This window comes from Acinetobacter sp. CAU_H_S139_7 (assembly GCF_058599305.1).
On record NZ_CM178651.1, the window covers coordinates 230,686 to 346,028 of the forward strand.

The window sequence follows — 115,343 nt, forward strand, 5'->3', positions numbered from 1 at the left end:
AAAGCTTAAAGCAGGCCTTTAAAGCCACAGACATCAAGCTCGACAGCAAAGAGAAAAAACAATTCCTCGATGCCATTACTTGGAAAAACCCTGAAGCAGAACCTGTTATTAGTAAAGTCGTAAAAGGTGCTGAAAACCCACTCTATGGTCAATTTACTTACAACGGCAAAGTGATTGAGTTTGTACAGGATGGAGATTTGCGTGATGCGGAAAATATTGCATTGAATCCAAATGTAGACACCACCGATTTAATTGAGACTTACTTTAAACGTGAAGTTCAGCCGCATGTGCCGGATGCATGGATCAATGCTGATAAGCGTGATGATAAAGATGGCGAGATTGGCATAGTGGGTTATGAGATTCCGTTTAACCGTCATTTTTATGTGTATGAACCGCCACGTGATTTAGCAGAGATTGATGCGGATTTGGATGCGGTGAGCCGTGAAATTATGGCACTTCTGCAAGAGGTGCATTCTTAATGGCTAAATATGATAAATATGATAAATATAAAGATTCAGGTGTTGATTGGTTAGGTAACATCCCTAGCCATTGGGAGATTGTTCCTGTTGGTAGATTATTTATACGACTTAAAAGAACAGGGTTTCCTGATCAGGAGCTTTTATCTGTTTATAGAGACTACGGTGTAATTCCAAAATCAAGCCGTGATGATAATAACAATAAGCCTTCGGATGATTTAGGTCAGTATCAATTAGTTAATCCAAATGACTTGGTAATGAATAAGATGAAAGCATGGCAAGGCTCAATTGCTATATCTGAATATGAAGGTATCGTTAGTCCAGCTTATTTTGTTTATCAGCCATTAAGAAGCCTATTCAAGAGGGCTCTTCCGAAGTATGTGCATTATTTATTGAGAAATCCTCGTTATATCGCACAGTATTTAAGACAATCAAAAGGGATTCGTGTAAATCAATGGGATTTAGATCCAGAGGAGTTTCAACGTATCGAATTGGTATTACCTCCTAAGTCTGAGCAAAATCAAATTTTTAAATTTCTCGACTATGAAACCTCAAAAATTGACAGCCTCATTGAAAAACAACAACAGTTGATTGAACTGCTTAAAGAAAAACGTCAAGCGGTAATTAGCCATGTTGTGACCAAAGGATTGAATCCTGATGTGGCAATGAAAGATTCAGGTGTGGAATGGTTAGGGCAAGTGCCTGAGCATTGGATGGTCAGTAGGCTTAAATATATTAAATCTAAGGAAAGTAATGCTTTTGTAGATGGACCTTTCGGGAGCAACTTGAAATCTGAACATTTTATTGAAAATGGGGATGTTTATGTTATTGAGAGTAACTTTGCGACAACAGGCTACTTAGATCCTCAAATGCTTAAAACTATTTCTTTTAGCCATTTTGCAACTATTGAGCGAAGTGAGTGTAGAGAAAATGACATAATTATTGCAAAAATCGGTGCGCGATATGGAAGTAGTGCTATTTTACCTAAACTGGAGAAAAGAGCAGTTGTATCTGGAAACTCTTTAAAACTTACAGTTGATACGACAAACTGCGATATAAATTATGCACTTAATTTATTACGACATCTGAAAAATGAAGGGGCAATGGACGATGGTGTTAATGGTAGTGCTCAACCTGCATTATCTTTAGGAGGATTAAATAACATTGGTTTTCTAACACCACCGATTGAAGAACAAAAAGAGATAACAAAATTTATTTATAATAAGTTGCTAAGTTTTAATGGATTAATAGAAAAGGCAGCCTTTGCAATCCAACTAATGCAAGAACGCCGGACCGCACTTATTTCCGCAGCCGTCACTGGCAAAATCGACGTCCGCAACTGGCAAAATCCAAATAACAACAATGAAGCTAAAACGGAGTTTAGCGCATGAGTCTAGATGCAACCCGGGAAAATAATTTCCAAAATGACATGATTCAGCACATGCAATTCAACGGTTGGGTATTGGGTACAGCCAAACACTACGACCGTGAAAATGCACTGTATCGCGCAGACGTTCTAAACTTTGTACAAACGACGCAGCCTGAAGAATGGAACAAGTTTTGCCAAAACTATCCCATCGATTCAGAACAAAAATTTATTGATGCCTTGGTGATACAACTCAAAAAAGCCGACATCAATGCCACCGATCAAGCTTCACGTAGTTACGGCACCCTGGGCGTGTTACGTCATGGATTAAAAATCCGTAATGCCCGTTTTAAATTGTGTCAGTTTAAACCTGAGCATAATCTCAATGCCGACACCTTGGCACGTTATGAGCAGAATATTTGCCGTGTCGTGCCTGAGTTGGTGTATAGCCCATATGCCACTAAAGCAGAATTAGAAAGTACCGGTGTGCAAGCCAAAAAATGGCGCATTGATCTGGTACTGTTTATCAATGGCTTACCTGTCTCTACGCTGGAGCTTAAATCTGAATTTAAGCAGACTGTGCAAAATGCCATTACCCAATATAAAAAAACGCGTTTGCCTAAAGACCCTGATACCAATAAGCCTGAACCCTTACTGACCTTTAAACGTGGTGCATTGGTACATTTTGCCGTGAGTCAGTATGAAGTCTATATGACCACACATCTGGCAGGCGACAGCACCTTTTTCTTGCCCTTTAATAAAGGTACGCATGACGGCGGTGCAGGCAATGATGCACCTGAAGACCAAACTCGCTATGCAACCGATTATTTGTGGAATGAAGTTTTAACGCCTGACAATTTGCTGAATATTCTTGGACGTTTTGTTCACCTCAATATTGAAGATAAAGAAGATGCGGAAGGGCGTAAATACAAAAAAGAAAGCCTGATCTTTCCACGTTACCATCAGTGGAATGTCGTGACTAAACTGGTTCAAGATGCCAAAGATAATGGCACAGGGCATAAATACCTGATCCAGCACAGTGCCGGTTCAGGTAAATCCAATTCGATTGCATGGACAGCGCATCAGCTTTCCACCTTGTACGATGAACATGGTAATAAACAGTTTGATTCCGTGATTGTGGTGACGGATCGCACCATCCTAGATGCCCAGCTACAAGATACGATTTATCAGTTTGAACATGCCGATGGCGTAGTGGGACGAATAAACAATAAAGAAGGCGATGGCTCCAAGTCAGAGAAACTGGCAACGTCACTGGAAAAATCTCAACCGATTATTATTGTTACCATTCAGACGTTCCCCTTTGTACTCAAAGCCATTGAAAACAGCACCGCATTAAAAGAAAGACGTTACGCAGTCATTGCCGACGAAGCACATTCATCACAAAGCGGTTCAACGGCGCGACAACTCAAAGAAGTCTTGATGACTGAGAGCAGTGATGAAGATGTCATGCTGTCTTCAGAAGATATTTTAGATGCAACCTTGGCAGCGCGTCGTGCCAATCCGAATGTCAGCTATTATGCCTTTACCGCAACACCTAAAGCCAAAACCTTGGAATTATTTGGACGTTGCCCAAATCCTTTATTGCCACCGTCAGCAGAGAATAAACCTGAAGCCTATCATGTCTATTCCATGCGCCAAGCGATTGAAGAAGGCTTTATTTTAGATGTCCTGAAGAACTACACCAACTATAAAGTGGTGTATAAACTGACGCAAAAACTGGCAAGCAAAGACCATGAGGTGGATGCTAAAAAAGCCAAGGTGAAGGTCAATCAATGGGTACGTTTGCATGACCACAATATTTCACAAAAAGTAAAAGTGATCATTGAACATTTTAAAAAGAATGTGATGGGCCTATTGGGCGGTCAAGCCAAAGCTATGGTGGTCACCAGTTCACGTAAAGAAGCCGTGCGCTATAAACTGGCCTTTGATAAATATGTCACCGAACAAGGTTATCAGTCGATTCAAGCGATGGTGGCATTCTCGGGTGAGGTTGAGTTTAACGATTCAGATCCCAACAGCAGTACCTTGGTCGGGCAGAAATTTACTGAACACAACATGAACCCGAATTTAAAAGGGCGTGAAATGCGTAAGGCATTTGACAGTGATGACTATCAGGTGATGCTGGTAGCTAACAAGTTCCAAACGGGTTTCGATCAGCCGAAACTCTGTGCCATGTACGTGGATAAAAAACTCGGTGGGGTAGAGTGCGTACAAACCTTGTCGCGTTTAAACCGCACGTATCCAGGGAAAGCTGAGTCAGGCACTTTTGTGCTCGATTTCTTTAATGAACCCGATGAAATTTTAGAAGCATTTCAGCCATATTATCAAACCGCTGAACTGGCTGATGTCACTGATCCAGATAAGGTCTTTGAACTGTTTAACAAGCTCAAAAGCAACGGCATCTTTTTATGGTCGGAAGTTGAGCAATTTGCCACGGCATTCTTTAGCCGTAATAAATCCAATGCAGTACTGGCAAATATCTGTAAGCCTGCCATTGAGCGTTGGCAGCAGCGCTATAACACAGCGATTGCTGCATACAGTAAAACCAAAGACATGCTGGAACGCTGTAAACAAACGGGTGATGCTGTCTTGATTGGTAATGCAGAAAAGGATTTTGCTGAAGCTAAAAAGGCCAAAGATGAACTGGAAATCTTTAAAAAGGATTTAGGCACTTTCACTCGCTTTTATGAGTTCATGTCACAGATTGTGGATTATGATGATAAAGAGCTGGAGAAGCTGAGTCTGTTTGCACGTAACCTGAGACCAATGCTACGTGAAAATATCATCTTGGATGATGAAATTGATTTAAGTAATGTCGAGATGAGTCACTATCGCTTATCTAAGCTACGTCAGATTGATATTGAGTTACAAGCCAATAGTAACGAGCATCAGCTAGAGCCAAGTAATGATGTCGGTAGTGCGACTGCTAAGGATAAAAAGGAGGATTTTTTATCTAGCATTATTCATCGTTTAAATGAAGTCTTTGTGACGGATAAGCTGACTGATCAAGACATGATTAATTACGCAAATACGATTGCAGATAAGGTCTATGAGAACAATGGGGTGATGTCACAGATTGCCAATAATACACGTGAGCAAGCAATGCTAGGTGATTTCCCTCGTGCTATTGATGATGCCATTCTAGGCAGTCATGAAGCGCATAGAGAGCAAATGATGCAATTGCTTTCAGATCCATCTAAGGCACATATTTTTGGTCATTTGATTTTTGATATGTTGGCGAATCGTGGGCAGATGCCTTTGAGATAGCTTTAATGCTTTAAGTTTTTGAAACTATATAAAATGATATGAACTCTTTTCTTTATATCAAAATTTATGTAAGTTTCTATATTCATTTAATAAAATACATTTGAGGGTTTTTATGAAAAAAATAGCAGTGTTATTTTTAAGTTTTATTTCAGTTTCTGCTTTTGCCGCTACGACCACTTTTAAAGTAGTGCAGAATAATCCGAATAACTATGGGGAAGAATCGATTCAAATCAAAACGGATAAAGGGCAGTTGGCCATTTATGCTGTTAATCTCAAATTATCACACACAAAAATTTTAACTTCTTTGAAAAAAGGGGAGTGTGTTTCTATTACAACACCTGATCAATTAATTAAATATGATGGCTACTACTCAGTGGACCAAATAAATTCTGTAAAAAAAGTGGCTTGTTCTAAGTAACAAATAAAGGGAGAGGCTATAAGCCTCTCCCTTTTATTTGGCAGATACTTAGAAGTCATAACATGCTGTAGGTACTGTCCATTCAATTTGACCAATTGAATCATCGTAGGTAGCTTTTACATTACAAGAAGAGGTAACGTGCCCGCCTCTAATAACACCAACTTTAACATTATAAGTAGCTGATTTATCTTTACTATTTAGAAACCTTAAATCTTCTATTTCGGTTACTTGAAATAGGTCATCAGTTTCCGCAGCAGAATTAATTTCGTAATCTAAACTTTTAAGTTCATCAATTGAATAAATTACAGCAGCTGCATAATCTTTATATTTAGAAGCTTCTTTTTCTTTTTTGTATGACGCTAATGCTTGTTTAGTAGCGTCTTCACTTTTTACTTTTTGATTCTCCATAGGTTCTGATACGGGGTGGATGGTTTCAGAAGCCGCAGACTCTTCAACAACAGTAGCTGAGGAAGCCTCAACTTGATTCGATGATTGATTACTTGGTTTAGAGCAGGCCGTTAAAGAAACTAGAGAAAAAAGAATTACTGAAGTTTTAAAAATATTTGTTCTCATGGAGTTCTCAGGTTTTATATTTTAAGTTATTGATTGTAATATTTAAAAATAAATAAACAAAGAATATTTAAGCTTAAGGGATGAAAATTAAAATTCTTTATCAATAAATCTTTTCCACTGAATTATTGTTTTTTTTAAACTGTCTTAACTTTTTTCGTTTGGGGTGCTCTGTAGAGAAAGTTTTTTCAAATGAAAGTTAGTAAAGTTTATTCACTTAGTTGAGAGGAAGTCCTTAACCATATGTTCGTTTTGGAAAAGGCACTATTTTGTTTCTCAAACTATCAATAAAGTCTGACCATTCCTGCATCATCTTAGTTCTATATTCTAAATGTTGTGCATGGTTGTAGGCTTGAGAGACGGCATTTCCGACAGTATGTGCTAGCTGTATTTCAATTGCATCATGCATATAGCCTTGCTCATGTAGTGTAGTAGATGCAAGTCCACGGAAGCCATGACCAGTCATTCTTCCCGTATATCCCATGGTGCGAATCGCACTTAACAGAGCATTGTTGCTCAAAGGCTTAGCTGTACTGTGGTTATAAAAAACAAATTGCTTATTACCAGTAATGGGCTGTAACCCTTCGAGTAATTCAATAGCCTGCCTAGATAAAGGAACAATATGTGGTAACGCCATTTTCATCTTATAAGCTGGAATCCTCCATAAATGATTATCAAAATCAATCTCATTCCATTCCATGTTAATGAGCTCGGCAGTTCTTACAAATGTTAGAGTCATAAACTGTAAAGCTGTCTTAACCAAGATATTGCCGTGATAACGATCCATCCGTTCTAAGAAAGGCGGAAACTCAGAAACATCTAGGCGAGCCATATGTTTTACTTTACGTGGCTTGAGAGCTTCTTGAAGGTGGGGTGTAGGGTCATTCTCAATGAGTCCTTTACGGATCGCATAACGAAAAATACGCCCAGCTAAAGGAATAGAGCGTTTAGCCATCTCCTGAGCACCACGTGCTTCAATTTGCTTAGCACAAGCAAGGACATCTTTTCCTTTAATCTGATCAATAGGTATATTACCTAAAGCAGGGAACAGGTCTTTTTCAAATACAGACAAGTCACGTAAATATGTTCCTTCTTTAATGACGGCCTTACGATCTTCCATCCATTCCATAGCAAGAGCTTTGAAAAGAATATTTTCATCGATTTGTTGTTTCTTCTGTTTTTTATCTTCATTGGGATTAATCCCATCTTTAAGTTTTAATCGTGCTTCATCTCTAGTACGGCGAGCCTGAGCGAGTGTAATTTCAGGATAGGTCCCAATACTAAAAATGTTCTCTTTGCTATTAAAACGGAATTTCATTCGCCAATACATGCCACCTGAGGGTGTGACTTCTAAATACATGCCTTTTTCGTCAGAGTATCTGGCTTTTTTTTCTGATGGTTTTATATTTCTTATTTTTACATCTGTAAGCATGACAGCATGTCCTATGGAGTATTTGGGGGTATAAAAATAGGGGTATAAATACTTACCCCCATTTATACCCCCAATAGGTATAGGATTTCAATAGATGTTGTTAGATAGTATTAGATATAAAAAAGACTTAAACCATTAAGATTTAAGTCTTTTAAGATCCTATGAGATGCCATAGGAAGCTAATTTGGCGGTGAAAGAGGGATTCGAACCCTCGAAACGCTATAAACGTTTACACACTTTCCAGGCGTGCTCCTTCAGCCACTCGGACACTTCACCATGGCGGAGGATAATATCGAAAAACATAGCCATCGACAAGGTGAAACAATTGAATTCGAGCAAAAGTTTTAGCTCAATGATATGATTCGCAAAAATAGTGTCGATAATTGAAGACAAGCTTATGCAAAGTACTGCAAAAAAAGCCGCCTTGCCTGCGATGACCTTGGCAGCATTAGGGGTCGTGTTTGGGGATATTGGAACCAGTCCACTCTATGCATTGAAAGAATCCTTCCACGCTGCACATGGCTTGGGCATCACCCCTGCAAACGTATTGGGTATTTTGTCCATTATCTTCTGGACCATGACCATGGTTATTACCATTAAATATTCTGCAATTGTCATGCGTGCAGATAACAATGGTGAAGGTGGGATTATGGCTTTGCTTGCACTCAATTTGCGCAATACCAATTTTAGCCATCGGAAAAAATTACTGTTAATTTCGATTGGCTTTATTGGGGCGTCACTATTTTTTGGGGATGGGATCATCACCCCAGCCATTTCAGTCTTATCTGCCGTAGAAGGCTTATCCATCGCAACCGATGCACTTGACCCTTATATTGTGCCGATTGCAATTAGCATCGTCATTGCTGTATTTGTCATGCAAAAGTATGGGACGGCCTTTGTCGGTAAGTTCTTTGGTCCACTGACCTTATTGTGGTTCTTCTCTCTGGGTATTCTTGGGATTTCGAGCATTATTCAAACACCTTTGGTTTTGGGCATGCTGAGCCCACATTGGGCATTTCAGTTTATCGTGACCAACCCTTTAATGGCCTTTTTCATTATGGGTGCGGTAGTGTTGACCGTCACAGGTGGCGAAGCCCTGTACGCAGATATGGGACATTTTGGTCCTGTGCCGATTCGTTTGGCTTGGTTTATTGTGGTTTTGCCGTGTTTACTGCTCAATTATGCAGGACAAGGTGCATTGCTGCTGCGTGATCCGACTGCGATTGAAAATCCATTTTACCTGTTGGTGCCAGAGTGGGGCTTGTACCCAATGATCTTCTTGGCCACTATGGCCGCCGTTATTGCTTCACAGGCGGTAATTTCAGGCGTCTTCTCTTTAGCGCGTCAGGCTATTCAATTGGGTTATTTACCACGTTTAAATGTGAAGCATACTTCAGATTCGGAACAGGGGCAGATTTATGTACCTTTACTGAACTGGATATTGTTGGCATCGATTATTGTCTTAATTTTAATCTTCCAAACCAGCTCACAGCTTTCGCATGCCTATGGTCTAGCAGTCACCATGACCATGTTGTGCGATACCTTATTGATTGCGGTATTTATTCGTTATACATGGAAATGGAGCATGCCAAAATTGGTGCTGCTGATTATTCCATTCCTTGTTTTAGATTTGGTCTTGGTGAGTGCGACCTCACTTAAAGTATTATCGGGCGGTTGGGTTCCATTGCTGATTGGCGGTATTGCATTCATGTTATTAATGACATGGAAACAAGGTCGCGAGTTAACCTTTGCCAAGCTTCAGCAAGATACATTGCCACTCGATTTATTTGTACAAAGTATTGGTGATCAAGCCAATTGGGTTGAAGGCGAGGCGGTCTTTTTAACAGGAACGCCGACCGTTGTGCCACATGCCATGTTACACAATATGAAGCACAATAAAGTACTGCATCAAAAGAACATCATTCTCACAGTTAAAATTCAAGATGTTCCTTATGTGGAAGAGTCTGATCGTTTCCATGTTGAAACCATGAATCAGCATTTTTATCGTCTTGAATTGTACTATGGCTTTAAAGATGAAATGAACATTCCTCAAGCGCTTGAAGCGGTGTATCAAGCGATTGAATTGGAATATAACTTAATGCAGATCAGCTTCTTTGTATCGCGTGAACGGATTATCAGTACCGTGGGTGATGGTATGGCGCCGTGGCGTGAAAAGCTCTTTATCTCAATGCAAAGGAATACCAGTCCTGTGAGTGACTTCTATCAGATTCCACCAAACCGTGTGGTTGAGCTCGGTAGTCAGATCGAGATTTAAAACCTCAATAAAAAACCAGCATATATGCTGGTTTTTTTGGAGGATAAATCAGTGAAGTCTTAGTTCATTGGGTCATTTATAGGTGCCTCAGGCATCGCTTGGACAGGCTGTTCTGCTGAAGCATCAGGAAGTGCCTGTGCAGGAGCATCAGGTGATGGCAGTGAATCAGGCTCAACCGCATTGACGGGTGCCTCTGCTGATGAATCTAATTGAGGTGCAGCAGCTGGGGCAGCATTCATGTCTGCATTTGCCGTGGGTGCGACAGCATCATTTAACGCCGCTTCAGCTTGTTGTGCTGAGAGTTCTGCATTTGGTGCCAGCGGATGTTGCTCTGTTGGAGTCGCAGCGACTTGTTGTTGCGCTGTGGTATCAGGTGCGGCCTGTTGAACAGGAGCTTCACTCTGTTGTGCTGTTGGCGTCACTGCTTGGTCATTGGGTGCACCTTGGCCTACTGGGCTGATAGGTGCTGCATTTGGATCAAGCAATTTAATTTGCCCTGAGCTTACGAGTTCTTGAATAGAACCTGGTTGACCATTAACCGTAGTAGTGACTTTGGCTTGAGAGAGACTTTCTAAGGTATCACCCGGTTGGATCGGTGGCTCCGCGAAGGCTGAAGCACTTATCACTGTGCCGATTAAACCAAGAGAAGCTAAAATCTTAGAATGCATAAGAACTCCGTAAATTGCATGTATTATTTCGTTGAATTCATTTTTACCTTGGCATATTTTTTGAAGCGACAGCAATCAAAGATACGCAATCGCATCACGTTGCCGTAGAAAAACTCTACAAAAAAGACATTTTGTTACATGCAAAATCATCTAAATATGGCGTTTTGTTTAATTGTTATGCGAATAGAACTCGAGCGATATACTTCGTATACGCTGATTGTTAAGCTCGTGAAAAACCGATGTTTATTGTAGTTGTGATGGCGAAGAAGAAAAGTAGTTCAGGTAAGTCAGTCTTTAACATGTTTAATCAAAATGGCCTGAAAGTGATTTTAGGATTGGTGGCAACGGGAAGTTTTGCGATTGCCTTTGGTCAAGAAAAAATTCAGCAATACGTGTCTTTAAGCCCAAGCTCAAATTCAGCCTGTTTAGAACAATTTTATCGGGAAATTCCGCCTTATTTACTCAAAGAAAGTTTAAGTAAACACAGCTATGCACTGTGCTTTAACGGTTTTAATGTGATGTATTCGGGCGTTTCGAAAACACCTCTCTGGGTTGCAGAGGCCCTGACGCCGCAGCGCTTGAGCCAAAAAATTCCACGTGAAGATAGTTTTCACGAAGAAAATAATGTTGCAACCGAACATCGAGCGACATTGTCGGACTACCGTGGTTCAGGCTATGACCGTGGACATATGGCACCGAATGCTGATATGCCCAATAAAGCCGCACAATTCGACAGTTTTTCTTTGGCCAACATGGTGCCACAGGCCCCTAAAAATAATCAGCAAGTGTGGCGTGAATTGGAAGAAGCCACACGGGCGCTTGTGACCAAGCAAAAGCTAGATGTTTTTGTGGTGACTGGGCCAGTGTTTCACGGCAAAAAGCTCAAGACCATTGGTCAGGGAGTGATTGTTCCGAGTGCGGTTTACAAAGCGATCTATATGCCAAAAACGGGTGCAATTGGCGCTTATTACGCACCGAATGATAATTCACAGCAGGTAAAAATTGTCAGTGTCTGCTATTTGGAAGAGCAGTTGGGTGTGAATTTATTTCCGCAACTGACAGAAGAGCAAAAACGTAACACCTATAAACTACCGTTGACAGCAACTGCGGTAAAAGCCAATAGCGCAATTCAATACTCACATTGGGATGCGGAAAGTCAGTGTGCTGAGGAGGTTTCATCCGAGCAGCTCAAAGCCTTACAAAAAAACTTTAAATCGGGCTCTACTCAGTCGAGTAGTGGTAGCACCGTCACAAAGGGCACGGGTATTGGTGCGGCGGATCAAGATGCGATTGTTAAACAATTAGTCGACGTCTTATTGCAATATATTTTGCAGCTGTTACGTTAAAGTTCTAGGCAGTTGGATGTATAGACATTCGACTGCAGTGCCCAATGCCTGAAAAATAAATACGAGTAAAAATAAAATGTTTAAACCTTTTGTACAAGGCAACGAGTCTCATGCCATTCATGATTTGACCCTTGAAAATGACACAGACTGCGTCAGTATTTATGGCAATTTACAACTCACCAAAGACCAAGCTGGCCTAGCTGCGGCCAAAGCATTGCAGGCGTATCTGAATGCCATTGTGCAACAGCTTGAAAGTGAAGCTCAGCTTCCTGAGAAAATTGAACGTCCGCAGTCGGATGAAATTGACAATCCATTTTTATAACATAAGTCTATCTATGTTCCATGTGGAACAATAACAAACCCTACAGATTGTAGGCTTTGTTATTAATGGGGAGAGAAAAAATTAATCCTCGCCAGAGATATGTCTAAGTGCAAAGGCACCCGTTAAAACGGTTAAACCAAAGGCAAGTGCAACGCCAAGAAAGCCGATGCGCAACTCGGGAAAAGCTGCTGCAAAAATGGCACTGCCACAGCCTCCGAAGACCAACCAAAACGTTCCGATGAATTCAGCAAGATATTTATTCATAATGCGCTTTTTGTAGTTATTGATGTTTTATTCGCATAGAACTTTATATCTAACGAGAAAATACTCGTTTTTCAATCAATTTAACAAAAAAAGCATGACATCCTGATGACGTGGATTAAACAGGTCAGATTTTAGTGAAAATGCTGAATACGCCACTGCTGAGGTGTGACTTGTGTCCAGTGTTTAAAGGCACGTTGAAAAGCACTTTGTTCAGAGTAACTCAGCAACAGTGCAATTTCCTGTAAGCTGAGGTGTGGATCTTTTAAGTATTGCTCCGCCAAAATACGTCGAACTTCTTGCATCCGCTGTTGGTAGGTCGTGCCTTGTTGTTGTAAGTAACGTTGCAGCTGTCGGACTGAAAAATTCAGTTGCCGAGCAATATGTTCAATTTGATATTGGTTTTTTTGTAGCCCCGTTAAAATCGCATGCTGTAAGCGCTGGTCGATGTGGGTGGAGTTGGGAAGTTTTTCCAGTAAGGCTTCGGCCTGCTGTAAGAGCAGTTTTTGCAGGGTTTGATCACCTTGCTGAAAGGGCATGGATAATTCGCTGAGGGGAATCATCATCATAGGTCGGCTTTGAGAGAAGCGAACTTTACAATTAAAGTACTGCTCATACAGTGCCGTATTTTTCGGGGCAGGGTGAGTAAAATGAACCTCGCTGAGCTGGATGTCATCATGGGCGACAAAGTGCTTCATAAACTGAATGATCAGCGCCATTGCCACTTCATTGCTGAGTTGTGTGGTCAGTTCAATTGGCATCTCCACCCAACCAAAGCATAGATTTTCACCTTCAACTGCAACATATAGCGAGCTGCCATCATAAATGAGACGGTGAAAGTCATGATAACGGGTGAGCGCTTCGCCTAAATTTTCGCAGGACAGCGCAATATAGCCCAAAATGCCTAAATGCTTGGGCTGTACATACTTTGCAATCTCGAGTCCGAGCGCAGGGATATGCAGATGGCTGTCAAGATCATTCAGTAACTCTAACCACAGTGCATAATCAAAACGTTCTAAGTTCTGTGCTTTTTCAAGCTGTTCAGAAATGGGGTAGCCCACAGCTTGGCAATAGGCATAGAGTAAATGCCCCAGTCCACCGTAGACAGAACCTGTGTAGTCTTTGAAATGTTGCATTTATTGGCTCTATTGTTCTTGTCGTAATTTGTCAATGAATTTGAATGCTAGGGTCAATATTTAGCATAGTTTCCACATTATATTCAATCTGAATATAGGAGGAATTTGCCATGTGGAAGGGTTTTGTCGCAGGATTGGTGGTTGCCAATGCGTTTGAGTGGGTTGCACATAAATATATTTTGCATGGAACACACCGTGCTGGAAAGCCACGCTATAGCCCTGTGCCTGACAGCATGAAATCGCATTGGGAGCATCACCGAGAAGTACGGAAAACCACGTTTCACGATCATGGTTATGTTGAAGGTTGGAGCAACTGGCGTACCAAAAATGAAATCGTGTCACTCGCTGTCGTGGCGGGTGTATTTGGGACATTATTTTATCCTGTCTCCAAGGGCATGACTTTGTCTGTGTTGTACAGTGCAGGAAATTATTACTACATCCACCGCCGTGCGCACTTAGAGCCAGACTGGGCAATGCGTAAGATTCCTTGGCATTATGATCATCATATGAACTCTAATCAGGATGCCAACTGGTGTGTGACCAAGCCGTGGTTTGATTATATTTTAGGAACGCGGGTCATTTCCTCGTTGGATTTGCAAGAGCAAAATCCGTTGGGTATTGCTTTACCTCAAGTGGTGTCGGATAAGCTCACCCAGTGGGTCAATCAGGTCTTCCCTGCAAAATGGGTTAAGGCACCTGAAGCGATTCCACTGAACTCAGCGCAGACGACGGAAACGGTTGCAGGATAACTGAATAGGTATTTTTGTCGTGATTTGTCAATAATATTGGTATGTATTGTCAATATTTCGTCATTTGAACATTCTATAGTAAAGCTGTTGATGAGGTGAAATCATCTCATGAGCACTAGTACGTCATTTTTCATTTTCCAGTTTAACAAGACAATGTTGTAGTTATTCTAGGTTTATAGGGAGTCGCAAGACTCCCTTTTTTTTATCTCAAAAATTGAGAGCATAATTGCGGTCAAGAGCCAGCGAACATTCTAAGCTTTAATATCTGCTGCATAATAGAGGTGATAGTACTGTCCGACTTAGCATTAGCTCAGCTGTGCCGAAGTACAGCGTAATTGAGCCATTTAATTCGCCTGCTTTTTAAAGCCCGTTAAAATATAGCGATCCATTTCATCGGTATAGTCCGGGGAAAACTGAAAGCAAACATGCTCGTTGATGTTTAAGGTTTTGAGATCAGGGAAGCTTTGTCTGGCACGCGGACTATTGCTAAATAAAAAACCTTGTCGATCACTCTGAAAGTAAAACACTTTTTCAGTACTGATGTTGTGCCGTCGATAATGGGTGACCTCCGACCATTGTGTAAAAATACCACAAGCCCGAATTTGATCAGGTGCAATCAACGCTTTTTCATAATAGTGTTTAAACTGATATTTGCAGAAGCTGATATAGCTAAACAGGCATAAACCAAGGAGTAGCAGTACGGCCAGCATACCGAAAGGGTGGTCAGCATATTTCTTCATCAAAAGGATGAAAACAAAACAGATCAATAGACCACAAATAAATAAGATTAGTTCTAAGTGATACATTTTTTCTCATCTTTAAAATGATAAAAAGAGTACTCGAAAGCACTCTTTTCATAGGTTTTACGGTTATGGTCTGTTTATAGACGCATTTCGATGCCTTGATCTGCAAGGTATTTTTTCGCTTCAGGAATGGTGTGTTGTCCAAAGTGGAAGATAGAAGCAGCCAGTACAGCGTCTGCGCCACCTTTTAAAATACCATCGGCCAAGTGTTGTAAGTTACCGACACCGCCCGAAGCAATGGTTGGAATGGTGACGCGGTCATTGATTTGACGCATCAGCTCGAGGTCATAACCTGCTTTGGTACCATCGGCATCCATCGAAGTAATGAGCAGTTCACCCGCACCAAAGTCAGCCATTTTCACGGACCATTCAATTGCATCAATACCCGTTGGTTTACGGCCGCCATGGGTAAAAATTTCCCATTTGTTCTCGCCCGTTTTTTTCGCATCAATGGCAACCACAATACACTGTGCGCCAAAGCGTTGCGATGCTTCTTGTACAAATTCTGGGTTAAACACCGCTGCTGAGTTAATGCTGACTTTGTCCGCGCCAGCATTGAGTAAGAGGCGAATATCTTCAACTTTGCGAACGCCACCACCGACCGTTAAGGGAACAAAAACCGTTTCAGCCATACGTTCAACCGTACGATAAGTCGTGTCGCGACCATTCGAAGTTGCGGTAATGTCTAAAAAGGTAATTTCATCAGCACCTTGTTCGTTATATCGACGTGCTACTTCTACTGGGTCACCTGCATCACGAATATCAAGGAATTGAACACCTTTCACTACACGACCGTTGTCTACGTCGAGGCAAGGAATAATACGTTTAGCTAGCATAATTTTTTCCAAAAATAACAGCCGATTATGAAACTTCGCGACTTAGATGCTACACCTTAATAGTCGGAGCGGGTATTCTATCAAACTTATGTAAGTTTTTTTGCAGGTTTTATATGTCGGTTTATACCACTTTGACTTTACAGGAAGTTCAGGCGTTTGCAGCACCTTATGGACTTGAGGTAATCGATCTGATCCCAATTCAAGGCGGTATTCAAAATACGAACTATTTTATTGTGTGTGAAAATGCTGTGCAGTATGTATTGACTGTATTTGAAGAAATGGATGAACAGGGCGCAGGCGAGTTGGTTCCTGTGCTTGAGCATTTAGGTCAGGCTGGTTTAGTGGTTCCTGTACCTTTAAGTCACTCAGGCAAAGCCATTCATAGTTTAAAAGATAAACCTGCCCAAATTGCCCCACGGATGATGGGCAAACATCCCATGCCTGCGACTCTTGAGCAAGCCGAGGCGATTGCGGTTGCACAAGCGCAAATGCACGTCGCACTGCAAGATTTTCCATTGGAGCGTGCAGAATACCGTGACCATGATTACTGGCTCGCTGTAGCGTTACAAATGAAACTGACATTAAGTGAGGCGGATCAAGCACTACTCAATAAGTTATTGGGGTTATATGACGCATTATCGGCGGTTTATCCGAATCGTCCAAAGGGCTTTATCCACTCGGATTTATTCCGTGACAATACTTTATTTGAGGGCAATCAGCTCAAAGGCATTTTAGACTTTTATGAACTGAATAAAGATGAGTTCTTGTTTGATATTGCGATTACGCTGAATGACTTCTGTACTGAATACCCAAGTGTGCATTTAAATGAAGACAAAGCCATCGCATTTTTAAATGCCTATGAAAGCATTCGTCCTTTGACTGCCGATGAAAAATCTTGCCTAGAGTTGTATCTCGCAATGGCCGCTGCACGTTTTTGGATGATGCGTTTACAAGTGGCACAAAAAAATGCAGAACAAGGCCGTACGGGGGATGACATTTTGCAGAAAAATCCTGCCGAAATGCGTAATATGGTGATTGACCGCCTAAAATTTGTAACTGCTTAAATAGGAAAGAAAAATGCGTGACCAAGGACGACTCGTTGAATGGTTTGATGAAAAAGGCTATGGCTTTATTCAGCCCAACGATGACAGCAAAGATCGCGTGTTTTTACATATCAAGGACTTTGCTCGGCAAGGTCCTCGTCCTATTTTAGGCTGTGCGTTGGAATACAACGTGCTTGTGGATGCGCAAGGGCGTTATCGTGCACAGCAAGTTAGTTATTTAAAAGCATCACAAACCCAAAAGAGTCGTACCCAAAAAGCCTCCCCGAAAAAGACCGAACCACAACGCTGGAGTCCAATGCAAATTGCGTCGGTGGCATACATCGTGTTTTTGGCACTATTGGTATTGCTGGGGCGTTTGAGTGGATTAGTGCTGCTGTTGATTAGTGTGATGAATGCGGCCAGTTATTGGTTCTATGCACAAGACAAAGAGGCTGCACAAAATGGGCAGCGCCGTGTACCTGAAAATACATTACATCTCCTTTCATTTTTAGGGGGATGGCCTGCAGCATGGTTAGCGCAGCAAAAGCTACGACATAAAACACAAAAACAACCGTTTAGAAAGATTTACTTTTGTACAATTCTATTCAATATTCTTTTAATTTTATGGCTTATTTCTCCTTTTAATAGTTTGCCTATTTAAAGTTCAAGCCCACTTCATGAGGGACAATATGAATTATTCAGTCGATCAAGATCCGAATCGTAGTCTGACTTTTATTCTTTATATTTTGTATATCGTTGCGATTTTTTCCGCAGGGATTTTAGCCATTATTGCTTTAGTGATTAATTATGTGAAGCGTGGTGCTGTGCGTGGTTCCATTTTTGAGAGCCATTTTACTTGGCAGATTCGCACCTTTTGGTGGTATTTGATTTGGAACGTGATTGCCTTTGTGCCATTTATTTTCTTATTCTTTACAGGTGAAAATGCCACCGCTTTCGCAGGTGTCGCACTCGGTGCTTCAACCTTCTGCGTGTCTGTGATTGGGTTGTCGTGGATGTGGATTGTGTATCGCGCCATTAAAGGCATTATTCGTTTAAACGACAATCAACCGATGTATCAATAAAAATAGGTTAACCCGTATTCAACATCAGAACATTCCTTTTGGCCGTGCACTGGCGCCGTTGGTCATTCCAATAGCCAAAAGCATGTATGGACTCGGAGCAATGATTAATCCGGGCAAGATGGTGTCATTCTAACCACCTGACTGAGCTGCTGAATCGATGGCCATTGATCACTCGATTCAGCAGTTTTTGCGTTTCGGAGATAGGCTAAAGTTGTTCGACGTTCTTTTTCGATTTCAGCAATTTTGGTTTCCATTCACTGATCATAATGCCAAACACCACCAAAAGCCCACCCAACAAAGCCAGTGGTGCTAAGCGTTCTCCTGCAAGGCGTCCAAATAGTGCTGCCCATACAGGCTCTCCTGCATAAATAATTGCCGCTTGAGATGGATTGACTGAGCGCTGTGCCCAATTCATTACATATTGAATCACGGCACTGGCAAGACCCAAGCCGAGTGCGATACTCAGTAAAGGCCATGAAAAGTCTGGAATGTGGTGTTCACCTGCCAATGGCATGGCTGCAAAGGCGAGCACAGAGGCAACTGCCAGTTGAATCACTGTCACTCGACCAATATCGACTGTTGGAGCAAAATAACCAATCAGGATAATTTCAATCGCTATAGCGATTGCACCGAGTAGGGTTAAGGTCTGGCCAAAATTCAGTGAAATTGAATTCAGACTATTGCCTGTGAGTAAGACTAAGCCAATAAACGCACAGAGCGCTCCGATCCAAATCATAAAATGGGGCACTTTACGAAAGATCAGCCACAACAATACAGGTACCAAAGGCACATACAGTGCGGTTAAAAAGGCAGATTCACTGCTACTGACTGTTTGTAGTCCGACTGTTTGTGTGCCATAGCCAATAGTGACCATACAGCCAATGAGTGCACCTGCCCACAAGTCCTGTCGGGTAATGTGCTTTAAATGCTGATAGGAAAATAAGCCAATAATTGTCGCGGCGCAGGCGAAACGACAACCCACAAAGAACATGGGTGAGCTGAAATTTAAGGCATATTTCACGGCCAAGAAGGTACCGCCCCAAATAAAGGTAATTAGAATCAGCGCAATGACAGGCGCTTTAGAACCGAGCTGAGTATTCAACATAAAAGAACTGGTGTGCAATATATTGCACATAGCTTGTCATGCTTTGTTTTTGTGTGCAATATATTGCTCAATATTTTTTTGATTGAACTTTATGAAGTCTCCTGCAGTACTACAACACGTCAGTCAAAATGTGCGTCATTATCGAAGCTTAAAAGGCCTGAGCCAGCAACAACTAGCGGATTTGGCTGGCTTAAGCCGTCGCATGGTGGCTGGGGTTGAATCAGGGCAGGACAATATTAGTTTGGCGAAACTCAGCTTGATTGCCGATGTGCTTGAGGTCGATTTTGTACAGATTATTGCCGCGCCTGAACAGCAAGGGCAAGCGGTGGTCAATGTTTTGGCTTGGCAGGGCACACAAGCACACAGTGAAGCAAAATTAATGGCCTCGGCGGCGGCAACACAAAAAGTTGAACTGTGGACATGGGTACTTGCCCCAAATGAGCACTATAGTGCAGAACCTGACCCAGTCGGTTGGCGTGAGATGCTCTATGTGATGGAGGGGGAGTTAACTTTGGATTTGGCGGGTGACATGAAAGTCTTAGGTGTAGGTGAGTCGATTGTGTTTTCGAGTGCCATCGAATACCAATATATCAACCGTGGAACTGTACCGTTAAAGTTTATTCGTAATGCAATTTATTAAGAAGCAGATCTTAAAAACTGATATTTAGCGCATAAAAAAGAGGTCAAAAGACCTCTTTTTTAAATTCTACAATTAGAGCGATTGTTCATCTAACAGCAATTGTGCTTCACGTAGGTTTAAACTGCCTTCATAAATCGCACGACCGGTAATTGCACCCAAAATACCAGGTTGACCTTTGAGGTTACGTACGTCATCAAGGTTGGTCACACCACCTGATGCAATCACAGGTAGACCAGAGTATTGTGCCAGTTGAACAGTTTGCTCAACGTTCACACCTTGCATCATCCCGTCACGCGCAATGTCGGTATAGACAATGCTCGATACGCCCGCATCGGCAAAACGTTTGGCCAAATCGGTTGCTTTCACATCGGTCACATTGGCCCAACCATCGGTGGCCACCATGCCATTCATGGCATCGATACCGACAATGATATGACCTGCAAATTTCTTACATGCTTCTTCAACAAACTCAGGGTCTTGAACGGCTTTGGTGCCAATAATGACAAAAGACACACCCGCTTCTAAGTAGTGTTCAATGGTTTCTAGTGAGCGAATACCGCCGCCAATTTGAATTGGCAGTTCAGGTTGTGCGCGAGTAATGGCTTCAACCACAGGTTTATGAATTGGCGTACCAGCGAAAGCACCATTTAAATCGACCAAATGTAAGCGACGCGCGCCTTCATTTACCCAGTGCTGTGCAGTTGCAACAGGATCATCAGAAAAAACCGTATCGTCTTCCATACGACCTTGTTTTAAACGAACACATTTGCCATCTTTCAGGTCAATTGCAGGGATGATCAGCATGCTTTCGCTCCTAGCCAAATCTTAAATAAAATCAATGTCCGTCATCTTAGCAAAGTATTGGCAATTTTCTAAGCATCTGTTACAGCTTTTCATGACGACAAGGTTTTGTTGTTTTTTCTAATTCTTTGGAAATATCTTTTGGGAGTTGCTCTAAACGCCGCAATTCTTCAAAAACCAACAGCGCCGCATAGGCATCCGCAGCGGCATAGTCAACTTGTTCAGGCGTGAGTATTTTCCTTGCCCAATTTGAAGTGCTGACTTTTTTGCTTTTGGGGAAGTTGAGTTGAAACAGCAGGGCGATGGCATTTTTAATGCCGACAGGGTTGGTCAAACCAAAGCTGGCAAAGCATTTTGACAGCTCAACCACACCCTTGAGTTCAAAACCCTTTTTGCGGAATAGATGGGCATCATTTTTTAAACCAAAGCCCACTTTGAGCTGGTCTGGATTCGCCAAAAATGGTGCAAGGAAGCTCCAAATGGGTGGACTCATTTGAAACAAATAAGCCTGCTCGACGCTGGCTAGTTGAATTAAATGCGGACCCGTGGAGACTTCTCCCACTTGAAAGGTCGGTTTGGACTCGCTGTCAAAACCGAAGATGGAAACCTGTTTTAGTTCAGCGCGGATTGCTTCGCACTGTTCTAAGTTTTGAATGATATGAATTGCTTGTTTTGGCAAATTTTGAAAACGAGGAAATTCTTGAATTTCGACTTTGCTGGGAAGGATGTGTTGAAAAGAAGAATCCATCATGCTTTGACTATGCAACTGTTGCTTAAGCCTAAAGCTTTTGCGTTGATTTAGCAAAACAGCCGACCTAGGTAGGCTGTTTTGCATGGGTGATTTTAGGACATAAAACCAGCCGCAATACCGCCGATAATTGCTAAAACGAAAATCAGGATGTAAATCCATGCCAAAACGGCTTCCCAGCCTGCCGTTGGGCGTGGTGAGCCATAGCTGTTGCTACGATCATCACCTGGTGCGAAAATCAGGTAAAGCATTAGGATCACGTTGGCAAGAGGCACCAGCATCAACAGTGATAACCATCCCGTATGGTTGCGGTCATGTAGGCGACGAATAGTAAATACAAACGTGAAGTACATCAGCGCAACATAGATCAGGATGATAAAAATCATGCCGCCACCGAAGTTGCCTGTTTCCAAGTTCACGAATGTATTAGGAAAGATGGCGATGAAAATACCAAGAATAATTGACGCTACAATGGCAAGTAGACAGTTCCATGCTAGGTATGAAAAACGTCCGAAACGACCTGCGGCATTCAGCGCAGATTCTTGTGCATATTGAGTCATAGTGACTTACCTTATCGTTGTAAATTAAGTTTTTTATAAATAAAAATGTCTAAAAAGCAGGCAAATCATAATCAAATTTGGTGACAATGAAAAGGCATCGTAGTCATCTTGAGTGTAGTAGCGTGCTGTAAAGCAAAGATTTTATATCTTCAGATGTATAGGAGTGAGGCACACGCCTCATTTACTTAAGCTGTTTCTGATTTATTTTGAGTCTAGGTGCATCAATTTTGGATAAACAAAAGCCCAACCGAAGTTGAGCTTTTTCAATCAAACAGAAGCTGGAATGAATTAAATTTTCCATTCCACAAAGTTTTTCAGCAGTTGCAAACCTGCGGTATGACTTTTTTCAGGGTGAAACTGTGTCGCAAACAAATTTTCTTGGTGAATGGCCGTGCAGAACTCTAAACCGTAGTCACAGGTCGCAGCCACAATACCAGAGTTCTTCGGTTCAACATAAAAGCTGTGCACGAAGTAAAAACGTGCATCTTGTTCAATGTCTTTCCACATTGGATGATTCGGATCGGCTTGATGAACTTGGTTCCAACCCATATGTGGGACTTTCAAGCCGTCTATATCAGGAAAGCGTTTCACGCTGCCTTCAAAAATACCGAGAGCATCGACTCCGCCATTTTCTTCAGAGCATTGCATCAGCGCTTGCATACCCACACAAATCGCTAATACAGGCTTATTAAATGCTGCATGACGAACGACTTCATCAATCCCTGCTTCATGCATTCCTTGCATACAGTCACGCATAGCACCTACGCCAGGGAACACAATTTTATCAGCTTGAGCCACTAGCTTGGGATCATTGGTCACATCGACCGTTGCACCAACATGCTCAAGCGCTTTTGCTGCTGAGTGTAGGTTACCCATACCATAGTCAAGAAGGGCAATACGGGTCATTACAAACTACCTTTGGTTGAAGCAATGGTGTTGGTTGCACGTGGGTCAATTTCACAGGCCATACGAAGTGCACGCGCAAATGCTTTGAACACACTTTCAATTTGGTGGTGACTATTTTTACCTTTGAGGTTATCAATGTGTACTGTCATGAGTGCATGGTTCACAAAGCCTTGGAAAAACTCAGAGAAGAGATCCACATCAAAACGACCAATCATGGCGCGGGTAAATGGAATATCCATAAATAAACCCGGACGGCCTGATAAGTCCACCACAGCACGGCTTAAAGATTCATCTAACGGTGCATAAAAATGACCATAACGACGTAAACCTTTTTTGTCACCTAAAGCTTTGGCAAAAGCCTGCCCAAGCGTGATACCACAGTCTTCAACCGTGTGGTGATCATCAATTTCCAAGTCGCCATCACATTCAATATCAATATCAAATAAGCCATGTCGCTTGATTTGATCAATCATATGATCTAAAAAGGGAATACCTGTGTTGAGCGTGCCTTGACCCGTACCATCGAGGTTTACACGAACTCGAATTTTGGTTTCGTTGGTATTTCTTACCACTTCACTGATACGTTCTGTCATAGACACGTTCCTCAAAGACGTCAAATAATTGATGTAAAATGTTTCGCCGTAACGAAGTCACCGCATATTAGATTGCTCAGGAGGGTTTATCAATGCCTATTACCGTACACGCTTATACTTCACTGGAAAAAGAAGAGTTGCGCAGCCAGCTAGAGCGACTGTACGACACCAGTCCTGAATTTGGCGATGGGCATGATGCCGTAGAACAACTTGAGCAAAATCTAGCTCAGTATACCTTACTTTACACCGCAGAATTTAATACTAAAGTCATTGGTGCCATTTGGTGTAATGGGCAGGGTGAAAATAAAACCTTAGAATACATCGTAGTACATCCTGCAAACCGTGGACGAGGGGTTGCGGAGCGACTGGTTGAAGAAGTCTGTCGTATGGAAGAATCCAAAGGTGTGAAAGTGTTCGAGCCGGGCTGTGGTGCGATTCACCGTTGCTTAGAGCACATTGGTAAAATTTAAGCTTTTTTAAAGCAGTCTTTGGGCTGCTTTTTTTCATGAATAGGGATGGTGACGTGCTTTAAGTGCAAAGAATGACTCAAAAAATGTACGAAGGGTGTTGGGTTTGCTGTAAAAGTAAACACTCAAATGATTTTTTTGAAAACGGACTTGACGCTGCGCGGCTTAAACTGTTTAATACGCGACATCGGCGTGATAGCTCAGTAGGTAGAGCAACGGATTGAAAATCCGTGTGTCCCCAGTTCGATCCTGGGTCTCGCCACCATATTCAAAATCTTATTTAAAGATTTCAATCCCTGATCCCATCAGGGATTTTTTTTGCCTGAAATTTATCCGATCAAATAAAAAAGTGATGATTTTTATTGACTATTCATCCGAGATACGGCTTAATACACGGCATCGGCGTGATAGCTCAGTAGGTAGAGCAACGGATTGAAAATCCGTGTGTCCCCAGTTCGATCCTGGGTCTCGCCACCATATTTAAAAAAGTCTCAAACAATGTTTGGGGCTTTTTTTTGTCTCATGAAAAGTAGGATTGTATAAGGTTGTTGGACAACATCATGCTTTGGCTCTTGAAGAATGTGCTAATTTTGAGTCAAAAATAAGACTGAGAATAGCTTATGAAAGACCGCTTTTCATCGGGAAGTCAGCTTTATCAACTCGCACGGCCGAGTTATCCAGCGAGTTTGATTCAAGAAATACTCAAGCATGTGGCGACTCCTCAATTTGCATGGGATTGTGGCGCAGGCTCGGGGCAATTGACTCAATTGTTGGCGCCGCATTTTGATGCCGTGGTGGCGACAGATATCAGTGCTCATCAGTTACAGCATGCACCTTATTTTGAAAATGTCAGTTATCAAGTTCAGTCTGCAGAGCACACTAGTTTTGCCGAGCAGAGTTTTGATTTAATCACGGTGGCTCAAGCCATTCATTGGTTTAACTTTGATCGCTTTTATGCAGAAGTGCGGCGGACTTTACGACCTGAAGGCATTTTGGCGGTCATTGGCTATGGTTTAATTCAGCTGCAGCAACCTGAGTTACAGGGTTGTATTGAGCGACTTTATTTTAAGACTTTGAAAGGCTATTGGGATGCCGAACGACGTTATATCGACGAGGCCTATCAAACCATTCCTTTTCCCTTTGAGGAAATAGCGACGCCTGAATTGTCGATGTCATTTCAATGGTCTGCTGCTCAATTGTTGGATTATTTAAATACATGGTCTGCACTGAAACATTATCGAGCGAAAAATTCAGATGACCCCTTATATGAGTTCAAAGCATTCTTTGCGTTGGATGATCACGCGAACCAAGTCTTTGCGCTTAAATTTCCAATTTTTTTAAGATTGGGTCGTTTACCTGTATCGGCGCATTGAGTGTCTGAGCTTAATCGGCAATCAGACGTTTACCAAAGCATACGACTTCGATTTCCTCATAGCCCAGTTGCTCATAGAAGCTTTGCACGTCGATGTTTTCTTTACGTACAAGCAGTTGTAGTTTAGGGCAACCTAACGCAATCAGGCGCTTCTCGAGCTGCTTTATGAGTGCGGTTGCGACCCCATTGCGTTGAAAGTGTGGATGTACTGCCAAATAATTAATCCAGCCGCGATGGCCATCATAACCACCCATCAATGTGGCGATGAGTTGTTCATCTTTAACAGCCAATAAAAATAAACCATCTTTTTGTGCGGTTTTTCTAAAAATATCAATTTCAGGGTTGTTCCAAGGGCGAGTGAGGTCGCATACCTCCCAAAGTGCAATGACATCTTCTAAATCTGTTTCGAGATAGGGGCGAATAATGAACATGAGCTTGGCATTTTTATTTTTTGGATGCCTTTAGATTAATTGAGTTTTTTTATTTTGATAAGTGTTTTCTTACACTTTTCATCAGCCATAAAAAAACGCCCAAGAGGGCGCTTTTCTTAAACTTTAAATTAAGCAGATTTTGCTTCTGCTTGAACAGGAAGCATGTGGCCTGTTTCTTCAAAGTTAGAATGCCAAGACAACGCTTCACGAAGAAGGTGAGGTGTATGACCACCTTTTGCACATGAACGATCGAAGTAGTCATTTAATGCATCACGATACAGTGGGTGCGCACAGTTGTCGATAATCGCACGGGCACGTTCACGTGGTGCTAGACCGCGAAGATCTGCCAAACCTTGTTCAGTCACAAGGATGTCAACGTCGTGTTCAGCATGGTCGATGTGCGACGCAAACGGTACGATTGAAGAAATGTCGCCACCTTTTGCAATTGATTTGGTTACGAAGATTGCAAGGTGAGCATTACGTGCGAAGTCACCTGAACCACCAATACCGTTCATCATTTTCGTACCACAAACGTGAGTTGAGTTCACGTTACCGTAAATGTCAAATTCAAGCGCTGTGTTGATGCCAATAATACCTAAACGACGAACCAATTCAGGGTGGTTCGAAATTTCTTGCGGACGTAAAACCAGTTTATCTTTGTAGGCTTCAAGGTTATTAAATACTTTCTCGCCGTATTTAGCTGAAAGGGTAATTGATGAACCTGAAGCAAACTTCATTTTACCTGCATCAATCAATTCAAACGTACAATCTTGAAGTACTTCTGAGTACATGACGAGGTCTTCGAAGTTTGAATCTTTAAGGCCTGTAAGTACAGCATTGGCAATTGAACCAATCCCTGCTTGTAATGGGCCTAAGTTCTTCGGTAGACGCTCTTCAGCTACTTCTTTTTCAAAGAATGCGATTAAGTGGTCTGCAATGCCTTGAGTTTCATCATCTGGTGCAGTTACTGTTGATGGAGAGTCGTGCAAGTCATTGTTGATGACGATACCTACGATTTTTGCAGGATCGATATTGATCGCGTGCGTACCAATACGCTCATCCACTTGAGTCAATGGAATCGGTTGACGTGTTGGACGGTAAGTTGGGATGTAAATATCGTGTAAGCCTTCAAATGCAGGGCTTAAGTTGGTATTGATTTCAACAATCACTTTTTCTGCGAAAATTGCGAAGCTTGCAGAGTTACCTACCGACGTTGTTGGAATGATGCCGCCATCTTCAGTAATTGCAACCGCTTCAATGATCGCTACATCTGGCTTTTTCAACTGAAGGTTACGCATTTGCTCAACAGTTTCAGACAAGTGTTGGTCAATGAACATCACTTCGCCATTGTTGATTGCTTTACGTAACGTGTTGTCCACTTGGAACGGTAAACGACGTGCCAATACACCCGCTTCAGTCAATTGCTTGTCTAGGTCATTACCTAAAGAAGCACCAGTAATTAATGTGATTTTTAAAGGATTTGTGTGTGCACGTTTAACCAATGCCAAAGGTACAGCTTTCGCTTCGCCAGCACGAGTGAAGCCACTCATACCTACAGTCATGCCATCTTCAATAAAAGCAGACGCTTCTTCTGCACTGATGACTTTATCGTGAAGTGAAGCTAAACGGATACGATCTAAAGACATGGTTTACTCTCGTTAATATTCTGGATCTGGCACCGATTGTACCGATCAAGAACGACATTGTGCATACCTGTTAGGCTAAGGTCTAATTTTTTGAAAAAATGTGGGTATAAGGGATTCTGATGATTTGTAAGTGGTTGAAATATATTTGGTAAAATTAAATTGTTGAATAGTTGAACAAAATCGTTTGATCAACTATTGTACAAAGTTTAAAAATGCTCAACCAAGGTTTGCTTTAATTTTTCGAGTGGATTGTTGCTGGAAATTTCAACATCTTGATTGTGATGAAGAGGTAGCGAAATAATTGCTTCAAGTCCGCCTTGTTCCCGATTATGAATGCTGAGCTGACCTTGGTGAATATCGACAATGCGTTTCACAATGGCGAGACCTAAACCACTGCCTTGGACTGTTCTGGCTTCATTGCCACGCACAAAAGGCTGCATAAGTTCTTCAATTTGATCGTCAGGAATGCCTTCACCATGGTCTGCTACGCTAATTAAAATATGTTCATTTTCCACTGTTGCGGAAAGTTCAATCGGCTCAGCACCGTAGCGTTTTGAATTATTAATCAAGTTACCAATCAGGCGTTTAAGAGACAGACTACGTGCCTGAATAATCGGTAATTCAGCAGGTTCAAAACGAATATCCAGCGGTTTGAATTGCACCACCAATTCTTGTAATAGCATATTTAAATCGGTGTCTTGGATTTCCTCATCCGAACCATCACGCATATAGGAAATGAACTGATTTAAGATCGCGTCCATATCTTCAACGTCATAAATCAGCCCTTCTTTTAAAAAATCATCATCGGGCATCATTTCTGCACTGAGTCGAATACGGGTCAGAGGGGTGCGTAAGTCATGTGAAATCCCTGCCAACATAATCCGGCGGTCACGTTCAGTCTGATCTAGGGTGTAGATCATGTGATTAAACGCTTGGTTGACCTCGCGAATTTCTTGAGGGCCGTGATTGGTTTCTAAATACGGCGCTGTGCCTGTTTTACTATAACTGTTGGCAGCATTTTGCAGACGGCGCAGTGGGCGATTGAGCTGACGAACCAAGGTTAAAATAATGGCTGCTGCAATAAGGGGTACGCCAAGCAGCCAACCGAAAATTAGCTCAGGGCTGTAGTTGGCATAGGTTTTCAGTGGTTCGCGGACCCAGTTACCGTTCATTTCAGGAGTTTGAATCCAAATCCGCGGGCTAGGTTTAAACTGGAAATATACCGTGGCATGTTCGACTTTTAATTCTTTGGCCAGCTTAGCTTCAATTTGGTTGGTAAAGAACTCGGCAATCACCTTATCTTTAACATTGGGATATTCTTTGGGATCGGTGACGTATTCAATGCCAACACGACTTCTTAGCCAGTCATCGACATCGACTTCAGTATTTTGATGATAAATCCGTAAATCGGGGTTGTTAAGAATTTCTATTTCAACAGCAAGATAACGAGCATGTTGTTGAATTTCTGGAAGATATAAGGTGCGCCAAAAGAACCACAAAGACATAAATAAACTGAAAAATACAATGAAGAGTACCAGTACGGTGGTGCGCATGGCAGCAGAACGCGGCTTGATTTTATCTAAAAAGCGTTCCCAGCGTGTGCGTTTCCGTTCTGAATACGCTTCGTAATCTGTAAATTTTTGAGGGTCGATGGGTTCGAGTTTCACGTGATTTCCTGTTTCTATGTAAGTGACATAGTTCAATGGTGACAGGTATGCGATACGCGAAAAGTCATCTGCAATTGTTCGAGGCAGGAGGTCTAAATGTTATAAAGTTTCTGCGAGCATGATGTTGAAATACAGAAATATGCCGAGTTTTGCAGATGACAATGGTTTTGCTTACTTTTGTCGAAACAAAAGTAAGGCGAACCGCAGGTTAATCGATAAAGTTGAGCTTAATTTTAGGACTCCGACGTGCTGATTATTGCTACTCAGTTTAAAAAGACCGAAGCCGTATTTTTCAGTTTTTGAATTATTCCGCGCCATCTGGAACGAACACATAACCTACACCCCAAACCGTTTGAATATAGCGTGCACGCGCAGGGTTTTCTTCCACAAGGCGACGTAGGCGCGATACTTGAACATCAATTGAACGTTCCATTGCACCCCATTCACGGCCACGTGCAAGGTTCATCAATTTGTCGCGAGTCAAAGGCTCACGTGGATGTTGTACCAAGGCTTTCAGTACCGCAAACTCACCTGTAGTTAGGGTTACGACTTGACCTTCACGCGTGAGAGTGCGTGTTGATAAATCAAGTGACCATGGACCAAAGCTGACTACTTCCATTTGTTGGCTTGGTGCGCCTGGAACTTCACGGACTTGGCGGCGCAGTACAGCGCGAATACGTGCTAACAACTCATTTGGATTAAATGGTTTCGGTAAATAGTCATCTGCACCTGCTTCTAGACCTGCAATACGGTCTGAGTCACTGCCACGTGCGGTGAGCATAATAATAGGCGTATCGATATTGGATTGGCGTAGACGACGACAGATACTTAAGCCATCTTCAACAGGGAGCATGAAGTCGAGCACAATCAGTGAAAAAAGTTCACGTTGTAAGAGACGATCCATTTGTGTTGCGTCATGCGCTGTTTTCACCACAAAGCCTTTGTCTTCTAAAAAGCGTTGGAGTAGCGTACGTAAACGCACATCGTCATCTACCACTAAAATGCGTTCAACGCGATCTGCGTCGCTATGTACGGCATCTGTTTTTTCAGCAGGTACAACTAAACTCATTGAAGTGCTCCTTTATTCTTTATTGTCATCGTAAACAAAAGTCGGGATAGTCTTGAGTATACGACTCATTTGTATGTCTTTACTATGCTCTAAAGCAACAAATATTGCAGGTAAAATCAAGACATAGATACCAAATGTATACATCTTAGCCCATAGAAAAAAATGGCAAAGAATACCTAAAAATAAGATTTAACACTGAAAATGAGATGGATTTATGAAATTTGCCTGAAATATGTCACATTTAAGCCATTAAATTAATAAAAACAGTTGTGGATTTTATAGTCTTGGTCTTTATAATCATGGCTTTTAGTACATATCCTTGTGGGATCACATACGATGACTGACTTAGTTCAGCAGTTGGCAAAAGAAATTGCCGTACGTCCAAATCAAATCGAGGCTGCCATCAAGTTGATTGATGAAGGTGCTAGCGTTCCATTTATTGCGCGTTACCGTAAAGAAGTCACGCAAGGCTTAGATGATGCGCAGTTACGTCAGCTCGATACACGTTTGGCTTATTTACGTGACTTATTTGAACGTCGCGACAAGGTAATCGAATCATTAAAAGAACAAGACAAATTGTCTGATGATTTATTGGCACGTGTAAATGCTGCTGAAACTAAAAATGCCTTAGAAGAAATTTACGCACCGTACCGTCCAAAACGGACCAGTAAATCATTTAAAGCCAAAGAAGCAGGCTTAGGCTCGATTGCAGAGAAAATCTTTGCAGAAGCGGTTGATCCAGCTGAAGCATTGGCAGGCTTTAGCCATGAAGATTACCCAGATCTAGAAAGTCAGTTGGATGCGATTCAACATATTCTAATTGATGACTGGGCGCAGAACATTGCACTGACCACTGAACTCAAGGCCATGTTTGCAAAAACAGCCACTTTAAAAAGTTTAGTGGCAAGTGATGAGAAAAAAGAAGTTGGCAAAAAATTCCGCGATTACTTCGACTTTTCTGAAAATTTAAATAAAGTCCCGTCACACCGCTTATTGGCTATGTTACGTGGTCGTCAAGAAAACGTTTTAGGTTTAAAAGTTGATGGCGAAGATGATGCACCATTGGCGCGTATTGAAACAGAATACAGCCTTGAAACTGCACAGCCGCAAGCACGTCAAGACTATTTAAAACAAACGGCTAAATTGTTCTGGTTAGGCAAGGTTCGTCCAAGTATCGAACATTCGTTGCTCACAGAAAAACGTCTTGCAGCTGAATCTGAAGCAATGGATGTTTTTGCTGAAAACTTACGTCATTTGCTGTTGTCTGCACCCGCGGGCGCACGTACAACGTTGGGTGTAGATCCTGGCATCCGTACAGGAGTGAAATTGGCTGTGGTGAATGCATCAGGTGATGTACTTGCACATAGCACGATTTATCCATTTGCACCCAAAGATGATAAAGCGGGTTCAATAGCAGAACTTGCCCGTTTATGCCGCGAGTTCAATGTTGACCTGATTGCCATTGGCAATGGTACAGCAAGCCGTGAAACAGAAAGTATTGTGGCTGAAATGATGGCTGCAAATAGCGATCTTAAATTGACGCGTGTTTCTGTATCAGAAGCCGGTGCATCGGTTTATTCAGCATCTGAATTGGCTTCTGCGGAGTTACCAGAGCTAGATGTGTCGATTCGTGGTGCAGTGTCGATTGCACGTCGTTTACAAGACCCATTGGCTGAACTGGTGAAAATCGATCCAAAATCGATAGGTGTAGGTCAGTACCAACATGATGTGAACCAAACTGGTTTAGCTAAAACCCTTGAAGCAGTCGTTGAAGACTGTGTGAACTCGGTAGGTGTGGATGTTAATACTGCATCATCTGCTATCTTGGGTTATATCGCAGGTTTGAATAAGTCGATTGCGCAGCAAATTGTCGATTTTCGTAAAGAAAATGGCCGTTTCGACAACCGCCAAGATTTGAAAAAAGTACCGCGGTTAGGCGAGCGTACTTTTGAACAAGCGGCAGGTTTCTTACGTATTCAAGATGGTTCAGAGCCACTGGATGCTTCTGCTGTTCACCCAGAGTCTTATGCGCTGGTCGGTAAAATTGTTGAAGCGAAAGCGACGACGGTGAAAGATATCATTGGTAACTCTGAAATCATTCGCCAAGTGAATGCTGAAGAATTTGCAGATGAGAAATTTGGTTTACCAACTATTCAAGATGTACTGTCTGAACTGGAAAAACCAGGTCGTGATCCGCGTCCAGAGTTCCGTACAGCAAAATTCCGTGAAGACATTACGGAAGTTGCGCAACTGACTGAAGGCATGCAGCTTGAAGGTGTCGTGACCAATGTGACGAACTTCGGTGCTTTTGTGGATGTGGGTGTACACCAAGATGGTTTAGTTCATATTTCAGAGTTGGCCAATGAATTCGTTGCAGATCCGCATAAAGTGGTGAAGCCGGGCCAAATTGTGCAAGTACGTGTACTCACTGTAGATGCGGAGCGTAATCGTGTGAATTTGTCGATGCGCCCTGAAGGTGCTGAAGCGCCTAAAGCTCCACGTCAACCACGTCGTGAAAATACAGAGCGTAGTGAACGTAAACCACAAGGTAAACGTCCACAACAAGCACGTCCGCAAGGCGAGCGTGCTCAAACAAACAAGAAGCCGCAAACGGCTAAACCTCAAGAAAATAAAATTGGTGGTTTAGGTGCATTGTTACTTCAAGCAGGCATTAAAGGTTCGAAATAATCTTTAAGATTTGAATAAAAAAACCTCCCAAGTGGGAGGTTTTTTTATGGTTACTTTTATCCGTTGATGATGGGCACGATCCAAGTGGTGATAATCAGCATAATGCCAAAGTGCCCAAGCTTTCGGCAAACTTTGACAAAGGTAGGAGCGGGTTGTTCCAGTCGAGTGGCATAATCTTTGAGGCTTATGGCTTGGGTACTGCGGCTATGCCACAGGAAAACAGCAAGATCGATACAGATTAGAATCGTCCCGACATTGGCCACGATATCCATCATCACATAATCTTGTAAATACAGGCTACTGCCTACTCGGTAGCAGAGATAAATCGCAAAAGCGATACACACATATTGCAGTACGAAAGTAAAAGCGCGCATAAATTCACAAAATAAAAAAAGACGGCTGTTTATAACACAAAAAGTAGAAGGGTCACGTCGTCTTTATCTTTTGTCCACAAAAAAGGTATGAGTCTTAACTGATTAGGCTTTGTCCAATCAGGCTGGAAAAAATGGAGACTAACCCTATTTTTGAAAAAATATTGCTATATATGCTTGGGGGTTGTGAAGTTGGCCCAGTTTCTGTTTCTAGTGAGCGTATTTCACTCGTTAGTGGGGTAGTCTGTTGTGGTGCGCGTTGGCTCTTAAAGCCAAATTCGAGCAAGATCATCAGCAAACCACCATGAATCAGCACTTGCCAGATTGAAATATGAGAGAGGGTAAGTTCTGTATATAGATTAAAAGTGGTAATTGCAGCAAAGATGAAGCAAAAAAGCTTGAATAAATAAAGTGCCTGCATTTCTTTTCCCCTTTTATTGTTGCTCTTATGGTGGACTTTTTTTCTTAAGCGAATATTAAGGACTATAAAAGAGTGGTGAAAAATTTAGTTACCCAACCTTTAATCAAAGGTTGGGTAACTTGTAAGAAAACTTACCAGTGTTCACCTGGGAACAAGCGTGCATATGCTTTTTGTACCCAGTTGAGTTTTTGCTGTTCGCCCACAGACGCGGTAGAACTTGGGAATAAGTTATAACCAATCGACATGAGCTTATTGTTGATGTCTGGTGCGATTGAATAAGTGATTGATGCCAAACGACCTAAGTTAGTTGCCACTTTCTTCGGGCGTTTCACAATCGCATAAGCAACCAGATCTGCTGCTTGTTCAGGCGAAAGAGTCGGAACGTATTTATAAATTTTTGTTGGCGCAATCATTGGCGTACGTACCAAAGGCATATACACCGAAGTAATCGCAATTTTATGTGAATGCACTTCAGCAGAAAGACAGCGACTGAATGCATCTAATGCGGCTTTAGACGCCACATAAGCCGAGAAACGAGTGGCATTTGCCAATACACCAATCGAGCTAATGTTAATAATATGCCCATCACGACGAATCATCATTTGTGGCAGGATGTTCATGACTAAACGTACAGCACCAAAGTAGTTGAGCTGCATGGTACGTTCAAAGTCGTGGAAGCGTTCGGCTGACTCATGTACAGCACGGCGGATCGAACGACCTGCGTTATTAATTAAAATATCAATATGATCGACTGAAGCTAAAATCTGCTTAGAGACTTCATCAATCGAGTCTAAATCATTTAAGTCGCATGGAAAAACAGAGGCTGAACCACCTTTGGCTTCGATTTCTGCTTTAACTTCTTCTAATGTTTCTTTGGTGCGCGAAACTAAAAGGACGTGTGCTCCTGCATCAGCCAGTTTGTGTGCAACGGTTAAACCAATACCACTTGAAGCGCCTGTAATTAAGACGGTTTTTCCATTTACACGTTCTTTAAAAAGTCTATCCATTCTTGAATTCACGTTATCATTCCTGATCTAAGTCAAATATTTGAGGGTTATGGCTATTTTTATATTCGATTATTAAGGCTACATTTTCTGAGAAATGTAGCGGCTTTCCTTCACGGTATAATACCTAAACTGCTTAAAAATATCACTGCATAAGTTATTGAAATAATAAATAAAATTAGAGTAAAAGCTCTATTTTATTGGTTCTAATTAATTGTTTTTAACATGAATTCAATCAAAGTGAAAGGGCTATAAATATAAAAGACAAGCGTATAAAAAACCTCAATCATGTGATTGAGGTTTTAAGTTTAGCGGTCTGTATTTTAGACTTGAGCCAAGGCTTGCTCTAAATCTGCAATCAAATCATTAATATGTTCAATGCCTACAGATAAACGTACCATATCAATACTCACTCCAGCAGACTTTAATTCCGCTTCATTCAGTTGGCGATGTGTGGTGGTGGCAGGGTGGCACGCCAAACTTTTGGCATCGCCAATATTGACCAGGCGAGTGAAGAGTTGCAGAGCATCAATAAAGCGAGTGCCACCTTCACGGCCATCTTGTACACCAAAGGATAAAATTGCCGAAGGTTTTCCTTTGACATATTTTTGCGCTAAGCCATGCTGTGGGTGATCTTTCAGGCCGGCATAGTTGACCCATTTCACTTTGGGATGGGCTTGTAAATATTCTGCGACTTTCTGCGCATTTTCAGTATGACGTTCCATACGCAGATTCAACGTTTCTAAGCCTTGCAGAATCAAGAACACGCTTAAAGGGCTAATCGCAGCGCCGGTATTACGTAATGGTACCACGCGGGCACGCGCGATATAGGCTGCTTCGCCTAGAGCTTCGACATAGTTCACGCCGTGATAGCTTGGGTCTGGCGTATTCAGCACTTTAAAGCGCTCAGGATACTTGCCCCAAGGAAATTTACCGCTATCGACAATCGCTCCACCAATCGAGTTACCATGCCCGCCAATATATTTGGTCAAGGAATGCACCACAATGTCTGCCCCATATTCAAAGGGTTTCAGCAGCGCAGGGGTTGCGACGGTATTATCGACCACCACAGGCACGCCATACTCATGTGCGATTTTGGCAATCGCTTCTAGGTCAATGATGTTGCCCAGTGGATTGCCGATCGATTCAACAAAGACCAACTTGGTTTTTGCATCAATTAAACCGCGTAGGGCCTCTGGATCTTGATAATCAAAGAAACGTACCTCAATGCCTTGCTTCGGTAGAGTGTGGGCAAACAGGTTATAAGTGCCACCGTACAAGGTCGACACGGAAGCAATATTGTCGCCTGCTTCGGTAATGGTTTGAATGGCATAGGTGATGGCCGCCATGCCAGAAGCCAAGGCCAATGCACCAATGCCTCCTTCGAGTGCGGCTAATCGTTGTTCTAGCACCGCAGTGGTCGGGTTCATAATTCGGGTATAAATATTGCCTTGGACTTTTAGGTCAAATAGATCCGCACCATGTTGCGTATTATCAAAGGCATAAGACGTGGTTTGATAAATCGGCACAGCCACTGCTTTGGTGGTGGCTTCGGGGCTATAACCAGCATGGATAGCCAAAGTTTCATCTTTATAGGTCATGGGACTTCATCTACGTGAGTTAAATATTGCACAGTCTACCATCAATGAATATGAGTGAAAGTGTGAAAATAATGAATATTTATCTAAAAAATTCATAAAGATGAGCTGCGAGCAGCCCCTTGTCTGCGGAAAAGTGAGATAAAGAGGGCGTTTAAAAAACAACCGTGCTGAAAGTTGTAACATTGCATTGAAGATCGGTTTCATGCCTTATTTTTTCAACGTATTCATCGTATAATGCCCGCAAATATTTTTTCGCTTCTTGCGATTTTTTGGTTTTTCTATTGAGGAGTCCTACGTGGCCCAATATATTTATACGATGAACCGAGTGTCTAAGATGGTTCCGCCTAAGCGCGAAATCCTAAAAGACATCTCTTTGTCATTTTTCCCAGGTGCAAAAATTGGTGTACTTGGTTTAAACGGTGCAGGTAAATCGACCTTGCTTCGTATTATGGCGGGCGTAGACAAAGATTTCTCTGGTGAAGCGCGTGCGCAACCGGGTATCAAAATTGGTTACCTAGAACAAGAGCCGCCACTTGATCCAAATAAGGATGTTCGTGGAAACGTAGAAGATGGTTTACGTGAACCATTGGATGCTTTGGCGCGTTTGGACGAAGTATTTGCTGAATATGCAGCAGAAGATGCAGACTTTGATGCGTTGGCAAAAGAGCAAGAAAAACTTGAAGCGATTATCCATTCATGGGATGCGCATAACCTTAGCAACCAAATGGATCAAGCTGCAGCTGCCTTGAACCTACCAGCTTGGGATGCAGATGTAAGCTTGCTTTCAGGTGGTGAGCGTCGTCGTGTTGCATTGTGTCGTTTGCTTTTATCTAAGCCAGACATGTTACTTCTAGACGAACCAACGAACCACTTGGATGCAGAATCTGTGTCTTGGTTAGAGCGTTTCTTGAAAGACTTTGCTGGCACGATTGTGGCGATTACGCACGACCGTTATTTCTTGGATAACGTAGCGGAATGGATTCTTGAGCTTGACCGCGGTATGGGTATTCCATATCAAGGTAACTATTCTTCTTGGTTAGAGCAGAAGAATGCGCGTCTAGAACAAGAGAACAAGCAAGAAGAATCTTTTGCTAAAGCATTGAAAAAAGAACTGGAATGGGTTCGTTCAAATGCCAAAGGTCAGCAAAAGAAAAACAAAGCGCGTATGGAGCGTTTTGAAGAGCTTAACTCACGCGAATTCCAACAGCGTAACGAAACTTCTGAAATCTATATTCCACCTGGCCCACGTCTAGGTAATAAAGTCGTAGAAGTCGAAGGCATCAGCAAATCATTTGATGGTCGCGTACTGTACGAAAACCTGAGCTTTACCGTACCGCCTACAGCAATTGTGGGTATCGTGGGTCCAAACGGTGCGGGTAAAACCACACTATTCCGTATGATGACTGGTGAACAACAGCCAGACACAGGTACGGTGACTTTGGGTGAGTCGGTTAAAGTGGCGTATGTGGGTCAGATTCGTGACACTTTAGATAACAACAAAACTGTTTGGGAAGAAGTTTCTGGTGGTTTGGATATCTTAAGAATTGGCGATTATGAAATTGCATCACGTGCTTATATCGGTCGCTTTAACTTTAAAGGTCAAGACCAGCAGAAGCGTGTAGGTGAGTTGTCAGGTGGTGAGCGTAACCGTTTACAACTGGCGAAAATCCTGCAGATGGGTGCAAACGTCATCTTACTGGATGAGCCATCGAACGACTTGGATATCGAAACCTTACGTGCACTTGAGGATGCAATTCTTGTATTCCCAGGTACGGTAATGGTGGTGTCGCACGACCGTTGGTTCCTTGACCGTATTGCAACGCACATCTTGTCGTTTGAGAACGAACAGCCTGAATTCTACGAAGGTAACTATGCTGAGTATGAAGCTTATCGTTTAGCGCGTTTAGGTGATGCTGCAGTTCAAAAACGTACCAAATACAAGAAAATTGGCGGTTAATTTCCCCGCATAAAAAAACCAGCCTTCGGGCTGGTTTTTTTTATGCTTATCAATTGCCGCTTAGGGCGTTTTAGGGGCATTCACTTGTAAGCTGATAATGGTGTAATACTGATTTTTAGGTTTTGCTTTGGCATCGACTTTTTCGCTCACTTCAATCAGGTATTGCCCAGCTTGTGCAAAAGTGAGTGTGGCATTGCCTTGTGCGTCGACAGGTGTGCTTTTCGCTTGTTGCTCAAGCTCACCTTGAGCACGAACCATGAGTTCTGCATGTGCAAGGGCTTTGCCTGCTTGCGTAATTTGCAGCTGTACAGGTTGTTGTTTCGTGATTTCATTTGGATGGGTTTTGAAGTTGACTTGAATTGGGGCTGGCGTTACAGCAACAGGTGTGGTGCTGTCTTTGCTCACATAGCTTTGAATGCTCCATTCGCGAACCGTCGAAACCTTGCTTGGCACTTTGCCTTTAAAGTCACTTGGTATGACATAGTCACGCTCGCTTAAAGCAGGGACTTTGTCTGCTGCGACATCAGCAAAGATTTTCCATTGACGATTATGTTGTACATATTCAATTGGATATGAGGTCTTGGCAAAAATGGTATAGGTGCCTTTTTCCGGTAGCTTAAGATCAAATGCAGTTGCAGATTCTAAGTGCTTTTGTGCTTGAATCGTAGTCTGTGTTTGGTTGGGTTGGAAAACGCTGAATGAAATATCTTTTAGGGCATATTCAGGATGAAAGGCTTGTTCCACATAGGCGCTCAATACAGGGACTTGGGTATTTTCAGTGTGATACGTCAGTGGAGCGACGTAGGGTTCATGTGCTTGAGCCACTGAACAGAACAAGAGTGTGCAGAGTAGAGCGTTTTTCATAGAGACTAGGCCTAAAAATATTTGGTAAGATAAGGCTTTTGATTATATCGAGAAAAACTAACAGGTGATAATAATTATTATTTATTATTTGGGTAGATAAAAAGGGAGTGCATAGACTCCCTTTTTGGATGCGGGTTCTAAGTTAAGGCTTAGATTTCCCACTCATGGTCGCATTCACGGCATTTCCATTTTTTCTGAGACTGCATAAAGCCTTGCATTGAAATCTTAAAATCAGGAAGGTCGCGGTAAAATAGGAAGCCTGCAATTACACACACGATGAAAACCACAACCGTTGCAATTTGTAGTGTTGAGCCAGCGCCATCCCCAAATAGCCACATTGCGATGCTAATGAGCACCAAAAGTAATAATACAAAAATGGCTGGAACTAAAAAAACCAGACTTTTAGGCACAACAGGGCGTGTTGCTGGAGCCCCTGCTTGAGCAACAGGCATAATTTTTGGGCTTTGACATTGAGGACAACGATATTGCATTACAACTCCAAAATTCGAATCTATGCCGTATTCTAATCGGATTGGAGCAGAAAGCCAAAAAAGCGTGGTAATGAAGTGCTGATAAATTTGAGGCAATAAAAAACCCAAGTCATAATGCTTGGGTTTTTTACCAGATGTTGCCATCTTAAATATGGCGTCCCTACGGGGATTCGAACCCCGGTTACCGCCGTGAAAGGGCGATGTCCTAGGCCTCTAGACGATAGGGACTTATTGAGGCATCACGTTGAGTGGTTAACACCGTCTCTCTGTGTGAGCGCTATATTAGGGATATAACGCCCATGCGTCAACTAAAAAATCAATTAAGCTTCATCAACTGCGTCATTTTTCGGCAATTTTAGGCTTTCATTGAGTTTTTCCCAAACTTTTGCTTCTTTTTTGCTAGGACCACCCACAATTTCAAGGGCATGACGTAAGCGCGCGAAGGTTAAGTCAGGACCAATGGTGACCATGGTTTGCATCACTGGGGTCGAAGCGGTTGAACCTGCAATGGCAATAAAGAACGCTGGCATAAAGTCACGGAGCTTAATTTCCATTTGGCTGGCTAAGTCCATCAAGGTTTGGCTTACGGTGTCATTGTTCCATGTGAACATGCTTTCCAAACGCCAAATCGCAAATTGCAGACTTTGACGAACTTGTTCTTCGCTCAGTTTCTTGCTTTCAAACTGTTCTTTGGTCAAGCTTGGGAACTGGTTAAAGTAATGTGCAGACCAGTTCACCGCTTCTGAAAGTAAGTTGATACGAGGTTGAATCGCTGCAGCGATGTCTTCGAGCATCTTACGATCTGCTTTCCATGCCAATAAAGTATCTAACAGTTCAGCAGGGCTTAAGCCTTTGATCCATTGACCATTGAGCCAATTCAGTTTTTCCACATCAAAAATTGGACCACCGAGGGATACACGTTGAATATCAAAGTGTTCAATCATCTCCGCCAATGTGAATTTTTCGCGTTCATCTGGCATCGACCAGCCCATGCGGCCTAAGTAGTTCAACAAGGCTTCAGGCAAGACACCAATATTTTTGTAGTAGTTAATAGAGGTTGGGTTCTTACGTTTCGACAGTTTTGATTTGTCTGGGTTACGTAGTAATGGCATATGACCTAGTACAGGCATTTCCCAACCAAAGTATTGATACAGCAACTGATGTTTAGGTGCAGAAGGCAACCATTCTTCGCCACGGAAAACGTGGGTGATTTGCATCAAATGGTCATCGACAACATTGGCAAGGTGATAGGTTGGTAAACCATCGGTTTTAAGCAAGACTTGCATGTCCACTTGTACCCAAGGAATTTCCACTTCCCCGCGCAGTAAGTCATTGATTGTACAAATGCCTTCTTCGGGCACTTTCATACGAATCACGTGTGGCTCACCTGCAGCAAGGCGACTTTGGACTTCTTCAGCAGATAACTTTAAACCACGGCCATCGTACTTTGGTGTTTCACCACGGGCCTGTTGTTCTGCACGCATTTGATCCAACTCTTCGCTCGTAGCAAAGCAGTAGAACGCATGACCTTTTTCAACCAAATCCAGTGCATATTGTTTATAAATATGCATGCGTTCAGACTGGCGATACGGTGCATATGGCCCGCCAATGTCCGGACCTTCAGACCAATTCAATCCTAACCAACGCAATGAATCTAAAATCATTTTTTCCGATTCAGGAGTCGAACGAAGTTGGTCGGTATCTTCGATACGCAGAATAAATTCACCACCATGTTGCTTGGCATAGCATAAGTTAAATAACGCAATATACGCTGTGCCCACATGCGGGAAGCCAGTTGGAGAGGGTGCAATACGAGTACGAACAGTCATAGCCAATTATGATTCAGAATGTAAATTGAGGTCTATTATAACGAAAAAGCCCGACCACTTAATGCTTAATTCAACATTCAGTGATCAGGCTTTAGTACGCAAATGTCATAACTTGAGAGTGGTTACGACACTGTGGCTTATTTTTAGTTTAGAGGAACAATGATTGCACAAAACGGCTAAAGCGCTGGTTTTGTGTAGCAAAGAAATTTTGTGTCGGTGCAACTTTGATTGAGGTCATGATTTTTAAATCATTATCCGTCATCGTGGTTCGGTCACTGCCTTTTTGTTGACTGATCGCTTTTTCAATCAACGATGTTTTCTCAGTGGGCATCGTCGCTTTGTCATTGCTTTGAATGGCTGCACTATGTCCCAGTTGGCTAAAACAAGCCAAGCCGATACTCAACGTAACGGTATGTAAAAATGTTGCTTTCATGTCCTTTTCCCCCCTCTCAACATGGTATTGGAACAGATTTTTATTAAAGTCATTGGTAATCTAGTTTCAATTTAACCGATTTCACAAATAAAAAAGTAGAACTGTGTCACATAATTTACAAAATTATAAACAAATTTGGGCTAAATTGACATTTAAACATCAAATATAAATCATTTGGCTTTTTGTACCAAATAACTGTGGAGATAGCATGGAGATTTTGAGCTTGATCTGTGGAGGGTGGATATGGGTTATCCTTAAAAGTGCACAAAATAGTCCTTTTAGAGATATCTTTTTATCAGTATAGCCGTAAAACCTCGCCTTCAGGGTATAGGTATCTATGATCCTAGCCAAAATAATGGACAGCACGTCCCTCTAAAGATAACGTAACTTTAATCTTTGGAGATTCAAGAAATGGCTATCTTGCGAAGCAATGCTTCTCAAGTCCTGAATTTAAACAGCAAGCGATTGATTATGCACTTTCAAACCCCCACGAACCTATAGCTGCAATCGCCCAGAAATTAGGTGTTGGTTATTCAACATTGGATAAATGGATTCGTGAAGCCAATCCAGTGGGTTCAAGCAAACGCCAACTTTCATCAGAACAACAGCGGATTTTAGAATTAGAGAAAGAAGTCAAACAGCTCAGGGACGCCAATGACATCTTAAAAAAAGCGCATGTGTACTTTCTGACAGATCATGCCAAGAAAAGTACACGGTAATTCAAGATCTGGATGTGAATGAAGTCACTGTATCTTCTGCCTGTAAATGCCTGGGTGTCAGCACTTCAGGCTATTATGCCTGGCGAAAATGCCAGGCCAATCTAGCGCAGAAATATAATGATTTAAAAGCCGTATATTGGCAGCATCATGCACGATTGGGTGCACCTTCATTGGTACATGACATGCATGATTTAGGTTACAGCATGAGCGAACGAACCGTTGGAAGAATGCTTAAAAAGCTTGGTTTACGTAGCAGGATTGCACGTAAATACAAGCATACGACTGATTCAAACCATCGTTTGCCTACAGCGCCTAACTTGTTGGATCGTCAATTTGGCGTTGGTCAATTGAAAGCTACTTCAAGCTTCTAAAACAAGCGGGTCATGATGTTGAATCGTGGCTCCAAACGACCCCTCAAGCAATTTTAAGAAAACTACTTGTTGCGAGTATGGCCTGCGTACTGACATGGCGAATACAACGCTGTAATGATGAACAAACTACTCGAGTAAGAGCCGTACTAACACGACTATCTGGGCGACAGCAAAAGCGAGGGAAAAGAGAAAGTGCACCATCAATACTTGCTGGACTTTCAATCTTATTAAACACCTTGAAGCTACTGGAAAGTTATTCGGTGGATGAGTTAAAGGAAATGGCTAAAATTGCGTTGGGGTATCCACACGAAGATGTGTAGATATCTATACCTTCAGGGCGGGGATGTAAGGCTGCAATCCGCTAGTCCCCTTGTGGGGATTAGCTAGGATTGCTAATGCGGAGTTTGCTGTTGCTGAATATATTGTTTGATAATCCCAATAGGTGTACCATCACATGATGCAGCGAAATAGCTAGGCGACCACAAAGCATTACCCCATAACTTGCTTCTAATTTCAGGGTGCTTGGTTCGTAAAATACGACTGGAAGCACCTTTTAAACTATTTACCAAGCTAGAAATAGCGACCTTTGGCGGATAATGCACAAGTAGATGGACATGATCATCTTCACCATCAAATTCTGCCAACTCGGCTTCAAAGGTAAGCGTGCGCTGAACCCCATAGCTATTTTTTAACTTGGGTTGGATTTCCAGCGGTGTGGCAGTAATTCTTCTATTTGGGTCACTTTATGGGTCGGTAACCTTTTCAGCACATCACTGAGATAGGCATACGGATCCAGCCCATTCAGTTTTGCTGACTGGATCAGGGTCATGATATTGGCCGCTCGTTGACCACTACGCAGCGAACCTGCAAATAGCCAGTTCTTACGTCCCAAGGCCCAGGGACGCATCTGATTTTCCAACCAATTATTATCAATGGGCAAATTGCCATTATCCAGATAGCGACTTAAGGCTGGCCAGCATTTTAGGCTGTAGTTGATCGCTCGGGCAGTTGGGGAACTCAATGGCACCGTCAGCTGATGTTGGTTGAGCCACTCATATAGTTGTTGCATCACCGGTTGACTATACTGTTGCCGGTATTCGCGGCGGTGTTCTGCTGTACCATCCGTCTTTTTCCTGAGTTCTGCTTCTATCGCATACAGTCTCTGAATCATCAGTAATGCCTGTTCAGCGATCTGACTTTTCCCGGTCACATGCAGTTCATGGAATTTACGACGTGCATGCGCCATGCAGCCCACCTCAATGACATCGCCTGATTTAAAGCGTGCTTTATAACCACTGTAATCATCGCAGACCAGATGCCTCTGCCAGCCTTTCAGGAACTCTTCAGCATGCTGACCTGAACGGCTATCTTGAAAGTCATAGATCACCGCCTGAACTGGATTGTACTGTGTGGTGGCATAGGCCCAGATATAACCTTTCTTCGGTTTTTTCTCATCATCCCCATCTGCATGATGATGACTGGTGTTTCATCTGCATGCAGCACCTGTTGTTGCAGCACAAGCTGTTTTAAGGCATTGGTCAGAGGTTCAAGTTCTACCCCACAGCGTCCAATCCAGTCAGATAATGTGGATCTGGAAAGATCAACACCTGCGCGTAGAAAGATTTGACGTTGACGATATAGCGGTAAATGATCAGCGTATTTGGAAACCAGCACATGGCTGAGCAATTCAGGTGTAGCGATTCCTTTATCAATAACATACGCAGGCATCGCTTGTTGAGTCAGGATGTCACACTGATCACAGACCCATTTACCACGGATATGTTGTTCCTTATAGAACTGTGCCGGCCTGAAATTTAGTTTTTCACTGATATCTTCGCCGATACGACGCAATGTGCAGCCACAGCTGCATTGCGTTGAGGCAGGTTCGTGCTCAATACGGAGGGTTGGCAGGTGATCTGGCAGTGGTCGACGTTTAGGTTTGTTGACTGTGGCTTTCTGTGTCGCTGCATCGGTTTTATCTGCATTCAGCCGCTCCAGTTCCAGATCAACTGCTGCGATATCTTCTTCGACCGCTTCATCCCACAGATGGATTTGTTTTGCGGTTAGATGTTCGTTTTTACTGCCGAATTTGTGCTGTTTAAATAGTGCGAGTTCATGCTCGTATTTTTGATTGAGAATAGAAAGATGTTGAACTTTAGAATCTAATTGCTGATTGGTGACTTCAAGATGTTGAACTCTGGCATCTAATTGCTGATTTGATTGTTCCAGTTGTTGTTTAGATTGTGCCAGAGACTGATGCTGCATCGCCAACTGTCTGGTAAATTCCAGCAGTTGTTCATGGGTCAGTTGGCTTAAGTCAGGCAGCGTATTCATGACCGCAGTATGCCTGATGTCATGATGCAGAGGAAATAGAACGTTTGGAGAATAGCAGAATGGACGAGCCTGGTTTAGAGCATAGTCACCACCTGCTGTCGTCCAATGCGCTGCCAGGGCAAACCCTGGATCAATGCCTGTAACTGTTCCGGACTGAGGGCTACGGTTTCACCCTGATGAAGCTGAACCCAGTGGAATTTTCCCTGTTCCAGCCGCCGGGCACACAGCCAGATACCCAATCCATCATGTACCAGCAGTTTCATGCGATGGCCACGTTTATTACAGAACAGGTAAGCGCAATGCGGTTTGATGTAGCCAAAGGCTCTCAGCACCTGAGTCATGACAGTATCCATACCTGCACGCATATCCATCGGCTGGGTAGCAAGCCAGATTTCATCAATACGGATCATTGAGTCAAACCCTGGATCAGCACCAGTAATTCAGTTACTGACTCCACCGGCCAGTCGATCTCGATCATCTGACCCCTTACGGAACCTGGTTCCTCATGTAGTGGAATCCTAATATGAGCGACAACTTTCTTCTCTGGTACAGGTGGCGGAGGTGCTTCTTGTCTGACTGGAGTCGGGTGAAGAATGACGGGAAGGAAGTCGGTCTGTGGAATAGATGGGGGTGTTAATGATGGAACCATTGATCTGGACTGACGAATCCATTTATGCAACAGATTCGCATTGACCTGATGTTGCATTGCCACCTTGGCCACTGATGTGTCTGGCTGCTGACATTGCTGAATAAGTTGATGTTTAAATTCAGCCGTGAAGGTTCGACGGGGCTTTTTTAGGGTTGGTGTGCTGTCTATAACTGTCTTTAAATCCATAAATAGGTGTCCACTTAAATTTTAGTGGACACTATCGCGGTATTAATGAGTTAGAAAAAGTGGGGTTCAGCGGACGCTTACCTTCAAAGTCTAAACAAACACGCTCAAACACTTCACGCATTGTTTCAAGCATTGCTTTGGTAAAAACATCTCTACGATATTTAGCGACAAAGACTAAATGAACGTGCATATTAAAAACACAATGACGACCTGTTCTAATCTCTTGACTATTGCTCATAGACCAAATATATTTTAGTAATGAAAACACTTAAATTACGAATAAAAGACAAACATTGCAAGATGCTAGACCAACTAGCAGTAGAGGTGAACTTTGTTTGGAATTATGTCAATGATTTGTGTTTCAAGCACCTACAACGTAAACAACAATTCTTTTCAGCATACGATATTGCTCAATACACGAAAGGCACATCAAAAGAATGTAACTTACATAGCCAAACCATACAGGCAATTGCAGAAGAATTAGTTACACGAAGAAAGCAGTTTAAAAAAGCCAAGCTAAAATGGCGTGTCAGTAACAACAAATCTGCAAGACGCTCATTAGGCTGGATACCTTTTAAGAAAGTAGCCATTAAATACGCCGATGGCTATGTGCAATATGGCAAGCACCAATTCAAACTATGGGACAGCTACGGACTAAGCAAATACAACGTCAAAACAGGCTCATTTGTAGAAGACAGTCGTGGACGTTGGTATGTTTGCCTTGTGGTTGATGATATTCAACAAGTTAAAGCTATAGCTAAAGGCTCAATTGGCATAGACTTGGGTTTGAAAGATTTAGCCACTTGTTCAGATGGTGTGAAACTCGAAGCTCCTAAAATCTATCGCCAATATGAGGAAAAACTTGGCATTGCTCAAAGAGCAAAAAATAAGAAACGTGTCAAAGCGATTCACGCCAAGATTAAAAATATACGCCAAAATATGTTGCATCAATTCAGCCATAAACTGGTGAATGCACATGCAGCAATCTTTGTTGGCAATGTGAATGCTAAAGCATTAGCACAAACTAGATTAGCGAAGTCAGTGTTAGATGCCAGTTGGACAACACTAAGAACCATGCTCAAGTATAAATGCGAGAACGCAGGAGTATGGTATGGAGAAGTCAACGAAGCCTATACGACCCAAACATGTTCGTGCTGTGGCTCACGCTCTAGCAGTCCGAAAGGTAGAGCAGGTCTTGGAATAAGAGAATGGCAGTGTATGGAGTGCGGTACGCTCCATGATAGGGATATAAATTCCGCACTGAATATTCTTGCGCTCGGACATGAGCGTCTCGGAGGAGGAATCCCCGTTCTTTAGGTCTGGGAGGATGTCAACAAGAATATAACCAAGCCTTTGGACAGTATTGGAAAAGCAAAGCTGGGCAGGAGGTCAACTTTAAACAGTCTCATGGTGGATCGGGCAAGCAAGCACGTGCCGTTGCAACGGGTCTCCAAGCAGATGTGGTGGCCTTGGCCAATGATATTGATGAAATTGTGAATACTGGACAAATTGATAAAAACTGGCAAAAAGAATTTCTAAATAATTCTGCACCTTATACTTCAACCATTGTTTTTTTAGTGCGTAAAGGTAATCCAAACAAATTAAAGACTGGAATGATTTAACCAAGCTGGGGGTGAGATCATTACCTCAAATCCAAAAACAAGCGGTGCGCCGCGTTGGATCTATTTATCTGCTTGGGGGTATGCGTTAAAACAACCTGGAGGTAATGATGCTAAAGCCAAAGAATTGGTGAAAAACTGTATCAAAATGTCAAAGTTCTTGATTCAGGCGCGCGAGGTTCATTGACCACGTTTGCTGAACGGGGCATAGGTGATGTGTTGTTGTCTTGGGAAAATGAAGCTTTACTGGCAACTCAAGGCCTAGGTAAAGACAAATACGATATTGTTTATCCGTCTATTTCGATTTTAGCGGAGCCGTCAGTTGCGATTGTAGACAAAACCGTGGACAAAAATGGCAATCGAAATTTGGCCAAGGGCTATTTAAACTATCTGTATTCGCCAAAAGGGCAGGAGTTGGCGGCGAAGCATTTCTTCCGTCCACGAAATAAACAAGTGGCGAACAAATACCTTGCGCAATTTCCAAAACAAAAAACCTTTAATATTAATGATGTCTTTGGAGGGTGGGCCAAAGCGCAGAAAACTCACTTTGTAAATGGTGCGATCTTTGATCAAATTTATACTGAAAAATAAACGTGCTGCGGTTTAATGAGATCACGTTCGGACATAAAAGTGGATATACGCATATCCACTTTTATTATATTTTAAGCATAAAAATGTATATAATAAGAATAAGTAAAGTGTTTGCTATTATTTTAAATAAAAACAATTCATTAAGTCTTAGTGATGTAAAAATAATGTGTATTTAAAAAACAAAAGCGAATTGCGATTTATGATTTTGTTTCATATATTTAGCATAATTCTTGATATTTAATTTAATACGCTATGAAAACGCATTTGAAATCTCTCTGGGCTGCTGCCGTAGTGGCAACAGGTCTGACATTCAGTATGACATCAGCTCAAGCAGCTGACCGTACTATGCTCAATGTCTCCTATGATGCAACACGTGAATTTTACGATGAGTTCAATAAATCCTTTGGTGCTTATTGGCAAAGTCGTACAGGACAAACGGTTGACTTTAAACAGTCACACGGGGGGTCAGGTAAACAAGCCCGTTCGGTCGTGGATGGTCTAAAAGGGGATGTGGTGACCTTGGCCTTAGCCAATGACATTGAAGAAATTGTCAAATCAGGTCAAATTCAGCCGGGTTGGCAAAAAGAGTTCCCAAATAACTCTGCACCTTATACATCGACCATTGTGTTCATGGTACGCAAAGGCAACCCGAAAAAAATTAAGGACTGGTCTGATTTAACCAAACCGGGTGTACAAATTATTACGCCTAATCCTAAAACAGGTGGTCTACCACGTTGGGTGTATCTGTCTGCTTGGGGTTACGCACTGAAACAACCTGGTGGCAATGAGGCCAAAGCCAAAGAGTTCGTAGGTAAAATGTACCATAACGTGAAAGTCATGGACTCTGCGGCACGGGCGTCTATGACCACCTTTGCAGAACGTCGCATTGGTGATGTGTTATTGACTTGGGAAAATGAAGCCTTAGTGACACAAAAAACTTTAGGTAAAAATCAGTTCGATATTGTTTATCCATCGATCTCGATTTTAACCGAGCCTTCGGTGGCAATCGTGGATAAGACCGTGGCGAAAAATGGCAACAAGTGGTTAGCACAGGGTTATATCAACTATTTATATTCACCACTGGGTCAGGAAATGGCGGCGAAACACTTCTATCGTCCACGTAATGCTGCGGTTTTAGAAAAATATAAAGCGCAATTTCCACCGTTAAAAACCTTCACCATTGATGAAGTGTTTGGTGGTTGGGCCAATGCTCAAAAGACCCACTTTGTGAATGGGGCGACTTTCGACCAAATCTATAATAGCCGTAAATAATCCAGTTAATTATTTCAGCTGCTGCTTACAAAGCCTCCCTTGGGAGGCTTTTTTGATAATGAATGCCGTTTAAAAACGGTTTTGTCTATGAAAAGTAATATTTCCCTACAAAAAGTCGTTTGGAGCTTTGTTAAAACAAGGTAATAATGTGCAGTTACATTTTTCCTTCCGATCATATTGAGTCTTTATGTCGCATATTTCTGTATTACTTCACGAAACTGTTGATGCTTTGGTAGCAGATCGCAATACAGGGATTTTCATTGACGGGACGTTTGGTCGTGGCGGACATACGCGTTTGCTGTTGTCTAAGCTAGATGAAAATGCACGTGTCTATGGTTTTGATAAAGACCCGCAAGCACTGGAAACAGCCGCGATTTTAGAACAAGAAGATCCACGTTTTAAAATTATTCATGCCAGCTTTGCTGACCTTAAACATGAGTTAGAAGTACGCGGCATTGGCTTGGTCGATGGGGTTATGGCCGATCTGGGCGTGTCTTCACCGCAGCTTGATCAGGCGGAGCGTGGTTTTAGTTTTATGAAAGATGGACCACTGGATATGCGTATGGACAATTCAAAAGGTCCAACCGCAGCGCAGTGGTTGGTTAATATTGAGGAAGAGGCGTTAGCCAATATTATTTTTCAATATGGTGAAGAGCGTTATAGCCGTCGTATTGCCAAAGCGATTAAAGCGGCCGGATTGATTGAAACCACAGCGCAGTTGGCTGAAATTGTGAAAGTAGCGCACCCGAAATGGGAAAAAAATAAACATGCCGCAACACGAACTTTCCAAGCAATTCGTATTGCCATTAATAAAGAATTAGAAGATATTGAAGTTTTCCTACCGCAAGCGGTAGAAGTATTAAAACCGAATGGTCGCTTGGCTGTGATTAGCTTCCATTCCTTAGAAGATCGATTAATTAAACAATTTATTCAAAAAGAGTCGACACTTGAGGAAGATATGGGTTGGGGTATGCCACAACAACGACCAGATACGCGTCGTTTAAAGAAAGTATCACGTGTGAAAGCAAGTGATGCAGAGGTTAAAGCTAATCCACGTTCACGTAGTGCATGGCTTAGAGTTGCAGAGCGCTTAGCACTTAAAGGCGAATAATGAAAACTGAAGTCGTTGAAAAAATTCCAACAAAGTTAAAGTTTAAGAAGTTGATTGCCTATGTCATTTTATTGGTGCTGGTGTTTATCAGTGCCATGATGGTGGTGTTCCAAGTGTTTGAATACCGTCATGACTATCGCGAAATGAGCTCTTTTATGCGCGAGCGTGATGACTTAAATGCAGAGTGGGGCCGTTTGCTGATTGAACAGCAAACTTTTGGCGCAACTGCACAAATTGGAACGCGCGCGGTGACGCAACTGCGGATGTATTCACCACCTGCGGCGCAAACCGTAGTGATTTCTTTACCCACGACTTCAGAAGACAAAAAATAAGGCCGCTGTAACATGGTAGAAAAGCGTAAACCCACTCGTAAAAAACAGCAAGCGGTGACTGAAAAATCGGCTCTACAGGTTGAAATGTGGCGCTTTTATCTTATGTGGGCGGTGGTTTTAGCCTGCTTTATTGCTTTGGTTGGACGTGCTTTTTACGTACAAGTCATTAATACCGAATTTTTGCAAAATAAAGCCAATGCCAATATTTTAAGAACTGAAAAAATTAAGGCCATGCGCGGTGTGATTTATGACCGTCATGGTGTGCCTTTGGCGATCAGTACGCCGATTATGAAAGTGGTGATTGACCCACGTGATTATTTTGATAATAAAAAACTATTTGATGAAATTACCGCTGAATTAGCCAAAGATCCACACAATCGTAAATTGAAGCGTCAATTACCAGACAAAAACTTAAATCTAGATGAGTTGGCTGATGCCGTCGGCATGGATCGTGCGGAACTGAAGCGGAAACTGAATGAACGTCCGCGTTCGCGCTACTTGGTCTTAAAAAAAGAAGTGCCACCTCAGCAAGCTGAACTGATTGCGAAACGTGAGTTCCAAGGGGTGTATACCGAAAAGAACTACAAGCGTTACTATCCACAACCACAACCGAATGCGCAAATTATTGGTTTGACCAACAGTGAAGGTTCGGGCATTGAAGGTTTAGAAATGCAGCTGAATCAACGCCTGTCGGGTATTGATGGTGAGCAGCAAATTGTTCGAGATAAAAAGGGCAATCGTTTTAAAGATGCAGAGGTAATTAAAGAAGTTGAGCCAGGCGAAAATATTACGCTCAGTATTGACTCGCGCCTTCAATACATTATGTACCGTGAACTGACCGCTGCGGGTGTAGCCAATAATGCACGTTCTGCAACAGCAATTGCGGTAGATGTGAAAACAGGTGAAATTTTAGCAATGGCGTCTTGGCCGTCGTATAACCCGAACGATAAAAATAGTTTGTCCAATAAAGACGCCATGCGTAACCGTGGTGCGGTTGACTCTTTCGAGCCGGGTTCAACCATGAAGCCTTTGACTATTTCAATGGCTTTGGAAAGCGGCAAATACATGCCGAATACTGTGGTCAATACCACTCCGGGTTCAATGCGAGTCGGTAACCACACCATCAGAGATACGCATAACTATGGTCCACTGACTTTGGGTGGGATTATTCAAAAATCCTCTAACGTGGGTGTGGCTAAAATTGCCTTGTCTCTCCCTTATGCAACTTTACCGACTTTTTATAAACGTCTTGGTTTTGGTCAGCGTTCTGCGGTTAAATTTCCAGGTGAAAGTGGTGGTTTAATTCTTCCGCCAAGTAAATGGAATGTATCGGAAGTGGCGACCATGGCATATGGCTATGGCTTAAATGCGACTGTGCTGCAACTGGTGGATGCTTATGCCATGTTGGCTAACAAAGGTGTGAAAATGCCTTTGAGTTTGTATAAGTTAGATGCGCCGCCCCGTGGTGAACAAATGATTGACCCAAAAATTGCGGATCAAGTTTTGTTGATGATGGAAACGGCAACTTTACCGGGTGGTACCGCGACTCGTGCAACCATTCCGGGTTACCGTGTGGGGGGTAAAACAGGAACCGCACATAAATTACGTGCTGACCGTAAAGGCTACTCAACCAATGAATATCGTGCACTTTTTGCTGGTGTAGCACCAGTCAGCGACCCGCGTTTAGCGATGGTGGTTGTGGTCGAAAACCCGCAAGGGACCTACTATGGTGGTACGGTGTCTGCTCCTGTATTTGCCCGTGTTATGCAAGAATCCTTACGTTTAATGAACGTGCCTTTAGATAAACCTTTAGATGCTCCTGTAATCAAGAAATAGGTGATGAATGTCCATTACATTTCAACAACTCTACACCGCTAACCAAAACGCTGGATGGATGGCACAGCCATTTCAAGGTTTTGTTCTTGATAGCCGTAAAGTACAGGCAGGGCAAATTTTTATTGCGCTGACATCACTTTCACAACCTGAGAAAACAGAGCAGTTTGCGCAAATAGCCTTGGACAAAGGGGCTTTAGCAGTGGTGAGTGAAACTGAGCTTGCACTTGCAAACAGTATTGTGGTGCCGAATGTGCGTCACTTGATGGGAGGCTGGCAAAAGCAATTTTTGTTGGCCACTAGCCAAGTACAGCCTGCTCGTATTTTAGCGGTGACAGGAACCAATGGTAAAACCACCATTTCTCGTTTGGTTGCTGAGCTGTTGATGTTGCAAGGTCAGTCTTGTGCTGTGATGGGCACGACAGGTAATGGCATTTTACCCAATTTAGAAGCATCGTCGCATACCACCTTGGATGCGCTGCACTTACAAAATGCACTACATAGCTATGCCAAACATGGGGCTGAATTTGCATCGATTGAAGCCTCTTCGCATGGTTTGGAACAAGGTCGTTTAGCGGGTAGTGAAATTGAAATTGCTGCATATACTAACTTAAGTCGTGACCATTTGGACTACCATGGCACGCTTGAGGCTTATGCCGAAGCTAAATCTCACTTGTTTCAATTTCCATCATTGAAAGTTGCAGTCATCAATCTGGATGATGAGCATGCTGGAGTCATGATTCAAGCGGCACAAAATAATCCAGCTCAACCGAAAATTTTAACCTATTCAACCACGCAGCCTGCAGACTATCAGGTGAAGAATATTCAATATAGCCTGACGGGTGCGAACTTTAGCCTGTGTACGGCACAGGCCGAATATCAGGTACAGAACCCATTATTGGGTCATTTTAATATTGAAAATTTGGTCGCAAGTTTAATTATGGTTGAACAAGCGGGTTTTGATTTAGCCGATGTGGTTACTACGACAGCACAGCTGAAGGGTGCACCAGGCCGTATGCAAGTGATTCGTGATGATGCGCGTTTATTTGTGGTTGATTATGCGCATACGCCTGATGCTCTGGTGCAAGTCTTAAGCACGTTGAAGCGCCATGTAGAACAGCAACTCTGGGCGGTATTTGGCTGTGGTGGAGACCGCGACCGTGGAAAACGCCCACTCATGACCCAAGCAGCATTAAACGGAGCAGATGTGGTGTTGTTGACTTCAGATAACCCACGGACTGAAAATCCTGATCAAATTTTTGCCGATATGAAAGCAGGTGTTGATTTCTCAAACCGTGTGGTTCATGAAATCCATGATCGTCGTGAAGCGATTAAATTTGCCGTTCAACAGGCCCAAGCGGGTGATATTGTCGTGATTGCCGGTAAAGGTCATGAAAACTATCAAGAAATAGAGGGTGTTCGGCATTGGTTTGACGATGTCGTCGAAGTGCAATCCGCGATTGATGCACAGCACCACACTACTGATTCTGCTTATCCTGCACACTAAGGAAGTCGTATGCATACCTCAACAACCAGCACAGTGCCTTTAGTGTCATGGACCGCCGCACAGTTACTCGAAGCAACCCAAGGTTATTGGCTCAATGTTCAAGCGCCAAATACTGAAATTAAGCGTATTTTGACGGATTCGCGTGATGCAGAAGCAGGAGATGCTTTCTTGGCACTCAAAGGCGAACGTTTTGATGCACATGCTTTTATTACGCGAGTTGCTGAACAAGGTTGCCAAGTGGCCATTGTGAGTCAGCCTATAGATGCAGAGATTTGTCAGTTGGTAGTGCCTGATACACGTTTGGCATTGGGACAACTGGGGGCTTATCGTCGTGCACAAAACCCACAGCTAAAAGTGATTGCGCTGACGGGTAGTAGTGGTAAAACCACCACCAAAGAAATGTTAGGCAGTATTTTGTCACGTATAGCACCAACGTTGGTGACCCGTGGCAATCTGAATAATGACTTGGGTGTGCCAGTCATGTTATTGGAATTACGTCCTGAGCATCAATATGCAGTGATGGAATTGGGTGCAAGCCATCAAGGTGAAATTGATTATACCTCGAATTTGGTCCAGCCCTTGGTTGCAGGCATTATCAATATTGGTACAGCACACTTGGGTGAGTTTGGTGGACGCGATGGTATCTGCCGTGCCAAGTCTGAGATTTATGCGCATATTGCCCCAAATGGCACATCTATTGTTCCAGCAGCCGATGATTTTGCCGATAGCATTCGTCAAGCAGTGCAAACTGAACAGGTGCTCAGCTTTGGTGCGGGTGGTGAAATCTTTGCCACTGAGATTGACCTACAGGCACAATCTGCAATATTTAAGTTGAATACGCCACAAGGCGTGTGTCAGGTGAATTTACCATTTGCTGGGGAGCATAATGTTCAAAATGCAACCGCTGCGGCAGCTTTTGCTTTAGCGATTGGTATTAGTTTGGATGAGATTGTAATTGGCCTTGAGCAAGCGGTCGGTGCAAAAGGGCGTTTGAACTTTATTCAACAAGGTCGACATTTGTTAATTGATGATACCTATAATGCCAACCCAACTTCTATGCGTGCCGCTGCTAAAGTGCTTGCACAGCAAGAGGGGGTTCGGGTGATGGTGATGGGTGATATCGGTGAGCTAGGTAACTCTGCTGCACAGCAGCACTATATGCTGGGGCGTGATTTGGTCTCAGTGAAAGGGCTGAACTTCGTAGTGGCTGTCGGTGAATTTGCACCTGCTGCACAAGAAGGCGCACGCAGCACCCAATATGGCAAAAAAATGCAGGCTTTTTTGAATCAAGAGCAGGCTTTGCCGTTCTTACTCAGTTTAATTGAAACACATCAACCCCAGTCTATGAGTTTCCTGTTTAAAGGTTCTCGTTATACCCATATGGAAACGTTGATGGCTGATTTGATGGAGAAACTCTAAATGTTGTTATGGTTATTTGAACAACTGGCGGGCTACCATAGTTCGTTTCAGGTGGTTCGTTATTTAACATTGCGTTCTTTGCTCAGTGTTTTAACCGCACTGACCATTGGTCTAGTGCTCGGTCCTGTGATGATTCGCAAGTTGCAAGCACTCAAATATGGTCAAGCCGTGAGTTCATATGCTCCTGAAAATCATGCCAAAAAAATGGGTACACCAACCATGGGTGGGGTGCTGATCTTACTCTCAATTGGTATCTCCACACTGTTGTGGGCAGACTTATCCAACCCTTATGTATGGATTGTCTTGGCAGTGATGGTGATTTTTGGTGCAGTGGGTTGGGCCGATGACTGGATCAAGATTCGCTATAAAGACAATGCAGGTTTACCTGCCCGTAAAAAGTTCTTTTGGACCTCGCTTGCATCATTGGGCGCAGGTATTGCGCTATATGTAATTGCACAGCAACAGAGCAATCCTGTACATACTGCAAATATGCTGGATCTGCTAATTCCATTTTTTAAAGATTTAAGTATTCCTTTGTCGGTGATTCCGTTGGGTATTGGTTTTATTATTTTCACCTATTTGGTGATTAATGGTGCATCAAATGCCGTGAACCTGACCGATGGTTTGGACGGTTTAGCGATTATGCCTGTGGTACTGGTTGCTGCAGGTCTAGGTGTATTTGCATATCTGGCTGGTGATGTCCGTTTTGCCAATTATTTACATATTCCTTATGTACGATTTGCCTCTGAATTGGTGGTGATTTGTGCAGCCATGATTGGCGCGGGTCTAGCCTTCCTTTGGTTTAATGCACACCCAGCACAGGTCTTTATGGGCGATGTGGGTGCATTATCATTGGGTGCAATGCTCGGTACAATTGCGGTCATGGTTCGTCAGGAAATTGTCTTTGCTATTATGGCTGGTGTGTTTTTGGTCGAAGCGATTTCAGTCTTCTTGCAAATTGGCTCCCTCAGAATGCGCAATAAACGCGTGTTCCTGATGGCGCCACTACACCACCATTATGAGAAAAAAGGCTGGCGTGAAACCCAAGTGGTGATTCGTTTTTGGATTATCACAATTATGCTGGTAGTTTTAGGGCTAATGACCTTAAAATTGCGTTAAGCAAAAAGTATGAAAAGAGTCGGTATTTGCCGGCTTTTTTTATGCCTGAGGTAATGTCTTGGAGAAAATAATGAATCTGCTCATGTGTCCTGTGTGTCGTGAGGCTTTAACTTTAAACGAAAGAACATGGCGCTGTGCGAATTCACATAGTTATGATGTGGCGAAACAAGGCTACGTCAATCTGCATGTCGTTCAACATAAGCACAGCAAAAATCCAGGCGATACGCCTGAGTCGGTACAAGCCCGCCGTGCCTTCTTAAGTGCAGATCATTACGCGCCTTTACAGCAAGCAGTGATCAATAAGGTGCGTGAGTTACGTATTGAAAATTTACTCGATATCGGCTGTGGTGAAGGCTATTACACCGATGCGATGCAGGCTGAAGTGCTGCAATGTGTCGGTGTAGATATTGCAAAAAATGCAGTGCAAGTGGCTGCGAAAATCAATAAAAAGATTACTTGGGTTGTGGGTACAGGGGCAACTTTACCGGTGCTAGATCAATCAATTGATCTGTGTAGTAGTTTGTTTAGCCCGATTCCAAAACAAGAGATTTTAAGGGTGCTCAAACCGCAAGGATATTTGTTGGTGGTGACGCCGGCGCCTCAGCATTTATATGCAATGCGTGAGGCTTTGTTTGAAGAGGTGAAGCCGCATGAACCGAGCAAATTTGTAGAACAGTTGAGTGATGCATTTGACTTGGTGAGTGATGGTGTCGTCGATGCTGAACTTAAGCTTAATCAGCAGGATTTAAAAAACCTGATTGCGATGACCCCTTATGCCTATAAAGCAAAACAAGAGCGCCGTGAAGCTTTAGAGTCGCAAGCAGCTTTTGAACTACACGCCCAGTATCAAATTTTACTGTTTCAGAAAAAAGCATGAGTATAAAAAAGCCCGCATCTGCGGGCTTTTATTATTGGACTTGATCAATTAAATGATCGAGCGCATCTGATTTAGGTTTCGGTTGTTCTTTGGGTGCTTGCATGGTGGGTGGAGTACTATTCTTTGGAACCAGTGTTTCCTCTTCACCTGGCAAATCATCAAAGTCACGCTCAGGAGCACGTGGAACCACCACTGGTGCAGGGCGATACAACGGCTGCGCCAAAGGTGGGGTTGGTCCTAAGTTGCTCTGAGGTGTTTCTTTCTGATGGCGTTGAATCGGTGCTTTGGCTTTAGCGTCGAGTTGAACCCAAGCCGAAGGCGTGCCTTGTAAGGCTTTGGCCATGAAGTCTGTCCAAATCGGGAGCGCAGCCACACCGCCGTATTCGCGGCGTCCCAAAGTTGTTGGTTGGTCGAAACCGACCCACGCTACGGTCACCAATTTGCCATTAAAGCCGGCAAACCAAGCATCTTTTGCATCATTGGTGGTTCCTGTTTTTCCGCCCAAGTCATCTCGTCCAATACGCAATGCAGCACGGCCTGTACCATGTTGAATCACGTCTTTTAAAATATTCGCCATATCATAAGCAGAGCTGGATTTTAAAATACGTTGCGCTTGACGATAGTCACTGTTGATCTCAACAGGATTTGCCGATTTTTCAGAGGGGTTCAGATCTTGGTTAGTGACTTCAATTACTTCATCATCAGGCGTGATGGTGTCAGCAGATTGAGGATTTGACTCTTCTTGAGAGATACAACTAATACATGCATATTCAGGGTTGTTCTGATAAATGACCTTGCCATAGGCATCTTCAATCCGATTGATGAAGTGTGGTTGAATGCGATAACCGCCATTGGCAAAGGCTGAGTAACCTGTGGCCATTTGAATCGGTAAAACCTGAGGTGTTCCGAGTGCAATGGTGTAGTTACGCGGAATCTGTTCGTCGGTTAAGCCGAAGTCCATGAACAATTGACGTGTACGTTCAATGCCTACGGTTTGTAGGAGTCGAACTGACACGGTGTTACGCGATAAATAGAGTGCACGACGCAGGGGAATCATGCCTAAATAGCGACCATCGGCATTACGCGGTGACCATTTCCCAATGGTGATTGGGCTGTCATTGACCATGCTATACGGTGTCATACCGCGCTCTAAAGCGAGTGCATAAACAAAGGGTTTAATAATCGAACCTGGTTGGCGCCAGCCTTGGGTGGTTCGGTTAAATTTAGATTGATAAAAATTATAACCACCAACCAATGCTTCTACAGCGCCATTGTTTGGGTTAAGTGCAATCAGCTGGCCCTGAACTTTAGGCAGTTGCACCAAAGCCCATGAGGTTTTGTTGTCATTGGGGCGCAGACGTACAATGTCTTTCACTTTAACAATTTGAGATGCTCTTGATGGTGCACCGCCTACCGCATTTGCATTGCGATAAGGACGTGTCCAAGACATGCCAGACCATGGCACGGTTACTGTCGAGCCATCTTGCATTAAGGCATCAAAGCTATTTTGATTCACACGGGTAACTTCGGCAGGGAAGGTATTGGCAAATGCACTAAAGCTACTTAAGGGTTTGTCATGGGCTTCTGCACCACGCCAACCATGACGACGGTCATAGGCTTCTAAACCATCTTGTACTGCTTGTTCGGCATAGGCTTGGCGTTCACTGTTGATGGTGGTGTAGACTTTATAACCAGAGTCAATCGCATGCTCGCCGAACTTTTCAACCAGTTCGCTGCGGACCATTTCACCGATATAGGGAAATCGGTTGCTTACCCCGCGGTCAGGCATGTCGAGGTTAATTGGTTCAGCAATGCCTTTTTCATATTGGCTTTGGTTAATGTAGCCTAGCTGGAGCATACGACCCAAAATCCAGTTACGACGTTCTAAAGCACGTTCTGGGTTCACCACTGGATTGTATTTAGACGGTGCTTTAGGTAGACCTGCAATCATCGCCATTTGTGCAATGCTGAGTTGATCTAAGCTTTTGTTGTAGTAAATTTTAGCTGCAGCAGCGATACCGTAGGCATTTTTACCCAAGAAAATCTTGTTGACATAGAGGGTTAAGATTTCCTCTTTCGTCAAATTTTGTTCAATTTTTCGTGCCAGAAAAACCTCAGTCAACTTACGTTTTAAGGTACGTTCGGGACTGAGATAATAGTTTTTTGCCACTTGCATGGTGATGGTCGAGCCACCCGTTTGGACGTTTGACCCAGTAATACTTTCACTGACTGCACGTCCTAAACCTTTAAAACTGATACCACTATGCTCAAAAAAAGAAGAATCTTCCGCTGCTAAAAAGGCATGAATAAAACTTTGTGGGATCTGATCGTAATCTACGGGTACAGATAGCTTGCCACCGTATTCCGAAATGAGTTGGTTATCCGCACTATAAACTTGTAAAGGTTTTAGTAATGGCGCCTTTTTTAGAGTTGTCATTTGCGGCAAAGATGGGGCAATATAGAGATACATGCCATAAAAACCCATTGGAATTGAGACCAACATGATAATAATGATCAAAAAAAATGGATGAACACGGCCCGAACAAGATAGCTTTTTCATAACAAGTAAGTTTTAATAAGAGCTAATGGCAAACTAATTAGCGGTCAGTATATCCTTTACACATACGGAATGTTAGATGAGTTATTGTATCCGTATAAAATTATAGACGCGGACTAATTAGTGGGTTACTTTTTTTGGGGATAAAAAAATAATAGGAATGATACTGTGCTCAGGTTATATCGTAAGCCAAGTAAGGGGTTAATAGGAGTAGATATTAGTTCGACTTCTGTTAAGGTATTAGAACTTTCTGTTAAAAACAATCGGTATTGGGTGGAGAGCTATGCACTAGTCCCATTACCAGAAGGAAGTGTGGTCGAAAAAAATATATTGAATCCAGAAGCAGTTGGTGATGCCCTTGAGCGTGCGGTAAATTTGGCCAATGTTCAATCGACAGACGTAGCACTGGCAGTTCCGACGTCCATGGTGATTACTAAAATCATTGAAATGGATGCCGATATGAACGATGACGAACGTGAAATTCAGATTCGTGATGATGCTGAGCAATATATTCCATTCCCATTAGATGAAGCGAGTTTGGACTTTGAAGTCCTTCCAGACCGTTTAGCCAATCCTAATCGTGTCAATGTACTCCTCGTTGCAACCCGCATTGAAAATGTAGAGGCGCGTGCCGAAGCATTGGAGTTGGGTGGTTTAACGCCTAAAATTGCCGATGTTGAAAGTTTCGCCATTGAAAATGCATTCAAAGTCTTTTCGGATACGCTTCCAATGGGTGTAAACACCGTTGGGATTCTGGACATCGGTCATACCATGACGACCTTATCTGTCATGAAGAATAATAAAGTCATTTATACCCGTGAACAGGTGTTCGGTGGTAAACAACTGACTCAAGAAATTCAAAACCGTTATGGTTTGTCCTTTGAAGAAGCTGGACGTGCCAAAAAAAGCCGTACACTACCTGATGACTATGATATTGAAGTACTTGAGCCTTTTCTTGAAGCTGTGGTGCAACAAGCAGCACGTTCTTTGCAGTTCTTCTTCTCGTCCTCTCAATTTAATGAGATCGACCATATTTTATTGGCAGGGGGGAATGCCAATATTCCAGGACTGGCGAAGTTATTACAACAAAAATTAGGTTATCGGGTCACCATTGCCAACCCATTTTTACAGATGGGCTTTTCTCCACAAATAGACATTAAAAAAATTGAAAATGATGCTTCATCACTCATGGTGGCATGTGGATTGGCATTGAGGAGTTTTGATTAATGGCAAAAATAAACCTACTCCCTTGGCGTGATGCGTTAAGAGAGAAACGAAAAAAAGAATTTATTGCCTATTGTGTTGGGGCTGCATTAGTTGGGGTTTTAGCTGTTGCTTTGGCTTGGTTCTTTTACAGTCAAAAACTGGAAGATCAGGAACAGGCCAATCAGTTGGTGGTGAGTACCAATCAAAACTTAGATGTCCAATTAAAGTCATTGGAAGGTCTGCAAGAACAGCGCAATGCGATTGTTGAGCGGATGAAGTTGATCCAAGGTTTGCAAGGTCAACGTCCTGTGGCTGTGCGTTTGGTCGATGAAATGGTACGTGTCACACCAAGTAATATGTACATTACTAAGTTTGTGCGTACGGGTGATAAATTTACCATTGAAGGTAAAGCGGAAAGCCCGAATACAGTTGCGGAATTCTTACGTAATCTCGAAGCATCTGCGTGGTATCGCAATGCCTTTATGAATTCATTCTTGGTTGCTGAAGAGAAAAAAGATAAAGCACCAAGTTCTATCGTGCCACGTGTTGAAGAAACCTATGGCACCTTTGTGGTCACGGCAGATTTAGATGAGATTGCACAGCCAGTAGCGCCTGATGCGACTACACCTGAAGCCGCAAGCACAGTTAATAATTCAACAGCGGGGGCAGCACAATGAGTCGCGATGAATTTGAAGAATTAACATCAGAAAACCATGCTGTAGCCAAGAAAAAAATGACGGTTGATAAATTTTTTCAACAGTTTAATACCTTAGATCCAAACAATTACGGTAGTTGGCCCTTTTCAGTCAAATTGACTTGTTGGATCTTTATCATTTTAGTGATTGGGGCATTGGGTTATTTTGTCGTGATTAAGCCGAAGCTTGATGCGATTTCAAATGCACATGCGCAAGAGCAAAATTTACTGAATGAGTTTCGTGAAAAAGATTCAAAATTACGTAACTTGCAGCAATATCAAGCGCAATTGCAAGAAATGGAAGCCAATTTCAATCAGCAATTAGAACAGTTGCCGAAAGAAACTGAAATTCCTGGTTTGGTTGAAGATATCAACGTGAGCGGCGTAAATTCTGGATTAAAGTTTAAAAATATTCGTTTAGAGCCAGAAATTCGCCAAGAGTTCTTTATCGAACAACCGATTTCCATTGAAGCGACGGGTGATTATCATTCTTTTGGTTCATTTGTCAGTGGAATTGCAGCTTTGCCACGTATTGTGACCTTGCATGACTTCGATATCTCAGCATCAAGTAACAATGAGAAAAAGACGGATATTCCGCAAATTTCATACAGTGTAAAGGCTAAAACCTACCGTTATGTCGGGGCGACAGCTGCTACTGGTGTGGAAGATATAGCTAAGGCAGATGCAGGAGGAGCTCAGTAATGAAATATCAAAATCTCATGCTTAGTCTCTGCGTAGGACTCTTCCTTGTCGGTTGTGATTCACGTATAGATGCGGTCAATATGCAAATGGCTGAAATTCGCAATCAGCCACCATTGCCGATTGAGCCAGCGCCAGATTTCCCACCTGTACCGACCTTTAACTATGCTGCGCACCAATTAAAGAGCCCGTTTATGCCAAGCTCGTTAGCGGCTGAACTGAAGATTATGGCTGGAAAGCGTGTCTATCCAAACCTATCTCGCCAATTACAACCCTTGGAAAGCTATGCGATTGAATCGCTTAACATGAAAGGCAGCATGCGCGGACAAAATGGACAAATTTTGGCGTTGATTCAAACACCAGATGGTGAAATTGAACGCGTGCAGCGTGGTAGTTATTTGGGGATGAATCATGGTCGTGTGATTAATATTACTGCCACACAAATTGATTTGATTGAAATTATTCCGGATGGGCGTGAGGGCTATGTCGAGCGCCCGAGAAGCCTAGTATTAATTGGGCCGGCGCCTTAAAAAAGGAAAAGGAATAAAAATGAAAAATAGTGCTAAAGATTTTATATTTGGGGATGGCAATACGATGAACCATATGTTCCGTCAGTTTTCAATGGGTGCAATTGCAATGGCGGTGATGCAGGCTGCAAGTGCGCAAGTCAGTATTACGAATATTGTGCCGATGCAAATTCCGGGACAGGGAACAGAAATTCGTGTCATGTTCAACGGTTTGCCACCACAGCCACAAGCCTATCAGTTGGAACAGCCATCACGTTTGGTTTTGGATTTTGATAAAGCACAGCAGAGCTTAAAACAAGGCAGTATTGCGGTGGCAACGGCTGAAGCAAGTACAGTTGATGTAACTTCAGATGCACAGCGTTCACGTTTAACTGTAAATTTGGCTGATGCCGGTGCATTTACTACACGTGTTGAAGGTAATACCTTTATTCTGAAAATTAACTCAGCGAACCCAGCGCTAGCAACACCTGTTGCTGCGGCGCGTTCAGAGCAAGGCATTTCAAATATTGGCTTCCAACGCGGTTCAGATGGTGAAGGCCAAGTTGTCATTGATTTAAAAGGTAGCAATACCCCTGTCGATGTGAAACAGCAAGGCAGTAAAATTGTGGTGCGCGTTTTGGGGAATAAAATTCCTGCCCATTTATCACGCCGTCTCAATGTGAATGATTTTGCCACGCCAGTATCGACCATTGATGCACAAAACGATGGCAGTAACGGCCTAATCACGATCCAATCGAATGGCAGTTTTGAATATATGGCTTATCAGGCAGAAGATAAGCTCACGATTAGTTTAAAGCGTCCTGAAGATAAAAATCCAATGAAGCCTAAAGCACCAAGAGCTTATACGGGCAAAAAGATTTCTTTAGATTTCCAAGATATTGAAGTGCGACGTGTATTACAGCTTTTAGCTGATTTTACGGGTATTAACATGGTGGCTTCGGACACAGTACAAGGCAATATTACCTTGCGTCTTAAAGATGTTCCGTGGGATCAGGCACTTGATATTATTATGAAAACCAAGAACTTGGATAAGCGACGAAATGGTAATGTGATTTGGATTGCTCCTGTAGCTGAACTGATCAAATCTGAGGAAGATGAAGCCAAAGCCATCGCACAAAGCATTAAACTTGCTCCGATTCAAACTGATTACATTCAATTGAGTTATGCAAAATCGGCGGATGTGTTGAAATTGTTAGAAGACTCTCGTGACAGTAAAGGGAGTGAGTCGAATCGTACAGCGGGTTCAGAGTCATTGGCTTTAGAAAGCTTATTAAGTGCTCGTGGTAGTGCGGTTTCTGATTCGCGTACCAATACGCTAATTATTAATGATACGCAGCAAAATATTGACAAGATTCGTCGCATGATTGACTTGTTGGATGTCGCAGTGAAACAGGTGATGGTCGAAGCACGTATTGTCACAGCATCAACAGACTTTTCTCGTGAATTGGGGATTAAGTGGAGTGCGAAGAAGCTGGGCAATAGCCCAGTGTGGGGCGGAGATTTCCAGCCAAGTTTTGATTTGGGTGTGGATTTAGCAACAAACACTGCTGGTACGTTTAACTTTGGTTTATTGAAAATTTCAGACTATATGTTGAACCTTGAGTTAAGCGCACTTCAAGCGGATGGTCATGGTGAAGTGCTATCAGCGCCTAAAGTACTTACTGGCGATAAACAGAAAGCCTATATCTTGCGTGGTACAGAGATTCCTTATCAAACATGGAGTGCGACAGAAGGCTTAAAAACCGAATTCCGTGCGGCTAACTTAAAGTTAGAAGTGACTCCAAGCATTACCCCTGATGGTAAAGTTCAAATGGCGCTCATGGTCGAGAAAGATTCGATTGGTGATATCACCAATGATGGTATTGCGATTGACACCAGTGAATTACAAACCAATGTGTTGGTAGACGATGGTGAAACCGTCGTGCTTGGTGGTATTTTTGATGATACGAAACGTAATGACTATCAAAAAGTACCATTCTTAGGAGATTTGCCTGTGGTGGGTAACTTATTTAAGAATAATGTCAAAACGACGATACAAACTGAGTTATTGATTTTTGTGACACCACGAATTGTTAATGACAGTGTTTCAAGAAATCATTAATATATTTTCAATTTGAACAAATCTAAAAGGTGACTCCTTGCCAAGCAAAGAGTTTGAAACCCTACCAAATATTTATTTGGTAGGGCCTATGGGGGCTGGAAAAACAACGGTAGGACGACATTTAGCTGAACTGTTAGGGCGCGAGTTTCTTGATAGCGATCATGAGATTGAGCGTAAAACAGGGGCAACGATTCCATGGATCTTTGAAAAAGAGGGTGAACTTGGGTTTCGTAGTCGTGAAACGGTTGTAATCGATGAGTTAACCTCTCGACCCAACTTGGTCTTGGCCACAGGTGGTGGGGCGGTGACTCAGGCTCCAAATCGCGCATTCCTAAAACAACGAGGTATCGTTGTTTATCTTTATACTCCTGTAGAGATTCAACTACAGCGAACCTATCGTGATAAAAATCGCCCACTGCTTCAAGTGGAGAATCCTGAACAAAAGTTAACTGACTTACTCTGCGTTCGAGATCCTTTATATCGTGAAGTTGCCCATTATATTATCGAGACCAATCAAGGGGCTGCACGAGATCTTGCGCAGCGTATCTTAAACTTGATTCTTGTAAAGTAGTTTTGATTCAGTTTTGAAGTGATTTGATCCATGCAAACCTTATATGTTGAACTTGGCGAACGCCGTTACCCGATCTTTATTGGCAGTGATTTAGATCCGAAAGCTTTACTTGAGCCGTATATTCAAGGGCGCCAAGTGATGATTGTGAGTAATGAAACGGTTGCGCCTTTGTATTTAGCGCGTTACGTGGCAGCAATTGAAGCTTTGGGAAAAACAGTTGCAACGTGTATTTTGCCCGATGGTGAAAAATATAAGAATATTGAGCACCTCAACCTGATTTTTGATGCATTGTTAGCGTCAGGCTTCAACCGTGATTGTACAGTTTTAGCTCTAGGTGGCGGTGTGATTGGTGATATGGCGGGCTTTGCTTCGGCATGCTTCCAGCGCGGAGTCTATTTTATTCAGGTGCCAACGACACTTCTTTCACAGGTTGATTCGAGTGTCGGTGGTAAAACAGGGATTAATCATCCGCTGGGTAAAAACATGATCGGGGCATTTCAACAACCGCAAGTGGTCTTGGCGGATATGTCTCAACTTAAAACGCTGCCAGCACGTGAGTTATCAGCAGGTTTAGCAGAAGTGATTAAGTACGCACTCTTGGGTGATGCTGATTTTCTCGCTTGGTTGGAACAACATATGGATGCTTTGGTGCAGGGGGATGAAGCTGCACTGGCTGAAGCTGTGTATCGTTCTTGTGCCCATAAAGCGCGTATTGTTGCCAAGGATGAAAAAGAACAAGGTGAGCGTGCCTTATTGAATCTTGGGCATACCTTTGGACATGCGATTGAATCTTATCTAGGCTATGGTGAATGGCTCCATGGTGAAGCTGTGGCAACAGGTATGGTGATGGCAGCAGATTTATCGCAGCGTATGGGGTGGATCAGTGCAGAAGATTTGGCACGTACAAAAAATATCATTCAACGCGCGAATTTACCGATAGTATGTCCGCAGATTCCCATCGATGACTTTTTGGCGTATATGGCGCATGATAAAAAAGTCTTGAACGGGCAACTGCGTTTGGTTTTGATGCAAGCGGTAGGACAGGCCATCATTACCAAAACATTTGATGTAGAATTGATGAAACAGGCGATTTTAGCCAACCAAGAACAGGCATAACTTTATTATGGCAACAACCCTTCGAACCCAGTGGCAGACAAAGCAAAATTATATTTGGCTTGCATTCGGAGGGGTATGCTTGTTTGGTGCCTTAGTCTTTTGGGCTATTACAGATCAAGAGACTGTGGTTGATGTTGAAAAAAAAGCTGAATCTGAAGTTGAGTTGCAAATTCAACCAGAAAAAGTCGCAACAACCGCCCATTTAGGCTCATTCCTTGATGAGGTAAAACCTTTGGATATGACGTCACGTGTTGTGGCTATTGCGCAGCATGAAGCTGAATTCCGTGGGACCAAATTTATTCAGGAAAATAAAAAGAACAGTACAGTTGAACTGTTTAGAGTCTCAGAAGAAGCGATTATTAAGCGCTTTTTGCAAAGACAATCTGATCGTCAAGCTTTTAACTACTTAAGACTGACGGGTGAAAACCAAATTGAGCAATATGTGCTGATCTATGGTGCGTATAAAAATGCCAATGAGGCGCAAAAGGCATTGGCGGATTTAAAACTGACGTTGCCGAAGTCAGTGCAACCCAAAGTTAAAAAAATTGAAAGCTATGCTGAATATGTTAATGACCTCGGTTCTGACGAACTTGGACTTAGCAATAAGCTGTATGCTGTGCAGTTGAAACCAGCCGCTGTACCCGTGATTGATGAAGCTACCCTTGCTGCGCGTCAACAAGCGGCACGTGCGGCAGTCGCACAAAATAAACAATCGACAACATCGACGACGGTTACTCGTCGTGATGCGGATGGAAATGTGGTTGATGTGCAAAAGTCACAAACAACCGTAGAGAATGCGCCACAAAATAAAACAAATGAGCCTGAAGTGACCGATCCATTTAATTAAAATTGGTTCATTATGGCGCATCAAAAAATGTAAATTTCATATACGCACAAATATGGTGCAATAAATAGATTGTCCTCGAACTGATTTTTTACGTAAAAAACACAAACCTAATAAAACTAAAGCGCTTAACGCACAAAATAAATAATTGGCATAAAACTTGCTTTAATGGTGCATGAATTGAGTTGATGTCACTGTTTTGGCGCAAAAAAGATTCGATTTATGAGCGAAATAGTAGCGGTCAAGTGCCTTAAAAAAGTGCGTGACTGCTGTATACATTTTTTCAATTAAGACATGCATAAAGACGAAAATCAGTCTATCTTGGGTGTGAAGAAAAAATGCTGTACTTCAATCAGAATCTGAATATGAGTCAATTGAACGAATCGGCAAGAAGTAATTAGATTGTTAGACGCCCGACAGGGCCTGTAGAAAGAAGGGTACGCTATGCACATGCCATCGCCTAATACTGTAGCTCCCGCTCAAGGTTTATACCAACCGGATGAGTTTAAAGATAACTGTGGTTTTGGTTTAATCGCCCATATGCAGGGTGATGCAAGCCATGATCTTGTCAAGACTGCTATGCACAGTCTGAGCTGTATGACCCACCGCGGTGGTATTGCTGCAGATGGTAAGACAGGGGATGGTTGCGGTTTACTCTTGGCAATGCCAAAACAGTTTTTCCGTGAAGAAGCGAAAAAACTCAGTGATATTACACTCAGTGAAGTTTTTGCTGTCGGCACGGTGTTCTTAAGCCTCGATCCAGCAATTGCAGCACATGCAAAACAAATTCTAACTAAAGAAATTGAATCTGAAGGCTGTCGAGTATTGGCGTGGCGTGTGATTCCGACCAATAACGATGCTTTAGGTTCGATTGCGATGCAGTCACTTCCTGCATTTGAGCAAATTATTGTGAACTGCCCAATGGGAGTGTCTGAAGTTGAGTTTAACCGTAAACTCTTCTTGGCACGTCGTCGTGCAGAACAACAGCTCAGCAATGATTCTTCATTTTATGTAACCACATTATGTTCAACAGTGATTAGCTATAAAGGCTTAATGATGCCTGAAGCGATTGCTGACTTCTATACAGACTTGGCAGACCCACGTCTTGAGTCACATATTGTGGTGTTCCACCAACGTTTCTCGACCAATACATTGCCGCGTTGGCCTTTGGCTCAGCCATTCCGTTATCTTGCGCACAATGGTGAAATTAATACCATTACTGCGAACCGTAACTGGGCGATGGCGCGTACGCCAAAGTTTGAAAACCCGTTATTGCCTGGTTTAACTGAGCTCAACCCAATCGTGAACCGTACTGGCTCGGATTCTTCAAGCTTAGATAACATGCTTGAAATTCTTGTGGGCGGCGGTATGGACTTGTTCCGTGCATTGCGTATGTTGGTTCCGCCAGCATGGCAGAACGTGGAAACTTTAGATGCCGATTTGCGCGCATTCTATGAGTTTAACTCGAAGCATATGGAAGCATGGGATGGTCCTGCTGGTCTCGTGATTCAAGATGGTCGTCATGCAATTTGTATGTTGGACCGTAATGGTTTACGTCCAGCACGTTGGGTGATTACCAAAAATGGTTACATCACACTGGCGTCTGAAATTGGTGTATGGGGCTACGAGCCTGAAGATGTGATCTCTAAAGGTCGTGTCGGTCCAGGTCAAATTTTAGTGATTGATACCTTCACAGGTAAAATGCTCGACACTAAAGATGTCAGCACGCATTTGAAAAAAATGCGTCCTTACCGTGAATGGTTACGTGAAAACTCGGTTCGTGTACAAGGTAGTCCAGAGCTTGAAGAATATTTATGTGATCAAGGCTTAAAAGGCGACGACCTTAAAGCATCACAAAAAATGTTTATGGTGACCTTTGAAGAGCGTGACCAATTGCTTCGCCCAATCGCTGAAAGCGGTCAGGAAGCAGTGGGTTCAATGGGTGATGATACGCCAATGGCAGTTTTGTCTCGCCAAGTACGTCATGTATCGGATTACTTCCGTCAACAGTTTGCTCAGGTCACTAACCCACCAATCGACCCATTACGTGAATCGATTGTGATGTCATTGGAAACGTGTTTAGGCCGTGAGCAAAACGTTTTTGAACAAAGCCCTGAGCATGCGGATCGTTTGATCATTTCAAGCCCAGTGTTGTCAAATTCGAAAATGCATCAAATCCGTACGTTGGGTCGTAAGGGTTATGAAATTGCAGATATCGATTTAAATTATGCGGAAGATGAAGGTCTAGAAGCTGCAATTGCGCGTATCTGTGAAGAAGCAGCGCAAGCGATTCGTGATGGCAAAACCTTATTGGTGTTGTCTGATAAGAAAATTCGTCAAGGTTTCTTGCCTGCAAATGCATTGATGGCAACAGGTGCTGTACATCACTATTTAATTAATGTTGGTTTACGTACTGATGCCAACATTATTGTTGAAACAGCATTGGCGCGTGATCCGCATCAATTTGCGGTTATTCTAGGCTTTGGTGCAACTGCGATTTATCCATACCTAGCTTATGATGTGATCAATGACTTGGTTGCCAAAGGTGAGCTATTGGGTGACCCAATCCAAGCGCAAGTGAATTTCCGTAAAGGCATTGAAAAAGGCTTGTTAAAAGTCCTTTCAAAAATGGGTATTTCTACGGTTGCCTCTTACCGTGGTGGTCAGTTGTTTGAAGCGGTGGGTCTGTCTGAAGAAGTGGTTTCAAAATGCTTCACAGGTGTGCCAAGCCGTATCAAAGGTGCAACCTTTGTTGACCTTGAAAATGACCAAAAGAAATTGGCTGATACTGCATGGAAAACACGTAAACCAATCGATCAAGGTGGTTTGCTGAAATTTGTCTTCGACAAGGAATACCATGCATTCAACCCAGACGTGATCAATGCTTTGCATAAATCAGTGCGTTCTGGTCAATATGCAGACTTTAAAGAATATGCTGAGCTGGTGAATAACCGTCCAGTGGCAACAATTCGCGACCTATTAAAGTTAAAAACAGATAACTCGATTGCTCTAGATCAAGTGGAGTCTGTAGAAGCGATTTTACCGCGCTTTGACTCTGCAGGCATGTCTTTAGGTGCATTGTCTCCTGAAGCGCATGAGGCGATTGCGATTGCGATGAATACCATTGGTGGCCGTTCAAACTCGGGTGAGGGTGGTGAAGATCCAGCGCGTTATGGCACGATTCGTAACTCGAAAATCAAACAGATTGCATCAGGTCGTTTTGGTGTAACGCCTGCGTATTTAACCTCTGCTGAAGTCTTGCAGATTAAAGTGGCGCAAGGGGCTAAACCGGGTGAAGGTGGTCAATTACCAGGGGGTAAAGTGAATGGCTTAATTGCACGTTTACGTTATTCAGTACCGGGTGTGACCTTAATTTCTCCTCCACCGCACCATGATATTTATTCAATTGAAGATTTATCACAATTGATCTTTGACTTAAAACAAGTCAATCCTCAAGCGATGGTTTCAGTGAAACTGGTGTCTGAGCCGGGTGTAGGCACCATTGCTGCAGGCGTGGCAAAAGCCTATGCCGACTTCATTACCATTTCAGGTTATGACGGTGGTACAGCAGCCTCTCCATTGTCTTCAATTCACCATGCAGGTTCGCCTTGGGAGTTGGGTCTTTCTGAAGCGCATCAAGCACTTCGTGTCAATGACCTGCGCGGTAAAGTTCGTGTTCAAACCGACGGTGGTTTGAAAACTGGTCTAGATGTGGTGAAAGCAGCCATTTTAGGTGCAGAAAGCTTTGGCTTTGGTTCTACACCAATGATTGCTTTAGGTTGTAAATACCTGCGTATTTGTCACTTGAATAACTGTGCAACGGGTGTTGCAACTCAACAAGATCATTTACGCCAAGAACATTATATTGGCGAGCCACAAATGCTCATCAACTTCTTCACCTTCATTGCTGAAGAAACACGTGAGTGGCTGGCAGCGTTGGGTGTTTCAAGCCTCAAAGACTTGATTGGTCGTACAGATTTGCTTGAAATGCTTCCAGGTGAAACGGAGAAACATGCGCACCTTGATTTGAGCGCATTACTGGAGTCACATCCTTCTGCGCAAGGTAAGGCGCAGTACTGTGAAGTTGAAGGTAACGCACCGTTTGATAAAGGCTTGCTTGCTGAGAAAATGGTTGCTGAAATGCTACCAGCAATTGAAGCTGGGACCACAGGTGAATATCACTTCACCATTGGTAACTGTGACCGTTCAATTGGTGCTCGTATTTCTGGTGAGATTGCGCGTCGTTATGGCAACCTCAGCATGGAAGCGCACCCAGTGAAGATGAACTTGGTGGGTACTGCGGGTCAATCTCTCGGCGTTTGGAACGCAGGTGGTTTGCACATTCGATTAGAAGGCGATGCGAACGACTACGTGGGTAAAGGTATGGCAGGTGGTCGTGTGTCGATCTTCCCGCCAAAAGGTTCGCCTTTCCAAACTCAAGAAACGGCAATCATTGGTAACACCTGTTTATATGGTGCAACAGGCGGTAAATTGTTCGCGGCAGGTACGGCAGGTGAGCGTTTTGCAGTCCGTAACTCAGGTGCTTTTGCAGTTATTGAAGGTGCGGGCGATCACTGCTGTGAATATATGACGGGCGGTATCGTAACCGTCCTTGGTAAAGTGGGTCATAACTTCGGTGCAGGTATGACAGGCGGTTTTGCTTACGTTCTTGACCTTGATAATGACTTCGTTGATCATTACAACCACGAGCTGATTGAGCTGAATCGTATTTCGACTGAATCGATGGAAGAACATAAAGAGTTCTTAAGCCGTATCTTAGATGAACACATTGCTGAGACTGGTAGTGCTTGGGCGTACAAGATCCGTAACGAGTTTGATTTCTACAGTCGTAAATTCTGGTTGGTGAAACCGAAAGCTGCCAACTTACAGACTTTGTTGAAAACCACTCAAGCTGATCCACAATAATTCCACTACTGCTGATACATAGGCAGGTGCAGACGATAGATAAACGGGCTGCACCTACCCACGGAGAGAGACATGGCAGAGCGCCTAAACAATGACTTTCAATTTCTGGATGTAGCACGCCAAGATCCAGAGAAAAAAGAGATTCAGGTCCGCAAAGCAGAGTTTGTGGAAATTTATAAACCTTTTACAGCGGAAGTGGCAGCAAATCAGACCCACCGTTGTTTAGGGTGTGGTAACCCATATTGTGAATGGAAATGTCCAGTACATAACTACATTCCAAACTGGTTAAAGTTGATTGCTGAAGGTCGTATTTTCCAAGCAGCAGAATTGTGTCACCAAACCAACACGCTACCTGAAGTATGTGGTCGTGTTTGTCCGCAAGACCGTTTATGTGAAGGGGCTTGTACCTTAAACGATGGTTTTGGTGCAGTGACGATTGGTAACGCTGAAAAATATATCAATGACACTGCGTTTGCACTGGGCTGGCGTCCAGATATGTCTTCAGTAAAGTGGACAGATAAAAAAGTCGCGATCATTGGTGCAGGCCCTGCTGGTCTAGGCTGTGCTGATATTTTGGTGCGTAGTGGGGTTAAACCTGTAGTATTCGACAAACGCCCTGAAATTGGTGGTCTACTGACTTTTGGTATTCCAGAATTTAAAATGGAAAAAGATGTGATGAAGCGTCGCCGTGAAATCTTCACGGGCATGGGCGTGGAATTCCGTTTAAATACTGAAATTGGTACAGATGTCACCATCGATCAATTGCTTACTGAATACGATGCGGTGTTCATGGGTATGGGTACTTATACCTACATGAAAGGTGGCTTCGCAGGTGAAGATCTAAACGGTGTCTATGATGCATTGGATTTCTTGATTGCCAATGTTAACCGTACGCAAGGTTGGGAAAAAGACCCAAGCGAGTACATCAGTGTTGAAGGCAAAAAGGTGATCGTTCTTGGCGGTGGTGACACTGCGATGGACTGTAACCGGACTTCGATTCGTCAGGGTGCAGAAGTGGTGAGCTGTGCATACCGTCGTGACGAAGAAAACATGCCAGGTTCACGTCGTGAAGTGCAAAATGCCAAAGAAGAAGGTGTGAACTTCTTGTTTAACCGTCAACCGATTGAAATCGTCGGTGAAAATGGCAAAGTTACGGGCGTGAAAGTGGTTACGACTCAACTTGGCGAGCCGGATAGCCGTGGTCGTCGCAGTCCAGAACCAATTCCGGGTTCAGAAGAAATTTTACCTGCAGATGCGGTACTTTTAGCTTTCGGTTTCCGTGCCAGCCCAGCAGATTGGTTTGCGGGTGCAAACATTGGTTTGGATGGTTCTGGTCGTGTGGTTGCAGCTGAAAAGCAACAATACAAATTCCAAACATCAAATCCGAAAATCTTTGCGGGTGGTGATATGGTTCGTGGCTCTGACTTGGTGGTAACTGCAATCTGGGAAGGTCGTGAAGCTGCTGAAGGTATTTTGGATTACTTAGACATTTAATCTAAATAGTTCAACACAAAAACCCGCTTCGGCGGGTTTTTTATTGATCACTGTTTGCTTGAGATGATATGAAAGAGGTGAGTCGGGATAAATCGAAAGAGATCTGGTGGTGAGTCAGATAAAAATGGACGAATTTGCAAACGCACTAAGCATTTTTGCCATATGTGAACGGCCTCTAAATTCAGATACTGAAGATCGCTCGGTTAAATGTTAGGAAATGGACATGACTCAAGTGACGACAGAAAAACTATATCAACATCGTCCAAAAGCTCAGGGTATTACGATTCGACGTTTGTAATTCAACCCCAAAGCTATTCGCCGGCATTATTTTGCCAATTCACCGGTCATGTCGCATTTACTGACGGCATTGTCTTCGACTTTTCCCATCGGTGAGCAGTTCTTTGTGCATAGTGTGCGCAATGTACGTGACCAAGTGAAGGATGATAATCTTCAGGCGCAGATTGCGGCATTTATTGGTCAAGAGGCGATGCATTCTCAAGCACACACGGCATTTAATGCTGCATGGCGCCGTGATGATTATAATCTCGACCGTTTTCAGGCATGGTTGGCGCGTAAAGATGATTATGTGAAAAATCTGCATCCTAAAATTCAGCTCGCAATCACCTGCGCTTTTGAGCATTTTACGGCACTGCTAGGCGGCTATATCTTAAGGCATCCTGAGGTATTGAGTACCTTGGATGATGATGCCGTGAAACTCTGGGTCTGGCATGCCATTGAAGAAATTGAGCATCGTGCGGTTGCATTTGATGTTTATCAAGATGTGTATGGTGATGACAAGATTCGCCGTTTAATTATGCGCAGTGTAACAACAGGTTTTGCCAGTTTGACTTTCTATTCGGCCAGCCGTTTATTTTTACAAGACCGTAAAAAGAGTATATCGAAGTTGGGCGGGAATCTGTTTGGATTGTATTTACTGGCGAAGATGTTTGTGCAATTGCTGCCTGAATATCTGTCCTATTATAAAACCAACTTTCATCCCTCTGACATTGATTACAGCCAACTGTTGAAATACTGGAAAACTCGTTTGGTAGAAGACTATCAACTAGAAGGTTTTCAGCAGGAATTGCATGCGTTGTTTAATGTTAAGTATAAGAAACGAGCAATAAAGACCGAGTGAAGATCACTCGGTCTTTCCACTTTTAGATGTTTTAACTAAAAGCAACAAAAGGATAATCAAATGTGTTTACAATCAGGTTATTGCAATAAATACAAAAGAAAGAGGATAGCTGAATGAATTTTATGAAAAAAACTGCTGTTGTTGTTACCCTCGCGAGCACGTTAACCCTATCGGGCTGTGGTTATAATACCTTACAGGTTAAAGATGAGGCGGTTACAGCTGCGTGGTCGGAAGTACAAAACCAATATCAACGCCGCGCAGATTTGGTGCCGAACTTGGTGAATGTAGTGAAGGGGTATGCTAAGCATGAAGAGCAAGTCCTAACTGAGGTCACACAGGCTCGTGCCAATGTGGCAGGTTTAAAAGTCGATAAAGAAGTATTAGAAGACCCTGCATTATTCCAAAAATATCAAGAAGCTCAGGCGCAAATGACAGGTGCATTGTCGCGTTTAATTGCGGTCTCAGAAAACTATCCAGACTTAAAAGCCAATGAGCAATTCCGTGATTTACAGGTTCAACTCGAAGGTACCGAAAACCGTATTGCAGTAGCGCGTAATCGCTATATTACTACGGTGCAAGACTTTAACTCCTATTCACGCCAGTTCCCACAAGTCATGACTGCCAAGGTGATTGGGATGGACACCAAACCGAACTTTAGTGCAGAGCAAAGCGCGCAAAAAGCACCAACGGTGTCATTTAATTAACTGAAACCTCAGTGATCTAAAGCAATCGTAGGCATAGGGTGAATGAATGATAGGACAGCAGCAGTTCGTACGCTTTTCGTATAAATGGGTGGTTGCATTCATTTTATCAGGACTGCTGTGTCTAAGTTCGTTAACATGGGCAGAGGTTGCTACAGCAACAGATGATGCTGCTGAAACAGTCGTTGCTGGAAAAATTATTCAAGGTCAGCATGCGGCGAGTTCCAATAATGTAAGCTCTACCAATGCTGATGCCGTGTCACAACCACCTATTGCTAATGATATGGCAGAAGGTGATTCGATACGGGTGTTACCAACCTTAAATGAACCCGTGATCGATCAAGCACATATTTTAAGTGCTGAAGATAAGCAAGCCATTGGCCAAAAAATCCGTGCGTTGCATGACGCAGGAAAAGCCCAAATAGGCGTGGTGATAGTACCCACTACAGGTCAAGAGGATATTTTTGGTTTTGCCATGCGTATTGCAGACCAATGGCAGCTCGGTTCAGCAAAGCAGGACAACGGTTTGCTGATAGCAATTGCCGTTAATGACCGGCGTATGCAGATTCTTACGGGTTATGGTTTGGAAGGCGTTATTCCTGACATTATTGCGAATCGCATTATTAACCAACAAATCACACCGTATTTTAAGCAAGCTCAGTATGCTCAAGGGATCAATGCGGGGCTTACTGAAATTGAACGTATTTTAAATCTTGATCCTGAAGTTGCAGCCCAAGCGGCGCAAGAACTACAAGAGCGCCAAGACCAAGCTATTCGAGAGCAGGAAGCCAAAAGTAAAACCTTTAGTACGGCTATATTTATTCTAATTGCTGGCGCAATTGGCTCATTTGTGGTGGGTAAGCGTTTAAGTGCCTCGACGGCTGCAGTTGCAGGAACCGTGGCAGGCTTGGTGAATGGAGCAGGCTTAATCACCAGCTTACTGATTGGTGGTGGGATTTTCTTTTTACTCATCACGACCTTAGCTCAAACGATTTTTCAGCTCTTTCTCTCTTCTGGCGGTGGAGGTGGGCGCGGAGGTCGTGGCGGCGGCGGTTTTGGTGGAGGTGGATATAGTGGCGGGGGCGGCGGCTTCGGCGGTGGAGGAGCATCAGGGTCATGGTAACAACAACTGAAACGACGGACATCGTCACTAAGCCAAAGCTAGATGAAGTCGTACAACCCAGTTTTAAACGTTGGCTAAAGCATTTACTACATATGCCAGCGAGTAAACGCTTTTTTAATCAGCAAGATCAACATGCGATTGCGCAAGCGGTAGCTGCTGCTGAACAGGGTCATGTTGGTGAAATTCAGGTAGTGATCGAAGGACATATGCCTGCACGAGAAGCCTATTATTTAGATACTCGTGGACGTGCAAAACAGCTTTTTGCTGAGCTTGGTGTGTGGGATACCGAATTGAATAGTGGTATTTTGCTTTACTTGAACTTGTGTGAGCGCAAAGTCGAGATTGTGATTGACCGTGGGATACAGCAAGCCACCACACAGGAGGTATGGAATGAGGTCTGTCAGAGTGTTATTAAAAAAATGGCACAGCAGCAGTATCGGCAGGCTTTAGTCGATGGAGTTACTCAAATTGGGGTTATTTTGGACGAATTCTATGCCAATAAAATAGACGATAAAGCTGATGAATTGGGTAATTCTCCAATCATGTTGAACTAGAAAGAGGTAAATTGACAATATTTGTCAGTTTTTTACATAAAAATACAATGGTCAAAAATAAATTTTTAAATAGTGAAATAAAGTGCTGTTTTTTATTTGAAAATAAATATAATAAAAGTTGGCATAATACATGCTAATTACAAAGTAGCTTAAAAAGCTTATAAAAAATTAACAAAACATTTGTGGAGAATGTTATGAAATCAGTTCAAAAGGGTTTCACCCTTATCGAATTAATGATCGTTGTTGCCATTATTGGTATTTTGGCGGCAATTGCACTTCCTGCGTACCAAGACTATACAGTTCGTTCAAAAGTATCAGAGGTGGTATTAGCAGCATCTCAATGTCGTACTGCTATTTCTGAAGTGGTTCAGACAAGTACATCGCTTCCAGCTGCTGCAAATAGCTGGGGATGCGAATCTGCTTCGCCAACTACAAAATATGTTGCCTCAGTGGCGACAGCAGCAACAACAGGTGTGATTACTGTTACGGCTCAAAATATTCCAGCTCTTGTTTCAGGCAAGAGAACATTAACCTTAAAACCAGTTTCTGATAATTCTGGTACTGCGATTGCAGTAGGAGCACCAGTATTTGGATGGGTTTGTGGAAATACTACTGATGGTACAACTATTGAACCAAAATATTTACCAGGTTCGTGCCGCGGTCAATTATAATTTAAATGATTAAAAAGGCTCTGTTTAGAGCCTTTTTTATTTGAGAAAAAAATGATTTTTTTAATTGAAAAGCTATTATTGATTCTTTTTTATATCTTAATTTTGTTCTCGTGGCTAAGTCCGAATCATTATATGCCATGGGTGACTTCACATCATGATTTTTCAATTTTTATGGCTTTATTTTTTTTAGGACTATATTTAGTTCCTAAAAAAAATAATTTAGAAATTCCTAAAAATTTTATTTTTCTTGTTGGCTTATCAGCTTTACCTTTATTTTTATGGCTATTGCGAGGGAATGTTTTTTTTGGTGAAGCGTTGGTTTCTTCCATTTATATTGCGGGGTTTGCATTTGCATTTTTTATCGCTTTCAATCTTGCAAAAGAAAGTGAAAAAATAAAATTTGAAACCTATAAGATTCTTAGCTATCTCATTCTTTTGGCTTGTATAGTCTCGGTGGGAATCCAGTTAAGCCAATGGTTAATGTTAAAGACGGGTAGTGTCTTTATCATTGATTTGATACCAGGGGGGAGACCATATGCAAATTTTGCACAGCCAAACAATTTTGCGACATTCTTGTGTTTAGGATTAATGGCTAGCTTATATCTATATGAGAAAAAATATATCAATGGAATATGTGGATCATTCTTAGCCATTTTTCTGTTATTCGGTTTAGTATTAACACAATCAAGAACGCCTTGGATATTTTCTATATGCTTTGCAATTTGGTGGGTTTGGAAAACGTATGATTTGACGGTGTTGTTTTCGAGAAAAAAATTACTATTTTTTATAATTGTATATATTGTCCTTCTTATCGTTATTCCTTTCTTATCTAAATTTCTAGGAGTAATCACAACTTCTGATATTGTTTCTAGAGCTACTAATGGATATTTGAGATTACCAATGTGGCATCAGATGTTGATTGCTATTCAACATGAACCTTGGTTGGGGTATGGCTGGAATCAGGTGAGTGTTGCACAAATCACGGTATTTCTGGACTATCCAACAACAGAATGGATAGAACACAGTCATAATATTCTATTGGATCTAATAATTTGGAATGGTATCCCTTTAGGTATCGTGATTATTCTGGGTTTCTCATGGTGGTTATATCAATTAACTAAATTGGCAGCATCTATTGAAATAATAATTGCGCTTGCAATGATTGGCTCAGTGTTGGTTCATGCAATGCTAGAGTATCCTTTGGAGTATGCATTTTTTCTTATTCCAGTAGGTTTTTTACTGGGTTTAGTGCAAGCAGATCGATTGAATATAAAATTGTTCAAAATTAATAAGAATTCTTTTGCTTTATTTTTATTATTTTATTTAATGTTATATGTCTGGATTTTTGTGGAATATCGAGTAATTGAAAAGGATGTTGAACTAGCAAGATTTGAATTAGCAAATATTGGAGAAATTCATTCAGAAAAAGCGGCACCAAATGTAATATTGTTGACTCAATTACGTGAGCAAATTCGTTTTATGCGTACGGAGCCAAAATCTAATATGACTGCTGAGCAACTAAAATGGATGAAGCATGTGGCATATCGATATGCGATGCCGATTTCTTTGTATCGTTATGCGCAAGCATTAGCACTAAATGAGCAAGAGGCTGAGGCAAAACGACATTTACTCATTATTCAAAAACTATATGGTAGAACTTATACGTACGAATCTTTATTTAATAAGGATACTACATTGGCTTTTAAGTGGAACGAACTGAGCGGATCAAAATAATGATGTCTTTCACATCGAAAAGAAAACTATTTTTTATTAAGCATTTAAGTGTTTCAATTTTAATTGCTTTAATTATTATCGGAGTTGTCTTTTTTGTTTGGTATCCATCACCACTTGCCACAGCGGTTGGCGTGACTCAAATCTTCCTTATGATGCTTGCTATAGATGTAATAGTCGGCCCTGTGCTGGGTTTATTGGTTTATAAAGAGGGCAAAAAAACCTTAAAAATAGATTTAAGCATCATCATTGCACTACAAATTTCAGCACTTGGCTATGGTATATATAGTATTGAGCAGGGCCGCCCTGTATGGGTTGCCTACAACGTAGATCGTTTTGAGTTGGTGCGAAAAAATGAAATTATTGATGATCATATCGACAAAGCCTCACCACAGTATCAACAGATATCATGGTTTAAACCGCAATATGTTGCTGTTGAATTTGCTAAGGATGCAAATGTTCGGAATGATGATTTATTCGCAGAAGCACTAGGTGGTATTTCGATTGCGCAGAAACCTGAGCGTTATGTTGATTTTGTTCAAGCAAAACCACAACTGCAACAACGAACAAAAAGTTTGAAGGAGCTTAATCAGTATAATGATGTAAAACAAGTAGAGCGTATTGTGTCTAAATATCCTCAAGCAACTGGTTTTGTTCCTCTAAAAGCCAATGCTGTTGATATGACAGTTTTAATCAATAAAGAGAAAGGTGAAGTAGTGAAGATCGTCGATCTTCGACCTTGGAAATAAAGCTCAACAGTAAAAAAACCTGCATATGCAGGTTTTTTAAATGATAGAAAAGTCTTAAATTTGGCTCTGAATATAATTCTCTACACCGACAGTTTCAACTAGATCGAGTTGCGTAGTGGTCCAGTCTAGCCACTCTTCTTCTTTTTCTAAAATCTCTTGAACAAGATCTCGAGTAACGTAGTCCAGTTGCTCTTCGGCAAGCTTAACGGCGGCTTGAATGGATTCAATGTTCTCTTTGGTTTTACGGACATCGCAATTCAATGCTTCAACAGTATGTTGGCCGATGTAGAGTTTACCCAAGTGTTGTAAGTTTGGTAGACCTTCTAAAAAAAGAATACGTTCAATGATTTTGTCAGCATGCTTCATTTGACGGATTGACTCTTTATATTCGGCAGAACCGAGTTGTTCAATCCCCCAGTCATTAAACATACGAGAGTGTAGGAAATTTTGGTTAATGGCAGTTAAATGATGATAAAGCACCTGATTTAACTGATTAATTACATCACGATTGCCTTTCATGAGAAAGCTCCATTCAAACTGCGGCTTAAAAATAATATCAATAACTTATGAGAAATATCTTAAACAACAAAGTGGATTTTGGCGAGTAATTTATAGAACAGCAAATGAAAATCGCAATCAAAAGCATGCGGGATGCAAATTTTATTTTTAGACATTTAAGAAAAGAAAACCCGCCTAGAGTCATAAGCGGGGGAGGAGCTACTCATAAAGAGTAAATTTATAATTATGATTATTCTAAAAACGAATCAAATATCTAGGCAGCAATAGCTAAGCGTGAGGCAATCGCAGAGACTTCAGCACTGATGATTGAGCGTGCTTCTGGTGCACAGCGACCACAGCATGTGCCGAGATCCAGCATCTCGCGAACTTCGCGATAACTACCCGCACCATTTTCAACAGCGTCTTTAATATCTTGATCTGTAATACCACGGCATAAGCACACGTACATTTCAGCAAGCCACATGAATGAAATAAGATAAGTGATATTATTGATAATTGTTATCGTTTGTCAATAAAAATCATTTGAAATCTCATTTGTCTTTATTGGGATTTTGGATGAAAAAAAGCCACTCAATCGGTGGCTTTTTCTTAAAAAATATAACTTATTGATTAATAATCACAATGCCATCCATCTCAACCAGCGCATTTTTGGGTAGGCTTGCCACACCGAGCGCTGCGCGTGCTGGGTAAGGTTGTGCAAAATATTCACCCATAATTTGGTTGACCAACTGGAAGTTTGAAAGATCGGTTAAGAAAATATTCAACTTCGCGATATCAGCCAGTGTTCCACCAGCAGCTTCACAGACAGCTTTTAAATTATCAAACACACGACGAATTTGTGCTTCAATGCCTTCAACCAACTCCATACTGTATGGGTCTAAACCGATCTGACCAGAAAGGTAAAGTGTATTGCCAACTAAGATTGCTTGCGAATAAGTGCCGATCGCAGCAGGGGCATTTTCAGTATGAATTACTTGGCGGGACATCGTGTTCTCCTATTATATTCACCATCAATCATAGCCTAGATTGGCATTAAAATGTGTGGATTTAAACAATTAACTCGCAATCGATGTTTCCGCAATGCTCACTGGTTGAGCCAGTCGACTGATACGCGGGAAGCCAAAATGCATGCGTAGATCGCGAATTATTTTTGCAATTTGCTTGCGGTTGTGTACCACAACATTGACATAAGTCTTGTCATCTTGATTACGTACCATTTCGACCCCAATTTTTTCTTTACGACATTGATAAATCAGGTCGGAAATTTGTTCGTCATCCATGGCCATGTTAATCAATAAATATGCAGTGAAACTAATTTCTTCTTCATTCTCGTTAGTCCACTGCAACGGCATGATGTTTTCAGGGTGTAGATGTTGTTCATGCAGGAGATTATGACAACGCGCACGATGCACAATAAGACCGCGGCGTGATAAATGTCCTTGAATTGGGTCGCCGAGTACAGGATTGCAGCAATGTGCATATTTAACATCGACTCCTTCAGTACCTTGAATGAGTCTGTCAGATTCCTGTGCACTTTGGTCATGCGCAAACAAATGATTCGCAACCAATTGCGGCAGTAAATCGCCCACGGCAATTTGTTCAAACAGTTGGTCTTTACTTTCAATATGTCGCCATTGTAAAAGTTCTAACCAATCTGATTCAGTTAAATCTTTAATGGATACATTGAATAGCTTTAAAGCGCGATTTAAAGCTTGTTGTCCAACAAGGCGTTGTTCTTCGATATCTTGCTCACGCAGTATATTTTGTAAGGCACGACGGGCTTTTTGCGTGTTGACAAAGCTGAGCCAATCTGGGTTTGGGGTGGCCAAGACATCGGTAATAATTTCAATCACCTGACCACTGTGTAATGGCGTAGAAAGTGGTTTAGTTTCCCCATTGATTTTCGCACCTACCGCATGGTTCCCTAAAAATAAGCTAGCAGAGTAGGCAAAATCGACTACCGTTGCCCCTTGCGGTAACTCGTGTAGATGACCTTGCGGGGTATACACCCAAATTTTCTCTTGGTGTAAATAATCGAGCAGTTCGCTAAAAGTGGTTTTAGCACAGGCTCCATCAATCAAGACATTCAAGTTCTGCATCGAGGCTTGAATCGCAGAGCGGCAAGCTTGCGGAGCACTATCGCCTAGGACCACACCAAAACGTGCAGCTTTACGCATCAGTTCGGTTTGAATGGTGACTGATAAGGTTGTATTTTCACCTTTTAAACGCAGTAGCAGCGATTGGTTACCACCTGGGAGTGGTTTACGAATATGGTCTGCAAAATGTAAAACTTGAAAACTCTCTCGCAACACATCGGCTAAGCGGTCACAGTCAGCAATGCTATTTAGGATAATTTCAAAGGCGTGACTATGCGTAAGTTCATGTAGATCAATGTCATTTTTTACAAAGTGACGTAACAGTTCGATATTATTATTTTTCTTTTTAATTCGACCTGAGATTTGATGGGTTTTTAATAGCTCGGTCAGATTATTTTCCCATTTGCTTTGATATTCACAGCGTTTAGGTTTAGTTTGGAGAAGGGCTTCTTGGACATTGTTATACATGTCGAGATCAAGGTTTTGATAACACAGATGTTCGAGGTTATCGCCCATCTCATTCATACCAACAATACGTGCCATTGGGACAAAAATATCAAAGGTTTCTTGGGCAATACGCGCACGCTTATCGGGGCGTAGTGCATCCAAGGTAGTCATATTGTGATAACGATCAGCCAGTTTAATAATAATGACACGTGGGTCTTGTAGTGTGGCTTGCAGAATTTTTCGGAAAGAAGCGGCTTTATTATATTCTTTATCACTGGATTGGCTAAGTTTGGTGACGCCATCGACCAGTTCGGAAACGGTTTTTCCAAATTTTTCTGCAATATCTTCTTTGCTAAAGTCTGTATCTTCAATCACATCATGTAAAAGTGCTGCCATCAGAGTTTCGGCATCTAGACGCATATGCGCTAAAATACAGCTGACCGCAATGGGGTGTAAAATATAGGGTTCGCCACTTTTACGGGTAATACCATCATGGGCAATATCCGCATAATCACAGGCCGCAAGCACACGCTCGACGTCGCTTTCAGTTAAGTAAGCATCGATAATAGTTTTGAGCTGTTGTTTAGCTTGGCTGACCATTGGGCCTGGCATAAAACACCTTTAAGACGTAGCAATGACAAGAAAATTTTACTGATACTCTAATGAAAAACATAGCCTGAATTGTCAAATTTTTCATCGGAATAACAGCAAAAAAGACACACCTAAACCACGATGAATCCTATCTTCTAGTTATAACGTGTATTGGATAAATATAAAAGTTATCCAATAAAAAAGCCTAGTTAAAAAACTAGGCTTTTAAGCGATAAATTTTTCTTATTGGAAAGAAAAACCATCTAAATTCAAATTGTTTGCAGAAAGTGCAAGATCAAGACTCGAAGTTTGGTAGTCTTGGTCGCGTTGTTTCAAAATATCTTTAGAAACATGACCGATTGCGATTTCACGTAATGCAACAACAGTCGGTTTGTCATTGTCCCACTCAACAGTAGGTTCAATGCCTTGACGTGCCAATTGACGCGCGCGTTTGCTTGCCACTAGTACAAGCTCAAAGCGGTTGTCTACATGGTCTAAACAATCTTCAACGGTTACGCGTGCCATAAGAGTTCTCGTTACAAAGGCTAAAATTAAACAGACTGTGCAGTATAAAGTGCTTTGTCTGTAGACTCAAGTTTTAATCACTTTTCAACAGGGGTGATCAGCTCAGAAATCATTTTCTGATGGCGGCTCGCTTGTTGAGTAATGACTAAACGATTGGCAATAATCACAGACTCAAGATCGTGCAATGCCTTATTGAAATCATCATTAATAATTACATAGTCGAAGTTAACATATTGTTGCATGTCTTCGACCGCACAGCCTAAACGACGCTCAATCACCTCAACCGAGTCTGTGCCACGGTTAGACAGACGTTGACGCAGATCAAACTGGCTTGGTGGTAAAATGAAAATTTGTTTAGAGTCAGGAAAAAGCTTACGAACTTGCTGTGCGCCTTGCCAGTCAATTTCTAGTAGGACATCATGACCTTTCGCCAGTTGTTCTTTTACTGTAGCTTGAGCTGTACCGTAGTAATTACCAAAGACTTCGGCATATTCAATAAAACCACCTTGCTCAACCAAGGTTAAAAATGAGTCTTTTTCGGTAAAATGGTAATGTACACCATCAAGTTCGCCGGGGCGTTGCCCACGTGTAGTATGAGAAACAGAAACGTGAAGATTCGTTACACGGTCAAGGAGGGCTTTTACGAGGGATGTTTTGCCTGTTCCTGAAGCTGCAGAAACGACAAACAAGAGACCCGACATGATATTTTTCCTGATATGATAAAATATCTTCTCTATTTTAAAGTAGACAAGGTTTAAACGAAATAGCAAGGCGTCACTTTGTTTGCATTTATTTTATTAGTTTCCGCTGATTGAAAAGTGGTATCGAGGAACATATGGAAATTGTATTGGCCAATCCACGTGGTTTTTGTGCAGGTGTTGACCGTGCGATTGCCATCGTAAATCGTGCGCTTGAGTGCTTTAATCCACCCATTTATGTAAGACATGAAGTGGTACACAATAAATTTGTCGTAGACGATTTACGTCAACGAGGTGCAATTTTTGTCGATGAATTGGATGAAGTGCCAGACGACAATATTGTGATTTTTAGTGCGCATGGGGTTTCTAAAGCAGTACAGATCGAAGCCGAACGTCGTGGTTTAAAGGTTTTTGATGCAACCTGTCCATTGGTGACCAAGGTTCATATTGAAGTGACCAAATATGCCCGTGAGGGGGTTGAGGCCATCTTAATTGGTCATGAAGGCCACCCTGAAGTTGAAGGTACCATGGGGCAATATGACCTGAAAAATGGTGGTGCGATTTATTTGGTTGAAGATGAACAAGACGTGGCCGAGCTTCAAGTGTATCATCCTGAGCGCGTGGCTTTTGTTACTCAAACCACCTTATCGATCGACGATACTGCAAAAGTGATTGATGCTTTACGGGCGAAATTCCCTGAGATTCAAGGGCCGCGTAAGGATGATATTTGTTATGCGACTCAAAACCGTCAAGATGCGGTGCGTGATTTAGCAACCCAATGTGATGTGGTATTGGTGGTCGGTTCGCCAAATTCATCGAATTCGAACCGTTTACGAGAATTGGCTGAGCGAATGGGTAAAGCGGCTTATTTGGTCGATAATGCAGATGAGCTTCAACAAGTGTGGTTTGAAAATATAACCAAGGTTGGCGTCACAGCGGGTGCATCTGCACCTGAAATTTTAATTAAGCAAGTGATTCAACGATTACAAGATTGGGGTGCAACACCACCAAAAGAGCTTGCTGGAACGGAAGAAAATATTACCTTTAGTTTGCCAAAAGAGTTACGTATTGCGGTAACTCAAGCCTAAAAGGTGGATTAGTTAACATTCTAATTTTATTGAAAAATTGACAGATGATTGTAAATTGGCAATCATCTGTTTTTTTATGCCTTTTATCCTGTATTGTGCTGATTGTGTAAAGAATTAGAATATGATTTTAAATAGGGTAAAGTTTTGTTGCCTTGGGGAGGGAGTATGCAAAATAAACATAAAGGGTTCACCTTAATTGAGCTGATGGTGACGATTGCTGTTATGGCAATTATCGCGATGATGGCGGCGCCTTCTTTTACGGGTATGGTTCGCAGCAACCAGCTGAATGGTGATACTCGTGCATTTGTCAACTTACTCACCGAAACACGTTCCGAAGCGATTTTTAAACAGGCAGATCGACAGCTCACTCTAAATGGCAGTGGCGGTTTTAAAGACTGGAACAATACAGAATATGTCAAAAAAAGCAGTGGTGAAGGGAGTGTTACATTTAACCGCACGGGGCAAAGTAAAGAAACAGACGATGCGAAGCGCTGTTTTGTATTTGAACATATGAGTGATGAAAATTTAAAATCTTATGTCTTTGTGCAGAAAGGCGGTACGGTTTTGTATAACAAAGCAGCGACCAGTTGTAATTATGAAGTAGCAGGGGCTTGAGGGGGCGGAACATGATGCAAGCGCAAAAAGGGGTGGGCTTGATGGAGGTACTCGTGGCTTTACTGCTGCTGAGTATTGCGATTTTAGGCTTTGTAGGCTTGCAAGTTCGCGCCATTGCGGCCAGTAATGAAGCGGGTCTAAATGTACAAGCGACCAATCTAGCACGGGATTTGGCCGAGCGGATGCGAGTCAATCGAGATGGCATTCCCAGTATTAAAACGTCCAGTACAGCAGCGTGTAGTAGTTCCGCCTGTACCTCTGCACAAATGGCAAATTATGATTATCGTATGGTGCAAGCACAGGCAACAGCATTGGGTATGAGTTTGGATGTTTTGAAATGTGAAGGGATTTCTCGAGATCGTCAATGCATTTATGTCGCTTGGGAGGGAACTACTGCAAGCAATGGTACAGCAGATACGGATTGCACCAATGGTACAGCCTATGTGCCTAACGCTAAATGTATCATTATGGAGGTATATAACAATGACTAAGCCTCAACAGCCTTCCAATTCTCACCGCTCAAGCATAGTTTCCTTACAGAGTAGTGCTCCTCTTGCGACTCGACCGAGCAGTGCTCGGTTTAATCGAGTCTCAGGATTTACCCTGATTGAGTTGATGATTGCCCTTGCCTTAGGTTTGCTGGTTGTGGCTGCCGCAATCGCGATTTTTATCAGTAGTCAGCGTTCTTTAAGTTTACAGGCTGGCATGGGGGAAGTGCAGGAAAATGCTAACTTTGGTCTAGCGCAAATTGCACATGATTTACGACATGCCAATCTGAATACCGCATCCAACCAGTATATAGACGCACACAGCAATGGTTCGGGCATTATTTTTACTGCTGAAAACCTTCCAGCTACGATCACCGCGTGGAAGACTGACTATGTATCTGCACAGGATAAAGATAATGATAATACGGAGAACAAAAGCGATCGTTTAACCATTCAATATGTACCTGTAACGGACGAAGTGATCACTTGCACGGGGGAAACCTTAGGTAGCGCTACGAATAAAGTTTTGATACAGCGCTATTATTTGAAAAAAAGCCCGAAGCAGGTTACGGGTGAACCGACCGCATATTCATTAATGTGTGATGCCGGCTGGTATCCTACAGGTGGCGGGGCGATTACGGGTCTAAACGTGGACGGTGGTGAGCAACTGATGCAGCGTGTGGATGCGTTTAAAGTACAAGTGAGTGTGAAATTACCATCTGGTAACAGACGTTATGTGGGTTTAAACGAATATTTGACTAAACAAAATGAAATTAAAGCTGCATGTACTGCTGCCGCGACCACTTGTGAGTATTGGCAAATCTTAGCGGTTGAAATTGGCATTTTGGCACGTTCGACAGGCGCGATTGGTTCGAATGCAGCTTTAAATACCCAGACTGAATACACCCTTGCAGGGACAAAAGTGACGCTAGATGGCTCGGCTGGAAAAGATGCGCTGAATAAAAAATATTTGCGGCAGGCGGTCAATCAAGTGATTGCATTTCGCAATACCTTGGGAGCAGAGTAATGAAATATCAACAAGGTGCAACGCTGATCGTTGTCATGATCATTTTACTGGTCATTACTGTCTTAGGCACCATTGCGGTGAAGTCGGGTATTTTAGGCTTGAAAATAGCCACCAATAGCCAAGTCAGTGCGTTGTTATTAGAAAGTTCAGATGCTGCTTTATTTAATGTCGAAAACCCAAATGAAGTAGAAACACAGCTTTCAGGGCGTGGCATGTTTGCTTATTTAGATTTGGCTACAAATGCCGATGATGAATTGGTATTTTGTTATCGTGCCAAAGACAGCGAGTTTTTTAGTTTAGCTAAGGCGAGCGCTATTTCAGGTGCATCGACCAGCAAAATGGGTATAACCGGCTATTGTACGGCCAGTGATTATTCAACGGGGCGGTCTGCCGTTTTAACACAAGTGTATTTAACGCGAATTAAGAGCAATACAGCACCTTTAAGCACGTTTGCAATAGGCACAAGCGCAGGACAAAGCGGTTTGCCTGTAACCAGTAATAGTGTGGGTGCAACCGTGATTTCAGTTTTACCCAGTTTTTCTGGCGCAGCTTCAGATAAAATTAATGGCTGTTTTAAACGGTCTAAAGATGCGGTGGCTGAGTGTTTTGAAGACTTAAACGTGCCCTACAATATGCAGCGTGCAGACTATACTGTAGGCGGTTCGCCAACGTTAAAGACATCTTAAAAAGATAAGGAATTTTATATGAATATATTGCATCCAAAAAAATTGCTTTCTACAGCGGTGTCGATGGCGATGACGGTAGCCGTGTGCCAAAGTGTGGCAACGCAGGCCAGTGATATTGAGATTTATAAATCAGGTACAGGCGGTACAACCTCAATTTTACTCATGCTAGATACCTCAGGCAGTATGGGGATTAGTTCCTTGGTACTGCCTAGAGATAATAAATGGGGCAGTCCGGGAGATGTGGATTCATCATTATGTAGTAGCACCAATGTTTATGAATCTGGTGGTAATAAAGCGGGTAATATTCTTGAATATCAATATAATGCAATAGATACACGTAATACTGTTAATGTGAATGGTGTATCAACAACGAATCCAACTAAAAATAAATCATCATTTTATAAAGAAGTGGTGATTAATGGTACCAAAGTCCCTTATTATGTACGTGGTTGTGGTACAGCTACAGTAGATAGTACAGGCAAGTTGGTTGAAACTCCAGCGGGTAAATTTGACCGATTATCACGTTTAAAAGATGCTATTTTAACATTATTGGCGAGTGCTGAGCTTTCAGATAGTATTAAAATTGGTTTAGGGCATTACTCTACACAAACGTCATTAAAAGTAGGGTCGTCGTCGAGTAATATTCCATTTGTAGATGGCCATTCAGGGAATATTTTGGTACCTGCTGATGCATTGACTAATGCGCAGCGATTAAAACTTGCTCAAGCTATTGCGCAATTTCAATCTTTAGATACAACGACACAACAAGATGGAACGGGTGCTGTAAAGGATGGTAGTAATAGTAGTCAACGTTACTCATCAACCAATCCGCCACAAGGTATTAAAAAAGCATCCAGTGGTACACCGACTGCTCATGCCTATGCAGAAGCTGCTGCCTATATGATGGGTACACAAACCCGAACCAATACATTGACAACTGGTTATGTACAGTATGTTTATGATGGCGCATCTATTATTCGAAGAAGAAATAATACCAATAATTCAGCCGCAAATGACTTAAATGATCAATCCTATTTTATTTGTGTTGTTCTTGGAACAGGTAAAACAAATGCATTAGGTGGATCAAGTAACGTTAAACAATGTATCAATAACTGGCCTGCGCGTACTGGCACTAATGTAAGTGCAACGACGGTTTCTGCTGGAGTGTATAAGCCTAATGGTAGTGGGGGATGGACTGCGGCAACTCAAGCTGACTTAACCGCTAAAATGGGCAATCTGAGTGATGACTGGGATTTATATTCAAAGTTTCCGTCAGGATGGCGTTATGGTGGATGGATGAAAGTCGATGCTGAAGCGATGGATATTGAGCCTGTAGCAGCAGCAGCCTGGGATCAAAATTTAGTCATGTATCGCAATTTAGTCACTTATCGAACCAACCCGTTTGCTTTAACAGAGACAGCAAATAGTTATACTGATAACTTAAGTGGTGGTATTAGTTATTCTGCCACTGATACAAAAAAGACAAATCTAGATGGAACTCAATATTATATTGCAGGAGGATCTCTAAATAACACATGTGATGGGAATGGGATTTATTTCTTAACAGATGGTGCGCCAAACTCGACTAAAGACAACATGGCACGTGCGATCATGAACGATACACTCACCACGACGCTGGCAACAGATAGCCCTGCTGGAACCTATGGATTCTCCAGTAAGCCATCAGGTACAGGTGTTTTGGTATCGCCCGCTTTACAATCAGGCTTATTTAGTGGTGAAACAGGCGGTTGGGAATATATTGGTGAGTATGCTAAGAAATTACGCAATCGTACAGAGATATCCAATACCCAAAAAAATCCAAAAGATATGAATATTAAGACTGCGGTGGTTGGTTTTGGTTCATCTTTTGCGGGTATCCCTCAAAATACCGATGGGACTTATAACTGTGAGGCGGTAAAGGACAGCAATAAAGACGCTTATAATGCTTGTCTTTGGGGAAGTAAAGACTATGGCGATGGCGGTTTCTACTATGCGGAAGACTCTGACGGAATTAGAGACAGTATTATTGATTTCGTAGAAAAAACAAAAGTTGTCATTGATCCAGTGGTGACAGGCTCACCGACGATTCCACAAGATGCCTTAAATCCATTACGTGTACAGCCTTATGGTTACTATACTTCTTTTGACCCAAAACCATCGCAGTCGCTTTGGGTGGGCAATATGAATAAATACCATGTCGTAAATGGTAATTTGAAGGGCTCAGATAAAATAAGCTCTATTTTTAAAAACGATGGTTCCTTCGACAGCACGGTGGCGGGGCTTTGGTCAAGTAACCTGATCAATGGCTTTAAAGGCACATTGGAACTGGGAGCGAATAGTGAACAAACCCAATTTGTGCGTAATGTATTGACCAATCGGGTGATTAATGGCGGTGTGGCATCTGAAGGAAATAGCTTAGCTCAAGTGACAAAGGAAAGTGCTTATTTAAGCACCGATCCAAAGCAAAGATATTGGTTGAATCTCTTAGGTTATGATGTAGATACATCTGTTACGGCCGTTGATCCAAACTTGGCAGCGACTTATCTTACGGCAACGGCAAATTTACGCCAAGTCGGTGCGACCATGCACTCAACGCCTATTTTACTGACCCAGTCAGGAACAATTGCCAGCGATTTAACGACCACAAACCGTAAAGATTATTTGCTCTTTGGTACGACTCAAGGCTTATTGCATGTGGTTGATAGTGAGAGTGGTAAAGAAGTCTTTGCTTTTGCACCGCATGAAATGATGGAACGCCAACCGAAGGCATTGCTTGAAGAATCTAAGTCAGGCCCAGGGAATTTATTTTACGGCATAGATGCACCGTGGGCGGCATATACCGAATATGTCAATAATAAAAATGGTTCGTTGACTGTAGGGCAGTCCGACTATAGCAGCACTGAACGAAATAAATTAACAGGTAAACAATGGGTTTATGGCGGTTTGCGTATGGGTGGACGGAGCTATTATGCACTGGATTTGTCTAGCATCAGCAGCCCGGTACTCAAATTTCATATTGACCCTGCCAACCAAACCATTCATTACGGTGCTTATAAAGATGCAGATAATAACGATGTTGCAGCAGGAGAACATAGCAATGTCGGTGCATTGAGTTATATGGGCGACAGTTGGTCTAAACCTACGCTTGCTTATGTGAACTTTGGCGGTAAGAAAAAATTGGTGATGTTTGTTGGGGGCGGCTATGATGAAGGCTATGAAGCTCCTGACTATAACCCAACCACTGCGACTAAAGGCAATGGCGTCTATATGTTCGATGCAAACAATGGCAAATTGTTATGGTGGACAGGGGCAAATGCAACAACAAAGGACGGAGCAGAAGCGTACACAACGAGTACGGATATGAAATACAGTGTGGTCAGCCAAATCAATGCCATTGACCGTGACAATGACGGCTTAGTCGATAACCTATATTTTGGTGACTTGGGTGGGCAAGCATTCCGTGTTGATTTGAATAATGCTGCAACAGGAACGGGTGACAACGCAGCTGTAAAACTGGAAAGCCAAAAAACCAACTTTGCCACTCGTGTGGTACTTTTAACCAGTCGACATGCAGGCGGTGCAAGCCCACGTTTCTATGAAATGCCAAGTTTTTCGGTACATCGTGACAGTAGCTTGGGCTTATATGGCGTGGTTGCTTTGAGTTCGGGTAACCGTAGTTCGCCTTTGGCGGGTGTGGTCGGTAAGAATAATTCTTCAGCAAGTACCAGTGCCAACGACGGTGTATTTGTAGTCTTTGATAAAGATGTCGCTAGAACAGATTTATATGCTGCTTTACCAGATTCGGGTGCTTCGAGATTAAAAACTAAAAATGTAAATTTAGACATTCTAGATAACAATAATTATTCGGCAGGTGTAGCACCGACTAATAAAGAAGGTTGGTCCTATACATACGGTACAGCGGCTGGGGTGTATAAAGGCATGAACAGCATCTATGCAGTTGATAGTATTTTATATGCCAACGTGTTCCACCGTGATGGTAAGGGTATTGGTGGCGGTTGTGGTGCGGGGGTCGCAGGTGACTCTTATCTATACCGTTTCTGCTTGCCATCAGGTTCATGCTCAGGACGTTTTAATGGGGCAGACGGAAATCCGATCACAGAAACTTCACCACAAAGCGTTGCTTTGGGTGCGGGTATATTGGGTTCAGCATTGGGTGGCGCATCTGAGCTGAAAAACATTGCACCGAGCACGACAGACTGCAACATTGCGGAAAATAAAAATAAAATTGAATGTCAGGCATTTACCACTGCGGGTAAAATTCGGACATTACGCTGGTATGAAACACGCTAAGGAGGCGCTATGAGCAAAATACCGCATGTTAAAACGCCTCCTCGTCTTATGGCGCAATGCTGTTCAGAGTATGAGGTATTGGATATTGGTGAAAATTTGACACGCTCCCCCATACACAGGGGGAGAGCTAAAAATCTCGCAGGATTCACGCTGATAGAGTTGATGGTTGTGGTGGTGATTGTGGCAATTTTTGCCGCTATCGCCATTCCGAGTTATGCACAGTATATAGAACGCAAAGACCTTGCTGTCGTGAAACAAGAAGCGCAAAAGTTGGCATCTGAGCTAGAGCGCTTTAAGTCTAAAAATTACAGTTATAAAGGTTTTGATGCCACTTATTTGTATGCTGGTAGTTATGATAAGGCAGACGGTACATTGTTATTGCCCATTGGCTCAGATGCAAATACGGCCAAATACACACTCACTTTGACTGAAAATGCGACAGGCTATAAAACGCTAGACCAAGCAGACACGGGTTTAAAATGGGTGATAACAGCGACACGTATGGACACTACTAAGCAAGCCAATAATTATGATGTAATGTTGAATAGTGATGGCTTGCGTTGTATGACCAAAACGACAGGTGTTATTGCAGATGCTGATAATGGAAAACCGAATAAATCATTTAGCAGTTGCAGTGATGTCAGTGCAGACAGTGAGGCATGGTGATGAAACAACAACAAGCATTTACCCTCATTGAGCTGATGATAGTGGTGGCCATTATTGCTGTTTTGGCTGCGATTGCTTACCCAAGCTATCAAGAATATATCAAACGTACTCACCGCGCCGATATGCAAAGTGAAATGATGCAACAAGCACAGCAGTTACAAAGTTATTATGTGATTAAGCATCATTATACGGATGCAGCGTTGAGTTATGTTGGCAATGAGCGTTATGCCCTTGCATTAACAGCGCAAAGCGCACAAACGTGGACAATGACTGCTACCCCAAAAGCGGCTCAAGCTGGTGATGGCGTGATTTTACTCAATAGCCAAGGGCAAAAATGCTGGACCAAAGGTGCATCGACTTGTGCCCTAAGTGGCACATCCAACTGGGACGGCAGATAAAACCCAAATTCAAAACTGTGGATAAATAAATTTTAATCTTTCTTTCACAGCAAAGATAACGTAAAATATTGCCCTCTATGAAAGGGGTTTGAAATGTTCCGGTGGTCGGGGCAGGGATAATCCGTAAAAACTATAAGGTTGTATCATGGTAGTTATTCGTCTTGCACGCGGTGGTGCTAAAAAACGTCCGTTCTATCAAGTTATTGTAACTGATAGCCGTAATGCACGTGACGGTCGTTTCATCGAACGTATTGGTTTCTTCAACCCAACAGCTCAAGGTAAAGCAGAAAAACTTCGTTTAGATGCTGATCGTTTTGCGCACTGGGTTGCTCAAGGTGCTCAACCATCTGAACGTGTTGCTTCTTTAGCTGCTCAAGCTAAGAAAGCTGCAGCTACTGCATAATTTTTGCTAATTAAGTAGTAGGTAGCCCATGACACCAACACAGAATGTTCCCGAAGATCGTATTCAGATTGGACAGTTACGTTCAGCATATGGATTAAATGGGTGGCTCTGGATCTATTCCAATACAGAACCGATGAGCAACATCTTTGACTATCTGCCTTGGTACATTGAAACCAAAGCAGGTTGGCAAACAATAGATGTAAAACGTTGGAAACCGCATGGCAAAGGCTTAGTTGTTTCGCTCAAAGGCGTCATTGATCGCACTGCAGCAGATAACCTAGTTGGCGCAAATGTCTGGATTTCAAAAGCGCAACTTCCTAAAGCAGGAATGGATGAGTTTTACTGGTCAGATTTGAAAGGCTTAACAGTGTTAGGTTTGGATGATGAAGAACAAGAAGTAAATCTCGGAAAAATCCATGAAATGTTTGAGACAGGTGCCAATGATGTGATGGTGGTTCACGCAACACCAGACAGCGTTGATGCTGAAGAGCGTATGATTCCATGGCATAAAGATGTGGTGCAACGCGTTGATCTCGAAGCTGGTCGTATTTACGTGAATTGGGGCGTAGATTACTAATTATTTTTGGAAATACGGGAGTCTGCGATGTTTTTTGCAGTCATTACGCTTTTTCCTGAAATGTTTGAAGCGATTACAGCCTACGGTATTAGCGGGCGTGCAGCAAAAAGTGATTTAGTACAAGTAACTTGTATTAATCCTCGTGATTATGCTGAGGGCAACTACAAACGAGTGGATGAACGTCCATTTGGTGGCGGTCCAGGTATGGTGATGATGGCTGAGCCTCTGGCAAAAGCAATTCAACATGCCAAAGAGCTTGCCATGCAAGCAGGTGCAGTTCATGTTCCTGTGGTGTATATGTCACCGCAAGGAAAAACCTTAAATGAGCCTGCAGTACAACAGTTTGTCGACTATGATGGATTGATTGTATTGTGTGGTCGTTATGAAGGGGTTGATGAACGTTTGATCCAAAAGTATGTTGATCAGGAATGGTCCATAGGGGATTACGTTTTATCGGGTGGTGAGCTTCCTGCGATGGTTTTATTAGACAGTATTATTCGGAGACTTCCGGGTGCAATGTCTGATGAACAGTCTCATGTGCAAGACTCATTTGTGGATGGTCTTTTGGACTGCCCACAATATACCAAGCCAGACCATTTTGAAGGTTTGGATGTCCCTGAAGTCTTAAAGTCGGGACATCATGCCAATATTGAGAAATGGCGGTTTTTGCAGCGTTATCAACGAACACAACAACGCCGACCTGAGTTAGTGGAAAATGTGGAGTTGACGAAGCAGCAAAAGAAATGGCTAACAGATTTGAATACTTAATTCAGAGTATTCTTTTAATAGGCTCTTTGTGCATTGAAGTGGTCAAGCATAAAGAGAAAGATAATCGGGTCTATGCGATTTAGCCTCTATACCCAGCGGATATCAGACCTCTTCTGACCCGCACATATTGGAGATACCCCATGAGCGGTAAGCATCCTTTAGTACAAGCTGTTGAAAATGCACAGCTTAAACAAGACATCCCAGCTTTTGCACCAGGCGATACAGTTATCGTTCAGGTTAAAGTAAAAGAGGGTGACCGTGAGCGTCTTCAGGCATTTGAAGGTGTTGTAATCGCGAAGAAAAACCGTGGCTTGAACTCTGCGTTCACAGTACGTAAAATTTCTAGCGGTGTTGGTGTTGAGCGTGTTTTCCAAACTCACTCTCCAATCGTTGCTAAAATCGAAGTGAAACGTCGTGGTGACGTTCGTCGTGCTAAACTTTACTACCTACGTGAATTGTCTGGTAAAGCTGCACGTATTCGTGAAAAGTTACCAGCTCGTAAAGTTAAAGCTTAATTTTAAGTTTTATACGAGTAAAAAAATGCGCCTAATGGCGCATTTTTTATGCCTAAATTTTAGAGTCCTTGAAGCTTCAATCGGTTGGCGTGTTGTCGGTAAACATCAACAGGGTCTGGAGCAAAAATAGAACGTAGTCCAAAGAACTGGTTAATCACATCTAAATGGTTCCAATTATAGTTATCGCGCACGGTCTTGCCATATTTGGCACTACAACGTGAGACTAAGCCATCATTATCATTTGGCGCTTGCATGAGTAAGCCTGTCGCACCCAATAATGAGTCTGGATCAAGAATATTGGTTAATGTTGAGTTGCCAGAGAAAGAGTAAAAATAAACCCCATTCTCTTTCGCTAAACCTTCACCACAGCTTGTTTTTGGCATACCCAATGGATATTTCTGTGCAAAAGCTTTAGACCCAGCTTGACTCAAACTTTTACCCGCACCGAGTGCATCATGTGGAAGTGAGTTCGGATTTTGCTGTTGTGCCCAAACAATAGCCTTGGACCCAAAGTTGATTAAGCCTACCAGCGGTTGTTCTAGCGGCGTACCTTGCGCGGAAATAATCAAATCCGCCACAGGAGAGCCTTTTAAAGGACTGGAAATGGCTGTTGCAGACGCGATTTTATTGGGCATAACATTTGAGACATAGGCAATACTATGTCCGCCGTGACTATGACCAAGCAAATTGACTTTGGGTGCTCCTGTAATCGCTAAGATTTCATCAACTTGTTGCAGCAGTTGTTCACCACGAACTTCAGATGTGTTGAATGGCGAAACGCGTGTTGCCCATGCGTTTGCACCGTTACGGGCTAAATCTGGCAAGATTTGATACCAGTAATCCACACCAAGTTCATCGGTTCCTGCTCGAATCCAGCCCCCCATACCATGTGCAAAAACCAAAGGGTATTTGGTCTTTGCATAATTAGAGGCAACGTAGTTTGATTTAATTTGTGAAGCGGCTGCTTGCGTTTGTGTAGTAGCAAGTGCGCAGGTCGACAGCAGTCCAGCTATCAATAATCCATATTTCATTGATCATCCTCGTTTTTTATTTTTTATGACGACAATTTAAGTTGTCAAAAATGAGTATAAAGGTGAGGGAGGAAGAGCGTAGAGAAATCCGATTAAATTAAATACAGTTTGTAACTGGATAATTCTAGGAGGCATCCCTCCGAAACGGTAAAGATTCGAAGGGAAAAATAGAACTAGAGTCCTTGAAGTTTTAAGCGATTGGCATGTTGGCGATAGACATCAACAGGGTCTGCGCTAAATAGTCCACGTAGCCCCATAACTTGGTTGACCTCATCTAAATGGTTCCAGTCATAGTTATCACGGATGACTTTACCGAAGTGTGTACTACAGCGTGCCACCAAACCATCATTGTCTAAATGGCCATAGGCTAAAGGCCCTAACAGTGAGATCGCACTATCTGCAACATCGAGAATGTTCGTGACTTGAGATGTGCCTGTCCACGAATAGTAATATACGCCATTGCTGGATGTTGCACCGCTCTTGTTACAGTCTGAAGCCAATGCTGATGTTGGATATTTCTGATTAAAAACAAGGGAACCTTGCTCACTAATTGAGGTGAGCGATGCCGTTAAATTGCTTTTTAATGCAGGGTTGCTTTGTCCATAGGCAAGCATAGGACCAATAATATAATCTGCCGCTAGGCTGAGGAGTTGTGTTCCGCCTTGATTGGCAAGAAGCTGATCAGCTACTTTTGAACCTCTAAACGTTGCTCCCACGCCTGTCAGTGAGGCCACATATTGCGGTTTAACTGCTTCTACATAGCGAATGGTTGGTCCGCCATGGCTATGTCCAATCAAATTAACCTTGGGCTTGCCTGTCAGGGCGATGACCTCTTCAACTTGTTGTAGTAGCTGTTCACCCCGTACTTCAGTTGACTCTAAAGGGGAAATTTGTGCTGCAAAGGTGGTTGCTCCATTTCGAGCCAAGTCGGGTAAAATTTGATACCAATAATCTAGCCCCAGTTCGGCAACGCCCACTCGGCTGAACCCAAACATGCCATGGGTAAATAGCAATGGATATTTGGTTTGAGCATAATTACTTTTTACGCTTGCGGTCACCGTCTGTAATCCAGCTGTGGCTGTGGTTGCGCTGAGTCCAAGGCTGGTAATCAGTCCTACGAGTGACATTGTTTGTATCATTCTTTTCGTTATAAACATTTTTTTCATCCTGAAAAAGTCAAACACGGTATAGCTTTAATCTGCGAACGGAAGTTTTCCTCCTGTGTCATGCGTGGTTTCAAAGGCTCCTAGTCGAAGTTGTTCTTGTGAATTATTAAACTGTTGATCACGTAGTTTTTGAATGGCTTGCTGCTGAGTATCTTGATTCATGTTGCTGTTGAGAATGCTGTCGCGTTGTTCTAAGTAAGTGTTGACCCGAGATTTCCAATTGTTTCGATCTTGGTCGAGTTTTTCTAAGCGTACGGTCGCTTCGGCACCGACAAGATTCTGGCGCATTTGGCGAATTTCTTCGGCAGAGCCACCCCGCGCTTTAATATCTGAGGTCAGTTTACGCAGATCTTCGAGTTTGGAGAGTTGTTCTAGGTTTTCTTTCCAATCTTCAGGCAGTTGAGCAAACAGTTCTTTCAGTTTCTGCGCTTTTTGTACTTCAGTTAAGGATTGATCTGCCATGATGCTCATACGGTCTAAGGTATATTCATGGTAGGTATTTTCAGCGCCAAAGAGGCCTTCGATTTCATAGTCGGAAAAGAACTGGCTGCGTAGGGTTTTCATCGAAGCAAAAATTTTACGATAGTACTCAGGGTCTTCTTTATTTAGGCTTGGCTCCTTCAGGCTCCCCAATTGCACACGATAATCTAAATAACGAGTCCAAAGATCTAAAATCTGCTTAAGCGCAGGTTCTTTATAACCTTGCTGCATATAGGCTTTAAAATCTTGCTTGATCTGATCAATATTTTTTTCACCATATTGGGTAATAAAATATTCAAAACAGTTACGTGTTTGTTCATTGACAACTAAGCGATTACCTTGGTCGAGCACCAGTTGGCAGTTGACTTCGGTGTCCTGTTGGCTGTTACTGACAAAAGGCAGCCCTGAAGCATGTGGCAAGTCTGACGCTGTGGGTAATAAGCCTGTCGTATTTTGAGCGCTAGAGCGAATCGACTCATGGTTTGAGCCAACAGTTGCATTGGGTGCGAGCCAAATGAGAAAACCAAGAATGACAACAGCGATCACGGCGAAAATGAGCCATAATTTCTTTTTTTGCATATCCTATGCCTAACATCCCTATTGTATTTTTTATTTGGTTCATATGACTGAACTCGATTTATTCTGAAACAAAAGGGCAAATAAACAACAGAAAAGTTGTAAAACTAGACAAGCGGTTGATAGTATTGCGGCAGCTTTAAGACGTGTCTATGTTATGAAATCATCTGCTTCAAAAATCCAGCGCCGTGCCGTGAATGGTGTATTTTTATTGAATAAGCCATTGGGGATCAGTTCAAATGCGGCATTGCAAAAAGTGCGTTGGTTATACCGTGCGCAAAAGGCGGGGCATACGGGAGCGCTTGATCCATTGGCATCGGGACTGCTGCCGATTTGTTTGGGCGAAGCGACCAAGTTTTCGCACTTTTTGTTGGACTCAGTGAAGCGCTACCAAACCACCATTCAGCTGGGTCACAGCACCACCACAGGTGATGTGGAAGGCGAGCAGTTGTTAGAGCAGGCTGTACCTGAGTTAACCGAAGAGTTGATTGAAGCCGTTTTGGTTCAGTTTATGGGTGATATTCAGCAAGTGCCACCAATGTATTCCGCTTTGAAGAAAGATGGTCGTCCTTTATATGAGTTAGCCCGTAAAGGGATTGAGATTGAGCGTGAAGCCCGTCCGGTTACCATCTCTGCGATTGAGTTGCTTTCATTCACAGCAGACAGCGTCACCCTTGATATTACCTGCTCGAAAGGTACATATATTCGTGTTTTAGGCGAAGATATTGCGAAGGCATTGGGTACTTATGGTCATTTGACTTATTTACACCGCATTAAAACGGGTCATTTTGATCTGATTCCAAGTTATACCATTGAGTATTTGGAAAGTTTGTCTGAACAAGAGCGCGAAGCACTGTTGTTACCTGTATATGCACCTGTAGATCATTTTCCTAAAGTACAAGTTCCAGAAGGACGCAGTGAATACTTTAGTCGCGGTATGGAAAGTAATATTGAGCATACAGCGGAAGCGCAGGTCTTGGTTTTCGATGGGGAAAAATGCTTAGGCTTGGCTGAAATTACTGATAAGAAAAGATTGGTTCCAAAGCGAGTTTTAAATCTATAATCGAAATATATCACTCGGTAAAAAGGATAAGGCGTGGACATCGACATTATTATCAGTCTGATCTTTTTTGCCTTTTGTGCAGGTGCAATTGACGCTGCCGTCGGTGGTGGTGGGCTGATCCAAATTCCCGCTTTGATGAATGCATTTCCGTCGATGGCACCTGCCACTTTATTTGGCACCAACAAATTAGCGGCAGTGGTGGGTACAGCCACTTCAGCCGTTTCCTTTGCCCGTAAAGTGCGCTTTGAATGGAAACTTTTGGCTGTGGTCGCAGTGTGTGCCACCATCAGTTCATTTGGGGGCGCGGCCAGTGTCGCCATGATTCCAAAAGAAGTCCTCCAACCCTTTGTCTTGCTCATGTTGATTGTGATGGCGGTCTATACCCTCATGAAGAAGCAATTTGGGCAAGTGCATATGGCGCAAACTGTGACGCCTAAAATTTTGCTGTTGGCGGGAATCGGGAGTTTAGCCATTGGCTTTTATGATGGTTTGTTTGGCCCAGGCACGGGCAGTTTCTTTATTTTCTATTTTATTCGCTATTTACGCGTTGATTTTTTGCATGCGGCGGCATTGGCTAAAATTGGCAATGTGATGACCAATCTTGCAGCGCTAAGCTTTTTCATTCCCTCGGGGCATGTGCTCTTTGCTGTAGGAGGCACGATGGCCGTCGCAAATATGATCGGGTCTATTTGTGGGGTAAAAATGGCGCTGAAATACGGCAGTGGTTTTATCCGCATTTTATTTCTTATTTTGGTGACGATTCTGATTGTAAGATTGAGCTATCAAATGTTTTTGATGTAATCGGGCTCCACCTTTAAAACTTCATTACAAAAAACGCGCAGTCTGTGACCTCATTTCTCGTTTATTGCATTTATGATCAATACAGTGCACTCAACGCTGTGCCAAGAAGCTTTTCAATAAAAAATGATGTTTTAAGTTGAATGGAACTGGAGCATAGAATGAATATATTTGAAGCCTTAAGAGAAAGTCACGTTATACAACGAAATTTGGCTGAACGACTACTCCAAACTTCAGGGGATACGCCTGAGCGCCGTGAGCTATTTGAACGGCTTAAAAATGAATTATTTGCCCATGCTGTGGCAGAAGACCGTTATTTTTATATCCCTTTAATGATGACTGATTCGGGTCTCAACATTACCCGCCATGCTTTGGCAGAACACCATAAAATGGATGAGTTATTGGAACAATTGACCGAGACGGAGTTCTCCAATCCGGGCTGGTTGGCAATTGCAAAAAAATTATCGGAAACTGTACATCATCACTTACAAGAAGAGGAGCATGGTTTCTTTCAGCAAGCAGGAAAAATTTTACTCGATGCTGAAAAGACTGCGCTCGCCAAGCAGTATCAGCAGGAATACAAAAAGTACAAAAAAATTGAAAAAGACAGTTTAGTTTAAGTCCATTTTCAACCAAAGATGGCGAGTGCCATCTTTGGTGATTTAAAGCGCGTCATCACTTTGCGGTTTGGCTCTAAAGGTAACACCAACAGAGGCAATCATAATGCAAACCAGCGCCAACGTTTGCCACATGCTAATTTGCTCTTTTAGTAGTAACCAACCTGCCAAGGCTGCTAAAGCCGGCGACAAACTTGAAAGCGTCCCATAGCTGAGTTTACTTAAACGTTTCAAAGCCATGAGGTCTAGAGCATAGGGAATGGTTGTGGCGAGTAGTGCAATCAATAAGGCTTTCGGCCAGTATTCCGTTTGCATCAGCGCTGTAGGGTTATGCGTGGCACTAATGGGCAGAAGCACCAAGGCTGAGATCACAATAGCAATACTGAGGGCATGCATGCCGATATTTTGACGGACGACTTTTTGCCCAAAATAAATATACAGCGCCCAGCAAGCACCCGCTGAAACCGCAAATGCAGCTCCTAAGAAGGAGAAGTTGGTTGCATTGGCTTGATGCCACGGCACCATCAGTGCAATGCCTAAAATCGCTAATCCGACCCAAATATAATCACGACGTTGTTTGATCGAGAGTAGCGCTAAAGTTAAAGGGCCTAAAAACTCTAAACCTACGGCAATACCTTGCGGCAGTCTACCCAGTGAAGCGTAGAATAAAATATTCATGAGGCATAAGGCTGCCGTATAGCTCAGTAAATCTTTCCATTTTAAATGCGGTAGGCGTTTAATGATGCTCCATGAGCGGAACATCAGCACAATTAAAATTGCCGCAAAGCACAGTCTAAGGGTCACCACGGTGAGGGGATCCAGGATTGCAATCAACTGCTTGGCAAAAGAAGCACTGATTTGATAGGACAGCATGGACAAGACCATGAACATCACTGCCATCAGTTGAGAATTAGGCATCATGCACACATCAGGTCATGGCGACCTGTTATTTTAAGACGGTGGATTAGTATAACGATTCAGCACCCAAGTTGGCTGCTGAATAAGCTGAATTTTTTAATGCAATGACATGAATTTAAAAGTAATCGATAGAGCCTTTGGATTTAAAAGCTAAATTCAAACGTTTGATCACATGGTTTAAACTACAGTTTTTCGGTTTTTCTGGGCTGTATGGGTACAACCAATAGACGCCATGATAATCACGCTGAGCGCAAGCCACTGTGACCACAATAGTTGCTCGCCTAGAAAGACAAAACCGGATAGTGCTGCAATGGCAGGCTCAAGGCTCATGAGCGTCCCAAAACTTAAAGCGGTTAAATTGCGTAGCGCAATCATTTCCAAGCTAAAAGGCAAAGCGCTGGCCAAAACTGCCAAAGCTACGAAATAGATCAGGTTTGAGGGTTCAAACACATTTGTGGGTAAACCACTGAATAGGGCGAGCGGCATTAATATCAGCATGCCGACAAACATGCCTAAGCACACGGTATGGTTGCCCGAAACACCCGATGGGCGCTGTCCCGCCACGATATACAAGGCCCAACATGCACCTGCACCTAGTGCAAATGCAATCCCAAGAGGATCTAAAGGTTGAGCAGCTTGGTCGAAAGGAAACAGTAAAACCAAGCCTAAAATAGCCAGCCCGACCCAAACAAAGTCAAAGCGTTGTTTGGCATAAAACAGGGCAACACTGAGCGGGCCAATAAACTCAAACGACACTGCAATGCCGAGTGGCAGGCGAGCAATGGATAAATAAAACAAGAGGTTCATGCCTGCCAAAGCAAAACCATAGCTGAGAATGGCTTTATATTTGACTTGCTTAAAGTCAACCTGCCAAATTTTAAACAGCACGGCCAAAATGATTGATCCCAACAGCAAGCGCATGGCGGAAACGGTTAAAATGGGAAATTGATCGAACAGCACTTTGGCCAGTGAGCCACTACTTTGCAAGCTAAGCATTGCAATCAGCAATAAAAAGGTCGCTTGGAGGTGGGGAGTACTTTTTAGATTTGGCATTATTAGAATACTAGATAGAGAAATGAATACTTGCGAAAAGTAGCGGAGAATGTGCTTGGATCGCACATAAAATTTTAACAAGTATTCAAAAATAAAAAAACCACAGCTTGGCAGCTGTGGTTTTTAAATAGAGTCGAATTAGAACAATACGCGAACGCGGATTGTGCCTTCAACGTCTTGTAGCGTATCTAAAGCTTCTTGAGATGCTGTTGCGTCTACATCCATCACCAAGTAACCCACATCACCTTTGGTCATTAAAGACTGACCAGAAATGTTGATGCCGTGTTCAGCAAACAAGTTATTGATTTTTGACAACACGCCTGGCACGTTTTTGTGGATGTGAAGTAAACGGTGTTTGCCTTCGGTCAACGGTAACGCGATTTCTGGGAAGTTCACCGCAGATAAAGTCATACCTTTATCTGAATAAGAAACGAATTTCTCAGCCACTTCTAAACCAATGTTCGCTTGCGCTTCCATAGTCGAACCACCCACGTGAGGGGTTAAGATCACGTTTGGAATATTACGTAGTGGAGAAATGAACTCTTCACCATTGGCTTTTGGTTCTTTCGGGAACACGTCAACCGCGGCACCCGCAACATGACCTGATTTCAAGGCATCTGCTAAGTCTTCAATCACGACACATGTACCACGTGCAGCATTGATGAAGATTGCACCTTCTTTCATTTGTGCAAATTTTTCTTTGGTCATGAAGTTACGTGTAGACGGAACATCAGGTACATGCAAAGAAACAACATCAGCATTGGCTAAAAGTTCGTTTAAGCTACCGACTTGACGTGCATTACCTAATGGTAGTTTCGTTACTGTGTCGAAGTAGATCACTTTCATACCCAAGCTTTCAGCAAGGACAGAAAGTTGTGAACCAATTGAACCGTAACCAACAATCCCTAAAGTTTTGCCACGAGTTTCGAACGAACCAACCGCTGACTTGTTCCAACCGCCTGCATGTGTATCTGTCGATTTTTCAGGTACACGGCGAAGAAGAAGGATAGCTTCAGCAAGTACAAGTTCAGCCACTGAACGTGTATTTGAGTATGGTGCGTTAAATACTGGAATACCACGAACCATCGCAGCATTTAAGTTCACTTGGTTGGTACCAATACAGAAACAACCAACAGCGATTAATTTATTCGCTGCTTCAAACACTTCTTCAGTGAGTTGTGTACGGGAACGAATACCAATGAAATGTGCATCTTTAATCGCTTCTTTCAACGCTTCACCTTCAAGCGCAGTTTTACGATAATCGATGTTGGTGTATCCGGCAGCATTTAGTGTGTCGATTGCGTTTTGGTGAACGCCTTCTAACAACAAGAAACGAATTTTATCTTTAGGAAGTGAAAGATGTTGGCTCATTACGGCTCCGCTACAAAGGCCAAATTTAGTGGCGATATAATAGCACGTACCGCGCCCGATATACATTTCCTTTATGCGGACTCTGCTGGGTATTTTTAACCTCTATAGTGCGTAAAAAAGTCTTTTTGGTCTAATTAAACTAATCATTTCAAAGGTATCCTGAATAAAACAGCTTTTTCTGCGGGAAACAGAAAAAATGCCTTATAATATGACTCCGTGAAAATAAGCCAGTTGCACACTGCTGCTTAAATCCTCACGAACTGCCTGAGCCTTAGGGCATGGAAAGACTGAAATGAAGTGCTTTTCATGCAGAGAACCCTAGCGGCCACAAACAACTTGTTTACTTCTTGCAAGGTCTGAAAACGATGAATGCTCCAGTCGCTTTAACCCCAGAGTTATTGACCCAATTGACAGCAATTGTGGGTGAAAACCGCATTAAAACTGATGCGGATAGCCTTGAAAATTGGGGGCGCGATCATACCAAACATTTTGATCCAAACCCGTCAGTCATCGTTTTTCCATCGAGCACGGAACAAGTGCAAGCGGTTGTGAAACTTGCAAATGAGTTCAATGTTGCGATTACACCATCAGGTGGTCGTACTGGCTTATCTGCCGGTGCAGTTGCTGCCAACGGTGAAATTGTGGTGAGCATGGACAAGATGAACCAAATCTTGGAATTCTTCCCAGCAGATCGTATGGTTCGCGTCCAAGCAGGCGTGGTGACTGAGCAGTTGCAAAATTATGCTGAAGAGCAAGGCATGTATTACCCCGTCGATTTTGCTTCTGCGGGTTCGAGTCAAATTGGTGGAAACATTGGCACCAATGCAGGTGGTATTAAAGTCATTAAATACGGTATGACGCGTAACTGGGTACTTGGTTTAACTGTAGTCACGGGTAAGGGGGATGTGCTGCGTCTAAACAAAGGCATGATCAAAAACGCAACCGGTTATGCACTACAACATTTATTCATTGGTGGTGAAGGGACACTGGGCTTAGTGACTGAAGCTGAAATCAAGCTGGAACGCCAACCGCAAGACCTTCAAGTAATGGTATTGGGTGTACCTGACTTTGATGCTGTGATGCCTGTACTGCATGCTTTCCAAGCAAAAATTGACCTGACTGCATTTGAGTTCTTTGGTGAACTGGCAATGCAAAAAGTGTTGGCACATGGTCATGTACAACGTCCATTTGAAACCGAATGTCCATTCTATGTATTGTTAGAATTTGAAGCGCCATTTGAGCCAATTATGGACAAGGCGATGGAAATTTTTGAGCACTGCATGGAACAAGGCTGGGTACTGGATGGCGTGTTGAGCCAAAGCCTCGATCAAGTGGAAAGCTTATGGCGTTTACGTGAAGACATTTCTGAGTCGATTGCTCCATTTACACCATACAAAAACGACATTTCAGTTTTGATTACGCATGTGCCTGCATTTATTAAAGAAATTGATGCGATTGTGGCAAGTAACTACCCTGACTTTGAAATCTGCTGGTTCGGCCATATTGGTGACGGGAACTTACACCTAAATATTTTAAAACCGACTGATTTAAGCAAAGACGAATTCTTTGCCAAATGTCAGGTGGTGAATAAATATGTCTTTGAAACTGTGAAAAAATACGACGGTTCAATTTCTGCGGAGCACGGCGTTGGCATGACCAAAAAGCCATACCTTGACTACACCCGTTCGGCGGAAGAGATTGAATATATGAAGGCATTGAAGCAAGTTTTCGATCCAAACGGGATTATGAACCCAGGTAAATTATTCGACCTTTAAGTCCGAATTGGGTTTTAAAAGCGCATCCACCGTGATGCGCTTTTTTATGGTTGAAGGGACTGAATTACATTTACTAAATAGTGTAATAGGCCTAAAAAAGGCATGATGGACTGATAAATAATGAATTTTGGGTGGGATTTATGTTGCGTCTTATTTTAGCTTCGGCCGTATGTGTGGGATTATTGTCTGGTTGTGCGACGACCAAAGAATTAGTAAATAAAGTCGGTTCGTCAGATACGCCGTTGGCTCAGGTACTTAAAGAGCGTCCAGATTTGCGTAATGAGTTGGCTACGGTTGAAATTCGTCAGTACTTTAATACGGTTGAGTCACCGACTGCGGCAGAAGTTAAAGTGACTGAAACAGGGTTGTTAGATGATTCGGTGAAGTCAGTACGTACCGTGTATAACTTTAAGTTGGTCGATGGTGACTGGGAAAAAACTGCGACGAAAACCTCTTACCAATGTGCGCGCGGTAAAAATACCAAGAACTTCCAAACAGCCAAATGTGCATAATAAATCTTTGATTTATGGTTGAAATATAGGCAAGTTTGCCTCATAAAAAGCGTATCGGTTGATGCGCTTTTTTGCTTTTTGGGGTTTTATAAAAATGAATATTTTGATTGTTGGGAACGGTTTTGATTTGTCACATTATTTGCCGACGAAGTATGATCATTTTATGGATGTAATGGGGGCAATAGAAAATTGGGATGTGTCAAAAGGTGAAATGAACTTTGATGATCTATTTGGTGCTTTATATGAAAAAGAAAGCTACTTTTTTGGCTATACAAAAGCAATGTATAAAACGGATGAAATAAAAATATCAGTTGATCAAATCAAAGATTTACAAGAACAGTTGAAAGATAATGTTTGGTATCAGTATTTTTCAGATCATGTGAAAGAAGTAAAGACATGGATTGATTTTGAAACTAAAATTGAGGAAGCGCTAGAAATTGTTTGTGATTTTATGGATGAAATAGAAATATATTCAAACAAAAATAATTCATTAGAAAAAATAATTTCCTTTTTGGAAGGAGGAAAAGCGAAGGATTATTTTTAAGTCAAAAAAGTATTAGAGTTTTAGGGTTATTAAAGATACTGGATGTGGAATATAAAAATTTGGGGATTGATTTTAGTTCACAAGTTGTTGGTTTTGATGGTGATTGGAATCATAGTTTTTCGAGTCTGTCTGAAAGTTTTTTGGCCAAATATAAAGGTTACGATGATTTTTTATATAAAAATGTGGCTTTGTTGCACAAAGATTGGAAATGCAAAGCACCCCTAATTGAGCTAAATTTAAGGCGTAACTTGGGTAAGTGGTCGACCTAATTCCGTAAATCTGTTAAGGACTGCTACACGTGCATGGATTTCATTCACTTGGCTATCAAAACTCCTTGCACTGAGTTTATCGCCTAATAATTTGATGCAATGCATCTTAGTTTCAACCAAACTTCGACGATGATAGCTTGACCATTTTTTCCATAGTGTCCTGCCTAAACGTTTAATTGTTCGAAGTAATTCATTTCGCTCTAGCGAGCTACTCTTTGTATCTTTCCATGGTTTCGCATTTTTTCTAGGTGGAATCACCGCATGCCCTTGCCGATCTGCAATGACCTGACGGCATTGCTTGGTGTCATAAGCTCCATCGGTATAAACAGAGTCAATCCGCTCATCTTGTGGAATCTGATTAAGTAAATCACCAAGCACCTGTGAATCACTGACATTATTGGTTGTAAGCTGAACTGCTCGTATTTGTAGGGTTTTAGCATCTATACCAATATGAAGTTTACGCCATTGGCGACGATATTCAGGTCCATGTTTCTTGCGTTTCCATTCGCCCTCACCTAGAAACTTCATGCCTGTAGAGTCCATGAGTAGATGCAGCCCATCGCTACTTTTTTGGTAGCTGATTACAATATCAATATGCTTTTGTCTTCTACAAAGCGTGGTGTAATCTGGAGCTATCCAATTTAATCCGCAAAGTTTAATCAGACTTTGCACAAAGCCAGTGACCATACGTAAAGACAGACGGAATAAGGATTTAATCATTAAGCAGCATTGGATGGCTGCGTCGGAGTAGGTTTGATTTCGCCCTTGTTTGCCTTTTGATGGCGCATACCATTGCGTAGCAGGATCAAACCAAATGGCAATATTTCCGCGACTAATGAGTGCTCGGTTATATGCGGGCCAATTGGTTGTGCGGTAGATTTTGTGTGTAGGCTTCTTCATTTGAAAATTATATCGCTGAAAAAGCCTTTACAGATAGGTTTGTGCAACAAAGCCACTATGAACTGGGGAATTCGGTTTCACCTTTTCTATTGCTGGATCATATAGGCCCGAGTTATTTACAACCAACTCGCTTAAAAAAGGGCGTGAGTGAACATCCGCATCGTGGCTTTGAAACCGTAACCATTGTTTATCAAGGTGAACTCACCCATCAGGACTCTACAGGCAGTGGCGGTGTGATTGGGGCAGGGGATGTACAGTGGATGACAGCAGGGGCTGGAGTACTACACGAAGAAGTATTTAGTGAGGCATTTTCCAAAACAGGTGGGGTATTTGAAATGATCCAACTGTGGGTCAACCTACCAGCCAAAGACAAAATGAATCCTGCACGTTACCAACACTTGAGTCATGAAGCTATTTCAGAAGTTGAGTTGGCGAAAGCTCAAGGAACGGTCAGGGTGATTGCAGGGACGTATGAAAACTAGACAGGGCCTGCTCAAACGCATAGCCCTATGACCGTGTTGGATGTTCAGCTTGCAGCGGATACGAAAACAGTTTTACCTGCATTGGAAGGCGAAACGACACTGCTGTATATCCGTAGTGGTCGTCTTCAACTCAATAGTGGCGAAACCGTTGAAGCACAGCAGATGGCAGTCATGTCCAATCATGGCGAGCACCTTGAAATACAAGCGGTACAAGACAGCGCTTTTTTATTACTCAGTGGGCAGCCTTTAAATGAACCGATTTATGGACGCGGTTATTTTGTCATGAACACCTTCACCGAAGTTTTACAGGCGTATGAGGACTTAAAACAAGGGCATTTTATTGCGCCTAATACAAAACCAAATGCGACAGATGAAACTTAAAAAAGTAACAATACAAACAGATGCAACACTGCTAAAATAGCTTAACTGAGCTTTGTCAGTGTCACCGCTCAGTCTATTTTAATAACACCTTTTCTAAAAACGCTTTGTGAATACAGCGTAAAACCAGTGTGCATTTCTCGCACCCACACATTTTTTATTCAATTTTACAGTGCTTGCCATTGGGCTTAGTCGTCTCTCCCTCTAACTGACTTTGCTCAGGCTTGTACGCATTTTATATGTAGATAACAATGCAAAACGTACAAACTTTAAAGTTAAGCCGTGCCACATTGATGTTTCCTTTGGCATTGGTTTTATTCGAATTTTCGGTCTATATCGGTAACGATTTAGTCCAGCCTGCTATGCTCGCGATTACCCAAGACTTTGGAGTAAGCAGTGCGTGGGCACCATCCTCTATGTCCTTTTACTTACTGGGCGGTGCTTGTGTCGCGTGGCTGCTTGGACCACTCTCAGACCGTTTAGGCCGTAAAAAAGTGTTGCTCGCAGGTGTGGCATTTTTCGTGCTGACCTGCCTCGCGATTTTACTCACTCAAAACATTGAGTCTTTTTTGGCGCTCCGCTTTTTACAAGGCGTGGGGCTATCGATGATTTCTGCTGTGGGTTATGCCGCAGTACAGGAAAGTTTTGAAGAACGTGATGCCATTAAAGTCATGGCACTCATGGCCAATATTTCTTTGTTGGCACCGCTGCTTGGTCCCGTTGTTGGCGCATTTATGATTGACCATGTGTCATGGCATTGGGGCTTTATTGGCATCGCCTTTTTGGCTTTTTTAAGTTGGTTTGGTTTAAAAGCCAAAATGCCTGCGACACAGCAGCGTCATTCTAAAAAGCCGCTGCGCTATATTTGGGATGACTATAAAACGGTCTATAAAAATAAGACCTTTTTGGCGCTCACCTTTGGCCTACCCATGGTCGCCATGCCTTTGATGCTGTGGATTGCGCTGTCGCCTGTGATTTTGGTGGAAGAACTTGGCTTGAGCAGTATGCAATACGGCTTGGCACAGTTCCCCGTCTTGGGCGGTCTCATTCTGGGCAACATTGTATTGATTAAAGTCATCGACAAAATGGCACTCGGTAAAACTGTGTTACTCGGTTTGCCTTTAATGTTCGTCGGTACGCTTTTGGTGGTGCTCGGCACCATTTTCCAAAGCTATTTCTTGCCGTTACTGATTGTGGGGATGACTTTGGTGAGCTTTGGCGAAGGTATCAGTTTTTCGGTGTTATATCGCTTTGCGTTGATGTCATCGGAGGTGTCCAAAGGGACGGTCGCCGCAGCCGTTTCGGTACTGATGATGTTTACGTTTTTCTTCGTGATTGAACTGGTGCGTATGGCTTATGTGGCATTTGGTCTTTGGGCCTACAGTTTGGTCTGCCTCAGTTTAATTGCGTTGTGGTTTAGCTTTCCACGTGCGACCGTGAAAAAAGTGATGCAAAAACGTCTTGAGAGTGGTGTTTACTAAGATTTTATTCGCTGAATTCAGCTAAGTTCACATTATAAAAAAAGCGCGCATTCATTTGAATGGGCGCTTTTTTATTACTGCTCTAAAAAATCCTTTTAAAGCCAGTTTTTTAACTTAGGCTTCAGCTTGCTCAGGTTCTAATTTTTTAATTTTGGCATCAAACACAAAAGGCCCAAAAGGTAAGATTGAAGCGATCAAACCTAAAATAAACATCTTCAAAGACCATTTTTGCTTTTCACAGACCACAAACAGCACGATGAGAAACAAGATAAATAATACGCCATGCCCCATACCCACGTATTTGACTAGGATCGGGTTATCAAAGATGTATTTCATTGGCATCGCAACGAATAACAACAGTAAAAAAGAAATCCCTTCTAAAAATCCTACAACACGTAATGTCTGAATGTTCATGGTCAAAAAATCTATGAGAATGAAGCTCGAGTGTACGCAAGAACCAGATAAAAATGAACCACAATACACCCGTACATCATGAACCATTTAAAGATCGTCGTTGTGTAGTCCGTTTTATTTAATGTCTCGGGCCAGTAGTTCCGTTTTTAACTTCAGCAATTCGGGCAAGGTTTCCAGTAGTAGGCTGATTTGTTTGAGGACCAAGTGTAAATTCTGATTCATGGTTTCTTGAGCATTTAAGCGTTTAATCTCTGCCAGTTTCTGCTGGATATCGAGTTCAGCTAATGCCTGCTGATGGAGCAGTACATGATTTAGCGTATTTTGACACCAGAGCATGAGTTCCAGCACTTGTGTATCCTGTACCAATTCTCGGTGACTTCCCAAAGCAGAAATATAACTGAGTTGACTGTGGCTATATACCAAGTAGCGAAAAGCATGATGTACCAGTTCTGGGTTTGGATTGGGCTCGGTACTGAGACTAGAAATCATATTCGCCAGTTCAGTTTGGGCATTATGCGCAGTACGACGAGCACTGCGGTAAGCCAGACTATTATTTTTGCCGTGTTGATATTGCTCACAGATGGCATTGAAATAGTTGAGGGTTGCATCGGATGCTTTTTTAATGGTGTTGGAAATATTGCGGAAGTCCCAATCGGGCCAAATAAAACTCACTGCGAACCAAGCAATGGCACAACCAATGAGGGTGTCTATAATTCGCGGTAAAATAATGGCATAGCCTGCACCTTTTAAATTAAAAATCAGCAGCACCATGAGTGTTGCCATTAGGGTCGCCATGGCATATTTTTTGGAACTGAGATAGAAAAAGCACACGCCAAAAATAATGGTTAGTAGCAGTTGTCCTTCAATACTCGGCACAAAATATAGCAGCGGAATCCCTAAAATAACGCCCAAAATAGTGCCCAAGGTTCGCATTTTTAAGCGGCTTTTGGTGGCGAAATAACGCATTTGGCAAACAAATAAACTGGTGAGTAAAATCCAATAGCCATGTTGCGCAAAGGGTAGAAGTGAGATGCCATAACCCACAGCAAAGACAAAGGCGATGCGTACCGCATGTCGAAACAGTGCGGATTGGGGAGTGAGATGTTGGCTGAGTTTGAGCCACAGATCATGCCAATCATGAATATCATCATCATATAAGTTGAGGTTATCAATATGCTGTTGATAACGCTGTTCTTGGCGCGATTGTAGTTCGTTGAGGTGCTGAAAACGTTCATGCACACTGTCCAAATTATTTAAAATCAGTTGTAGATTTTTGACTTCAATATTGTGTGGATGATCTCGAACCCAATCCTGCATGGAACTGTGTAAATTCAGCAACGCCTGAGTAGTTGTTGGATCTGATACATAGGTTTGATTGGTTAAGATACACCGTGCCAAAGCCTGACAGGCAAGGGCTTGCAGCCGAATATTTTTTTGAATACGAAAAATGAGGTCAGTTCGGCTAAAGTTTTGATGTAACTGCTCATAGTGTAAATAATTAGAGCTGGCTTGTTCATGAATGTCTTGAACGAGAAAATAGAGGTTGAGCCAATAAATTGTATTTTGGTTGGCGCGAGATGCTTTTAGTCGCGTCAGTAGTGAGCTTTTGGTGTGGTTAAAACTTTGCACCACAGTACTGTTTTGTAAGGATAAATTGTAGAGCAGCGCTTCTACATTGTCTCGATTGTCTGGGTCGAATAGACGTGCTTTTGCGTTGAGCAAATCGGCAACTTGGTTAAAACAGCGGGCTAAGTTGTCCTGAACGGCCAAGGTGGGTTTAAGGATATAAAACACAATGGCAGTACATCCATACCACAATGCCCCTAAGACAAAACAACTGGGTTGAAAGTACCAAGCCGAATATTCACCTAGGCCAAACATACTGTATAGGGAAAGTAGAATGGTGCCAAAGCTCATTGCTGCATAGCGTTGCCCCAGTGCCCCCAGTAAAATAAAACAAGCACTAGACAGTGATAAATATAAGATGAAGAGGAATTTATAAGGATGTAAAAAATCTAAAA

The 115,343-nt window shown here is 42.6% G+C and carries 106 protein-coding genes, 4 tRNA genes and 8 pseudogenes (2 of these 118 only partly in view); 70 read left to right on the plus strand and 48 right to left on the minus strand.

Features of this window, described 5'->3' with window-relative positions:
• From AC4MC0_RS01030 to AC4MC0_RS01045, 4 genes are all read left to right on the plus strand, one after another.
• Positions 1–479: the end of a type I restriction-modification system subunit M gene (locus AC4MC0_RS01030; protein WP_491887228.1), read on the plus strand. The gene continues 1,855 nt to the left of window position 1, outside the view; the window shows 479 of its 2,334 coding nt (coding positions 1,856–2,334); its start codon lies off the left edge, out of view; the stop codon is at positions 477–479.
• On the plus strand, positions 479–1,867 hold the full coding sequence (locus AC4MC0_RS01035) for a restriction endonuclease subunit S (protein ID WP_491887229.1): 1,389 nt from the start codon (positions 479–481) through the stop codon (positions 1,865–1,867). Before AC4MC0_RS01030 ends, AC4MC0_RS01035 begins: the two co-directional genes overlap by 1 nt.
• Positions 1,864–5,130: a type I restriction endonuclease subunit R gene (locus AC4MC0_RS01040; RefSeq protein WP_491887230.1), complete on the plus strand. Its 3,267-nt coding sequence runs from the start codon at positions 1,864–1,866 to the stop codon at positions 5,128–5,130. Before AC4MC0_RS01035 ends, AC4MC0_RS01040 begins: the two co-directional genes overlap by 4 nt.
• Before the next feature lie 112 nt (positions 5,131–5,242).
• Positions 5,243–5,548, plus strand: coding sequence for a hypothetical protein (locus AC4MC0_RS01045; protein ID WP_176538391.1), 306 nt, complete (start codon positions 5,243–5,245; stop codon positions 5,546–5,548).
• Positions 5,549–5,596: 48 nt separating this feature from the next.
• Here AC4MC0_RS01045 and AC4MC0_RS01050 read toward each other — a convergent pair whose 3' ends face one another.
• The 3 genes from AC4MC0_RS01050 to AC4MC0_RS01060 all read right to left on the minus strand — a co-directional run bounded on the left by AC4MC0_RS01050 (position 5,597) and on the right by AC4MC0_RS01060 (position 7,826).
• Positions 5,597–6,121, minus strand: a complete 525-nt coding sequence (locus AC4MC0_RS01050) for a hypothetical protein (RefSeq protein ID WP_321104508.1) — start codon at positions 6,119–6,121, stop codon at positions 5,597–5,599.
• Between the two features lie 232 nt (positions 6,122–6,353).
• Positions 6,354–7,550, minus strand: a complete 1,197-nt coding sequence (locus tag AC4MC0_RS01055; RefSeq protein ID WP_491887231.1) for a tyrosine-type recombinase/integrase — start codon at positions 7,548–7,550, stop codon at positions 6,354–6,356.
• Positions 7,551–7,735: 185 nt separating this feature from the next.
• Positions 7,736–7,826: transfer RNA gene (locus tag AC4MC0_RS01060), tRNA-Ser, on the minus strand.
• Between the two features lie 121 nt (positions 7,827–7,947).
• Here AC4MC0_RS01060 and AC4MC0_RS01065 point away from each other — a divergent pair.
• Entirely contained in the window at positions 7,948–9,825 is a 1,878-nt protein-coding gene (locus AC4MC0_RS01065) for a potassium transporter Kup (RefSeq protein ID WP_279043872.1), read from the plus strand.
• 59 nt (positions 9,826–9,884) lie between these two features.
• On the opposite strand, the gene AC4MC0_RS01070 is transcribed toward AC4MC0_RS01065, so the two are convergent.
• On the minus strand, positions 9,885–10,493 hold the full coding sequence (locus AC4MC0_RS01070) for a hypothetical protein (RefSeq protein ID WP_279043873.1): 609 nt from the start codon (positions 10,491–10,493) through the stop codon (positions 9,885–9,887).
• A gap of 257 nt (positions 10,494–10,750) precedes the next feature.
• Between AC4MC0_RS01070 and AC4MC0_RS01075 the strand changes: the two genes are divergently transcribed.
• On the plus strand, positions 10,751–11,839 hold the full coding sequence (locus tag AC4MC0_RS01075; protein WP_491887499.1) for a DNA/RNA non-specific endonuclease: 1,089 nt from the start codon (positions 10,751–10,753) through the stop codon (positions 11,837–11,839).
• Positions 11,840–11,915: 76 nt separating this feature from the next.
• The gene (locus AC4MC0_RS01080) at positions 11,916–12,161 is read left to right on the plus strand and encodes a hypothetical protein (protein WP_078389518.1); all 246 of its coding nucleotides are present in this window, start codon (positions 11,916–11,918) and stop codon (positions 12,159–12,161) included.
• Positions 12,162–12,251: 90 nt separating this feature from the next.
• Here the strand turns inward: AC4MC0_RS01080 and AC4MC0_RS01085 are convergent.
• Both AC4MC0_RS01085 and AC4MC0_RS01090 read right to left on the minus strand, forming a co-directional pair.
• Positions 12,252–12,425 (minus strand): annotated as a pseudogene (locus tag AC4MC0_RS01085) (aquaporin); the annotation flags it as partial.
• Between the two features lie 131 nt (positions 12,426–12,556).
• Entirely contained in the window at positions 12,557–13,558 is a 1,002-nt protein-coding gene (locus AC4MC0_RS01090; RefSeq protein ID WP_114836350.1) for an AraC family transcriptional regulator, read from the minus strand.
• Positions 13,559–13,668: 110 nt separating this feature from the next.
• On the opposite strand from AC4MC0_RS01090, the gene AC4MC0_RS01095 reads away from it, so the two are divergent.
• The gene (locus AC4MC0_RS01095) at positions 13,669–14,307 is read left to right on the plus strand and encodes a hypothetical protein (RefSeq protein ID WP_005401394.1); all 639 of its coding nucleotides are present in this window, start codon (positions 13,669–13,671) and stop codon (positions 14,305–14,307) included.
• A gap of 344 nt (positions 14,308–14,651) precedes the next feature.
• Here AC4MC0_RS01095 and AC4MC0_RS01100 read toward each other — a convergent pair whose 3' ends face one another.
• Complete coding sequence (locus AC4MC0_RS01100) at positions 14,652–15,047, minus strand: hypothetical protein (protein WP_491887232.1); 396 nt, start codon at positions 15,045–15,047, stop codon at positions 14,652–14,654.
• A 140-nt stretch (positions 15,048–15,187) separates the two neighbouring features.
• Positions 15,188–15,946 (minus strand): imidazole glycerol phosphate synthase subunit HisF, encoded by a 759-nt coding sequence (hisF, locus tag AC4MC0_RS01105; RefSeq protein ID WP_010327680.1) that lies wholly within the window; start codon positions 15,944–15,946, stop codon positions 15,188–15,190.
• A 113-nt stretch (positions 15,947–16,059) separates the two neighbouring features.
• On the opposite strand from hisF, the gene AC4MC0_RS01110 reads away from it, so the two are divergent.
• The 4 genes and pseudogenes from AC4MC0_RS01110 to AC4MC0_RS01125 all read left to right on the plus strand — a co-directional run.
• Positions 16,060–17,010 (plus strand): homoserine kinase, encoded by a 951-nt coding sequence (locus AC4MC0_RS01110; protein WP_335998273.1) that lies wholly within the window; start codon positions 16,060–16,062, stop codon positions 17,008–17,010.
• Positions 17,011–17,023: 13 nt separating this feature from the next.
• A complete protein-coding gene (locus AC4MC0_RS01115; RefSeq protein WP_058870450.1) occupies positions 17,024–17,650 on the plus strand; it encodes a DUF1294 domain-containing protein in 627 nt (208 codons plus the stop codon).
• A gap of 28 nt (positions 17,651–17,678) precedes the next feature.
• Positions 17,679–18,071: a DUF4870 family protein gene (locus AC4MC0_RS01120; protein ID WP_491887233.1), complete on the plus strand. Its 393-nt coding sequence runs from the start codon at positions 17,679–17,681 to the stop codon at positions 18,069–18,071.
• A 7-nt stretch (positions 18,072–18,078) separates the two neighbouring features.
• Positions 18,079–18,204, plus strand: a pseudogene (locus tag AC4MC0_RS01125) (hypothetical protein); the annotation flags it as partial.
• Positions 18,205–18,276: 72 nt separating this feature from the next.
• On the opposite strand, the gene AC4MC0_RS01130 reads toward AC4MC0_RS01125, so the two are convergent.
• On the minus strand, positions 18,277–19,176 hold the full coding sequence (locus tag AC4MC0_RS01130; RefSeq protein WP_176538380.1) for a DMT family transporter: 900 nt from the start codon (positions 19,174–19,176) through the stop codon (positions 18,277–18,279).
• A gap of 91 nt (positions 19,177–19,267) precedes the next feature.
• Here AC4MC0_RS01130 and AC4MC0_RS01135 point away from each other — a divergent pair, with 91 nt between their 5' ends.
• A complete protein-coding gene (locus tag AC4MC0_RS01135) occupies positions 19,268–19,816 on the plus strand; it encodes a helix-turn-helix domain-containing protein (RefSeq protein WP_419272312.1) in 549 nt (182 codons plus the stop codon).
• 72 nt (positions 19,817–19,888) lie between these two features.
• On the opposite strand, the gene hisA is transcribed toward AC4MC0_RS01135, so the two are convergent.
• The 5 genes from hisA to hisB form a co-directional block, all read right to left on the minus strand.
• The gene (gene hisA / locus AC4MC0_RS01140) at positions 19,889–20,620 is read right to left on the minus strand and encodes a 1-(5-phosphoribosyl)-5-[(5-phosphoribosylamino)methylideneamino]imidazole-4-carboxamide isomerase (protein ID WP_005401384.1); all 732 of its coding nucleotides are present in this window, start codon (positions 20,618–20,620) and stop codon (positions 19,889–19,891) included.
• Positions 20,621–20,699: 79 nt separating this feature from the next.
• Complete coding sequence (locus tag AC4MC0_RS01145) at positions 20,700–21,368, minus strand: 3'-5' exonuclease (RefSeq protein WP_491887234.1); 669 nt, start codon at positions 21,366–21,368, stop codon at positions 20,700–20,702.
• A gap of 92 nt (positions 21,369–21,460) precedes the next feature.
• Positions 21,461–21,925: a DUF805 domain-containing protein gene (locus AC4MC0_RS01150; RefSeq protein ID WP_087011805.1), complete on the minus strand. Its 465-nt coding sequence runs from the start codon at positions 21,923–21,925 to the stop codon at positions 21,461–21,463.
• Positions 21,926–22,213: 288 nt separating this feature from the next.
• Positions 22,214–22,831 (minus strand): imidazole glycerol phosphate synthase subunit HisH, encoded by a 618-nt coding sequence (hisH, locus tag AC4MC0_RS01155; RefSeq protein ID WP_005401381.1) that lies wholly within the window; start codon positions 22,829–22,831, stop codon positions 22,214–22,216.
• Positions 22,831–23,424, minus strand: a complete 594-nt coding sequence (hisB, locus tag AC4MC0_RS01160; protein WP_004691554.1) for an imidazoleglycerol-phosphate dehydratase HisB — start codon at positions 23,422–23,424, stop codon at positions 22,831–22,833. The genes hisH and hisB overlap by 1 nt, the downstream gene beginning before the upstream one ends.
• A 92-nt stretch (positions 23,425–23,516) precedes the next feature.
• Between hisB and AC4MC0_RS01165 the strand changes: the two genes are divergently transcribed.
• The 4 genes from AC4MC0_RS01165 to AC4MC0_RS01180 all read left to right on the plus strand — a co-directional run bounded on the left by AC4MC0_RS01165 (position 23,517) and on the right by AC4MC0_RS01180 (position 25,264).
• Positions 23,517–23,894 carry a GNAT family N-acetyltransferase gene (locus tag AC4MC0_RS01165; RefSeq protein WP_490753409.1) on the plus strand — a complete coding sequence of 126 codons (378 nt, stop codon included), beginning with the start codon at positions 23,517–23,519 and terminating at the stop codon, positions 23,892–23,894.
• Between the two features lie 186 nt (positions 23,895–24,080).
• Positions 24,081–24,156: transfer RNA gene (locus AC4MC0_RS01170), tRNA-Phe, on the plus strand.
• A 136-nt stretch (positions 24,157–24,292) separates the two neighbouring features.
• A tRNA-Phe gene (locus AC4MC0_RS01175) sits at positions 24,293–24,368 on the plus strand.
• A 143-nt stretch (positions 24,369–24,511) separates the two neighbouring features.
• The gene (locus AC4MC0_RS01180; protein ID WP_491887235.1) at positions 24,512–25,264 is read left to right on the plus strand and encodes a class I SAM-dependent methyltransferase; all 753 of its coding nucleotides are present in this window, start codon (positions 24,512–24,514) and stop codon (positions 25,262–25,264) included.
• A 10-nt stretch (positions 25,265–25,274) separates the two neighbouring features.
• Here AC4MC0_RS01180 and AC4MC0_RS01185 read toward each other — a convergent pair whose 3' ends face one another.
• From AC4MC0_RS01185 to ompR, 4 genes are all read right to left on the minus strand, one after another.
• Complete coding sequence (locus AC4MC0_RS01185) at positions 25,275–25,694, minus strand: GNAT family acetyltransferase (RefSeq protein WP_491887236.1); 420 nt, start codon at positions 25,692–25,694, stop codon at positions 25,275–25,277.
• Positions 25,695–25,822: 128 nt separating this feature from the next.
• Entirely contained in the window at positions 25,823–27,340 is a 1,518-nt protein-coding gene (gene scpC / locus AC4MC0_RS01190; RefSeq protein WP_004978127.1) for a succinyl-CoA:acetate CoA-transferase ScpC, read from the minus strand.
• A gap of 206 nt (positions 27,341–27,546) precedes the next feature.
• Complete coding sequence (locus tag AC4MC0_RS01195; RefSeq protein ID WP_125273607.1) at positions 27,547–29,007, minus strand: ATP-binding protein; 1,461 nt, start codon at positions 29,005–29,007, stop codon at positions 27,547–27,549.
• A gap of 304 nt (positions 29,008–29,311) precedes the next feature.
• Positions 29,312–30,076, minus strand: coding sequence for an osmolarity response regulator transcription factor OmpR (gene ompR, locus AC4MC0_RS01200; RefSeq protein WP_004691545.1), 765 nt, complete (start codon positions 30,074–30,076; stop codon positions 29,312–29,314).
• A gap of 336 nt (positions 30,077–30,412) precedes the next feature.
• Between ompR and AC4MC0_RS01205 the strand changes: the two genes are divergently transcribed.
• Positions 30,413–32,764 (plus strand): Tex family protein, encoded by a 2,352-nt coding sequence (locus tag AC4MC0_RS01205; RefSeq protein WP_491887237.1) that lies wholly within the window; start codon positions 30,413–30,415, stop codon positions 32,762–32,764.
• Positions 32,765–32,820: 56 nt separating this feature from the next.
• Here AC4MC0_RS01205 and AC4MC0_RS01210 read toward each other — a convergent pair whose 3' ends face one another.
• The 4 genes from AC4MC0_RS01210 to AC4MC0_RS01225 all read right to left on the minus strand — a co-directional run bounded on the left by AC4MC0_RS01210 (position 32,821) and on the right by AC4MC0_RS01225 (position 36,161).
• Entirely contained in the window at positions 32,821–33,138 is a 318-nt protein-coding gene (locus tag AC4MC0_RS01210) for a hypothetical protein (protein ID WP_058870435.1), read from the minus strand.
• A gap of 94 nt (positions 33,139–33,232) precedes the next feature.
• The gene (locus AC4MC0_RS01215) at positions 33,233–33,556 is read right to left on the minus strand and encodes a hypothetical protein (protein ID WP_058870434.1); all 324 of its coding nucleotides are present in this window, start codon (positions 33,554–33,556) and stop codon (positions 33,233–33,235) included.
• A gap of 131 nt (positions 33,557–33,687) precedes the next feature.
• Positions 33,688–34,563: an SDR family NAD(P)-dependent oxidoreductase gene (locus tag AC4MC0_RS01220; RefSeq protein ID WP_238893368.1), complete on the minus strand. Its 876-nt coding sequence runs from the start codon at positions 34,561–34,563 to the stop codon at positions 33,688–33,690.
• A gap of 320 nt (positions 34,564–34,883) precedes the next feature.
• The gene (locus AC4MC0_RS01225) at positions 34,884–36,161 is read right to left on the minus strand and encodes an O-acetylhomoserine aminocarboxypropyltransferase/cysteine synthase family protein (RefSeq protein ID WP_491887238.1); all 1,278 of its coding nucleotides are present in this window, start codon (positions 36,159–36,161) and stop codon (positions 34,884–34,886) included.
• A 295-nt stretch (positions 36,162–36,456) separates the two neighbouring features.
• On the opposite strand from AC4MC0_RS01225, the gene ettA reads away from it, so the two are divergent.
• Positions 36,457–38,118, plus strand: a complete 1,662-nt coding sequence (ettA, locus tag AC4MC0_RS01230; protein ID WP_004978114.1) for an energy-dependent translational throttle protein EttA — start codon at positions 36,457–36,459, stop codon at positions 38,116–38,118.
• Positions 38,119–38,178: 60 nt separating this feature from the next.
• Here the strand turns inward: ettA and AC4MC0_RS01235 are convergent, their stop codons facing one another.
• The 5 genes from AC4MC0_RS01235 to AC4MC0_RS01255 form a co-directional block, all read right to left on the minus strand.
• On the minus strand, positions 38,179–38,982 hold the full coding sequence (locus AC4MC0_RS01235; protein ID WP_262470436.1) for a DUF4198 domain-containing protein: 804 nt from the start codon (positions 38,980–38,982) through the stop codon (positions 38,179–38,181).
• A gap of 149 nt (positions 38,983–39,131) precedes the next feature.
• Complete coding sequence (locus AC4MC0_RS01240) at positions 39,132–39,473, minus strand: membrane protein (protein WP_010327661.1); 342 nt, start codon at positions 39,471–39,473, stop codon at positions 39,132–39,134.
• Between the two features lie 152 nt (positions 39,474–39,625).
• Positions 39,626–39,701, minus strand: a tRNA-Glu gene (locus tag AC4MC0_RS01245).
• 92 nt (positions 39,702–39,793) lie between these two features.
• Positions 39,794–41,302: a glutamate--tRNA ligase gene (gene gltX / locus AC4MC0_RS01250; protein ID WP_335998738.1), complete on the minus strand. Its 1,509-nt coding sequence runs from the start codon at positions 41,300–41,302 to the stop codon at positions 39,794–39,796.
• 148 nt (positions 41,303–41,450) lie between these two features.
• Positions 41,451–41,735, minus strand: coding sequence for a hypothetical protein (locus AC4MC0_RS01255; RefSeq protein WP_176538368.1), 285 nt, complete (start codon positions 41,733–41,735; stop codon positions 41,451–41,453).
• A 392-nt stretch (positions 41,736–42,127) separates the two neighbouring features.
• On the opposite strand from AC4MC0_RS01255, the pseudogene AC4MC0_RS01260 reads away from it, so the two are divergent.
• Positions 42,128–42,801, plus strand: a pseudogene (locus AC4MC0_RS01260) (transposase); the annotation flags it as partial.
• A gap of 101 nt (positions 42,802–42,902) precedes the next feature.
• The gene (locus AC4MC0_RS01265) at positions 42,903–43,145 is read left to right on the plus strand and encodes a hypothetical protein (RefSeq protein WP_026056400.1); all 243 of its coding nucleotides are present in this window, start codon (positions 42,903–42,905) and stop codon (positions 43,143–43,145) included.
• Between the two features lie 72 nt (positions 43,146–43,217).
• Here AC4MC0_RS01265 and tnpA (AC4MC0_RS01270) read toward each other — a convergent pair.
• From tnpA (AC4MC0_RS01270) to AC4MC0_RS01290, 5 genes and pseudogenes are all read right to left on the minus strand, one after another.
• Positions 43,218–43,481, minus strand: a pseudogene (tnpA, locus tag AC4MC0_RS01270) (IS200/IS605 family transposase); the annotation flags it as partial.
• A 32-nt stretch (positions 43,482–43,513) separates the two neighbouring features.
• A pseudogene (gene tnpC, locus AC4MC0_RS01275) lies at positions 43,514–45,159 on the minus strand (IS66 family transposase).
• 74 nt (positions 45,160–45,233) lie between these two features.
• The gene (tnpB, locus tag AC4MC0_RS01280) at positions 45,234–45,569 is read right to left on the minus strand and encodes an IS66 family insertion sequence element accessory protein TnpB (RefSeq protein ID WP_004691523.1); all 336 of its coding nucleotides are present in this window, start codon (positions 45,567–45,569) and stop codon (positions 45,234–45,236) included.
• A complete protein-coding gene (gene tnpA, locus AC4MC0_RS01285; RefSeq protein WP_005401365.1) occupies positions 45,566–45,994 on the minus strand; it encodes an IS66-like element accessory protein TnpA in 429 nt (142 codons plus the stop codon). The genes tnpB and tnpA (AC4MC0_RS01285) overlap by 4 nt, the downstream gene beginning before the upstream one ends.
• Positions 45,995–46,070: 76 nt before the next feature.
• Positions 46,071–46,232, minus strand: a pseudogene (locus AC4MC0_RS01290) (transposase); the annotation flags it as partial.
• Positions 46,233–46,252: 20 nt separating this feature from the next.
• Between AC4MC0_RS01290 and AC4MC0_RS01295 the strand changes: the two are divergent.
• The 10 genes and pseudogenes from AC4MC0_RS01295 (at position 46,253) to AC4MC0_RS01340 (ending at position 57,674) form a co-directional block, all read left to right on the plus strand.
• Positions 46,253–47,311, plus strand: coding sequence for an RNA-guided endonuclease InsQ/TnpB family protein (locus tag AC4MC0_RS01295; protein ID WP_005401363.1), 1,059 nt, complete (start codon positions 46,253–46,255; stop codon positions 47,309–47,311).
• 2 nt (positions 47,312–47,313) lie between these two features.
• A pseudogene (locus tag AC4MC0_RS01300) lies at positions 47,314–48,204 on the plus strand (sulfate ABC transporter substrate-binding protein).
• A gap of 252 nt (positions 48,205–48,456) precedes the next feature.
• The gene (locus tag AC4MC0_RS01305) at positions 48,457–49,476 is read left to right on the plus strand and encodes a sulfate ABC transporter substrate-binding protein (protein WP_039890570.1); all 1,020 of its coding nucleotides are present in this window, start codon (positions 48,457–48,459) and stop codon (positions 49,474–49,476) included.
• Between the two features lie 187 nt (positions 49,477–49,663).
• Entirely contained in the window at positions 49,664–50,587 is a 924-nt protein-coding gene (gene rsmH, locus AC4MC0_RS01310; RefSeq protein ID WP_004978100.1) for a 16S rRNA (cytosine(1402)-N(4))-methyltransferase RsmH, read from the plus strand.
• A complete protein-coding gene (gene ftsL, locus AC4MC0_RS01315; protein ID WP_004691506.1) occupies positions 50,587–50,919 on the plus strand; it encodes a cell division protein FtsL in 333 nt (110 codons plus the stop codon). Before rsmH ends, ftsL begins: the two co-directional genes overlap by 1 nt.
• Positions 50,920–50,931: 12 nt before the next feature.
• Positions 50,932–52,755: a penicillin-binding protein PBP3 gene (gene ftsI, locus AC4MC0_RS01320; RefSeq protein WP_148825379.1), complete on the plus strand. Its 1,824-nt coding sequence runs from the start codon at positions 50,932–50,934 to the stop codon at positions 52,753–52,755.
• A 7-nt stretch (positions 52,756–52,762) separates the two neighbouring features.
• A complete protein-coding gene (locus tag AC4MC0_RS01325) occupies positions 52,763–54,259 on the plus strand; it encodes a UDP-N-acetylmuramoyl-L-alanyl-D-glutamate--2,6-diaminopimelate ligase (protein ID WP_491887239.1) in 1,497 nt (498 codons plus the stop codon).
• Positions 54,260–54,268: 9 nt separating this feature from the next.
• Positions 54,269–55,678, plus strand: a complete 1,410-nt coding sequence (locus AC4MC0_RS01330) for a UDP-N-acetylmuramoyl-tripeptide--D-alanyl-D-alanine ligase (protein ID WP_491887240.1) — start codon at positions 54,269–54,271, stop codon at positions 55,676–55,678.
• Positions 55,679–56,797: a phospho-N-acetylmuramoyl-pentapeptide-transferase gene (gene mraY / locus AC4MC0_RS01335; protein ID WP_004691502.1), complete on the plus strand. Its 1,119-nt coding sequence runs from the start codon at positions 55,679–55,681 to the stop codon at positions 56,795–56,797. It abuts the gene before it with no gap.
• Positions 56,798–56,867: 70 nt separating this feature from the next.
• Positions 56,868–57,674 (plus strand): putative RNA methyltransferase, encoded by an 807-nt coding sequence (locus tag AC4MC0_RS01340; protein WP_491887241.1) that lies wholly within the window; start codon positions 56,868–56,870, stop codon positions 57,672–57,674.
• A 31-nt stretch (positions 57,675–57,705) separates the two neighbouring features.
• Here AC4MC0_RS01340 and ponA read toward each other — a convergent pair whose 3' ends face one another.
• Positions 57,706–60,234, minus strand: coding sequence for a penicillin-binding protein PBP1a (gene ponA, locus AC4MC0_RS01345; protein ID WP_491887242.1), 2,529 nt, complete (start codon positions 60,232–60,234; stop codon positions 57,706–57,708).
• Positions 60,235–60,399: 165 nt separating this feature from the next.
• On the opposite strand from ponA, the gene AC4MC0_RS01350 reads away from it, so the two are divergent.
• The 17 genes and pseudogenes from AC4MC0_RS01350 to tfpZ all read left to right on the plus strand — a co-directional run bounded on the left by AC4MC0_RS01350 (position 60,400) and on the right by tfpZ (position 81,076).
• A complete protein-coding gene (locus AC4MC0_RS01350; RefSeq protein WP_178904347.1) occupies positions 60,400–61,458 on the plus strand; it encodes a pilus assembly protein PilM in 1,059 nt (352 codons plus the stop codon).
• Positions 61,458–62,114, plus strand: a complete 657-nt coding sequence (locus AC4MC0_RS01355; RefSeq protein WP_005401354.1) for a PilN domain-containing protein — start codon at positions 61,458–61,460, stop codon at positions 62,112–62,114. Before AC4MC0_RS01350 ends, AC4MC0_RS01355 begins: the two co-directional genes overlap by 1 nt.
• A complete protein-coding gene (locus AC4MC0_RS01360; protein ID WP_178904348.1) occupies positions 62,111–62,833 on the plus strand; it encodes a type IV pilus inner membrane component PilO in 723 nt (240 codons plus the stop codon). The genes AC4MC0_RS01355 and AC4MC0_RS01360 overlap by 4 nt, the downstream gene beginning before the upstream one ends.
• Positions 62,833–63,360 carry a pilus assembly protein PilP gene (locus AC4MC0_RS01365; RefSeq protein WP_094148569.1) on the plus strand — a complete coding sequence of 176 codons (528 nt, stop codon included), beginning with the start codon at positions 62,833–62,835 and terminating at the stop codon, positions 63,358–63,360. Before AC4MC0_RS01360 ends, AC4MC0_RS01365 begins: the two co-directional genes overlap by 1 nt.
• Before the next feature lie 19 nt (positions 63,361–63,379).
• Complete coding sequence (locus AC4MC0_RS01370) at positions 63,380–65,458, plus strand: type IV pilus secretin PilQ (RefSeq protein ID WP_491887243.1); 2,079 nt, start codon at positions 63,380–63,382, stop codon at positions 65,456–65,458.
• An 88-nt stretch (positions 65,459–65,546) separates the two neighbouring features.
• On the plus strand, positions 65,547–66,029 hold the full coding sequence (locus tag AC4MC0_RS01375; protein ID WP_242759760.1) for a shikimate kinase: 483 nt from the start codon (positions 65,547–65,549) through the stop codon (positions 66,027–66,029).
• Between the two features lie 30 nt (positions 66,030–66,059).
• Positions 66,060–67,145 (plus strand): 3-dehydroquinate synthase, encoded by a 1,086-nt coding sequence (aroB, locus tag AC4MC0_RS01380; RefSeq protein WP_490438786.1) that lies wholly within the window; start codon positions 66,060–66,062, stop codon positions 67,143–67,145.
• A gap of 7 nt (positions 67,146–67,152) precedes the next feature.
• Complete coding sequence (locus tag AC4MC0_RS01385; protein ID WP_491887244.1) at positions 67,153–67,992, plus strand: hypothetical protein; 840 nt, start codon at positions 67,153–67,155, stop codon at positions 67,990–67,992.
• 447 nt (positions 67,993–68,439) lie between these two features.
• On the plus strand, positions 68,440–72,915 hold the full coding sequence (gltB, locus tag AC4MC0_RS01390) for a glutamate synthase large subunit (protein ID WP_171457107.1): 4,476 nt from the start codon (positions 68,440–68,442) through the stop codon (positions 72,913–72,915).
• Between the two features lie 72 nt (positions 72,916–72,987).
• Positions 72,988–74,409: an FAD-dependent oxidoreductase gene (locus AC4MC0_RS01395; RefSeq protein ID WP_491887245.1), complete on the plus strand. Its 1,422-nt coding sequence runs from the start codon at positions 72,988–72,990 to the stop codon at positions 74,407–74,409.
• 223 nt (positions 74,410–74,632) lie between these two features.
• Positions 74,633–75,547, plus strand: a pseudogene (locus AC4MC0_RS01400) (metal-dependent hydrolase).
• 113 nt (positions 75,548–75,660) lie between these two features.
• Positions 75,661–76,251, plus strand: coding sequence for a LemA family protein (locus AC4MC0_RS01405; RefSeq protein ID WP_004978062.1), 591 nt, complete (start codon positions 75,661–75,663; stop codon positions 76,249–76,251).
• 46 nt (positions 76,252–76,297) lie between these two features.
• A complete protein-coding gene (locus tag AC4MC0_RS01410) occupies positions 76,298–77,371 on the plus strand; it encodes a TPM domain-containing protein (protein WP_491887246.1) in 1,074 nt (357 codons plus the stop codon).
• Positions 77,365–77,925 carry a TPM domain-containing protein gene (locus tag AC4MC0_RS01415; protein WP_491887247.1) on the plus strand — a complete coding sequence of 187 codons (561 nt, stop codon included), beginning with the start codon at positions 77,365–77,367 and terminating at the stop codon, positions 77,923–77,925. Before AC4MC0_RS01410 ends, AC4MC0_RS01415 begins: the two co-directional genes overlap by 7 nt.
• A gap of 194 nt (positions 77,926–78,119) precedes the next feature.
• Positions 78,120–78,596 carry a pilin gene (locus AC4MC0_RS01420; RefSeq protein ID WP_491887248.1) on the plus strand — a complete coding sequence of 159 codons (477 nt, stop codon included), beginning with the start codon at positions 78,120–78,122 and terminating at the stop codon, positions 78,594–78,596.
• A gap of 51 nt (positions 78,597–78,647) precedes the next feature.
• Entirely contained in the window at positions 78,648–80,330 is a 1,683-nt protein-coding gene (locus AC4MC0_RS01425) for a PglL family O-oligosaccharyltransferase (RefSeq protein ID WP_491887249.1), read from the plus strand.
• Entirely contained in the window at positions 80,330–81,076 is a 747-nt protein-coding gene (gene tfpZ, locus AC4MC0_RS01430; RefSeq protein WP_491887250.1) for a TfpX/TfpZ family type IV pilin accessory protein, read from the plus strand. The genes AC4MC0_RS01425 and tfpZ overlap by 1 nt, the downstream gene beginning before the upstream one ends.
• Before the next feature lie 54 nt (positions 81,077–81,130).
• Here tfpZ and bfr read toward each other — a convergent pair whose 3' ends face one another.
• The 6 genes from bfr to gmk form a co-directional block, all read right to left on the minus strand.
• Positions 81,131–81,595: a heteropolymeric bacterioferritin subunit Bfr gene (gene bfr, locus AC4MC0_RS01435; RefSeq protein ID WP_491887251.1), complete on the minus strand. Its 465-nt coding sequence runs from the start codon at positions 81,593–81,595 to the stop codon at positions 81,131–81,133.
• 253 nt (positions 81,596–81,848) lie between these two features.
• Positions 81,849–82,043, minus strand: coding sequence for a bacterioferritin-associated ferredoxin (locus AC4MC0_RS01440; RefSeq protein WP_010327639.1), 195 nt, complete (start codon positions 82,041–82,043; stop codon positions 81,849–81,851).
• A gap of 154 nt (positions 82,044–82,197) precedes the next feature.
• Entirely contained in the window at positions 82,198–82,581 is a 384-nt protein-coding gene (locus AC4MC0_RS01445) for a RidA family protein (RefSeq protein ID WP_004691470.1), read from the minus strand.
• A 69-nt stretch (positions 82,582–82,650) separates the two neighbouring features.
• Positions 82,651–84,750: a RelA/SpoT family protein gene (locus AC4MC0_RS01450; protein ID WP_004978051.1), complete on the minus strand. Its 2,100-nt coding sequence runs from the start codon at positions 84,748–84,750 to the stop codon at positions 82,651–82,653.
• A gap of 222 nt (positions 84,751–84,972) precedes the next feature.
• Positions 84,973–85,254: a DNA-directed RNA polymerase subunit omega gene (gene rpoZ / locus AC4MC0_RS01455; protein WP_058870403.1), complete on the minus strand. Its 282-nt coding sequence runs from the start codon at positions 85,252–85,254 to the stop codon at positions 84,973–84,975.
• A gap of 77 nt (positions 85,255–85,331) precedes the next feature.
• Positions 85,332–85,955: a guanylate kinase gene (gene gmk / locus AC4MC0_RS01460; protein ID WP_125273574.1), complete on the minus strand. Its 624-nt coding sequence runs from the start codon at positions 85,953–85,955 to the stop codon at positions 85,332–85,334.
• A gap of 134 nt (positions 85,956–86,089) precedes the next feature.
• On the opposite strand from gmk, the gene ispH reads away from it, so the two are divergent.
• The 12 genes from ispH (at position 86,090) to rplS (ending at position 97,494) form a co-directional block, all read left to right on the plus strand.
• Complete coding sequence (ispH, locus tag AC4MC0_RS01465; RefSeq protein WP_333640590.1) at positions 86,090–87,040, plus strand: 4-hydroxy-3-methylbut-2-enyl diphosphate reductase; 951 nt, start codon at positions 86,090–86,092, stop codon at positions 87,038–87,040.
• A 165-nt stretch (positions 87,041–87,205) separates the two neighbouring features.
• Positions 87,206–87,655: a pilus assembly FimT family protein gene (locus tag AC4MC0_RS01470; protein ID WP_333640589.1), complete on the plus strand. Its 450-nt coding sequence runs from the start codon at positions 87,206–87,208 to the stop codon at positions 87,653–87,655.
• 11 nt (positions 87,656–87,666) lie between these two features.
• Positions 87,667–88,146, plus strand: coding sequence for a type IV pilus modification protein PilV (gene pilV / locus AC4MC0_RS01475; RefSeq protein WP_201701742.1), 480 nt, complete (start codon positions 87,667–87,669; stop codon positions 88,144–88,146).
• 124 nt (positions 88,147–88,270) lie between these two features.
• On the plus strand, positions 88,271–89,170 hold the full coding sequence (locus AC4MC0_RS01480) for a PilW family protein (RefSeq protein ID WP_265102747.1): 900 nt from the start codon (positions 88,271–88,273) through the stop codon (positions 89,168–89,170).
• On the plus strand, positions 89,170–89,856 hold the full coding sequence (locus AC4MC0_RS01485) for a pilus assembly PilX family protein (protein ID WP_201701739.1): 687 nt from the start codon (positions 89,170–89,172) through the stop codon (positions 89,854–89,856). Before AC4MC0_RS01480 ends, AC4MC0_RS01485 begins: the two co-directional genes overlap by 1 nt.
• An 18-nt stretch (positions 89,857–89,874) precedes the next feature.
• A complete protein-coding gene (locus AC4MC0_RS01490) occupies positions 89,875–94,167 on the plus strand; it encodes a pilus assembly protein (RefSeq protein ID WP_333653959.1) in 4,293 nt (1,430 codons plus the stop codon).
• A 162-nt stretch (positions 94,168–94,329) separates the two neighbouring features.
• Positions 94,330–94,833: a pili assembly chaperone gene (locus tag AC4MC0_RS01495; RefSeq protein ID WP_333656801.1), complete on the plus strand. Its 504-nt coding sequence runs from the start codon at positions 94,330–94,332 to the stop codon at positions 94,831–94,833.
• Entirely contained in the window at positions 94,833–95,231 is a 399-nt protein-coding gene (locus tag AC4MC0_RS01500; protein ID WP_201701734.1) for a type IV pilin protein, read from the plus strand. The genes AC4MC0_RS01495 and AC4MC0_RS01500 overlap by 1 nt, the downstream gene beginning before the upstream one ends.
• A 145-nt stretch (positions 95,232–95,376) precedes the next feature.
• Positions 95,377–95,634, plus strand: coding sequence for a 30S ribosomal protein S16 (gene rpsP, locus AC4MC0_RS01505; protein WP_004718284.1), 258 nt, complete (start codon positions 95,377–95,379; stop codon positions 95,632–95,634).
• A gap of 28 nt (positions 95,635–95,662) precedes the next feature.
• Positions 95,663–96,211 carry a ribosome maturation factor RimM gene (rimM, locus tag AC4MC0_RS01510; RefSeq protein WP_004978035.1) on the plus strand — a complete coding sequence of 183 codons (549 nt, stop codon included), beginning with the start codon at positions 95,663–95,665 and terminating at the stop codon, positions 96,209–96,211.
• A 27-nt stretch (positions 96,212–96,238) separates the two neighbouring features.
• Complete coding sequence (trmD, locus tag AC4MC0_RS01515; protein ID WP_094148539.1) at positions 96,239–96,979, plus strand: tRNA (guanosine(37)-N1)-methyltransferase TrmD; 741 nt, start codon at positions 96,239–96,241, stop codon at positions 96,977–96,979.
• Positions 96,980–97,119: 140 nt separating this feature from the next.
• Entirely contained in the window at positions 97,120–97,494 is a 375-nt protein-coding gene (gene rplS / locus AC4MC0_RS01520) for a 50S ribosomal protein L19 (RefSeq protein WP_004691454.1), read from the plus strand.
• Positions 97,495–97,553: 59 nt separating this feature from the next.
• Here the strand turns inward: rplS and AC4MC0_RS01525 are convergent, their stop codons facing one another.
• The 3 genes from AC4MC0_RS01525 to AC4MC0_RS01535 form a co-directional block, all read right to left on the minus strand.
• Positions 97,554–98,525, minus strand: coding sequence for an esterase/lipase family protein (locus AC4MC0_RS01525; protein WP_130235325.1), 972 nt, complete (start codon positions 98,523–98,525; stop codon positions 97,554–97,556).
• Positions 98,526–98,698: 173 nt separating this feature from the next.
• On the minus strand, positions 98,699–99,664 hold the full coding sequence (locus tag AC4MC0_RS01530) for an esterase/lipase family protein (protein WP_130235350.1): 966 nt from the start codon (positions 99,662–99,664) through the stop codon (positions 98,699–98,701).
• A gap of 54 nt (positions 99,665–99,718) precedes the next feature.
• Entirely contained in the window at positions 99,719–100,750 is a 1,032-nt protein-coding gene (locus AC4MC0_RS01535) for a lipase secretion chaperone (RefSeq protein WP_491887252.1), read from the minus strand.
• 154 nt (positions 100,751–100,904) lie between these two features.
• On the opposite strand from AC4MC0_RS01535, the gene truB reads away from it, so the two are divergent.
• The 3 genes from truB to AC4MC0_RS01550 all read left to right on the plus strand — a co-directional run bounded on the left by truB (position 100,905) and on the right by AC4MC0_RS01550 (position 103,228).
• Positions 100,905–101,810: a tRNA pseudouridine(55) synthase TruB gene (truB, locus tag AC4MC0_RS01540; RefSeq protein WP_491887253.1), complete on the plus strand. Its 906-nt coding sequence runs from the start codon at positions 100,905–100,907 to the stop codon at positions 101,808–101,810.
• Positions 101,811–101,843: 33 nt separating this feature from the next.
• Entirely contained in the window at positions 101,844–102,611 is a 768-nt protein-coding gene (locus AC4MC0_RS01545) for a sulfite exporter TauE/SafE family protein (protein WP_491887254.1), read from the plus strand.
• A 158-nt stretch (positions 102,612–102,769) separates the two neighbouring features.
• Entirely contained in the window at positions 102,770–103,228 is a 459-nt protein-coding gene (locus AC4MC0_RS01550) for a hemerythrin domain-containing protein (RefSeq protein WP_201706840.1), read from the plus strand.
• A 42-nt stretch (positions 103,229–103,270) separates the two neighbouring features.
• Here the strand turns inward: AC4MC0_RS01550 and AC4MC0_RS01555 are convergent, their stop codons facing one another.
• The 3 genes from AC4MC0_RS01555 to serA all read right to left on the minus strand — a co-directional run bounded on the left by AC4MC0_RS01555 (position 103,271) and on the right by serA (position 106,567).
• Positions 103,271–104,143 carry an EamA family transporter gene (locus tag AC4MC0_RS01555; protein WP_234963378.1) on the minus strand — a complete coding sequence of 291 codons (873 nt, stop codon included), beginning with the start codon at positions 104,141–104,143 and terminating at the stop codon, positions 103,271–103,273.
• A 177-nt stretch (positions 104,144–104,320) separates the two neighbouring features.
• Positions 104,321–105,196 carry an EamA family transporter gene (locus tag AC4MC0_RS01560; RefSeq protein ID WP_491887255.1) on the minus strand — a complete coding sequence of 292 codons (876 nt, stop codon included), beginning with the start codon at positions 105,194–105,196 and terminating at the stop codon, positions 104,321–104,323.
• Positions 105,197–105,334: 138 nt separating this feature from the next.
• A complete protein-coding gene (gene serA / locus AC4MC0_RS01565) occupies positions 105,335–106,567 on the minus strand; it encodes a phosphoglycerate dehydrogenase (protein WP_004691438.1) in 1,233 nt (410 codons plus the stop codon).
• Between the two features lie 365 nt (positions 106,568–106,932).
• On the opposite strand from serA, the gene AC4MC0_RS01570 reads away from it, so the two are divergent.
• From AC4MC0_RS01570 to AC4MC0_RS01585, 4 genes are all read left to right on the plus strand, one after another.
• The gene (locus AC4MC0_RS01570; protein ID WP_131230705.1) at positions 106,933–108,342 is read left to right on the plus strand and encodes an FAD-binding oxidoreductase; all 1,410 of its coding nucleotides are present in this window, start codon (positions 106,933–106,935) and stop codon (positions 108,340–108,342) included.
• A 140-nt stretch (positions 108,343–108,482) separates the two neighbouring features.
• The gene (locus AC4MC0_RS01575) at positions 108,483–108,854 is read left to right on the plus strand and encodes a hypothetical protein (protein WP_078389157.1); all 372 of its coding nucleotides are present in this window, start codon (positions 108,483–108,485) and stop codon (positions 108,852–108,854) included.
• Positions 108,855–108,948: 94 nt separating this feature from the next.
• A complete protein-coding gene (locus tag AC4MC0_RS01580; RefSeq protein ID WP_491887256.1) occupies positions 108,949–109,398 on the plus strand; it encodes an AbiH family protein in 450 nt (149 codons plus the stop codon).
• A gap of 44 nt (positions 109,399–109,442) precedes the next feature.
• Positions 109,443–109,667 (plus strand): hypothetical protein, encoded by a 225-nt coding sequence (locus AC4MC0_RS01585; RefSeq protein ID WP_491887257.1) that lies wholly within the window; start codon positions 109,443–109,445, stop codon positions 109,665–109,667.
• Here the strand turns inward: AC4MC0_RS01585 and AC4MC0_RS01590 are convergent.
• On the minus strand, positions 109,635–110,567 hold the full coding sequence (locus AC4MC0_RS01590; RefSeq protein ID WP_491887258.1) for an IS5 family transposase: 933 nt from the start codon (positions 110,565–110,567) through the stop codon (positions 109,635–109,637). The two genes, AC4MC0_RS01585 and AC4MC0_RS01590, sit on opposite strands and share 33 nt — an antisense overlap.
• A gap of 41 nt (positions 110,568–110,608) precedes the next feature.
• Between AC4MC0_RS01590 and AC4MC0_RS01595 the strand changes: the two genes are divergently transcribed.
• The 3 genes from AC4MC0_RS01595 to craA all read left to right on the plus strand — a co-directional run bounded on the left by AC4MC0_RS01595 (position 110,609) and on the right by craA (position 112,908).
• Positions 110,609–111,049 carry a pirin family protein gene (locus AC4MC0_RS01595; RefSeq protein WP_491887259.1) on the plus strand — a complete coding sequence of 147 codons (441 nt, stop codon included), beginning with the start codon at positions 110,609–110,611 and terminating at the stop codon, positions 111,047–111,049.
• A gap of 27 nt (positions 111,050–111,076) precedes the next feature.
• Entirely contained in the window at positions 111,077–111,430 is a 354-nt protein-coding gene (locus tag AC4MC0_RS01600; protein ID WP_491887260.1) for a pirin-like C-terminal cupin domain-containing protein, read from the plus strand.
• A 248-nt stretch (positions 111,431–111,678) separates the two neighbouring features.
• Complete coding sequence (gene craA, locus AC4MC0_RS01605) at positions 111,679–112,908, plus strand: chloramphenicol efflux MFS transporter CraA (protein WP_333653937.1); 1,230 nt, start codon at positions 111,679–111,681, stop codon at positions 112,906–112,908.
• Between the two features lie 114 nt (positions 112,909–113,022).
• Here the strand turns inward: craA and AC4MC0_RS01610 are convergent, their stop codons facing one another.
• Together AC4MC0_RS01610 and yccS are read right to left on the minus strand one after the other, a co-directional pair.
• Entirely contained in the window at positions 113,023–113,322 is a 300-nt protein-coding gene (locus AC4MC0_RS01610) for a DUF3817 domain-containing protein (protein ID WP_004977999.1), read from the minus strand.
• A gap of 114 nt (positions 113,323–113,436) precedes the next feature.
• Positions 113,437–115,343, minus strand: the 3' portion of a protein-coding gene (gene yccS, locus AC4MC0_RS01615) for a YccS family putative transporter (protein WP_491887261.1). 244 nt of this gene lie beyond the right edge of the window; the window shows 1,907 of its 2,151 coding nt (coding positions 245–2,151); its start codon lies off the right edge, out of view; it ends in the stop codon at positions 113,437–113,439.

Coding starts and splice junctions, on each gene's coding strand:
- ompR (WP_004691545.1), bottom strand. CDS start 30,076: ATGAGTTTAGTTGTACCTGCTGAAAAAACAGATGCCGTACATAGCGAC.
- bfr (WP_491887251.1), bottom strand. CDS start 81,595: ATGAAAGGCAATCGTGATGTAATTAATCAGTTAAATCAGGTGCTTTAT.
- rpoZ (WP_058870403.1), bottom strand. CDS start 85,254: ATGGCACGCGTAACCGTTGAAGATTGTTTAGACCATGTAGACAACCGC.
- hisH (WP_005401381.1), bottom strand. CDS start 22,831: ATGACCCGTATTGCCCTTCTTGACTATGGTATGGGTAACCTACACTCA.
- AC4MC0_RS01255 (WP_176538368.1), bottom strand. CDS start 41,735: ATGAAAGCAACATTTTTACATACCGTTACGTTGAGTATCGGCTTGGCT.
- AC4MC0_RS01165 (WP_490753409.1), top strand. CDS start 23,517: ATGCCTATTACCGTACACGCTTATACTTCACTGGAAAAAGAAGAGTTG.
- AC4MC0_RS01535 (WP_491887252.1), bottom strand. CDS start 100,750: ATGCAAAAAAAGAAATTATGGCTCATTTTCGCCGTGATCGCTGTTGTC.
- hisF (WP_010327680.1), bottom strand. CDS start 15,946: ATGCTAGCTAAACGTATTATTCCTTGCCTCGACGTAGACAACGGTCGT.
- AC4MC0_RS01225 (WP_491887238.1), bottom strand. CDS start 36,161: ATGACCTATAAAGATGAAACTTTGGCTATCCATGCTGGTTATAGCCCC.
- gltX (WP_335998738.1), bottom strand. CDS start 41,302: ATGACTGTTCGTACTCGTATTGCACCCTCTCCAACTGGCTTCCCGCAT.
- AC4MC0_RS01205 (WP_491887237.1), top strand. CDS start 30,413: ATGACTGACTTAGTTCAGCAGTTGGCAAAAGAAATTGCCGTACGTCCA.
- ftsI (WP_148825379.1), top strand. CDS start 50,932: ATGGTAGAAAAGCGTAAACCCACTCGTAAAAAACAGCAAGCGGTGACT.
- AC4MC0_RS01045 (WP_176538391.1), top strand. CDS start 5,243: ATGAAAAAAATAGCAGTGTTATTTTTAAGTTTTATTTCAGTTTCTGCT.
- AC4MC0_RS01570 (WP_131230705.1), top strand. CDS start 106,933: ATGAATGCTCCAGTCGCTTTAACCCCAGAGTTATTGACCCAATTGACA.
- AC4MC0_RS01355 (WP_005401354.1), top strand. CDS start 61,458: ATGGCAAAAATAAACCTACTCCCTTGGCGTGATGCGTTAAGAGAGAAA.
- scpC (WP_004978127.1), bottom strand. CDS start 27,340: ATGTCTTTAGATCGTATCCGTTTAGCTTCACTTCACGATAAAGTCATC.
- AC4MC0_RS01600 (WP_491887260.1), top strand. CDS start 111,077: ATGACCGTGTTGGATGTTCAGCTTGCAGCGGATACGAAAACAGTTTTA.
- ispH (WP_333640590.1), top strand. CDS start 86,090: ATGGAAATTGTATTGGCCAATCCACGTGGTTTTTGTGCAGGTGTTGAC.
- AC4MC0_RS01185 (WP_491887236.1), bottom strand. CDS start 25,694: ATGTTCATTATTCGCCCCTATCTCGAAACAGATTTAGAAGATGTCATT.
- AC4MC0_RS01135 (WP_419272312.1), top strand. CDS start 19,268: ATGAAGTCTCCTGCAGTACTACAACACGTCAGTCAAAATGTGCGTCAT.
- pilV (WP_201701742.1), top strand. CDS start 87,667: ATGATGCAAGCGCAAAAAGGGGTGGGCTTGATGGAGGTACTCGTGGCT.
- AC4MC0_RS01080 (WP_078389518.1), top strand. CDS start 11,916: ATGTTTAAACCTTTTGTACAAGGCAACGAGTCTCATGCCATTCATGAT.
- AC4MC0_RS01500 (WP_201701734.1), top strand. CDS start 94,833: ATGAAACAACAACAAGCATTTACCCTCATTGAGCTGATGATAGTGGTG.
- AC4MC0_RS01415 (WP_491887247.1), top strand. CDS start 77,365: ATGGTAACAACAACTGAAACGACGGACATCGTCACTAAGCCAAAGCTA.
- AC4MC0_RS01100 (WP_491887232.1), bottom strand. CDS start 15,047: ATGAAGAAATATGCTGACCACCCTTTCGGTATGCTGGCCGTACTGCTA.
- AC4MC0_RS01095 (WP_005401394.1), top strand. CDS start 13,669: ATGTGGAAGGGTTTTGTCGCAGGATTGGTGGTTGCCAATGCGTTTGAG.
- AC4MC0_RS01555 (WP_234963378.1), bottom strand. CDS start 104,143: ATGCCTAATTCTCAACTGATGGCAGTGATGTTCATGGTCTTGTCCATG.
- AC4MC0_RS01485 (WP_201701739.1), top strand. CDS start 89,170: ATGAAATATCAACAAGGTGCAACGCTGATCGTTGTCATGATCATTTTA.
- rsmH (WP_004978100.1), top strand. CDS start 49,664: ATGTCGCATATTTCTGTATTACTTCACGAAACTGTTGATGCTTTGGTA.
- tnpA (WP_005401365.1), bottom strand. CDS start 45,994: ATGGATTTAAAGACAGTTATAGACAGCACACCAACCCTAAAAAAGCCC.
- AC4MC0_RS01070 (WP_279043873.1), bottom strand. CDS start 10,493: ATGCATTCTAAGATTTTAGCTTCTCTTGGTTTAATCGGCACAGTGATA.
- serA (WP_004691438.1), bottom strand. CDS start 106,567: ATGAGCCAACATCTTTCACTTCCTAAAGATAAAATTCGTTTCTTGTTG.
- hisB (WP_004691554.1), bottom strand. CDS start 23,424: ATGACAGAACGTATCAGTGAAGTGGTAAGAAATACCAACGAAACCAAA.
- AC4MC0_RS01365 (WP_094148569.1), top strand. CDS start 62,833: ATGAAATATCAAAATCTCATGCTTAGTCTCTGCGTAGGACTCTTCCTT.
- AC4MC0_RS01420 (WP_491887248.1), top strand. CDS start 78,120: ATGAAATCAGTTCAAAAGGGTTTCACCCTTATCGAATTAATGATCGTT.
- trmD (WP_094148539.1), top strand. CDS start 96,239: ATGTTTTTTGCAGTCATTACGCTTTTTCCTGAAATGTTTGAAGCGATT.
- AC4MC0_RS01445 (WP_004691470.1), bottom strand. CDS start 82,581: ATGTCCCGCCAAGTAATTCATACTGAAAATGCCCCTGCTGCGATCGGC.
- AC4MC0_RS01305 (WP_039890570.1), top strand. CDS start 48,457: ATGAAAACGCATTTGAAATCTCTCTGGGCTGCTGCCGTAGTGGCAACA.
- ponA (WP_491887242.1), bottom strand. CDS start 60,234: ATGAAAAAGCTATCTTGTTCGGGCCGTGTTCATCCATTTTTTTTGATC.
- AC4MC0_RS01490 (WP_333653959.1), top strand. CDS start 89,875: ATGAATATATTGCATCCAAAAAAATTGCTTTCTACAGCGGTGTCGATG.
- tfpZ (WP_491887250.1), top strand. CDS start 80,330: ATGATGTCTTTCACATCGAAAAGAAAACTATTTTTTATTAAGCATTTA.
- AC4MC0_RS01130 (WP_176538380.1), bottom strand. CDS start 19,176: ATGTTGAATACTCAGCTCGGTTCTAAAGCGCCTGTCATTGCGCTGATT.
- AC4MC0_RS01035 (WP_491887229.1), top strand. CDS start 479: ATGGCTAAATATGATAAATATGATAAATATAAAGATTCAGGTGTTGAT.
- gltB (WP_171457107.1), top strand. CDS start 68,440: ATGCCATCGCCTAATACTGTAGCTCCCGCTCAAGGTTTATACCAACCG.
- AC4MC0_RS01075 (WP_491887499.1), top strand. CDS start 10,751: ATGGCGAAGAAGAAAAGTAGTTCAGGTAAGTCAGTCTTTAACATGTTT.
- AC4MC0_RS01090 (WP_114836350.1), bottom strand. CDS start 13,558: ATGCAACATTTCAAAGACTACACAGGTTCTGTCTACGGTGGACTGGGG.
- AC4MC0_RS01470 (WP_333640589.1), top strand. CDS start 87,206: ATGCAAAATAAACATAAAGGGTTCACCTTAATTGAGCTGATGGTGACG.
- rplS (WP_004691454.1), top strand. CDS start 97,120: ATGAGCGGTAAGCATCCTTTAGTACAAGCTGTTGAAAATGCACAGCTT.
- hisA (WP_005401384.1), bottom strand. CDS start 20,620: ATGCTGATCATCCCTGCAATTGACCTGAAAGATGGCAAATGTGTTCGT.
- AC4MC0_RS01325 (WP_491887239.1), top strand. CDS start 52,763: ATGTCCATTACATTTCAACAACTCTACACCGCTAACCAAAACGCTGGA.
- AC4MC0_RS01530 (WP_130235350.1), bottom strand. CDS start 99,664: ATGATACAAACAATGTCACTCGTAGGACTGATTACCAGCCTTGGACTC.
- AC4MC0_RS01590 (WP_491887258.1), bottom strand. CDS start 110,567: ATGAAGAAGCCTACACACAAAATCTACCGCACAACCAATTGGCCCGCA.
- AC4MC0_RS01395 (WP_491887245.1), top strand. CDS start 72,988: ATGGCAGAGCGCCTAAACAATGACTTTCAATTTCTGGATGTAGCACGC.
- AC4MC0_RS01120 (WP_491887233.1), top strand. CDS start 17,679: ATGAATTATTCAGTCGATCAAGATCCGAATCGTAGTCTGACTTTTATT.
- gmk (WP_125273574.1), bottom strand. CDS start 85,955: ATGTCGGGTCTCTTGTTTGTCGTTTCTGCAGCTTCAGGAACAGGCAAA.
- rpsP (WP_004718284.1), top strand. CDS start 95,377: ATGGTAGTTATTCGTCTTGCACGCGGTGGTGCTAAAAAACGTCCGTTC.
- AC4MC0_RS01385 (WP_491887244.1), top strand. CDS start 67,153: ATGGCAACAACCCTTCGAACCCAGTGGCAGACAAAGCAAAATTATATT.
- aroB (WP_490438786.1), top strand. CDS start 66,060: ATGCAAACCTTATATGTTGAACTTGGCGAACGCCGTTACCCGATCTTT.
- AC4MC0_RS01210 (WP_058870435.1), bottom strand. CDS start 33,138: ATGCGCGCTTTTACTTTCGTACTGCAATATGTGTGTATCGCTTTTGCG.
- AC4MC0_RS01375 (WP_242759760.1), top strand. CDS start 65,547: ATGGGGGCTGGAAAAACAACGGTAGGACGACATTTAGCTGAACTGTTA.
- AC4MC0_RS01040 (WP_491887230.1), top strand. CDS start 1,864: ATGAGTCTAGATGCAACCCGGGAAAATAATTTCCAAAATGACATGATT.
- AC4MC0_RS01065 (WP_279043872.1), top strand. CDS start 7,948: ATGCAAAGTACTGCAAAAAAAGCCGCCTTGCCTGCGATGACCTTGGCA.
- AC4MC0_RS01180 (WP_491887235.1), top strand. CDS start 24,512: ATGAAAGACCGCTTTTCATCGGGAAGTCAGCTTTATCAACTCGCACGG.
- tnpB (WP_004691523.1), bottom strand. CDS start 45,569: ATGATCCGTATTGATGAAATCTGGCTTGCTACCCAGCCGATGGATATG.
- AC4MC0_RS01575 (WP_078389157.1), top strand. CDS start 108,483: ATGTTGCGTCTTATTTTAGCTTCGGCCGTATGTGTGGGATTATTGTCT.
- AC4MC0_RS01360 (WP_178904348.1), top strand. CDS start 62,111: ATGAGTCGCGATGAATTTGAAGAATTAACATCAGAAAACCATGCTGTA.
- AC4MC0_RS01340 (WP_491887241.1), top strand. CDS start 56,868: ATGAATCTGCTCATGTGTCCTGTGTGTCGTGAGGCTTTAACTTTAAAC.
- AC4MC0_RS01110 (WP_335998273.1), top strand. CDS start 16,060: ATGTCGGTTTATACCACTTTGACTTTACAGGAAGTTCAGGCGTTTGCA.
- AC4MC0_RS01495 (WP_333656801.1), top strand. CDS start 94,330: ATGGTTGTGGTGGTGATTGTGGCAATTTTTGCCGCTATCGCCATTCCG.
- AC4MC0_RS01050 (WP_321104508.1), bottom strand. CDS start 6,121: ATGAGAACAAATATTTTTAAAACTTCAGTAATTCTTTTTTCTCTAGTT.
- AC4MC0_RS01560 (WP_491887255.1), bottom strand. CDS start 105,196: ATGCCAAATCTAAAAAGTACTCCCCACCTCCAAGCGACCTTTTTATTG.
- AC4MC0_RS01410 (WP_491887246.1), top strand. CDS start 76,298: ATGATAGGACAGCAGCAGTTCGTACGCTTTTCGTATAAATGGGTGGTT.
- truB (WP_491887253.1), top strand. CDS start 100,905: ATGAAATCATCTGCTTCAAAAATCCAGCGCCGTGCCGTGAATGGTGTA.
- AC4MC0_RS01220 (WP_238893368.1), bottom strand. CDS start 34,563: ATGGATAGACTTTTTAAAGAACGTGTAAATGGAAAAACCGTCTTAATT.
- AC4MC0_RS01440 (WP_010327639.1), bottom strand. CDS start 82,043: ATGTACGTGTGCTTATGCCGTGGTATTACAGATCAAGATATTAAAGAC.
- AC4MC0_RS01055 (WP_491887231.1), bottom strand. CDS start 7,550: ATGCTTACAGATGTAAAAATAAGAAATATAAAACCATCAGAAAAAAAA.
- AC4MC0_RS01215 (WP_058870434.1), bottom strand. CDS start 33,556: ATGCAGGCACTTTATTTATTCAAGCTTTTTTGCTTCATCTTTGCTGCA.
- ftsL (WP_004691506.1), top strand. CDS start 50,587: ATGAAAACTGAAGTCGTTGAAAAAATTCCAACAAAGTTAAAGTTTAAG.
- AC4MC0_RS01425 (WP_491887249.1), top strand. CDS start 78,648: ATGATTTTTTTAATTGAAAAGCTATTATTGATTCTTTTTTATATCTTA.
- AC4MC0_RS01235 (WP_262470436.1), bottom strand. CDS start 38,982: ATGAAAAACGCTCTACTCTGCACACTCTTGTTCTGTTCAGTGGCTCAA.
- AC4MC0_RS01610 (WP_004977999.1), bottom strand. CDS start 113,322: ATGAACATTCAGACATTACGTGTTGTAGGATTTTTAGAAGGGATTTCT.
- AC4MC0_RS01295 (WP_005401363.1), top strand. CDS start 46,253: ATGAAAACACTTAAATTACGAATAAAAGACAAACATTGCAAGATGCTA.
- AC4MC0_RS01405 (WP_004978062.1), top strand. CDS start 75,661: ATGAATTTTATGAAAAAAACTGCTGTTGTTGTTACCCTCGCGAGCACG.
- AC4MC0_RS01150 (WP_087011805.1), bottom strand. CDS start 21,925: ATGACTCAATATGCACAAGAATCTGCGCTGAATGCCGCAGGTCGTTTC.
- AC4MC0_RS01145 (WP_491887234.1), bottom strand. CDS start 21,368: ATGATGGATTCTTCTTTTCAACACATCCTTCCCAGCAAAGTCGAAATT.
- craA (WP_333653937.1), top strand. CDS start 111,679: ATGCAAAACGTACAAACTTTAAAGTTAAGCCGTGCCACATTGATGTTT.
- AC4MC0_RS01330 (WP_491887240.1), top strand. CDS start 54,269: ATGCATACCTCAACAACCAGCACAGTGCCTTTAGTGTCATGGACCGCC.
- AC4MC0_RS01480 (WP_265102747.1), top strand. CDS start 88,271: ATGATTGCCCTTGCCTTAGGTTTGCTGGTTGTGGCTGCCGCAATCGCG.
- AC4MC0_RS01240 (WP_010327661.1), bottom strand. CDS start 39,473: ATGCAATATCGTTGTCCTCAATGTCAAAGCCCAAAAATTATGCCTGTT.
- mraY (WP_004691502.1), top strand. CDS start 55,679: ATGTTGTTATGGTTATTTGAACAACTGGCGGGCTACCATAGTTCGTTT.
- AC4MC0_RS01550 (WP_201706840.1), top strand. CDS start 102,770: ATGAATATATTTGAAGCCTTAAGAGAAAGTCACGTTATACAACGAAAT.
- AC4MC0_RS01265 (WP_026056400.1), top strand. CDS start 42,903: ATGGCCTGCGTACTGACATGGCGAATACAACGCTGTAATGATGAACAA.
- AC4MC0_RS01525 (WP_130235325.1), bottom strand. CDS start 98,525: ATGAAATATGGATTATTGATAGCTGGACTGCTGTCGACCTGCGCACTT.
- AC4MC0_RS01580 (WP_491887256.1), top strand. CDS start 108,949: ATGAATATTTTGATTGTTGGGAACGGTTTTGATTTGTCACATTATTTG.
- AC4MC0_RS01370 (WP_491887243.1), top strand. CDS start 63,380: ATGAAAAATAGTGCTAAAGATTTTATATTTGGGGATGGCAATACGATG.
- rimM (WP_004978035.1), top strand. CDS start 95,663: ATGACACCAACACAGAATGTTCCCGAAGATCGTATTCAGATTGGACAG.
- AC4MC0_RS01450 (WP_004978051.1), bottom strand. CDS start 84,750: ATGCCAGGCCCAATGGTCAGCCAAGCTAAACAACAGCTCAAAACTATT.
- AC4MC0_RS01115 (WP_058870450.1), top strand. CDS start 17,024: ATGCGTGACCAAGGACGACTCGTTGAATGGTTTGATGAAAAAGGCTAT.